At 67.1% G+C, this 86,441-nt stretch carries 80 protein-coding genes and 2 pseudogenes; 31 read left to right on the top strand and 51 right to left on the bottom strand.

Annotated elements, in window-relative coordinates; genetic code table 11:
• A partial coding sequence (locus DIE22_RS29215; RefSeq protein ID WP_124488979.1) for an SDR family NAD(P)-dependent oxidoreductase occupies positions 1 to 92 on the bottom strand: 92 nt, incomplete at its 3' end.
• A gap of 52 nt (positions 93 to 144) precedes the next feature.
• The gene (locus DIE22_RS29210; RefSeq protein WP_124500594.1) at positions 145 to 885 is read right to left on the bottom strand and encodes an acetoacetate decarboxylase; all 741 of its coding nucleotides are present in this window, start codon (positions 883 to 885) and stop codon (positions 145 to 147) included.
• A 455-nt stretch (positions 886 to 1,340) separates the two neighbouring features.
• Here DIE22_RS29210 and DIE22_RS29200 point away from each other — a divergent pair, with 455 nt between their 5' ends.
• A complete protein-coding gene (locus DIE22_RS29200) occupies positions 1,341 to 1,922 on the top strand; it encodes an undecaprenyl-diphosphatase (RefSeq protein WP_124606632.1) in 582 nt (193 codons plus the stop codon).
• A 39-nt stretch (positions 1,923 to 1,961) separates the two neighbouring features.
• Here the strand turns inward: DIE22_RS29200 and DIE22_RS29195 are convergent, their stop codons facing one another.
• The 4 genes from DIE22_RS29195 to DIE22_RS29180 all read right to left on the bottom strand — a co-directional run bounded on the left by DIE22_RS29195 (position 1,962) and on the right by DIE22_RS29180 (position 5,164).
• Positions 1,962 to 2,186 (bottom strand): hypothetical protein, encoded by a 225-nt coding sequence (locus tag DIE22_RS29195; RefSeq protein ID WP_124500592.1) that lies wholly within the window; start codon positions 2,184 to 2,186, stop codon positions 1,962 to 1,964.
• A gap of 119 nt (positions 2,187 to 2,305) precedes the next feature.
• On the bottom strand, positions 2,306 to 3,127 hold the full coding sequence (locus tag DIE22_RS29190; protein ID WP_124500591.1) for a siderophore-interacting protein: 822 nt from the start codon (positions 3,125 to 3,127) through the stop codon (positions 2,306 to 2,308).
• Between the two features lie 38 nt (positions 3,128 to 3,165).
• The gene (locus DIE22_RS29185; RefSeq protein ID WP_124500590.1) at positions 3,166 to 3,873 is read right to left on the bottom strand and encodes a PadR family transcriptional regulator; all 708 of its coding nucleotides are present in this window, start codon (positions 3,871 to 3,873) and stop codon (positions 3,166 to 3,168) included.
• 340 nt (positions 3,874 to 4,213) lie between these two features.
• Positions 4,214 to 5,164 (bottom strand): helix-turn-helix domain-containing protein, encoded by a 951-nt coding sequence (locus tag DIE22_RS29180; protein ID WP_124500589.1) that lies wholly within the window; start codon positions 5,162 to 5,164, stop codon positions 4,214 to 4,216.
• A gap of 422 nt (positions 5,165 to 5,586) precedes the next feature.
• On the opposite strand from DIE22_RS29180, the gene DIE22_RS29175 reads away from it, so the two are divergent.
• Together DIE22_RS29175 and DIE22_RS29170 are read left to right on the top strand one after the other, a co-directional pair.
• Complete coding sequence (locus tag DIE22_RS29175) at positions 5,587 to 7,185, top strand: GMC family oxidoreductase (protein ID WP_124606631.1); 1,599 nt, start codon at positions 5,587 to 5,589, stop codon at positions 7,183 to 7,185.
• A gap of 41 nt (positions 7,186 to 7,226) precedes the next feature.
• Positions 7,227 to 8,714, top strand: coding sequence for an NAD-dependent phenylacetaldehyde dehydrogenase (locus DIE22_RS29170; RefSeq protein ID WP_124500587.1), 1,488 nt, complete (start codon positions 7,227 to 7,229; stop codon positions 8,712 to 8,714).
• Between the two features lie 69 nt (positions 8,715 to 8,783).
• Here DIE22_RS29170 and DIE22_RS39250 read toward each other — a convergent pair.
• The 3 genes and pseudogenes from DIE22_RS39250 to DIE22_RS29155 all read right to left on the bottom strand — a co-directional run.
• Positions 8,784 to 9,096 (bottom strand): annotated as a pseudogene (locus tag DIE22_RS39250) (porin); the annotation flags it as partial.
• Positions 9,097 to 9,199: 103 nt separating this feature from the next.
• The gene (locus DIE22_RS29160; RefSeq protein WP_124606630.1) at positions 9,200 to 10,147 is read right to left on the bottom strand and encodes an aldo/keto reductase; all 948 of its coding nucleotides are present in this window, start codon (positions 10,145 to 10,147) and stop codon (positions 9,200 to 9,202) included.
• Between the two features lie 378 nt (positions 10,148 to 10,525).
• Positions 10,526 to 11,146: a LysE/ArgO family amino acid transporter gene (locus tag DIE22_RS29155; RefSeq protein WP_124606629.1), complete on the bottom strand. Its 621-nt coding sequence runs from the start codon at positions 11,144 to 11,146 to the stop codon at positions 10,526 to 10,528.
• A 106-nt stretch (positions 11,147 to 11,252) separates the two neighbouring features.
• Here DIE22_RS29155 and DIE22_RS29150 point away from each other — a divergent pair, with 106 nt between their 5' ends.
• Entirely contained in the window at positions 11,253 to 12,146 is an 894-nt protein-coding gene (locus DIE22_RS29150; RefSeq protein WP_124606628.1) for a LysR family transcriptional regulator ArgP, read from the top strand.
• Positions 12,147 to 12,193: 47 nt separating this feature from the next.
• Here the strand turns inward: DIE22_RS29150 and fnr are convergent, their stop codons facing one another.
• From fnr to DIE22_RS29130, 3 genes are all read right to left on the bottom strand, one after another.
• Entirely contained in the window at positions 12,194 to 12,940 is a 747-nt protein-coding gene (gene fnr, locus DIE22_RS29145; RefSeq protein WP_124500583.1) for a fumarate/nitrate reduction transcriptional regulator Fnr, read from the bottom strand.
• Between the two features lie 158 nt (positions 12,941 to 13,098).
• Positions 13,099 to 13,566 carry a universal stress protein gene (locus tag DIE22_RS29135; protein ID WP_124500582.1) on the bottom strand — a complete coding sequence of 156 codons (468 nt, stop codon included), beginning with the start codon at positions 13,564 to 13,566 and terminating at the stop codon, positions 13,099 to 13,101.
• Between the two features lie 660 nt (positions 13,567 to 14,226).
• A complete protein-coding gene (locus DIE22_RS29130; RefSeq protein WP_124500581.1) occupies positions 14,227 to 14,637 on the bottom strand; it encodes a DUF3005 domain-containing protein in 411 nt (136 codons plus the stop codon).
• A gap of 278 nt (positions 14,638 to 14,915) precedes the next feature.
• On the opposite strand from DIE22_RS29130, the gene DIE22_RS29125 reads away from it, so the two are divergent.
• Both DIE22_RS29125 and epsC read left to right on the top strand, forming a co-directional pair.
• A complete protein-coding gene (locus tag DIE22_RS29125; protein WP_121862685.1) occupies positions 14,916 to 15,149 on the top strand; it encodes a hypothetical protein in 234 nt (77 codons plus the stop codon).
• Positions 15,150 to 15,286: 137 nt separating this feature from the next.
• A complete protein-coding gene (epsC, locus tag DIE22_RS29120) occupies positions 15,287 to 16,207 on the top strand; it encodes a serine O-acetyltransferase EpsC (RefSeq protein ID WP_124500579.1) in 921 nt (306 codons plus the stop codon).
• Positions 16,208 to 16,288: 81 nt separating this feature from the next.
• Here epsC and DIE22_RS29115 read toward each other — a convergent pair whose 3' ends face one another.
• From DIE22_RS29115 to DIE22_RS29105, 3 genes are all read right to left on the bottom strand, one after another.
• Positions 16,289 to 17,092, bottom strand: a complete 804-nt coding sequence (locus DIE22_RS29115; protein WP_124606626.1) for an SDR family oxidoreductase — start codon at positions 17,090 to 17,092, stop codon at positions 16,289 to 16,291.
• Positions 17,092 to 17,721, bottom strand: a complete 630-nt coding sequence (gene folE / locus DIE22_RS29110) for a GTP cyclohydrolase I FolE (protein ID WP_124500577.1) — start codon at positions 17,719 to 17,721, stop codon at positions 17,092 to 17,094. The genes DIE22_RS29115 and folE overlap by 1 nt, the downstream gene beginning before the upstream one ends.
• Positions 17,722 to 17,823: 102 nt before the next feature.
• The gene (locus DIE22_RS29105) at positions 17,824 to 18,750 is read right to left on the bottom strand and encodes a LysR family transcriptional regulator (RefSeq protein WP_124606625.1); all 927 of its coding nucleotides are present in this window, start codon (positions 18,748 to 18,750) and stop codon (positions 17,824 to 17,826) included.
• 116 nt (positions 18,751 to 18,866) lie between these two features.
• Here DIE22_RS29105 and pobA point away from each other — a divergent pair, with 116 nt between their 5' ends.
• The 7 genes from pobA (at position 18,867) to DIE22_RS29070 (ending at position 25,793) form a co-directional block, all read left to right on the top strand.
• Positions 18,867 to 20,099 (top strand): 4-hydroxybenzoate 3-monooxygenase, encoded by a 1,233-nt coding sequence (gene pobA / locus DIE22_RS29100; protein ID WP_124500575.1) that lies wholly within the window; start codon positions 18,867 to 18,869, stop codon positions 20,097 to 20,099.
• A 145-nt stretch (positions 20,100 to 20,244) separates the two neighbouring features.
• Positions 20,245 to 20,961 carry a 3-oxoacid CoA-transferase subunit A gene (locus tag DIE22_RS29095; RefSeq protein WP_006756646.1) on the top strand — a complete coding sequence of 239 codons (717 nt, stop codon included), beginning with the start codon at positions 20,245 to 20,247 and terminating at the stop codon, positions 20,959 to 20,961.
• Between the two features lie 10 nt (positions 20,962 to 20,971).
• A complete protein-coding gene (locus DIE22_RS29090) occupies positions 20,972 to 21,628 on the top strand; it encodes a CoA transferase subunit B (RefSeq protein WP_124500574.1) in 657 nt (218 codons plus the stop codon).
• An 88-nt stretch (positions 21,629 to 21,716) separates the two neighbouring features.
• Positions 21,717 to 23,075 carry a 3-carboxy-cis,cis-muconate cycloisomerase gene (locus tag DIE22_RS29085; protein ID WP_124606624.1) on the top strand — a complete coding sequence of 453 codons (1,359 nt, stop codon included), beginning with the start codon at positions 21,717 to 21,719 and terminating at the stop codon, positions 23,073 to 23,075.
• Between the two features lie 13 nt (positions 23,076 to 23,088).
• The gene (pcaD, locus tag DIE22_RS29080; RefSeq protein ID WP_124500572.1) at positions 23,089 to 23,874 is read left to right on the top strand and encodes a 3-oxoadipate enol-lactonase; all 786 of its coding nucleotides are present in this window, start codon (positions 23,089 to 23,091) and stop codon (positions 23,872 to 23,874) included.
• Between the two features lie 10 nt (positions 23,875 to 23,884).
• Positions 23,885 to 24,271, top strand: coding sequence for a 4-carboxymuconolactone decarboxylase (gene pcaC, locus DIE22_RS29075; RefSeq protein WP_006749282.1), 387 nt, complete (start codon positions 23,885 to 23,887; stop codon positions 24,269 to 24,271).
• 163 nt (positions 24,272 to 24,434) lie between these two features.
• The gene (locus DIE22_RS29070; RefSeq protein ID WP_124606623.1) at positions 24,435 to 25,793 is read left to right on the top strand and encodes an MFS transporter; all 1,359 of its coding nucleotides are present in this window, start codon (positions 24,435 to 24,437) and stop codon (positions 25,791 to 25,793) included.
• A 123-nt stretch (positions 25,794 to 25,916) separates the two neighbouring features.
• Here DIE22_RS29070 and DIE22_RS29065 read toward each other — a convergent pair whose 3' ends face one another.
• From DIE22_RS29065 to DIE22_RS29050, 4 genes and pseudogenes are all read right to left on the bottom strand, one after another.
• On the bottom strand, positions 25,917 to 26,165 hold the full coding sequence (locus DIE22_RS29065) for a hypothetical protein (RefSeq protein WP_124500569.1): 249 nt from the start codon (positions 26,163 to 26,165) through the stop codon (positions 25,917 to 25,919).
• A 107-nt stretch (positions 26,166 to 26,272) separates the two neighbouring features.
• Positions 26,273 to 26,890 (bottom strand): LysE family translocator, encoded by a 618-nt coding sequence (locus tag DIE22_RS29060; protein WP_124500568.1) that lies wholly within the window; start codon positions 26,888 to 26,890, stop codon positions 26,273 to 26,275.
• Positions 26,891 to 27,113: 223 nt separating this feature from the next.
• The gene (locus tag DIE22_RS29055; RefSeq protein WP_185640707.1) at positions 27,114 to 29,261 is read right to left on the bottom strand and encodes a TonB-dependent siderophore receptor; all 2,148 of its coding nucleotides are present in this window, start codon (positions 29,259 to 29,261) and stop codon (positions 27,114 to 27,116) included.
• Positions 29,262 to 29,424: 163 nt separating this feature from the next.
• A pseudogene (locus DIE22_RS29050) lies at positions 29,425 to 29,514 on the bottom strand (bacterioferritin); the annotation flags it as partial.
• Between the two features lie 91 nt (positions 29,515 to 29,605).
• Here DIE22_RS29050 and DIE22_RS29045 point away from each other — a divergent pair.
• The 4 genes from DIE22_RS29045 to DIE22_RS29030 all read left to right on the top strand — a co-directional run bounded on the left by DIE22_RS29045 (position 29,606) and on the right by DIE22_RS29030 (position 37,987).
• Entirely contained in the window at positions 29,606 to 30,811 is a 1,206-nt protein-coding gene (locus DIE22_RS29045) for an MFS transporter (protein ID WP_124606622.1), read from the top strand.
• Positions 30,812 to 31,156: 345 nt separating this feature from the next.
• Positions 31,157 to 32,461, top strand: coding sequence for a dicarboxylate/amino acid:cation symporter (locus DIE22_RS29040; RefSeq protein WP_124606621.1), 1,305 nt, complete (start codon positions 31,157 to 31,159; stop codon positions 32,459 to 32,461).
• Between the two features lie 437 nt (positions 32,462 to 32,898).
• The gene (locus DIE22_RS29035) at positions 32,899 to 34,833 is read left to right on the top strand and encodes an SMP-30/gluconolactonase/LRE family protein (RefSeq protein ID WP_124606620.1); all 1,935 of its coding nucleotides are present in this window, start codon (positions 32,899 to 32,901) and stop codon (positions 34,831 to 34,833) included.
• A gap of 268 nt (positions 34,834 to 35,101) precedes the next feature.
• Positions 35,102 to 37,987: a bifunctional YncE family protein/alkaline phosphatase family protein gene (locus DIE22_RS29030; RefSeq protein ID WP_124606619.1), complete on the top strand. Its 2,886-nt coding sequence runs from the start codon at positions 35,102 to 35,104 to the stop codon at positions 37,985 to 37,987.
• A 132-nt stretch (positions 37,988 to 38,119) separates the two neighbouring features.
• Here the strand turns inward: DIE22_RS29030 and DIE22_RS29025 are convergent, their stop codons facing one another.
• The 9 genes from DIE22_RS29025 to DIE22_RS28985 all read right to left on the bottom strand — a co-directional run bounded on the left by DIE22_RS29025 (position 38,120) and on the right by DIE22_RS28985 (position 47,524).
• Positions 38,120 to 38,569 carry an N-acetyltransferase gene (locus DIE22_RS29025; RefSeq protein WP_124606618.1) on the bottom strand — a complete coding sequence of 150 codons (450 nt, stop codon included), beginning with the start codon at positions 38,567 to 38,569 and terminating at the stop codon, positions 38,120 to 38,122.
• A 64-nt stretch (positions 38,570 to 38,633) separates the two neighbouring features.
• The gene (locus DIE22_RS29020) at positions 38,634 to 39,590 is read right to left on the bottom strand and encodes a hypothetical protein (RefSeq protein WP_124606635.1); all 957 of its coding nucleotides are present in this window, start codon (positions 39,588 to 39,590) and stop codon (positions 38,634 to 38,636) included.
• Between the two features lie 288 nt (positions 39,591 to 39,878).
• The gene (locus tag DIE22_RS29015; RefSeq protein WP_124606617.1) at positions 39,879 to 40,901 is read right to left on the bottom strand and encodes a MerR family transcriptional regulator; all 1,023 of its coding nucleotides are present in this window, start codon (positions 40,899 to 40,901) and stop codon (positions 39,879 to 39,881) included.
• 72 nt (positions 40,902 to 40,973) lie between these two features.
• Complete coding sequence (locus DIE22_RS29010; protein ID WP_124500561.1) at positions 40,974 to 41,930, bottom strand: amidohydrolase family protein; 957 nt, start codon at positions 41,928 to 41,930, stop codon at positions 40,974 to 40,976.
• Positions 41,908 to 42,855, bottom strand: coding sequence for a YncE family protein (locus DIE22_RS29005; RefSeq protein ID WP_124500560.1), 948 nt, complete (start codon positions 42,853 to 42,855; stop codon positions 41,908 to 41,910). The genes DIE22_RS29010 and DIE22_RS29005 overlap by 23 nt, the downstream gene beginning before the upstream one ends.
• A 52-nt stretch (positions 42,856 to 42,907) precedes the next feature.
• The gene (locus DIE22_RS29000) at positions 42,908 to 44,200 is read right to left on the bottom strand and encodes an MFS transporter (RefSeq protein ID WP_124606616.1); all 1,293 of its coding nucleotides are present in this window, start codon (positions 44,198 to 44,200) and stop codon (positions 42,908 to 42,910) included.
• A 128-nt stretch (positions 44,201 to 44,328) separates the two neighbouring features.
• Positions 44,329 to 45,246: a dihydrodipicolinate synthase family protein gene (locus tag DIE22_RS28995; protein ID WP_124606615.1), complete on the bottom strand. Its 918-nt coding sequence runs from the start codon at positions 45,244 to 45,246 to the stop codon at positions 44,329 to 44,331.
• 8 nt (positions 45,247 to 45,254) lie between these two features.
• A complete protein-coding gene (locus DIE22_RS28990; protein WP_124500557.1) occupies positions 45,255 to 46,427 on the bottom strand; it encodes an L-rhamnonate dehydratase in 1,173 nt (390 codons plus the stop codon).
• 50 nt (positions 46,428 to 46,477) lie between these two features.
• Entirely contained in the window at positions 46,478 to 47,524 is a 1,047-nt protein-coding gene (locus tag DIE22_RS28985; protein ID WP_124606614.1) for a 4-hydroxythreonine-4-phosphate dehydrogenase PdxA, read from the bottom strand.
• A gap of 155 nt (positions 47,525 to 47,679) precedes the next feature.
• Between DIE22_RS28985 and DIE22_RS28980 the strand changes: the two genes are divergently transcribed.
• On the top strand, positions 47,680 to 48,627 hold the full coding sequence (locus DIE22_RS28980) for a LysR family transcriptional regulator (protein WP_124606613.1): 948 nt from the start codon (positions 47,680 to 47,682) through the stop codon (positions 48,625 to 48,627).
• A 283-nt stretch (positions 48,628 to 48,910) separates the two neighbouring features.
• Here DIE22_RS28980 and DIE22_RS28970 read toward each other — a convergent pair whose 3' ends face one another.
• Together DIE22_RS28970 and DIE22_RS28965 are read right to left on the bottom strand one after the other, a co-directional pair.
• Positions 48,911 to 50,197 carry an MFS transporter gene (locus DIE22_RS28970; RefSeq protein WP_124606612.1) on the bottom strand — a complete coding sequence of 429 codons (1,287 nt, stop codon included), beginning with the start codon at positions 50,195 to 50,197 and terminating at the stop codon, positions 48,911 to 48,913.
• Positions 50,198 to 50,606: 409 nt separating this feature from the next.
• Positions 50,607 to 50,762, bottom strand: a complete 156-nt coding sequence (locus tag DIE22_RS28965) for a DUF3309 family protein (protein ID WP_124500598.1) — start codon at positions 50,760 to 50,762, stop codon at positions 50,607 to 50,609.
• A gap of 212 nt (positions 50,763 to 50,974) precedes the next feature.
• Between DIE22_RS28965 and DIE22_RS28960 the strand changes: the two genes are divergently transcribed.
• From DIE22_RS28960 to DIE22_RS28935, 6 genes are all read left to right on the top strand, one after another.
• On the top strand, positions 50,975 to 51,649 hold the full coding sequence (locus DIE22_RS28960) for a histidine phosphatase family protein (protein WP_124606611.1): 675 nt from the start codon (positions 50,975 to 50,977) through the stop codon (positions 51,647 to 51,649).
• Positions 51,650 to 51,669: 20 nt separating this feature from the next.
• A complete protein-coding gene (locus DIE22_RS28955) occupies positions 51,670 to 52,701 on the top strand; it encodes a phosphotransferase (protein ID WP_124606610.1) in 1,032 nt (343 codons plus the stop codon).
• Between the two features lie 76 nt (positions 52,702 to 52,777).
• On the top strand, positions 52,778 to 53,542 hold the full coding sequence (locus DIE22_RS28950; protein WP_124606609.1) for an SDR family oxidoreductase: 765 nt from the start codon (positions 52,778 to 52,780) through the stop codon (positions 53,540 to 53,542).
• Between the two features lie 7 nt (positions 53,543 to 53,549).
• The gene (locus DIE22_RS28945; RefSeq protein ID WP_124606608.1) at positions 53,550 to 54,308 is read left to right on the top strand and encodes an SDR family NAD(P)-dependent oxidoreductase; all 759 of its coding nucleotides are present in this window, start codon (positions 53,550 to 53,552) and stop codon (positions 54,306 to 54,308) included.
• A 38-nt stretch (positions 54,309 to 54,346) separates the two neighbouring features.
• Positions 54,347 to 55,591: an acyl-CoA dehydrogenase family protein gene (locus DIE22_RS28940; protein WP_124606607.1), complete on the top strand. Its 1,245-nt coding sequence runs from the start codon at positions 54,347 to 54,349 to the stop codon at positions 55,589 to 55,591.
• A gap of 100 nt (positions 55,592 to 55,691) precedes the next feature.
• Complete coding sequence (locus DIE22_RS28935) at positions 55,692 to 56,597, top strand: LysR family transcriptional regulator (RefSeq protein ID WP_124606606.1); 906 nt, start codon at positions 55,692 to 55,694, stop codon at positions 56,595 to 56,597.
• Between the two features lie 50 nt (positions 56,598 to 56,647).
• On the opposite strand, the gene DIE22_RS28930 is transcribed toward DIE22_RS28935, so the two are convergent.
• From DIE22_RS28930 to DIE22_RS28860, 15 genes are all read right to left on the bottom strand, one after another.
• On the bottom strand, positions 56,648 to 57,781 hold the full coding sequence (locus DIE22_RS28930) for a J domain-containing protein (protein ID WP_124606605.1): 1,134 nt from the start codon (positions 57,779 to 57,781) through the stop codon (positions 56,648 to 56,650).
• Positions 57,782 to 57,879: 98 nt separating this feature from the next.
• Entirely contained in the window at positions 57,880 to 58,587 is a 708-nt protein-coding gene (locus DIE22_RS28925; protein ID WP_185640706.1) for a GntR family transcriptional regulator, read from the bottom strand.
• A gap of 64 nt (positions 58,588 to 58,651) precedes the next feature.
• Positions 58,652 to 59,698 (bottom strand): proline racemase family protein, encoded by a 1,047-nt coding sequence (locus tag DIE22_RS28920; protein ID WP_124500546.1) that lies wholly within the window; start codon positions 59,696 to 59,698, stop codon positions 58,652 to 58,654.
• 7 nt (positions 59,699 to 59,705) lie between these two features.
• Positions 59,706 to 61,196, bottom strand: coding sequence for an aldehyde dehydrogenase family protein (locus tag DIE22_RS28915; protein ID WP_124606604.1), 1,491 nt, complete (start codon positions 61,194 to 61,196; stop codon positions 59,706 to 59,708).
• Positions 61,197 to 61,211: 15 nt separating this feature from the next.
• Positions 61,212 to 62,504, bottom strand: a complete 1,293-nt coding sequence (locus DIE22_RS28910) for an NAD(P)/FAD-dependent oxidoreductase (RefSeq protein WP_185640705.1) — start codon at positions 62,502 to 62,504, stop codon at positions 61,212 to 61,214.
• Positions 62,501 to 63,517, bottom strand: coding sequence for a 4-hydroxyproline epimerase (locus DIE22_RS28905; protein WP_124606603.1), 1,017 nt, complete (start codon positions 63,515 to 63,517; stop codon positions 62,501 to 62,503). Before DIE22_RS28905 ends, DIE22_RS28910 begins: the two co-directional genes overlap by 4 nt.
• A gap of 63 nt (positions 63,518 to 63,580) precedes the next feature.
• The gene (locus DIE22_RS28900) at positions 63,581 to 64,459 is read right to left on the bottom strand and encodes a dihydrodipicolinate synthase family protein (protein ID WP_124500542.1); all 879 of its coding nucleotides are present in this window, start codon (positions 64,457 to 64,459) and stop codon (positions 63,581 to 63,583) included.
• A gap of 34 nt (positions 64,460 to 64,493) precedes the next feature.
• Positions 64,494 to 65,159: an amino acid ABC transporter permease gene (locus tag DIE22_RS28895; protein WP_124500541.1), complete on the bottom strand. Its 666-nt coding sequence runs from the start codon at positions 65,157 to 65,159 to the stop codon at positions 64,494 to 64,496.
• Positions 65,160 to 65,169: 10 nt separating this feature from the next.
• The gene (locus DIE22_RS28890) at positions 65,170 to 65,841 is read right to left on the bottom strand and encodes an amino acid ABC transporter permease (RefSeq protein ID WP_124606602.1); all 672 of its coding nucleotides are present in this window, start codon (positions 65,839 to 65,841) and stop codon (positions 65,170 to 65,172) included.
• A 10-nt stretch (positions 65,842 to 65,851) separates the two neighbouring features.
• A complete protein-coding gene (locus DIE22_RS28885; RefSeq protein WP_124500539.1) occupies positions 65,852 to 66,691 on the bottom strand; it encodes an amino acid ABC transporter ATP-binding protein in 840 nt (279 codons plus the stop codon).
• Positions 66,692 to 66,790: 99 nt separating this feature from the next.
• Complete coding sequence (locus DIE22_RS28880; protein ID WP_124500538.1) at positions 66,791 to 67,624, bottom strand: ABC transporter substrate-binding protein; 834 nt, start codon at positions 67,622 to 67,624, stop codon at positions 66,791 to 66,793.
• Between the two features lie 388 nt (positions 67,625 to 68,012).
• Entirely contained in the window at positions 68,013 to 70,379 is a 2,367-nt protein-coding gene (locus DIE22_RS28875; RefSeq protein ID WP_124606601.1) for a DNA polymerase II, read from the bottom strand.
• On the bottom strand, positions 70,376 to 70,762 hold the full coding sequence (locus DIE22_RS28870) for a hypothetical protein (protein ID WP_260426791.1): 387 nt from the start codon (positions 70,760 to 70,762) through the stop codon (positions 70,376 to 70,378). Before DIE22_RS28870 ends, DIE22_RS28875 begins: the two co-directional genes overlap by 4 nt.
• Before the next feature lie 31 nt (positions 70,763 to 70,793).
• Entirely contained in the window at positions 70,794 to 72,440 is a 1,647-nt protein-coding gene (locus tag DIE22_RS28865) for an EAL domain-containing protein (RefSeq protein WP_124500536.1), read from the bottom strand.
• 418 nt (positions 72,441 to 72,858) lie between these two features.
• Positions 72,859 to 73,164 carry a hypothetical protein gene (locus tag DIE22_RS28860; protein ID WP_124606600.1) on the bottom strand — a complete coding sequence of 102 codons (306 nt, stop codon included), beginning with the start codon at positions 73,162 to 73,164 and terminating at the stop codon, positions 72,859 to 72,861.
• A gap of 167 nt (positions 73,165 to 73,331) precedes the next feature.
• Between DIE22_RS28860 and DIE22_RS28855 the strand changes: the two genes are divergently transcribed.
• Together DIE22_RS28855 and DIE22_RS38995 are read left to right on the top strand one after the other, a co-directional pair.
• Positions 73,332 to 73,625, top strand: a complete 294-nt coding sequence (locus DIE22_RS28855; RefSeq protein WP_260426790.1) for a hypothetical protein — start codon at positions 73,332 to 73,334, stop codon at positions 73,623 to 73,625.
• On the top strand, positions 73,622 to 74,161 hold the full coding sequence (locus DIE22_RS38995; RefSeq protein WP_260426789.1) for a transcriptional regulator: 540 nt from the start codon (positions 73,622 to 73,624) through the stop codon (positions 74,159 to 74,161). The genes DIE22_RS28855 and DIE22_RS38995 overlap by 4 nt, the downstream gene beginning before the upstream one ends.
• Before the next feature lie 19 nt (positions 74,162 to 74,180).
• Here the strand turns inward: DIE22_RS38995 and DIE22_RS28845 are convergent, their stop codons facing one another.
• The 3 genes from DIE22_RS28845 to DIE22_RS28835 form a co-directional block, all read right to left on the bottom strand.
• Entirely contained in the window at positions 74,181 to 75,794 is a 1,614-nt protein-coding gene (locus DIE22_RS28845; protein ID WP_124606599.1) for a histidine-type phosphatase, read from the bottom strand.
• A gap of 185 nt (positions 75,795 to 75,979) precedes the next feature.
• A complete protein-coding gene (locus DIE22_RS28840) occupies positions 75,980 to 76,414 on the bottom strand; it encodes a hypothetical protein (protein ID WP_014900564.1) in 435 nt (144 codons plus the stop codon).
• A gap of 316 nt (positions 76,415 to 76,730) precedes the next feature.
• Positions 76,731 to 78,089, bottom strand: a complete 1,359-nt coding sequence (locus DIE22_RS28835; protein ID WP_124500532.1) for an NAD(P)/FAD-dependent oxidoreductase — start codon at positions 78,087 to 78,089, stop codon at positions 76,731 to 76,733.
• A gap of 100 nt (positions 78,090 to 78,189) precedes the next feature.
• Here DIE22_RS28835 and DIE22_RS28830 point away from each other — a divergent pair, with 100 nt between their 5' ends.
• Positions 78,190 to 79,143 (top strand): LysR family transcriptional regulator, encoded by a 954-nt coding sequence (locus tag DIE22_RS28830; RefSeq protein ID WP_124500531.1) that lies wholly within the window; start codon positions 78,190 to 78,192, stop codon positions 79,141 to 79,143.
• A 38-nt stretch (positions 79,144 to 79,181) separates the two neighbouring features.
• Here the strand turns inward: DIE22_RS28830 and DIE22_RS28825 are convergent, their stop codons facing one another.
• A complete protein-coding gene (locus DIE22_RS28825) occupies positions 79,182 to 79,379 on the bottom strand; it encodes a hypothetical protein (protein WP_124606598.1) in 198 nt (65 codons plus the stop codon).
• Positions 79,380 to 79,571: 192 nt separating this feature from the next.
• Here DIE22_RS28825 and DIE22_RS28820 point away from each other — a divergent pair, with 192 nt between their 5' ends.
• The 3 genes from DIE22_RS28820 to DIE22_RS28810 all read left to right on the top strand — a co-directional run bounded on the left by DIE22_RS28820 (position 79,572) and on the right by DIE22_RS28810 (position 82,645).
• Positions 79,572 to 80,489: an AraC family transcriptional regulator gene (locus DIE22_RS28820; RefSeq protein ID WP_124500529.1), complete on the top strand. Its 918-nt coding sequence runs from the start codon at positions 79,572 to 79,574 to the stop codon at positions 80,487 to 80,489.
• A gap of 821 nt (positions 80,490 to 81,310) precedes the next feature.
• Entirely contained in the window at positions 81,311 to 81,502 is a 192-nt protein-coding gene (locus DIE22_RS38525; RefSeq protein WP_221622399.1) for a hypothetical protein, read from the top strand.
• A gap of 255 nt (positions 81,503 to 81,757) precedes the next feature.
• On the top strand, positions 81,758 to 82,645 hold the full coding sequence (locus DIE22_RS28810; protein WP_124606597.1) for an NAD(P)H-binding protein: 888 nt from the start codon (positions 81,758 to 81,760) through the stop codon (positions 82,643 to 82,645).
• A 34-nt stretch (positions 82,646 to 82,679) separates the two neighbouring features.
• Here the strand turns inward: DIE22_RS28810 and DIE22_RS28805 are convergent, their stop codons facing one another.
• Complete coding sequence (locus DIE22_RS28805; RefSeq protein WP_124500527.1) at positions 82,680 to 83,882, bottom strand: benzoate/H(+) symporter BenE family transporter; 1,203 nt, start codon at positions 83,880 to 83,882, stop codon at positions 82,680 to 82,682.
• A gap of 221 nt (positions 83,883 to 84,103) precedes the next feature.
• Positions 84,104 to 85,129 carry a fatty acid desaturase gene (locus DIE22_RS28800; RefSeq protein ID WP_124500526.1) on the bottom strand — a complete coding sequence of 342 codons (1,026 nt, stop codon included), beginning with the start codon at positions 85,127 to 85,129 and terminating at the stop codon, positions 84,104 to 84,106.
• A 305-nt stretch (positions 85,130 to 85,434) separates the two neighbouring features.
• Between DIE22_RS28800 and DIE22_RS28795 the strand changes: the two genes are divergently transcribed.
• A complete protein-coding gene (locus DIE22_RS28795) occupies positions 85,435 to 86,259 on the top strand; it encodes a phosphate/phosphite/phosphonate ABC transporter substrate-binding protein (protein ID WP_124500525.1) in 825 nt (274 codons plus the stop codon).
• The last annotated feature ends 182 nt before the right edge of the window (positions 86,260 to 86,441 follow it).

Here is an 86,441-nt window from a genome sequence, read left to right as displayed (position 1 = left end):
GCGCCCGCCTTCGCGAGCTCCAGTGCGATTTCCTTGCCGATGCCGCTTGCGGCGCCCGTGACGACTGCGGTCTTGCCATTCAGGTTGCTCATTTCGAATTTCCCGTGGTGAAAGGATTGACAGGGAGAAAGGACTGCGGACGTATTACTGAGCCAGGTAATCGTAGACGACTTCGCCGAGGCCGAGTGTCAAATCCGCGACGATATGGCGGGCCTCGACGATCTCGAGCACCGGCAGGTCGGCCACCGGCGCGAGCGCGTGCGGCGCCAGTTCGAGCGACGCGGGGCCCGTCCACGCGCCCTTCATCCTGATGTCCTGCATGTAGTAGCGCACCAGTTCGCACACGCGTGCGGTGCCGTCCACGTGCGGGATGATCTTCAGCAGGAAGTTCGGGCCGGCGAGGCGCTTCGTCTGCTCGTCGATGTCGAGTTCCTTGTGCTTGTAGCCCATCGTGCCGGTCGCGACGCGCACCTTGCCGTAGTCGAGCGTACCCAGGATGTGATCGGTGTTCACGTGCAGCGTGGGCGACGCGAGCTTCTTCGGGAAGCCCCACAGCTCGCGGCCGCCGGCGATCGGCGGGTGATCGTCGAGATACATCGCGAGCGTGTAGCCGCCGGCCTGGCCGTTGTATTCGACGGGGATCACCTGGCCGCTTTCGGTGTAGTCGCCGAAGCCGGTCGAATCGGCCATGCGAATGAATTCGTAATGCACGAGCGGCTCGGTGATCTGCAGCGGCTCGGGGACGATTTCACGCAGACGGTCGGGATCGGTGCGATACGTGATGATCAGAAACTCACGATCGACGAAACGGTACGGGCCCATCGGGAACGCAGGGCTGGTCAACGGCATCGCAAACGCTTTCGATCGGACATCGCTGGGTTTCATGCGGACTCCTTGTTGTTGATCGCTTCGTGGATGAGTGCTCGTAAGCCCGTAATCCTATGCCTGTGCGTTGCCGTTGTGCGATGCCGCATTTGGAATTAATTGTTGCCGATTTCGAATTATTTGCAACGCAAATATTGAGACGAACGGCGCATACGGCATGGAGCGCGCGTGGCGGTCCGATCCTCGCACACGTCAATGACGCCACGATGTGAAAAAGGTGAGCCTTTCCGGGACGGTTGGTGAGCTTTTACGGGGGACGGTCGTGCGGAAATGTGACAATTGTGTGAACTTGTGTTGCAGTGCGGGCTCTAAGTGCCTTCGCGCGCGGTGCACGGGTCCGTCCTGATCGCCGGTCGCCCGACGCATTAAGCAATGCTTAAGCGAATGCGCCCTAGCATCGTTCGCATTCGACCGGTACGCCCGGTCCCATCATTACGCCCCACGCAACCGGATTCATGCAGAACCTCAATCTCACCCTGTTTTCCGCCGTCAATGCCGGCGCCGCGCCGCACCCCGGCGTTGCCCGCCTCGCGATCTTCGCCGCCGACTGGCTCGTCTATGCGCTGCCCGCGATGCTGCTGCTGACCTGGATCTTCGGGGAGCGCCCGACGCGTCGACAGGCGATCGAAGCCGGCGTCGGCACGTGCGTGGCGCTGGCGCTCGCGCAGGTGCTCGGCCATTTCTGGTTCTCGCCGCGGCCGTTCATGGCCGGCGTCGGCACGCAACTGATTCCGCATGTGCCGGACAGCTCGTTTCCGAGCGATCACATGACGTTCGCGTGGAGTCTCGCGGTCGGCATGATGCTCGCCGGCACCACGCGGCTGACCGGGTTCGTGATGGCCGCGATGGCCGTCGCGATTGCATGGGGGCGTGTGTATGCGGGCGTGCACTGGCCGTTCGACATGGCCGGCGGTGTGCTGGTCGGCACGACCGGCGCACTGGCCGCGCATCTGTACGGGCAACGCGTGGTCGAGTTGCTCGAACGGATCGGCGATGTCGTGCACGCGGTGATGATGGGGCGCGAGCGCGCGCCCTGAGCCCGGGAACCACGCGGATAAGACTTCGTCCGGACGCCTTCAACCAGGCGTCTTGGCTGCGTCGGCCGATGCCGATGTGCTGCCGCCTGCTTCGTGCAGTTCAGGCGTTTCGCCCGGGTGCTGGGCGGCGTCGCGTTCGAGAGAACTTTCCTTCAGGATCGCGCACATCGCGACGAACAGCGCGAGCACGACGGCCGCCAGGCCGCAATAGCCGGCGATCTTCAGGTTGCGAAGGAAAGGCGAAGCGTGGCTTTCTTTTGTCATGACCGGGCGCTCCTGGGCGGGCTGCGGCGGCTGTCGCACGACAGCGGCGTCGCAGACATACATATATACCAGCCACGCCGCCGATGCCAAGCTCGCCGATGCGCGGGTGCCCGTTCGCGTCAGTCTTCCAGCGTTTCATGCACGGCCGCCGCGCCGCGCTTCCAGTAGGCCGCCGCGCGGATGCGCGACTTGTCGACGCCGCGCTCGCCGGTCAGGTGCTGACGCACCGCGCGCATCGACTGCGCTTCACCGGCCGCCCACACGTAACCGTCGCCGGAGGACGGTAGCGGCAGCTCGCGCACGGTATTCAGCAGCACGTCGCCGTCCGCCGCGTCGGCTTCGGCGCGAAAGCGCCAGATTTCATGCACGTCGGCGCGCGTATCGAACGCAATCTGCGCGGTGCGATCCGCGACTTCCAGCACGACCGCCGCGCGCGTGCCGGCCGGCAATTGCTCGAGGCGCCGCGCGACCGCCGGCAGCGCCGTATCGTCGCCGATCAGCAGATGCCAGTCGAAATCGATCGGGACCACGAACGAACCGCGCGGGCCGCCGATACCGAGCCATTGGCCGACGCGGGCCTGCGCCGCCCATTGCGATGCGGGACCCGGATGGTTCAGCACGAATTCGAGATCGAGTTCGCAGGCGGCGCGGTCGAAGCGGCGCGGCGTGAAATCGCGCGCGACCGGCTTCGGCTCGCCTTCGGGAAACTCGGGGCCGTTCGGGCCGAGCGTCGGCATCGCGGGCCGCTCGGCGCCGGGCGCCGGGAAAAACACCTTCACGTGGTCGTCGAACGACGACGATTCGAAATCCGCGAGGTCGGGGCCGCCGAGGGTCACGCGCAGCAGGTGCGGCGTCACCGCGTGCACGCGCACGACCTGCAGCTGGCGGAACTTGAGGGTATGGCGCACACGGGTGACGGCGCGTTCGGATGGGTTCTGCATCAATCCGTTCTCCTATGGTTTTGACGAGGCGGCGCGGGTTACGCGCCGGTGCCGCCTTCGATTTCGGCCGTCGCGCGGCGCATGATCGCCGCGATACGCCGCTGCTCGTCGGCATCGGCGGCGCTCTTGTGGAGCAGCGCCCGCTTCAGTGCGAGGCGGGCCTCGACGAACTCCGGCAGCCAGCCGGGCTGCGCTTCGTCCTGCGCTTCGCTGCCCGCCGACTCGCCGGCGAACGCGCGGCGCATGAATTCCATCTTGCGCGCGAGGTGCGTGAGGCGCGCGAACAAGGTGTCGACGCGTTCGCGCTGTGCATTGAGATGCGCGCGGCCGGCGTCGGTCAGTGCATAGCGCTTGCGGTTGCCTTCCGCCTGCGATGCGACGAAGCCGACTTCCTCGAGATACGTGAGTGCCGGGTACACCATGCCGGGGCTCGGGCTGTAGAAACCGTTCGAGCGCGTGTCGAGCGCCTTGATCAGTTCGTAGCCGTGGCTCGGTTGCTCGGCGACCAGCGCGAGCAGCAGCAGCTGGAGATCGTCGGAGCTGAACTGGCGGCCGCGCGGCATGCCGTCGTCGCCGAAATCGCCAAAGCCGCGTCCGCCACGGCCGCCGAACGGGCCGCCGCCAAACGGGTCGTGGCCGCGGCGATGGCGGCCGATCGCGTGCCAGAGGCCGGCGAACCAGTCAGGGCCGGCATGCGCACCATGACCGTCGCATCGGGCATGGCCGCGGGAGGGGTTGTGTCGCATGATCGTGTCCTATATGTCGTAAAACATATCTAAAGATATATATCGAAAGATAGGGTGTCAAGGACGGAATATTGGGGATGAAACGGCGGCGGGGCTCGAACGGTGAGGAATGTGGCGTGGCATCGCTTGCCCGGGTTGCGTGCGTCTGGCGAGCCGGTTCGGTCGTCGCGGCAATTGCTTGCATTGCTCTGGTCCGGCACCTGTCGCCCGGGTAGCCAACGATAGAAAGGGGCTCGCCAACGACGCGATGAAGTTGCCCATCCGTCCGTGAGTGAAAGGTCGACAACGGCTCGCTGTGATCCGCCTGACGCATCCGCGCAACCGCCGCATGTGGATCGCGTCACGCGACGGGCGCATTCCGATACGCGACCCGATACGCCCCCGGACTACACCCGAACCGCGCCTTGAACGCCCGCCCGAAATGCGTGATATCCGAAAACCCGCACGCGATCGCCAACTCCAGCAGCGTGCGATTGGTATCCGCCGGATCCTCCAGCGCGCGCCGGCTCGCCTGCAGCCGGTATTCCTGGATCAGGCTCTGCGGGGTCCGCTCGGTCGCGGCCAGCGCGCTGTACAGCGTGCGCCGTGACACGTTCAGCGCGCTCGCCAGCTTGTCCGGCGACAGATCGGGATCGCTGTAGTGATGCGACAGATAGATTTCCGCGTTCATCCGCAGCGTCGCGCTGCGCGCATCGGCGCCGGTCAGCGAATCGCTCGCCTCGCGGCGGATCACCGAATCGAGCAGCATCAGCGTCGACTGCTCGAAGCCGAACAGGCTTTCCGGATCGTTCGGCACCTGCCCGTCCATCAGGTAATGGATCGATTGAAGGGCCAATTGCGCATTGCCGACGGTCCGACGCACCTGCACGCCCTCGCGCTCCACGAACCAGCGCCACATCGTGCCGCTTCTCGGCGGTGTCAGCGCGGCGACGAAGCGTGATGCGTTCGCCGATTCGATCATGTACGGCTGCGTCGCATCGTAGATCACCCACTCGCCCGGATTGACGGTCGACGTCGCGTTGCGCTGCGTGACGCGGCTCTGTCCGGCGATCTGGAACAGGATCTTGTAGCAGTCGCTGTCGGCGCGCGACGCGAGCGAGCGGTCGCGATCGACGCGGATCGCGGTGGTGTCGACGTCCGCCATGCGCAGGCCGCCAACCGTGGCAACCCGCACCGACATCCGGAACTGCGGGCCGGTGTCGTGAAAGACCAGCGGCAGGAAGCTGTCAGCGATCAGGTCGCGCAGATTCGCGCTGCTGTTGCTGGCGTCGACGACGAGTTCGTGTGCCATTGCCGGAAGAGGGAGAGGGCCGGGGAACGCGTCAAGGTTAATGCAAACGGCCGGGACGCGCGTTCAGACGCGGCCATTGTCGGGAGCCCGGCCCTGCAGCGTCAATCGTGGTTTCTCCACGTTCCCCAGGGCCGCCGCGGCACGGCATCGATCTGCACGCTGAAGCCAAAAGTATGCACGCAACGCCGATCGGCGCTTGCGGCGCGTCCCTAGAATCGACAAGCGGTCGGCAAGCTGTCCTGTCGAATCGGGCGTGCGCTCACGCGCAGCCCGTCGGCGCGTCGAATCGCACGGGCTGGCTCGCGCCATGAAAAACAACCACCGATTTTCAAGGAGACCCCGCCGAAGGCCGGGCGACGAACGCATGCGGCGACTGCGCGCGCCGGCGAACGTGGCGCGGACGACAGCGGGCGCATACCAGGATGTCCGATAGAACTTTCGACTACATCGTCATTGGCGCCGGCTCGGCGGGCTGCACGATCGCGACCCATCTCGTCGAGCGCCGCAAGGGCACCGTGCTGTTGCTGGAAGCGGGCGGCCACGACAAGGATCTGTTCATCCATATGCCGGGCGGGTTGGCGAAGGCCATTCCGCGCTACACGTGGCCGTATGCGGCCGAGCCGTCGGACGACGTGAAGGGCCGCTCGATCGCGGTGCCGCAGGGGCGCGTGCTCGGCGGCTCCAGCTCCGTCAACGGGATGCTGTACGTGCGCGGGCACCGCAACGACTACGACCGCTGGGAGACCGAGTTCGGCTGCAAGGGCTGGGGCGCGGACGACATGCTGCGCTACTTCGCGAAGGCGGAGAACAACGAATCGCTGACGGCGCCCTATCACGGCAACAAAGGGCATCTGCAGGTCACCGAGATCCGCTATCGCCATCCGCTGTCGCAGGCGTTCGTGCGGGCGGGCCAGCAGATGGGGCTCGACTACCTGATCGACTACAACGGCGAGCGGCAGGAGGGCGTCGGGTTCTATCAGGCAACGATCTTCAACGGCGAGCGCGGCTCGACGGCGGCGACCTACCTGCGCTCGATCCGCAACCGTCCGGAATTCAGCCTCGAAGTCGATGCGCTGGTCGAGCGCGTGGAAATCGAAGGCGGCCGCGCGACCGGCGTCACGTATCGGCAGGGCAACCGTCGCGTAACCGCGCGCGCCCGTGCGGAAATCATCGTGTCGGCCGGCGCGATCGGCTCGCCGAAGATCCTGCAGTTGTCCGGCATCGGGCCGCAACAGGTGCTCGAGGACGCCGGCGTACAGGTCAGGCACGTGCTGCCGGTGGGCGAGAACTTCCACGATCACCTGCACATGTCGGTCAACGCGACGATCCGCACGCCGGTGTCGCTCTACGGCCAGGACAAGGGATGGCGCGCATTGAAGCACGGCATCCAGTGGAAGTGGTTCCGCTCGGGCATCCTGACGTCGCCGGTGCTCGAAGGGTTCGCGTTCGTCGATACCTGCGGGCAGGGGCAGCCGGACGTCCAGTTCCATTTCCTGCCGACGATCGACTCGTTCGACGATCCGATCGGCGTGACGGCGGGCCGCACGCACGGGATCACGATCAAGACCGGCCATCTGCGACCGCATTCGCGCGGCCGCGTGACGATCCGCTCGTCGAACCCTCATGAGCTGCCGCGCATTGACGGCCGGTATCTGGCCGATCGCCGCGACGTCGATGGCCAGATCCGGGCCGCGAAGCTCGCGCTGAAGATCCTGCGCCAGCCGGCGCTCGCGGATCACGTCGACGAGATCTTCTCGCCGGACTGCCCGCCCGACGACGACGCGGGGATCGAGGACTGGGTGCGCGGCGCCGCGAAGACGGTCTATCACCCGGTCGGCACCTGCCGGATGGGCACGGATGCGGCGTCGTCCGTCGTCGACCCGCAACTGCGCGTGCACGGTATCGCGGGGCTGCGCGTGGCCGACAGCTCGACGATGCCGAGCATCCCGAGCGGCAACACGAACGCGCCGACCATCGCGCTCGCCGAGAAGGCGTCGGACCTGATCGCCAACGCGACCTGATCGGATCTTTCACATTCAATTCGATTTCCGGAGGAATACAGATGGCACTGGTTCGGATGCTGGACGAAGTCAAGACGTTTCTCGCGCGCGAACACGGTCACTACATCGACGGCCGCGCGGTGGCCGGCCGCGGCGAACGGATCGACGTGCGCGATCCGGCCACGCGCGCGGTGATCGGCTCCGTCGCGCAGGCGACCGACGACGACGTCGAAGCCGCGATCGCGTCGTCGCATCGCGCGTTTGGCGGCGAGTGGGCAAACCTCACACCGGCCGATCGCGAGCGCATCCTGCTGCGCTTCGCAGACCTGATCGACGCACACGGCGAAGAGATCGCGCAGATCGAAACCGCGCAGTCGGGCAAGCTGATCGGGTTGTCGCGCGTGATCGAGGTCGGCTGGTCCGCCCGCTGGCTGCGCTACTACGCGGGCTGGGCCACGAAGATCGCGGGCGAAACGCTCGCGCCGTCGTTTCCGAGCATGAATGGCGAGCGCTACACGTCGTTCACGCTGCGCGAGCCGCTGGGCGTCGTGTTCGGGATCATTCCGTGGAATTTCCCGGTGATGATCCCCGTGTGGAAATTCGGCGCGGCGCTCGCGACCGGCAATACGGTGCTGATCAAGTCGTCGGAGTTCACGCCGCTCACGATGCTGCGCATCGCCGAGCTGGCGACCGAAGCCGGTTTGCCGCCCGGCACGCTGAACGTGATCAACGGAACCGGCCAGGTCGGCGCGAAGGTGATCCGCGATCCGCGCGTGGCGAAGGTGTCGTTCACGGGTTCGGTGCCGACCGGCCGCATCATCGGCGAGCAAGCCGTCAACGCGAATTTCACGCGCTTCACGCTCGAGCTGGGCGGCAAGAATGCGGCGGCGTTCCTGCCGGATACGCCGGTCGACAAGATCCTGGACGGCATCGTCGAGGCCGGGTTCCTGCATAGCGGGCAGGTGTGCGCGTCGGCGGAACGCTTCTTCGTGCACCGTTCGAAATTCGACGAGGTGGTCGAGAAAATGAAGGCGCGCCTGGACAGCTTCCAGCCGGCCGACCCGATGGACGACGCCGGGATGATCGGCCCCGTCTGCAACGAGCCGCAGTTCCGCAAGTGCCTCGATGCGTTCGAGCTGGCGCGTTCGGAAGGCGACACGATCGTCACCGGCGGCGGCGCGTATGCGCGGGACGGCTTCTACGTGAAGCCGACGATCGTGCTGCCGCGCTCGCTGGATTCGGCTTCGTACCGCAAGGAGATCTTCGGGCCGGTCGGTGCATTCGTGCCGTTCGACGACGAGGAAGCGCTGATCGCGATGATGAACGACACGCCGTTCGGGCTGACCGCGAGCCTGTGGACGAACGATCTCTCGAAGGCGCTGCGCTACGTGCCGCGGATCGAAGCCGGCACCGTGTGGGTGAACATGCACACGCTGGTCGACCCGGCCGTTCCGTTCGGCGGCGCGAAGGGTTCCGGTATCGGCCGCGAGTATGGCTCGTCGTTCATCGATGCGTATACCGAGCCGAAATCGGTGACCATTCGCTTCTGATGGCAGAGCGCCAACATAAGTCCCGCCCGGCGCGAACCGGGCGGGTGTTCTGTCCAAGACGACGGCGTTTCAGAACCGCGTACTGAACCCGATCCGCGCAACCGACTGCAGCGCGCCGCTCGACGCGCCGTCCGCGTCCATCACGCCGTTGATCTGCGCGTTGCTGCACACCCGCGACATACATCATCGTGCGCTTCGACAGCCAGTACTGGACGGCGGCCAGGAGCTGGTGCGCATGCGCGTTGTCGAGCGTGTCGTTGCCCTTCATGTACGTGTAGCTCGCCCCGATCACCCAGACCGGCGACGGATGCCATGCCGCGCCGGCTTCCGCCGGCCACGCGCCCGCGCCGTTCCACGCGTTGTGCACGGTCGTGAAGAACGATGCGCGGCATTACCGACGCATCGCGGATCCGCAATCCGTCAATCCGTCGATCCGTTGAACCGCGAACCCCGCGGTTCAAGCTACCGGCCCGCCGCGGGCGACCTCAGACCGCGCTGGCTTCGTCGATCTTGCGGATATCTTCATCATCGAGCTGCACGCGGATCGCTTCGCCGAGCAACGCGAGCTGCGCGAGCGACGTCGCGCTCGCGATCGGTGCGGTGATCGTCGGCCGCGCGATCTGCCACGCGAGCGCGATCGCGGCCGGTTGCGTGCCGTGCTTCGCCGACACGTCGTCGAGCGCCGCGAGAATGCGCAGGCCGCGTGCGTCGAGATAGCCGGCGACGCGATCGCCGCGCACGCTCTTCTTCAGATCGGCCTCGCTGCGGTACTTGCCCGACAGGAAGCCGCTCGCGAGCGCGTAGTAGTTGACGACGCCGAGCTTCAGGTCGCGCACGACCGGTTCGAGATCGCGCTCGTATTCGGCGCGGTCGACCAGGTTGTATTCCGGCTGGATCACCTGGTACGCGGGCAGGCCGTCGCGCTTGCTGATGTCGGCGGCTTCGCGCAGGCGTGCGCCGCTGTAGTTCGACGCGCCGATGATGCGCACCTTGCCCGCGTCGATCAGCGCCTGGTAAGCGCCGAGCGTTTCCTCGAGCGGGGCCGTGTCGGCGAGATCGCGGTGCGAGAAATACAGGTCGATGTAGTCGGTCTGCAGGCGGCGCAGCGAATCGTCGGCGGCCTTCAGGATGTTGTCCTTCGTCAGGCCGGCGCGCGCCTCGAGCAGGCCGACCTTGGTCGCGATCACGACCTGGTCGCGCTTGCCGGAACGCTTGAGCCACTTGCCGATGATCGTTTCCGATTCGCCGCCGCTGTTGCCGGGCGCCCAGGCCGAATAGACGTCGGCCGTGTCGATGAAGTTGATGCCGGTGTCGGCGAGCGCGTCGAGCAGCGCAAACGATGCGTTCTCGTCGACGGTCCAGCCGAAGACGTTGCCGCCGAAGGCGAGCGGGGAAACCTGGAGGTCCGACGTGCCGAGGGTGCGTAGTGCCATGTTGCTCTCCGAAATCTGCGGGGTAAGGGGATCGAACGACGGGAGCGGCCGAGTTGAAGGCGACGGGACGGCGGATGGGCGAAGCGCTTTCGCCGTGGTCGCGGGGCGCTCGAACATTCTCGCCGATCGACCGGAATCGTGCAGCGGGCGCGCGGCCGCGGAGACGGAGGACTTGCCGCGGATAACGGATGCATCGTCCGCTGCGTGATTGATCCGTACGGCCGGGTTTGATCGAGAACCGGATTTCGCCGTGGCTGGGCGCGGCAGGGAGCGGGGCGAGGCGAGCAGAAGCCAGGCGTACTGCGTCGCTGCGTCGGAGCGGAACGGAATGAAAACGGGCGGCAAGTGCCGCCCGCGATCGGTCATTGATGAAGCGCGTTACCGCAACTGCACGGCCGCCAGAAACAGCACCATGCTGCCGATCGCGCCATCCAGCACGCGCCACGCGACGGCCTTGCGGAACCACGGCGCGAGCAGTCGCGCACCATATCCGAGCCCGAGGAACCACACGACACTGACCGACATCGCGCCGATCGCGAACGCGACGCGTGCGCCTTCCGGCTCGCGCGCACCGGCCGTGCCGATCAGCAGGAACGTATCGAGATACACGTGCGGGTTGAGCCAGGTGAACGCGAGCGTCATCAGCACGATCGCGACCGCGCCCTGCGGCGGCGGCGCGACGGCGTCGCCGCGGACGTCGAGCGTTTCGTGTCCCGGCTTGAACGCCCGGCGCAGCGCGTTGAAGCCGAACCATGCGAGATACGCGAGGCCGACGTACAGCACCACGTGGACGAAGGTCGGATAGCGTTCGACGAGCACCGACGCACCGCCGACGCCCGCGCCGATCAGGATCATGTCGGACAGCGCGCACAGCAGCACGATCTTGCCGACATGCGAGCGCATGATGCCTTGCCGGAGCACGAATGCGTTCTGCGCGCCGATGGTGACGATGAGCGACCCGCACAGGGCGGCGCCGTGGGAAAAAGCGATCCAGTTCATGATGGTGAGAGGTGAAGCAGTAGACGGGTGAATTGGTTGGCGCTAGTCTGCGGTCGACGATGACATAAGAGAAGCTAATTCACCTAATGCAGATTAAGGAAATCTAATGCTCGACTATGCGTTGCTCGACGCCCTTGCGGCGGTGATCCGGCACGGTTCGTTCGAACGGGCGGCCAAGGAGCTGAACGTTACGCCGTCGGCGGTATCGCAGCGCGTGAAACTGCTGGAGGAGCGCGTCGGCAGCGTGCTGGTCAAGCGCGGGCAGCCGTGCGTCGCGACGACGTCGGGCGCGCTGCTGTGCCGGCATACCGAACGCGTGCAATTGCTCGAGGCCGAGCTGGGCGGCCGGATGCCGGCATTACCGGGTCAGATCGCGAGCGCATGGCCCACGTTGCGCGTGGCCGTCAACGACGACAGCGTCGCGACCTGGTTCATCGACGCGGTCGGGCCGTTCTGTACCGAGCGCGAGACCTTGCTCGACCTCGTGATCGACGACCAGGACTATACGGCCGCGCGTATTCGCGACGGCAGCGTGCAGGGCGCGGTGACCGCGCAGGCCGAGCCGATCCAGGGCTGCCGGTCGACGCGGCTCGGGCGCATTCGCTATCGGGCGGTGTGTTCGCCGGCGTTTTACGACCGCTATTTCGGCGCGGGCATCACGCGCGATGCGCTGCGTCGCGCGCCGTGCGTGATGTTCAATCCGAAGGACGGCTTGCAGGCGCGCTTCATCCGGCGCGTGACGCGCGCGGATCTCGATCCGCCGCAACACTGGATCCCGCACGTCGCGGGCTACCTGCGCGCATGCGAAACGGGGCTGGGATGGGGGATGTGCCCGGACCGGATGGTCGATCGCCAACTGGAGGCGGGCGAACTGGTCGACATGTCGCGGGGGCGGACCGTCGATATCGAGCTGTACTGGCAGAGCTGGCGCCTGTCGATCGGCTGGCTCGACGATTTCAGCGCGGCGCTCAAGGCGCGCGCCGCGCTGTTTCTCGACTGATCGAAGCGGGAGAGGCCGGTGGCTGCGCTCCCATGCGCCGCGCGGAGTCAGACGTGGTGCAGGCCGTCGAAGTCGACGATCTGCACGAGGCGGCCGTGCATTTCGATCAGGCCGCGCTTCTGGAACTTCGACAGCGTGCGGCTGACCGTTTCGAGCGTCATGCCGAGATAGCTGCCGATGTCTTCGCGCGTCATCCGCAAGTTGAATTCCGACGGCGAGTAGCCGCGCTTCAGGTAACGCGACGACACGTCGAGCAGGAACGCGGCGACGCGCTCTTCGGCGTTCAGCGAACCGAGCAGCATGGTTTGCGTGGTTTCGCGCACGATCTGCTCGCTCATCAGCTTGTGCATGCGCAGCTGCATCGAGCCGGCTTCCGAGCACAGCGACTTGAGCGCGCTGTACGGGATCACGCAGACCGAGCTGTCTTCCAGCGCGACGGCGGTGCGCGGGTGGGTATCGTCGCAGATGCCGTCGAGGCCGAGCGCTTCGCCCGCGAGGTGCAGGCCGGTGACCTGTTCGCGGCCATCGTGGCGCGTGGCGACGGTTTTCAGCGAACCCGAGCGCACGGCATACAGGTTGTCGAACGTGTCGCCTTCGCGGAACAGCGCTTCGCCGCGCTTGACCGGGCGCGCCGCGCAGATGACCGACTCGAGGCGGCTGAGTGCTTCGGGTGCCAGGCCCTGCGGCATGCACAGGTGCCGCATTGCGCACGACGAGCAGTGCGGGGCCTGGCGGGGCGCCCAGCTGCCTGCATGGGACGGGGCGGCGGGGCGTGTGGCGACGGGCGTCAACATGATCGTTTACTCCGGCATTGAATCGACGGAATCATTGTCCCACCGCAAGTTGCGGCTGTCGGGTGACAAAACGTCGCGACCGCGCGCACATGCCGCGTGGCGTCGCAACGGCAGGCGTGCATGCCGCCGCGCATCCGCAATGCGCGCGTTAACGCCGCTCAGCCTGCCTGCTCGTCCGTATGCGCGGCGGCCGGAATCAGCAGCACGGGCAGCGTCGCATGCCGCACGCACTGTTCGGCGATGCTGCCGAGCACGAGGCGGCGGAAGCCGCGCCGGCCATGCGTGCCGAGCACCAGCAGATCGGCGCCGAACGCCTTCGCACCGTCGAGGATCAGCGTCGACACGTCGTTGAGCGACGACGCTTCGTTCGTCAGCGTCTCGCCCTTCACGCCCGCCGCCTGCATCAGCTTCCTGAAATCCGCCGCGAGCGCATTGCCTTGCGCGATGAGCTGGTCGCGCAGCACGGACGGATCGTAGCCCGGTACGTTGTAATAGATCGCGGCGTTCTCGACGACGTAGAGCGGTTGCAGTTCAGCACCGTGCTCCTTCGCGAGCGCGAGCGCGGCATCGAACGCGTGGCGGGACGTGTCGCTGCCGTCGACGGCAACCAGAATGCGCTTGTACATAGTGTCTCCGAGTGGCGGGTTGGGCGGAAGCCGGCCGAACGGCCGAGCGGGTCGCGCGTTGCTGCGAGGCAGAGTAAACCAATGGCAGGGACTTTGCAGCGACGTGCCGGTCGTCGCGATCGCGGCGCTTCAGCCGTTGCGGCGGCGTGCGACGGTCGCGAGCCATGCACGCGCTTCACGGTGCGCCGCGCGATGTGCGCGGCGGATTCACGAACGCGTGATGACCGCATCCGACGCCCGGACAACGGATCGCGACGGTTGGCGCATGCAATGACGGCACGCGAACGCCGTGCGGATACCGGATCGTCAGCGGTAACGGTTGCACGGGCATCGGGCGACGGTCGGCATGCGAGCGTGCCCGAGCCACAATCCCGCGTCGTCGACGCATGCCGATGACCGTCCGGCAAACCGCGCGCCTTGCCATCCATTGAATCGCGTCCGTATCGCGACGACGTGACTTCGATCAACGTCCGTGCATCTGCGTTGCGAAACCCCGAGTACCGAACCCGGCGCCGATATCGATACCGGCGCCGATTCGGAAGGTCGCGCTATCTGCGGACCGAACGACCGGCGCGCGAGCGCGCACGCCGATCCACCGCCATCGGCCGTCGGCCCCGGCGCACCCCGGCAATCGAACGACCGATTCAAACGCCGCGCGCATTACTTCGGCACCGCCGTGATTTCGATCACCCGTTCCGGCCGGCGGCCGTGACCGGGCCAGTACGCGCTGCCATACATCCGATGAACCGGGCCGTACAGCTTGTCGCCCGCTTGCGACGGCGCGTCGAACCCCTTCTCGATCACCACGTAGCCGGCACGCAGCGCGAACGCCGGATGATTGCCGCCGGGCCGGCTGTCGAAGCCGGCGAAGCCGTCGCCGGCCTCGGGCATCGCATTGACGAGCGACGCGTTGCTGCCCGTGATCTGGTCTGGCGAGAACGCGCCGCCGCTCGCGAGACGCGCGGCCTCGCGATTCTTGCCGTCGGTGTCGACGGTGCTGTCGTGCGTGTCGTCGTTGTCGAGTTCGATGCTGCGCGGGTGCGCGGAGGGTGTTTGAGCTGACGATTCCATCGCGGCTCTCCTGGCGGCGATGCGATCCGGATCGAAGCAAATCCCGTTCCGGGCACGACGGGAAAAAGGCGCGCGGGCGATCGCCGCGTTCGCACGGCGCGCACTGATTTGTCATGATTTATTTCAGCTAGAACACCCGTTTTCTACAGAGTATGATTCTTTTCCTGCGGAGCGGCGACAGGGGATGCAGTCTCGCCGACTCTGCCCGCACCAGGGCGCCGCAGCACCCTTAAGACGGGTAGTGAACAACAAGGCAAGGGACTAGAGGTGGCGGATTCATGCAAGCGACTACTGCGTTCACGCACCGCGGTTATCTGTTGAACTGCGCGCCCGCGCGCGCCACTGACGGTTCGTTCAAGCCCTACGTCGTGATCTCCCGATCGAGCGACGGGGAACTCGTCGCGAACCGATTTTTTCCGACCGAGCTCCAGTTCAACGACGAAGGCGACGCGATCGCGCACGCGCGCGACTGGGCGGTGCGCTGGATCGACGCGAGCAGCATCACGATCTGACGCCGTCGCGTGGCGCCAGCGTCGGCCGTCCGGCCGATCCCCCGGCGTGCCGCTGCCGGACGAAAACGCGGTAATCTTGTGGAACCCGTCACTTTATTAGCGGCCGTGCGATCGAGCGCGGCTGCCTGCATTGGCATATGTCGACATCACCCGCCCGTCAGTGGGGCCTCGAAGAAATCGTTGCCGGCTTGCGCGAATCGCGCGAGGAACTCCATCGCACGCGTCATCCGCGCGGTATCCGCGAGCTGCCGTCGCGCGACGCGATCTGCAAGATCGTCACCGGCCTGCGCGCGTCGATGTTTCCGACGCACTACGGCGCGCCCGATCTGACTGATGAAAGCGTCGACTATTACGTCGGCCATACGCTCGAAAGCACGCTGCGGATCCTGTCCGAACAGATTCGCCGCGCGCTGCCGTTCCTGCCCGAGCATGCGGACACGCCGTTCGCTGAGCTCGACGAACGCGCGTTCGAGATCGCGCGCGAGTTCGGCCGGCAGTTGCCGTCGGTTCGCGCGCTGCTGGTCAGCGACATCCAGGCCGCGTACGCGGGCGATCCGGCCGCGCAGCACATCACCGAGATCCTGCTGTGCTATCCCGGCGTGCTCGCGATGATGCACCATCGGCTCGCGCATGCATTGCACCAGCTCGGCGTGCCGCTGCTCGCGCGTTTCATCAATGAAATCGCGCACTCGGCCACCGGCATCGACATCCACCCGGGCGCGCAGATCGGCCCGAGCTTCTTCATCGACCACGGCACCGGCGTCGTGATCGGCGAAACCGCGATCATCGGCGAGCGCGTGCGCGTGTACCAGGCCGTCACGCTCGGCGCGAAGAGCTTCCCGGCCGACGGCGAAGGCACGCTGGTGAAGGGCAATGCGCGGCATCCGATCGTCGAGGACGACGTGGTGATCTACGCGGGCGCGACGATTCTCGGCCGCGTGACGATCGGGCGCGGCTCGGTGATCGGCGGCAACGTGTGGCTCACGCACAGCGTGCCGCCCGGCACGAGCGTCGCGCAGGGCAAGGTTCGCGAAGGCGGCAGCGCCGAGAAGCCGTAACACGGTGCGAACGGCGCGGGGCGTCGTTCGCGCACCGCGGATGAACGTGGGCCGCGCGGCCGCTTGCGAATCGCCGGTCCGTCAGTGCTTGCCGGCCGGCGAACGATGCTTGTACAGCACGTCCTGGTCGACGCGGATCAGGTTCTGCCCCGCGTCGACGACGAAATCCACGCCGTTGTACGCACTGCCCGTCAGCAGCAGGATCGCGCTCGCGACGTCGTCGGGGCCGGCAATGCGCGCGAGCGGCGTCGATGCGCGGCTCGCGTGTTCGAAGTCGGCCTGCGTCTGGTCGTCGCTCGGCAGCATCAGCCCGGGGAACACCGCATTCACGCGCAGCACCGGCGACGACGACAGCGCGAGCATCTGCGTGAGGTTGCCGAGCGCGGCCTTCGCGACCGTGTAGCTGAAATGGTCGCGGTGGAAGTTTTCCTTGATCTTCTGGTCGACCACGTTGACGACGACGCCCTGCGTGCCGGCCGCGCGGGCCCGTTCGTAGAACGCGCGCGTGAGCAGGATCGGCGCGCGGCAGTTGACGGCCCATGCCTGGTCGAACGCCGCGAGGTCGAAGCTCGGGAAATGGTCCTGCCAGAACACCGACGCGTTGTTGACCAGCACGTCGAGGCGGCCGAAGCGCGCATACACCTGGTCGATCAGCGCGGTGATCTGCGCGGCATCCGACAGGTCGGCCTGCAGCGCGGCCGAATCGTGCCCGTGTTCGGCGATCGTGCGGGCCGCCGCATGCGCGGCATCGGCGGAGCGGTCGTAGTGCACTGCGGTGCGATAGCCGTGCGCGGCGAAATACTCGGCGAACGCGCGCCCGGCCCGGCGCGCGGCACCGGTCACGAGCACGACCGGCGCGTTCGCCGCTTGCTTCGTGGACTGCATTACGTGTTTGTCAGGTTGACTGAAGAAGGATTCGCGACGATCGACAGGAATTCGCGGCGCGTCGACGGATCGGTGCGGAACGTGCCGAGCATGCGCGACGTGACCATCTCGACGCCCGGCTTGTGCACGCCGCGCGTCGAGATGCACTGGTGCGCGGCTTCGAGGATCACGCCGACCCCCTTCGGCTGCAGCACGTCGAACAGCGTGTCGGCGATCTGCACGGTCATTTTTTCCTGGATCTGCAGGCGCTTCGCGAACGCGTCGACGAGACGCGCGAGCTTCGAGATGCCGACGACGCGATGGTTCGGCAGATACGCGACGTGCGCGCGGCCGATGATCGGCACCATGTGGTGCTCGCAGTAGCTCTCGAAGCGGATGTCCTTCAGCACGATCATTTCGTCGTAGCCGTCGACTTCGCTGAACGTGCGCGCGAGGATGTCGCGCGGCTCCACCGCATAGCCGGCGAAGAACTGCTCATAGGCGCGCACGACGCGTGTCGGCGTGTCGATCAGGCCTTCGCGGGCCGGATCGTCACCGGCCCAGCGCAGCAGCACGCGAACGGCCTCCTCGGCTTCTTTCCGGCTCGGCCGGGATGCGGCCGGTTCGGGCCGCGGGTTTTTTTTACCCATCTGGTCGCTCCATCGAATGCGCCCGCCAGCGGCGGCGCGGATATCCGGCCATTGTTTCATGCTTTCGCGGGTCGTGCGTGCGGCCCGCCGCTCCCCCTTGCGTCACTTCGGCCATTCGTCCTGCTCGTCGTTGAACAGCGACGCGACGATGCCGCGCAGCCACGCGGTGCGCGGATCGTTGTGGTACTTGCGGTGCCAGTGCTGCTTCAGGTCGAAGCGCGGCAGCGCGAGCGGCGGCTCGACCGGCACGATGAACGCGTGCTCGGCCGCATACGCATAGCCAATCGCATGCGGCACCGTCGCGATCAGGTCGGTGCGGCTCAGGATGAACGGCAGGCTCATGAAGTGCGGCGTCTCGAGCACCGCGCGGCGCTGCATGCGCTGCTTCGCGAGGTATTTCTCGAGCACCTCCTGGCTGCGCCCCTCGGCGCGCACCACCGCATGCCCGCAGGCGAGGAACTGCTCGGCGGTGAACGGGCGCGCCTGCTCGAGCGGATGGCCGCGCCGCATCAGGCAGACGAACCGGTGCGTAAACAGCCGCTGCTGGAAGAAGTTGTTGCCGTCCAGATCGGGGAAATAGCCGACCGCCAGATCGATCGAACCGGCTTCGAGGCCGCGGCCGACTTCGTCGTGCGCGAGCGAGACCGAGCGCAGGTTCGCGTGCGGCGCAAGCGTCGCGAACGCCTGCAGCAGCTTCGGCAGGAACACGATCTCGCCGACGTCCGACAGCGCGATCGAGAACGTATGCGTGCTCGCCGCCGGATCGAAGTCGTGCGGCGCGACGAGGCCGCGCTCGATCTGCGCGAGCGCGTCGCGCGCGGCCGGCAGCAGCGCGAGCGCGCGCGGCGTCGGCTCCATCCCGCGGGACGTGCGCACGAACAGCGGATCGCCGAAGTACTCGCGCAGGCGGCCGAGCGCCGTGCTCACGCGCGGCTGGCTCACGCCGAGCAGGTCGCCGGCGCGGCTCACGTTGCGCGTGTCGTCGAGCGCGACGAGGTAGGGAATGAGGTTCAGATCGAGCGCTTCCATCGTCGGGCCAGTATCGTCAAAACGTATACAACATATCTTCTGAATCGCGTTGCCGGATAGTCGGGAAAGCGCTCAAATGGTCTCCATTATTCGAACCAATGTTCTGGAGACGAACAATGCGCACCCAGGTCGCCATCATCGGCGCCGGTCCGTCCGGCCTTTTGCTTTCCCATCTGCTGCGCCTGCAAGGCGTCGATTCCATCCTCGTCGAAGCGCGTTCGCGCGAATACTGCGAGAACCGCATCCGCGCCGGCGTGCTGGAGCAGGGCACCGTCGACACGCTGAACGAAGCCGGCCTCGGCGAGCGGATGCGCCGCGAAGGGCTCGAACATCACGGCATCGAGCTGTTGTTCTCCGGCCAGCGCCATCGCATCGACCTGAGCGAGCTCACCGGCGGGCGCGCGATCACCGTCTACAGCCAGCATGAAGTCGTGCGCGACCTGATCGCGGCCGGCGACGCGCATGGCCATCCGATGCACTTCGAAGTCAGCGACGTCGCGCTGCACGACGTCGAAAGCGAGCACCCGTTCGTCACGTTCAAGCACGCGGACGGCCGCGCGGACCGCATCGACTGCGACTACATTGCCGGCTGCGACGGCTTCCACGGCATCGCGCGCCAGACGATCCCCGCCGAGCGGCTGAACACGTTCGAGCGCGTCTATCCGTTCGCGTGGCTCGGCATCCTCGCCGACGCGGCGCCGTCGCTCGATGAACTCGTCTACGCGCATCACGAGAACGGCTTCGCGCTGTTCTCGATGCGCTCGCCGACGGTCACGCGCCTCTACCTGCAGTGCAAGCCCGACGAAAACCTCGCCGAATGGTCCGATGCGCGGATCTGGGACGAACTGCACACGCGCTTCTCGAACGACACCGGCTGGACGCCGACCGAGGGCCGGATCACGCAGAAGAGCGTGACGCCGATGCGCAGCTTCGTGTCGGAGACGATGCAGCACGGCCGCCTGTTCCTCGCCGGCGACGCCGCGCACATCGTGCCGCCGACCGGCGCGAAGGGGATGAACCTCGCGGTGGCCGACGTCCGCGCGCTGTCCCGCGCGCTCGGTGCCCGCTACCGCAACGGCGACGCGACGCCGCTCGAGCGTTATTCGGCGACCTGCCTCGAACGCGTGTGGCGCGCCGAGCATTTCTCGTACTTCATGACGAACATGCTGCATGCGTCGCCGGACGACTCGCCGTTCGTCAATCGCCTGAAGTTTGCCGAGCTGAAGTACGTGACGCGCTCGCGGGCCGCCGCGCAGTCGCTGGCCGAAAACTACGTCGGCCTGCCGTTCGACGACCAGATACCCCCCGAGGCATCCCGCCTTGACAACGCGCTGTGCGCGACTCTATGATCGGCCCATCGTTCGCTAATCGAATCTAGGTTCGAATAGCGAACAAATGCCGAGGGTCGACGACGGCCTCCGGCGCGGCACGCGACACGCGCGTGTCCCCTCGACAGGCCGCGCATCGTGCCGCGGGTTCGTATCAGGAAGAGACATGGTCAACAAGATTTTCGAATCGCTTCAATCGGCGGTCGCGGACGTCCACGACGGCGCGACCATCATGATCGGCGGTTTCGGCACGGCAGGCATGCCGTCCGAGCTGATCGACGCGCTGATCGAGCAGGGCGCGCGCGGCCTGACGATCGTCAACAACAACGCGGGCAACGGCGAGACGGGCCTCGCGGCGCTGCTCAAGGCGAAGCGGGTGCGCAAGATCATCTGCTCGTTCCCGCGCCAGAGCGACTCGCAAGTGTTCGACGCGCTGTACCGCGCGGGCGAGATCGAGCTGGAGCTGGTGCCGCAGGGCAACCTCGCGGAGCGGATCCGCGCGGCGGGCGCCGGCATCGGCGGCTTCTTCACGCCGACGGGCTTCGGCACGAAGCTCGCGGAAGGCAAGGAAACGCGCGTGATCGACGGCAAGTCGTATGTGTTCGAGACGCCGATCCACGCCGATTTCGCGCTGGTGAAGGCGTACAAGGGCGACCGCTGGGGCAACCTGGTGTATCGCAAGACCGCGCGCAACTTCGGGCCGATCATGGCCAGCGCCGCGAAGGTCGCGATCGTGCAGGTGTCGGAAGTCGTGCCGCTCGGCGGGCTGAACCCGGAACACATCGTGACGCCGGGCATTTTCGTGCAGCGCGTCGTCGAAGTGCCGCAGGCCGCGCATGCGGCCGAGCTGGCCGCCGAACGTGCCGCATCCCAAGCCGCCTGAGGATACTGAAATGAAACGACTGACCCGCGATGAAATGGCCAAGCGCGTCGCCCAGGACATCCCCGAAGGCGCGTACGTGAATCTCGGCATCGGTGTGCCGACGCTGGTGGCGAACCACCTCGATCGAGCCAAGGAAATCTTCCTGCACAGCGAGAACGGCCTGCTCGGCATGGGCCCGGCGCCCGCGCCCGGCGAGGAGGACGACGAGCTGATCAACGCCGGCAAGCAGCACGTGACGCTGCTCACCGGCGGCGCGTATTTCCACCACTCGGATTCGTTCGCGATGATGCGCGGCGGCCACCTCGACTACTGCGTGCTCGGCGCGTTCCAGGTGTCGGCGAACGGCGACCTCGCGAACTGGCATACGGGCGCGCCCGATGCGATTCCGGCCGTCGGCGGCGCGATGGACCTCGCGATCGGCGCGAAGCAGGTGTTCGTGATGATGGAACACCTGACGAAACAGGGCGAGAGCAAGATCGTCGCGCAGTGCTCGTATCCGGTGACCGGCGTGCAGTGCGTGAGCCGCATCTACACCGATCTCGCCGTGCTCGACGTGACGTCGGACGGCCTCGCGGTGAGCGAGATCTTCACCGACCTGTCGTTCGACGAACTGGAGAAGCTGACCGGCGTGCCGCTGATCGACGCGACGCGCAAGGCCGCGGCCTGAACGGCAAGCGTGCCGGCGCGCGCGATCGCGCGCACGCCGGCACGCTTGGGTAGACAATAGGCGCACGCCGCTTCCCCAATCTGATGCCATGCTCGAAGACAGCGCCCGCCTGACCTCCTTCATCTGCGGCACCGAGCCGCTCAACCGGATCTGGTCGCCCCGCGCGACGATCCAGCGGATGCTCGACGTCGAGGCCGCGCTTGCGCGCGCGCTCGCCGCGCGGCAGGTGATTCCCGCCGCGGCGGTCGCGCCGATCGAACGCGCGTGCGACGCCGGCCGGCTCGACGCCGACGCGCTCGCGCACGGCGCGGCGCTCGGCGGCAATCTCGCGATTCCGCTCGTCAAGCAGCTCACCGCGCAAGTGAAGGCCGACGACCCCGAGGCCGCGAAGTTCGTGCACTGGGGCGCGACGAGCCAGGACATCATCGATACCGCGACCGTGCTGCAGCTGCGCGACACGCTCGACGTGCTCGAGCCGCTGCTCGACGAAGCGTGCACGTCGCTCGCGACGCTGGCGCGCACGCATCGCGCGACGCCGATGATCGGCCGCACGTGGCTGCAGCAGGCGCTGCCGATCACGCTCGGCCTCAAATTCGCGCAGTGGCTCGATGCGCTGCTGCGCCATCGCGCGCGCTTCGCCGAATTGCGCGAGCGTGCGCTGGTGCTGCAGTTCGGCGGCGCCGCCGGCACGCTGGCGAGCCTGCGCGAGCATGCAGCCGGCGTGAGCGCCGCGCTCGCGGCCGACCTGAAGCTCGCGGCGCCGGCCGTGCCGTGGCATACGCAGCGCGACCGCATCGCGGAAGCCGCGTCGTGCTTCGGGATGCTGGCCGGCACGCTCGGCAAGATCGCGCGCGACGTGTCGCTGCAGATGCAGACCGAGGTCGGCGAGCTTGGCGAACCGGCGGCCGCCGGCAAGGGCGGCTCGTCGACGATGCCGCACAAGCGCAACCCGGTCGGCTGCGCGGCCGTGCTGACCGCCGCGGTGCGCGCGCCGAACCTCGTCGCGACCGTGTTCGCGGGGATGGTCCAGGAGCACGAGCGCGCGCTCGGCGGCTGGCAGGCCGAATGGGACGCGCTGCCCGACCTCGCGCGCCTGACCGGCGGCGCGCTCGCGCAGATCGCGCAGATCGTCGCGGGCCTCGACGTGAACACCGAACGCCTCGCCGCGAACCTCGAGCTGACGCACGGGCTGATCCTCGGCGAAGCCGTGATGCTCGCGCTCGGCGACCGGATCGGCCGGCTCGACGCGCACCACGTCGTCGAGCATGCGTCGAAGGAAGCCGTGCGCACCGGCGCGACGCTGTTCGACGTGCTCGCCGCCGATCCGACCGTATCGGCCAATCTGTCGCGCGACGCGCTCGCGCGGCTGCTCGATCCCGCACATTACGTCGGCGAGGCGCAGGCCTATGTCGACGCCGTGCTCGCGCTGCACGCGAGCACGCAATAACCAGGAGAACAAGATGCCTTTCGCCACTGTCAACGGCGTGAAACTGCATTACCGGATCGACCGTGCCGCGCGCGACGACGCGCCGTGGCTCGTCTTCTCGAACTCGCTCGGCGCAGACCTGCAGATGTGGGCGCCGCAGATTCGCCCGCTCACGCAGCACTTCAACATCCTGCGCTACGACACGCGCGGCCATGGCCATTCCGAAGCGCCGGCCGGCTCGTACACGGTCGACCAGCTCGCGGGCGACGTGATCGGCCTGCTCGACCACGTCGGCATCGAGCGCGCGCACTTCTGCGGGATCTCGATGGGCGGCCTGACGGGCGCCGCGCTCGCCGCACGCTTCCCGTCGCGCATCGTGCGCGCCGTGCTGGCGAACACCGCCGCGAAGATCGGTTCGCCGGAGGTGTGGACGCCGCGCGCGCAGAAGGCGCGTGCCGAAGGGATGGCCGCGCTCGCCGACGCCGTGCTGCCGCGCTGGTTCACCGATGCGTTCGTCGATCGCGAGCCGCGCCTGCTCGACGCGATCCGCGACACCTTCGTGCATACCGACAAGGACGGTTACGCGGCGAACTGCGACGCGCTGAACGCGGCCGACCTGCGCGAGGAAGTGAAGGGCATCGCGCTGCCGGTACTCGTCGTGACCGGCGCGAAGGACATGTCGACGCCGCCCGACCAGGGCCGTGCGCTGGCTGCCGCGATTCCCGGCGCGCGTCACGTCGAATTCGACGCCGCGCACATTTCGAACATCGAGTGCACCGACGGCTTCAACCGCGCGCTGCTCGACTTCCTGACCGCGTGAGGCACCGACGATGGACGACCAGCAACGTTATGAAGCAGGGATGAAGGTGCGTCGCGCGGTGCTCGGCGACGCGCACGTCGACCGTTCGATCGAGAACCGCACCGAGGTGACCGACGAATTCCAGAACCTGATCACGCGCTATGCGTGGGGCGAGATCTGGACCCGCGACGGCCTGCCGCGCCACACGCGCAGCCTGCTGACCATCGCGATGATGGTCGCGCTGAACCGCGGCGAGGAACTCGCGCTGCACCTGCGCGCCGCGCGCAACAACGGCGTGACGCGCGACGAGATCAAGGAAGTGCTGCTGCAGACCGCGATCTACTGCGGCGTGCCGGCCGCGAACTCCGCGTTCCATCTCGCGGACAAGATCTTCAAGGAACAGGATGGGGCCGCCTAGGTGCGGCTGAATAACACGGCCGGCTCGCGCCGGACGTGACCCGATCGCGACGCCTGCCGCAGCCGGCAGGTGTCGACGATGCATGACGCGCCGGCGGCGAATCGGCGCGCGAACAAGGAAAGGCGCGGCCATGAGGCCGCGTTGCTTACATAGGAGACTCGCGATGAATCGCGCAACCGTGGTCGATGTCCAGACCTTCATTAATGAGCAGCCGTTCGGCGGCTTCCAGTGGCTCGTGTTCCTGATGTGTTTCGTGATCGTGCTGCTCGACGGCTTCGATACGGCCGCGATCGGCTTCATCGCGCCGTCGCTGCTGGGCGAATGGAACCTCACCAAACCCGATCTCGCGCCCGTGCTGAGCGCCGCGCTGTTCGGCCTTGCCTGCGGCGCGCTCGTGTCGGGCCCGCTGTCCGATCGTCTCGGGCGCCGTTCGCTGCTGCTCGGCTCGGTGTTCCTGTTCGGTGTCGCGTGTCTTGTTTCCGCATTCTCGAACACCATCGGGCACCTGACGATCCTGCGTTTCATCACCGGCGTCGGTCTCGGCGCCGCGATGCCGAACGCGGTCACGATGATGGGCGAGTTCTGCCCGGACAAGCGCCGCGCGACCGTGATCAACCTGATGTTCTGCGGCTTCCCGCTCGGCGCCGCGTTCGGCGGCTTTCTCGCCGCGTGGATGATTCCGCATTTCGGCTGGCGCAGCGTGCTGATGCTCGGCGGCGTGACGCCGCTGCTGCTCGGCGTGCTGCTGCTGCTGAAGATGCCCGAATCGGTGCGCTTCATGGTCGCGCAGGGCCAGAGTGTCGACCGGATCCGCGCGACGCTCGCCCGGATCTCGCGCGACGCGCTGAACGCCGGTTCGTTCGCGATGACCGAAGCCGCGCCGCACACCGGCAGCAAGGGGATCGGTGTCGTGCTGTCACGCTCGTACCTCGTCGGCTCGGTGATGCTGTGGCTCGCGTACTTCATGGGCCTCGTGATCTTCTACGCGTCGATCAACTGGATGCCGATCCTGCTGAAGGACGCCGGCCTGACACCGAAGAGCGCGACGCTGATCTCCGCGCTGTTCCCGCTCGGCGGCGTCGGCGCGGTGCTGTGCGGCGTATTGATGGACCGCTTCAACGCGAACCGCGTGATCGCGGTGTGCTATGCGCTGACCGCGATCAGCGTGTATGCGATCGGGCAGGCGGCGGGGAATGTGGGGTTGCTCGTGCTGGTCGTATTCATCGCCGGCGTGCTGATGAACACCGCGCAATCGTCGATGCCGGCGCTCGCCGCCGCGTTCTATCCAACCGAAGGGCGTGGCACGGGCGTGGCGTGGATGCTGGGTGTCGGCCGCTTCGGCGGGATTGCCGGGTCGTTCCTCGTCGCCGAACTGACGCGCCGGCACTTCTCGTTCGCGGGCGTGTTCGCGACGATCGCGGTCGCGGGCCTGCTCGCGTGTCTCGCGTTGCTGATCAAGCAGGCGGCGCGGCCGCACGGCGTCGCGCAGCCGCCCGGCAAGATCGAGTCGCTCGGGCATTGAGCAGGCGCGAGGCCGGGGCGGTGCGCCGGCCTTATGGCTGCGGCGGAGGGTCGTAAGCCGGCCGACACGCAACATCAGACCGGGCCGCATTCGCGGCCCGTTGACGTCATGGCCGTCGCGCCGCTACTCCGCCGCGTCGTGTTCCTTGACGAAGTTGCGCAGATACGCGCGCAGCGCGGCCTCCCGGCTGCGATGATCGGCGAGGTTCGCGGCGCCCATGTCTTCCTCTTCGCCGAACATTGTCGGCGGCGCGCAGTAGGTGCCGATCTCGATGTCTTCACGCAGCACGCGGATCTCGTGCGTCAGCGGGTGATACTCGGCGATCCAGTGCATGCCCTCGATGTGCTCGCCCGTTCTCAGCAGTGGCTTCATCGGCAATCTCCCGGAAGCAGCGGCGCAACCGCCGAAGCGGTTGTGCGCGCCCGTACCAAAAGGGTACGCCTGCCCTGCGTGAATCTCAACGGGCGCGCTGTGAGCGCTCACTGCGGCAGCAGGTGCGCGATGAGCGGATACAGCGACAGGATCAGCAGCACGGCCATCGTCACGTTGAAGATGCGCAACGCACGGCGGTTCGACAGGAAGCGGCGCAGGCCGAGGCCGAATGCGGCCCACAGGCTGATGCACGGAAAGCCGATCAGGATGAACACGACGGCCATCCACGCGGCGTTCATCCCGTAGTCGGCGGACAGGCGGATCGTCGTCGCGGCGGTCAGCACCATCATCCACGCCTTCGGATTGACCCACTGGAACGCGGCGGCTTCGATGAACGTCATCGGCCGCGGCTTGGCGCCGTGAGCGTTCACTTCGCCGGACGTGCCGATGCGCCAGGCGAGGTACAGCAGGTACGCGACGCTCGCGGCTTCGAGGATCGTATACAGCAGCGGGACGCGCTTGAACACCTCGCCGAGCCCGAACCCGACGCAGAGCATCAGGATCGCGACGCCGATGCTGATGCCGAACAAGTGCGGCATCGTGCGGCGGAAACCGAAATTGACGCCGGACGCGAGCAGCATCGTGTTGTTCGGGCCGGGCGTGATCGTCGTGACGAGCGCGAACAGCATGCCGGCGGGCAATGCGCTCAAGGTGAGGAATTCCATCGCGGATTCTCCATTCGTGTTCGAGACAGGGAGGGAGTCAGTGTAGCGACGGTTTTCTGTACAGTACCGGTACAGTTTGACTGGCGATTGCCGGTACGGGGGAGGGGCTGTCGACGAGATGATCAGCGGCGTCGCCCGCGTGCGCGCGTCTATCTATTGCCGACGAGGCAGGCCGCGTGCGGTCGCCGGCCGGACCGCACGCATCGTCGGCAACCTTCCGCTTCTACATCTCGTATCGCAACGTCGCCATGACGCTACGCGGTGCCCCCGGCATGTTGAGGTTGGGGCTCGAGCCGTGTGCCGAGACGATATAGCCCTTGTTGAACAGGTTGTAGAGGTTCAACTGGAGCGACATCGGTCCGTGCGCGTACCAGGCCATCATGTCGGCCGTCACGTAGCCCGGCAAGGTCACGGTGTTCTGCGGATCGGCCATGCGTGCGCCGACGAAGTTCAGGCCGCCGCCGACGCCGAAGCCGCTGCCGAGATTCTTGGTCAGCCACAGATTGCCGGAGTGACGCGGCGTGAGCGTGGCCCGCTTGCCCTGCAATGCAGCGGTCGAGTGGGTGACGGTTGCATCCAGATACGCGTAGCCTGCCAGCACGCGCCAGCCATGGCTGAGCTCGGCTGCGCCGCTGAGTTCCACGCCGTCGGTCCGCTGCTCGCCGATCGGAATCAGTGCCGTATTGGTCGCATTGGCGACCTTGATGTTGCTGCGATCCAGCCGGAACACCGATATCGTCGTGCTGGCCTTGCCGCCAAGCCAGTCGTATTTCGCGCCGATCTCGGTATTGGTCGTGGTTTCCGGAGCGAGCTCCGCATTATTGGCCGCGAGCGAGAACGCCTCGCCCGAAGGCTGGAACGAGCGGCTCCACGACACGTAGTACGACTGCGTCCGGGTCGGCTGCCAGACCAGGCCCAGGCGCGGGCTCCATGCCGTGTCGGTACGCGACAGGCCCGGCTGTTTGGGACGGCGGTCGAGCGTCTCCTGCTCGAAGCGATCGTAGCGGATGCCGAGCAGCGCCTTCCACTGATCGTTGAAGCTGATCAGGTCCTGCGTGTAGAACCCGAGCGTCTTGAAGATGCCGAGGTTGTTGGCGGCCGGCGTGGTCGACGTGTGCAGCGGCAGCGTCGGCAGCGCCGGCGCGAACAGGTCGAAGTTCACCGGCTTGCCGTTCGCGCCGGTGACGGGCGCCGAATAATTGACGAGATCCTTGTTCTGCTGGCCGATTTCCATCCCGTACAGCAACTCGTGCTTCATGCCGAACAGCGTGGCCTTTTGCGTGAGATCGGTCTGGTTGAACCAGCCGTGTTCCTCGCGATAGACGTTCCCGTGATTCAGCGTGAACGTCCGGTTCGCTTCGTTGACGCTGCCGACGAGCGTGTTGTTCCGGTCGAGCGAATAGTGATAGTAGCGAGTGGCGTTGCGGATTGACCACTGTTCGTTGAACTCGTGCTTGATCGTCGCGGTGCTCGAATACACACGCGAGCGCGAGTAGTCGACCTCGCCGGCGTTCGCCGCGCCGTAATACGCGGATGCCGGCACGTCGACCGGCCGTCCCTTGTAGGCCGGGATGCCGAAGTCCGTCACGCGGCGATCCTCGAGGTAGTCGGCCTGCAGCAACACCGTCGTCTTCGGCGCAATGCGGAATTCGAACGACGGCGCGACCGCCGTGCGATTCAGAAACTGCTGCGACCGATAGCTCTTGGCTTCTTCGTGCGCCCCGGTTATGCGGAAAGCGGCCGCGCCGTTCGCGAGCACGCGTCCGACGTCGGCTTCGACCCGACGATCGGCCCACGCGCCGTAGCTGACACCCAGGTTGGTGACGTCGATTCCGGGTTTTTTCGTCACACGATTGATTAGCCCACCTGAAGAACCTCGGCCATAAAGAACGGCGGCAGGGCCCTTGACGACTTCCACCCGGTCGACGTTCGACAGATCGCGGAAATACAGCGCATCGTCGCGAATGCCGTCGACGAACTGGTCGGCAATCGCGGAGAAGCCGCGAATGGTGACCTGGTCGCGCTGACCGTCGCCGGTGGAAAACCCGACACCCGCGACGTTCTTCAACACGTCTTGCAGGGAATTTGCGTGCTGATCACGCATCACTTCGGCCGTGATCACGTTCACCGTCTGCGGGATATCGCGCAGCGGCGCATCGATCCGGGTGGCGCTGACCGCGTTCGACGGGTTGTAACCTTCTCCCGGATCGCGAAGCGCGCTCGCGCTCACCGACACGGCCGGCAACACGTTGGTCGGCGTGCTCGTCGGTGCAGTCGTGTTTTCCTGCGCGAAGGCCGCGCCAACCATGATCGGCTGGCACGCAACGGCGGCCAGTACGGCTCGTCGTGCCGGGTGCAATACTCGTCTCATCTCCCAATCCGTCGTATGTAATGATTCGTAATTTCAGAATGCGACGCATTATCATTTGAAAGGAACGGAAGGTCAACAAGTGTTGTGTCGCCGCTAGATTTTTGATTTGTCTGATGTTTGTGCCGTGCAACGGCACCTTCGTCACGAACTGCGTGTCGATTCAGTCGAGATGCGTTTCGGTCTCGTCCAGAATGTGCTCGATAATCTCCCGGGACACGTAGTCCTGTACCGATTCGCAGCAAGCGATGCGTTCCCTGGCCGCCGACGCATTCCCGTGAAACGGCGCACGCGCTGCGACACGAAACGCCGGCACACGCCGCACCTAACCTTGATGTCGACCCGTCATGAGCGCACCCTCACCGATTGCCGGCAAGCCTGCGATTCCACGGACCGTATGGGCATTGGGCCTCGTGAGCCTGTTCATGGACCTGTCGTCCGAGCTGATCCATGCGTTGCTGCCGATCTATCTGGTGTCGACGATGGGGATGAGCGTCGTCGCGCTCGGCATCCTCGAAGGGGCGGCCGAAGCGACCGCGATGATCGTCAAGGTGTTCTCCGGCGCGATCAGCGACTGGCTCGGGCGCCGCAAGGGTCTGCTGCTGGTCGGCTACGGACTCGCGGCGTTGACCAAGCCGTTGTTTCCGCTGGCGTCCACGCCGGCAGTCGTCGTGACGGCCCGCCTGCTCGATCGCGTCGGCAAGGGCATTCGCGGCGCGCCGCGCGACGCGCTGGTAGCCGACGTCGCCCCGCCCGAAATCCGCGGCGCGTGCTTCGGCCTGCGTCAGTCGATGGATACGGTGGGCGCGTTTCTCGGCCCGATGCTCGCGATCGTGCTGATGCTCTGGTACGGGGACCAGATCCGGACCGTGCTGTGGTTCGCCGTGGTACCGGCCTTCGCCGCGATCGTGCTGATCGTCTTCGGCGTGCGCGAACCCGATCAGGCGAAACCGCAGCGGCGCTTTCACTCGCCGCTGCGCTGGAGCGCGCTGCGCGAGTTTCCCCGTGGCTACTGGTTCGTCGTCGCGGCCGGCGCGACGTTTACGCTCGCGCGCTTCAGCGAGGCGTTCCTGATCTTGCGTGCGCAGCAAACCGGGCTCGATGCTGCGTGGATCCCGGCCGTGATGGTCGCGATGAGCATCGCCTATTCGCTGTCCGCGTGGCCGGTCGGCGCGTTGTCGGACCGGCTCGATCGCCGCGTGCTGCTCGCGGCCGGCATGGTGCTGCTGATCGCGGCCGACCTGCTGCTCGGCATCGGCACATCGACGATCTCGATGTTCACCGGGGTGGCCGTATGGGGGCTGCACATGGGCTTTACGCAGGGCATCCTCGCCGCGATGGTGTCGGAAACCTCGCCGGCCACGCTGCGCGGGACTGCGTTCGGCGTATTCAACCTGGTGAGCGGTATCTGCATGCTGCTCGCGAGCAGCATCGCCGGCGCGCTGTGGACGCGTTTTGGCGCATCGACCACGTTTCTCGCCGGCGCTGCGCTGGTCGTGGTGCCGCTGTGCCTGTGCCGGTTCATGCCGCGACCGGGCACGCCGGCGGCGTGATGGGTCGCCTGCCGGGTTCGCCCACGTCCCGCGCAAGGCCGACCTGACGGGCGGGCACGACGGTGCCCGAAGACCGGACCCGCGTCGCGGCACACCGGGCCCCTGGATCCCCGCGCCCCCGCCCGGCGAAAGCCCGTCCTGCCACCTTCCCCGCCCGCTGCTTTCAGATTTGAAAGATGGTCCGCCGTTTGCGATAGAATGCCCCCCCTGTTCGCCGTGGCCACGTCCACGGACGAACTCGGGCACTCGAAGCGGCGTGCGCCGCGCGCGCGGAATTCCGTGTCCATTTCGATGCCGGCGATCGACCTGCCGTTGGAAACACACGTTCTATAATTTGGATTGCTAATGAAGAAGAAGCACAACATCACCCGGTACATCGTCATAGCGATGGCGCTGGGTATCGCCGTGGGCTACGCCTGTCATGGCGCGTTTCCCGACCCGAAAATGGCCAGGGAAGTCGCCGGCTACGTGTCGCTGCTGTCCGACGTGTTCCTGCGGCTGATCAAGATGATCATCGCGCCGCTGGTGTTCGCGACGCTGACGGTCGGCATCGCGCAGATGGGCGACAGCGGGTCGGTCGGCCGCGTGGGCGTGAAGGCGTTCGGCTGGTTCTTCATCGCGTCGTTCACGTCGCTGGTGCTCGGCCTCGTGACCGCGACGATCCTGAAGCCGGGCAGCCATCTCAGCCTGCCGCTGCCGGCCGCCGATGCGGCGCTCAACCTGAAGACGGGCGCGTTCACGCTGAAGGACTTCGTCGTCCACCTGGTGCCGAAGTCGATCGCCGAGGCGATGGCGAACAACGAGATCCTGCAGATCGTCGTGTTCTCGATCTTCTTCGGCACCGCGCTGTCGGCGCTCGGCGACGCCGGCAAGCGCCTGACCGGCGTGATCGACGATCTCGCGCAGGTCATGCTGAAGGTGACGGGCGCGGTGATGTGGTTCGCGCCGGTCGCGGTGTTCGCCGCGCTGGCGTCGACGATCACGACGGAAGGGCTCGGCATCCTGCTCACGTTCGCGAAGTTCATGGCGAGCTTCTATCTGGCGCTGGCGTTGCTGTGGGGCGTGCTGACGCTCGCCGGCGTGACGTTCCTCGGCAAGCGTGCGTTCACGCTGATCCGCCTGATTCGCGAGCCGTTCCTGCTGTCGTTCGCGACGGCGAGCTCCGAAGCCGCGTACCCGAAGCTGCTCGACGCGCTCGACCGTTTCGGCGTGAATCGCAAGATTTCGAGCTTCGTGCTGCCGATCGGGTATTCGTTCAACCTCGACGGCTCGATGATGTACTGCACGTTCGCGGTGCTGTTCATCTCGCAGGTGTACGGGATCGACCTGCCGTTCGGCACGCAGATCACGATGCTGCTGATGCTGATGGTGACGTCGAAGGGGATGGCGGGCGTGCCGCGCGCATCGCTCGTCGTGATCGCGGCGACGCTCAACCAGTTCCATCTGCCGGAAGCCGGCCTGCTGCTGATCATGGGCGTCGACATGTTCCTCGACATGGGGCGCTCGGCCACCAACGCGGTCGGCAACTCGATCGCGGCGGCCGTGGTCGCGAAGTGGGAGGGCCAGCTCGGCGATCCGCGCGACGACGCGGATGCGGGCGGCAGCGAGGTCAAGCAGGTGGAGGTGCGGGAGACGGCGACGTCCGCGTGATTTCCCTGTTGCAGTAATGTGTGCCGGCCTGGATTCGACCTGGATTCAGGCCGGCGCGATACCCGCCAGCGGTCATTCCTTTATCCGCATTCGGCGATTTTCCCGATTCGCCGAAATTCCCCTCCGTTATTGCAATGCGCCGCATTTGAACACGCGGCGATATTCGCGCAGGCGCAAACCCGACTTTCCCCGATATCAAGCGCAAACGCGTAAGTGATCATTCACTCTCGCGCAGTCGCGCGCGCCGTCTGCGACAGCGGTTCGCAATTTTTTTCGATTTATATAAAGCTATTCTCGACGCTGCCGATTATCGAATGCCGGCGATGTAATACCGACCGCGCCGGATGATTCAGCGGAAGTATTTACGCATTGCCGATTTCCAGTCATCCGGCTGCCCCGTCACGCGAATGATTCCACCATTCAGGAGAGCATCAGCCATGGTCGCCAGAAAACCGATTCAGGCCGTGCTGCTCGCTGTCGCGATCGCCGCGATTGCGCCGGCTGGACATGCGGGTAACACCACCGACTGGCTGGCGAACACCTACGGCACACTCGCGGCGCACGTCGGCAACGTCGCGCGGTCGATGTGGGTTGCGCCTGAAGGCGTGATCTACACGGCGTCGATGTGGGACGAGTATGAAGGCGGTGTCGCGATCTACCAGAACGGCAAGAGCGTCGGCTCGATCGGCACGCATGCGGAATTCCAGGGCAGCGCGATCACGGGCAACGCGGCGTCGCTGTTCGTCGCGCTGCAGCCCGGCAGCGGCTACGGCAGCGGCGCGGTCGGGCGCTACAACCGCGCGACGCGCTTGCGCGACAAGCTCATCCAGGTCGCCGCGGCGACCAACCAGCCGCGCATCGACGTCGTCACCGGGCTCGCCACGGCCGGCTCGCTGCTCTATGCGAGCGATTTCTACGGCAATCGCGTGCGGGTGTTTACGACCGACGGCGTCTGGCAGCGGGACATCAACGTGTCCGCGCCGGGCGCGCTTGCGGTCGACTCGGCGGGCAACGTCTGGGTCGCGCAGAAAAGCGCAGGCTCGATCGTCGAATTCAGCCCGGCCGGTGCACTGCTGAACACGATCCGGCTGACCGCCGGGGCGCAGCCGTCGGCGCTCTATTTCGATGCGGCGGCGGGACAGCTGATGGTCGGCGACGAAGGCCCCGAGATGAACATCAAGCGCTATGGCGTGTCGGGCCGGCCTGCGCTGGCCGGCACGTTCGGCGTGCGCGGCGGCTATCTCGACACGACGACGGGCATCAAGGGGCAGGTCGGCGCGAAGCGTTTCACGCGCATCGCCGGGATCGGCAAGGATACGGCTGGCAACCTCTACGTGCTCAACAACCCGTGGGGCGGCAGCTGGGATCTCGGCCGCAACGGCGCGACCGACATTCACGCGTACAGCAGCGCCGGCAGCCTGCGTTGGACGCTGCAGTCGCTCAACTTCGAAGGCATCGCCGCACCGGATCCGGTCACGGACGGCGCGCTGTTCTACAGCGGCACGCACATATACAGCGGCACCGCGGGCGGCACCTTCGTCGCGAACACGGTCGATCCGTTCACGTATCCGTCGGACCCGCGCATCAATATGAGCGACACCCAGCGCGACGAGCACTTCGGGCTGCTGACGTCGGTCGGCGCGAACCGGATCCTCGTTGCAGCCGGACAGAATCCGCCGATCTATTACTTCTTCCACTTCAACGCAGCCAACGGCTACGTCGCGATCCCGGACGGGGCGATCCCGGGGCCCGCGTTCAACACGACCCGGCGCGTGTCGGCCGGTTTCAGCCTCGACAGCAAGGGCGGCGTATGGGCCGGGCTCGACAAGACCGGCGCCATTTATCACTATCCGCTGGCCGGCTTCGACGCGAGCGGCAAGCCGTCGTGGGGGCCGGGCGTGGCGACGCCGGTGCCGGCCAGCATCCAGCCGCTGACGCGCATCGTCTATCTCGCCGACAGCGACACGATGGTGCTCGCGCAGGGCGTCGTCGGAAGCACCGACTGGACGTCGATCGGCACGCGCATCGAGGTGTATCACGGCTGGAGCGCGGGCAACACGACGAAGCCGAATCCGGTGATCACGCTGCCGCACAGCGGCGCGAAGTCGATCGACGCGGCCGGCAACCATCTGTTCGTCGGCTACTGGTTCAGCAGCAGCGGGCCGCTGTGGCCGAACATCGACGCATTCAACCTCGACACCGGCAATCTCGACACGACGCTCGTCAATGCGAGCCCGGCGACCGTGGACACCAGCAGCGCGATCGATGCGATGGTCAGCGTGCGCGCGTACCGCCGCGCGAACGGCGAATACGTGGTGACGAAGAACAACGTGAAGGGGAACAGCATCACCGTGTATCGGTGGACGCCTTGAGGGCAGGGCCTCGAGTGCAACGATGACACCTCGATGGCTGTCATCGAAACGCCTTCGCTGTAACGATGTGTAATAAGCCGGCCCGCAATGGAACCGGTCATCCGCTTGACACTGGGCGGCGATGTAATTCCGGCACGTCGGCGATAGCCGACGCAACCCCTTCGATCGATTGGCACGGGCCCTCGCCACCGCGCGACACGGGCAGACGAGGCGAGGATCATGCCGGACACGTCAAACGGTAATCGCTCCACAAGTACAGAGGATTCCTATGAAAAATAGCCAGGTCAAGCGCGCGCTCCGACTCGGAGCCGTCATGTCGGCCGTGCTGCTTGCGTCGCAGGTGCAGGCGGACAGTTCCAGCAACGCCGATGCCGCCCGCGTGCCGAGCGGTCAGTTCGTCACACCGCTGGCCGTGCGTGGCGCGCTCCAGCAGTTCCTGAATCCCGGGCTGCCGGCCTATCCGCATTTCGTCGCGGGTGAGGCCGTGCGCTCGCAATTGAGCCCGGACGGCAAGACGCTGGCGATCATCACCGCCGGCCAGAACTCGTTGTACAAGCCGGACGGTTCGGTGGACACCGCGGCCTCGACGCAATTCATCTTCCTGTACGACGTCGCGGGCGCGAACAAGACGCGCCCGGTGCTCAGGCAGGTGCTTCAGCAGACCAACGCGTTCGTCGGCCTGGCGTTCTCGCACGACGGGAGCAGGCTCTATGCGACCGGCGGCAGCGACGACGCGGTCTACGTCTATGCGCAGCACGGCGGCACGTGGGCGCTGTCGACGACGATCGCGCTCGGCCATGGCGGCAAGGGCGTCGGCATCCGCGTGCAGCCGAACGCGGCCGGGCTCGCGTTGTCGGCCGACGGGAAGACGCTCGTCGTCGCGAACAACTACAACGACTCGATCAGCGTGATCGACACCGCGACCAACAACGTGCGCTACGAGCACGATCTGCGCCCGTTCTTCTCCGGCAACGAAGGCCGCAACGGTGACGCGGGCGGCACGTTCCCGTTCGCGGTCGTCGTGAAGGGCAACGGCATCGCATACGTGTCGTCGGATCGCGATCGCGAAATCGTCGCGGTCGACGTTTCGTCGCCGTCTCGCGGCCGCCTGGTCAAGCGCATCAAGCTGGACGGCAACGCGCTCGGCATGACGCTCGATGCGCCACAATCGATGTTGTTCGTCGCCCAGGACAACGCCGACCAGGTCGCGGTGATCAACACGAACACCAACGCGGTCGTGACCCGGATCGACGCGCGCGCGCCGGCCGGCGTACTCGCGCACGGCCCGGCGCACACGGGTGCGGCGACGTATGCGGTCACGCTGTCGCGCGATGGCCGAACGCTGTATGCGACCAACGCCGGTGCGAACGAAATCGCCGTCATCCCGCTCGTCGGCGATCGCGCGTATCGCGTCACCGGATTGATTCCGACCGCCTTCGAGCCGCACGACGTGACGTTCAGCGCGGACGGCACGTGGATGTACGTGGTGAACGGCAAGAGTACGACCGGTCCGAACCCGGACCATCTGTTCGGCGCGACCCCGGCACAGGCCGCCGCGTCGCGCGCGTCGAACGAATACCAGTTCCAGCTCGAGCGCGCGTCGCTCGTGAGCGCGCCGGTGCCGGCGGCCAACGAGCTGCCGGCGCTGACGCAGCAGGCCGCGCGCAACAACTTCTATCGTCCGGAAGACAACGACAGGGATAACGAGGTGATGGGCTTCCTGCGCCGTCACATCAAGCACGTGATCTACGTCGTCAAGGAAAACCGCACGTTCGACCAGGTGCTCGGCGATATCGGCAACGGCGCCAATGGCGATCCGCGGCTGGCCCAGTTCGGCCGGAACATCACGCCGAACTTCCATCGGCTGGCGAGCCAGTTCGTGACGCTCGACAACTTCATGAACCCGGGCGACGGCAGCATGGACGGCTGGTCGTGGGCGCTCCAGGGGCGCGTCACCAACACGGAGACGATCACCCAGCAGATCAACTACGCGGCGGTCAATCGCGGCTTGTCGTACGAGAGCGAGGGCACGAACCGCAGCGTGCCGGTCAACTGGGAAACGGTGCAGCAGCGCGATGCGGCCGCCGGCCCGGCCGGCACCACGAACTACAGCAACGCGGCCGCGGGCCTGCCGGGCGGCGCGGCGAACCTGCTGCCGGGCACGGGCAACCATGCGTCGTCCGATGCGCCGTTCGGCCGGCAGCGCGGCTACATCTTCGATGCGGTGCTCGCCGGCGGCGGCACGGTCCGCAACTACGGTTTCCTCGTGAACAACATCGGCAGCATCGGCACGGCCGCAAACCCGATCGTCGACCCGCACGCGGCCGGTGTCGTCCAGGCCGCCGCGCTCGATCCGCGGCTCGCGTCGATGACGGATGGGTATTTCCGCGGCTTCGACCAGAACTATCCGGACCAGTGGCGCCTCGACGAGTGGAAACGCGAGTTCGACCAGTATGTCGCGAGCGGCAACCTGCCGACGCTGTCGCTGGTGCGCCTGTCCCACGATCACATGGGGGCGTTCGGCACGGCGTTCGCCGGCGTGAACACGCCGGAAACGCAGCAGGCAGACAACGACCTGGCCGTCGGCCGGCTCGTCGAGGCCGTCGCGAAGAGCCCGTATGCGAACGACACGCTGATCGTCGTGACCGAGGACGATGTGCAGGATGGTCCCGACCACGTGGATTCGCATCGCGGGCCCGCATACATCGTCGGGCCATACGTGAAGCAGGGCGCGGTGATCCGGACGCGCTACAGCCAGGTCAATGCGCTGCGCACGATCGAGGACGTGCTCGGCACGCAGCACATGAACCTGAATACCGCCTACCAGCGGCCGATGACCGACGTGTTCGACGTGCACGGCCCGGCGTCGTGGAGCTACACGGCCGTCGCGTCGACGGCGCTGAAGGGCACCGGGCTGCGCCTGGCCGAAGGGGCGGGCGTGAACGCGCTGCAATACGCGGCCGGGCCGGATGTCACGCCGAAGCATGACGCGGCGTACTGGGCGAAGGTGACGGCGAAGTTCGACTTCGACGATGCCGACGAGGTGCCGGCCGATCAGTTCAACCGCGTGCTGTGGAAGGGCATGATGGGGGCGCAGCCTTATCCGAAGCTCAGGGGCGTGACGCAGAAGGTGGCGAGCCGCGACGACGACTGATCGTTCGATTGGTCGATGTGGAAGCAGGCCCTCCCGGCGGGAGGACCTGTGTTTTTTCACGAGGTGTGCGGCCAGGGTCCGCGTGGGCGGCATCCGGCGCGCCACGTGAGCGGTTGGCCGGGCTGCGCTACGTCACGCGTACCATAGCAGGTTCGCGCTGCTGTCCGTTTCGGACAGCAGCCGGAACCCGAGCCGCTCGTAGAGGCGCCGCGCCGGGTTGCCGTGCAGCACGCTGAGCGATACGGATACGGGCTCGCGTGCGGCTTCGACCAGCAGTTCGTGCAGCACGGCTTCGCCGATGCCTTGTCCCTGTCGCGACGGGTGGATCTGGATCTGGTGGACGTGCCATTCAGTGGCGGCGCGTGTCACCTTCAGCAGGCCGATCGAGTGGGCGTCGGCGTTCGCACCTTCGCAGACGATCATCGCATCTTCGAAGTGCGCCGCGATGCGCCGGTGGTGCGCTTCGTCGTCGGTGGGGGCGCCGACGCGTCGCAGATGCTCGGTCATCGTGAGTTGGCGCAGCGTCAGCAGAAAGGGCAGGTCGGACGGGGACGCGGGACGCAGGCGGATCGCCGGTTTCATGATCGATGTGGAGGCGCTCGCGGGCGAGCTTCGACACCGATGATTCCAGCATTCACGACGCAGGTCAAAGGCCCGGCAACGGAATCTGCCGCCCGGCCGGGCGATGCTCGAGGACATCCGTGACTTCGTATTCGGTTTTCGCTCCGTCCGGGGTTTGCCACTGCTGCATACGGACATTGCAGACGAGCACGTCACCCTTGCTGAAACTGATCCGGCTGTTGCTCACGCGCGACAGGAAGCCGGCATCCGTGATCGCCGCGTGAATCGTCGACGCGCCGTCGTACAGCCGCCACTTGTTGTCGTCCTTGAACGCGAGCGACACGATCGAGAACGCCATCCTTCGATGTTCGTCGAGAATGAGCGCGTCGGCTTGCCCGGGCGCGTGAAACCATGCGATCTCGTTGCGGGTGACCGTCTCGAACACCTCCGTGTCGGTGCCGGTGGCGAACATCACGATGCCTTCGCGTGCGAGCGGCGCAAGCGCTTGCTCGGTTGCCTGTCGGACGCCGACGTCGCGCAGCAGGGTGAGGACGGCGAGGTCGATCTCGAGTTGCTCGCCGTCCACGTGCAGCAACGCCGTGTGGCCCTGCATCTGCACCCGCTGGATCTCGCGCCCACGCAGCCACTTGAGGACGGCGAAGAGACCTGTCCTCGCTTTGGGCGCGACGATGCCGAGCGCGGTCAGGATCGTGACCGCGTTGGCCAGCGCCGTGCTTTCGTTGCCGCTCAGGATGTCGCGCATGCGGCCGAGAAGCGAGGTCGCGAGCGTGAAGTCGATGCCGAAGCTGCCGGTCTTGAAGCTGCCGCGCACGTTCACCTGCGGTCGAACCAGATCGCCGCACAGTGCCCGTGTCGATGCCTCCAGCAAATCCCCGATCGCAAGCAGCGCGGGCGCGAGTTCGCGCACGTCCATTTCGGAAGATTCGAGTGCGGGACCGTCATAAGTGACGCGAAACTGGCTCATGTCGTCGAAGGGGCCGATATCGGCCCGGCCGGTACGGTTTTCATTGCGTGTGGTCATGCGAAATAGTGGCTGCAGGCGTGGACGATACCGGAAATGATTTCTTTCGGATACCTTGCATGTTAAGCACGATCGACCGGCAGCGGGCGATTTTGGCCATCCGGCCAGGGCGGCTGCGTCAGGTATCCTGACGATGTCCGAAAAGCGTCGAATTGCTTGGGACTTGTACGGTACGCGAGGCAGGCCTGACCAGTCGGTGCGCGGCCGGTTTCCTGCGGGAGACGCGGCCCTATCCGCGCGGGAGCGCACGCGTCCCCGCCGTGCCGGCGGGTCGGGCCGCGCAGCGAATCACATCGTTTCCGGTCGTCGGGCGGCACGCTCGCGGATCTCGGGCGACGCCAGGCACATGGCCACGGCTTCGTATCCGGGCGCACCACGGTAGGGCGCCACACGGGAAGGCGGACTGTGATTCGCCGGGCACAGGATGATCGCTTCATCCGGCCCGACTGCTGACAGATCGAGGATCGCCGACGAACGCGTCATCAGGAACAGCGGCCGCGCCCCTGCGGCGGCGCGTGCACGCAGCCACGCGATCAATGCCTGTTGCGTGGGCCGGTCGAGATCCTGTTCGATCATGTCCACGACCAGTGCGCGCGGGCCATTCGACTCGAGGCAGGCAAGCAGTGCAGTCAGCGCCGGTGAGTGTGTCGCACCGGCGTCGGCGTGCGATGCCGTCGTGCGCTCGACACGCGCGCTCAACGACGGATCGGCGCGCAGCGCGGCCGATGCGGCGACACCATCGCTTTCCAGCCGGTCGAGCCCCACGAATACCGCGCCGGGCAGTGCATCGGCGAGCCGCATCGCCAGTCGCGTCTTGCCGCTTCCCAGCGAACCGATGATGTAGTTCAACGGGCGGATGTCGCGGAACTCGAACCACTCGCCGCCCCACGGCCATGGCAGGTTGAACGCGACGCCGGCTCCACTGTCGCCGAGCAGCCGCGTCAGTTCCCCGTCGGCCGGCATCCGGCTGCGCGCAAGGCCGGCGCGGATCGCGCGCACCCTGTCGAGCTTGCGGACGAGATCCTGAATCCCGTGGTCGAGCGCCGCTTCGTGAGAGGCCAGCGCCTCATCCAGACTGCACGGGTCGCCATCGAGCACGTTCGCGACCTGCGCGAGGCTCAGGCCAAGCGCGCGCAGCGCGACGACGTCGGCCGCGCGTGCGAGGTCGTCAGGGTCGTAGACGCGATAACCCGCCGGCGTTCGTTCCGGCGCGACGAGACCGTGCCGCTCGTAGAGCCGCAGCGCCTTGACCGATACGCCGAGCCGCGCGGCCGCCGCCGACGCGCTCAAGCGAAGCGTGGACCTGCCCATGCGTCACCCCTGTCTGCTGTCGATTCGTGACACCCAGCATAAAGGCGACCCCAAGGGCCGGGTCAAGCCCGTTCACGAAATCCGGTACACGCGCATTGCATTGTCGTGCCAGATTGCCTGACGCGCCGCATCGCCGAGGTCCGCCATCGCACGGGCAAACGTACGCAGCAGCGCGGGATACGATACACGCAACCCCGCCACCGGAAAGTTGCTCGCGAACAGGCAGCGCTGCCACCCGAATATCGCGATCGTGTCGCGGATGATCCGCGCGTTGTCCGCCTCGTTCCACACCGCATCGCGCAAGCCGAGTTCGGAGATCTTCACGGTCACGCGCGGCGAGGCGGCCAGTGCTTGCATGCCGCTGCGCCAGCGCGCGAGCCCCGCTGCCGAGCGATCCCACGGCAGCCCCGCGTGTTCGAGCACGACGTCGACTTCGGGCGCATCGGCCAGCAGCGCGGCCGCGTCGCCGAGATGCCAGAACGGCACGCGCAGATCCCAGCTGAGGCCATGCGCGGCCAGGCGTTCCAGCGCGGCCGGCCAGCGCGGATCGTGCAGCGTGCCCGGCCCGTCGACGGCCGCATCCGGCGACGCAGCGGTGCGCGGCTTGAACCGCACGCCGCGCACGCGCGGCCACGCGGCCTGTTCGGCGAGCCGCTCGTGCGCATCGCCGGCCAGCAGGTCGACCCACGCGACGACCGCCGACGGCAGCCCGTGCGCGGCCGCGACCTCGTGCAGCCAGCGCGTTTCCGCGAGCGCTTCGTCGCGTGCCCGTTCGGCCTCGACGTGCACGCTCGCGACGATCGGTGCGCGTTGCGCGGCGTGCCGGTAGTCGTCCGCGCCGAAATCGCGGCACAGCGCCGCGTAGTCGCCGAACATGAAGTGCGCCGGGTCGTACCGTTCCTGCAGCCACGGGTAGTGCGCACCGGCGCCGAGCCGCCACAGGTGGTGATGCGCGTCGACGAGCGCGGCCGGCATCGCGTCCGGCGGTGGCGCGTCGGCGTGCCGTTCAGCGCGTGCCGGCGAGCACATACGACGCATCCGGTTCGCGCAGCGTCGGCAATGCGCCGACGAATCGCCACGCATCGAGATCGAGCTCGCGCACGTAGTCGTCCTGGAACGACACGTACGCGACGCGCCGCGACGGATGGAACGACAGCGCGGTCGGGTTCGCGGGCAGCGCGACGCGTTCGATCTCTTCCAGCTGTCGAGCATCGAACACCGAGATCGACCGCTCGCCTGAATTGGTCAGCAGCAGCAGGTCGCGGCCGTCCGGCGCGCTGGTGCGGTAGATGCGGTTCGGATCGCTGCGCGTCTTCACGCGGCGGCCGCAGGTCATCGTGCCGGTGTCGATCTCGACGAGCGTGTCGTCGCCGCGATTCGCGACGAACAGCGTGCGCTCGTCGCTCGACAGCGCATTGCCTTCGGGGCGCGGGCCGGGCATCACCGCGCGCGGCGCGACGGTCGCGTCCCGCGGATGGAACTGCGTGACCGTGTTCGACAGCAGGTGCACGCCGTAGGCGCGGCTCGCATCGCGCGTGAGCGTCACGAGGTGGGTCTTCACGCCGCCGGACGGCACGGCCATGTTCGGCACGGCCTGCCGGGTCGGCTCGTCGAACACGAGCAGCATGTCGTGCGCCTCGCTCATCGCGTACAGCCGGCCGTCGCGGTCGCTCGCCATCCCGTGCGGCCGGTAGTACGGCCACAGGTCGAGCATCCGCGTGTGCGTGCGCTCGACGAGGTCGATCTCGGCGATCCGGTGATCGCCGTCATGGCCGCGCGACCACGCGGTCTCGATCCCGAAGATGCCGACGTAAGCGAAGCGATTGTTCACGTCGACGGTGAACTCGTGCGGGAAGTTCGGCAGCACGACGTGCTTGAGCGCGGCTTTCGTTTCGAGGTCGTAGAAGCTGAAGGTATGGGCGCATTTCTGCACCAGCAACAAGATGTCGTTCATGGTGTGTCTCCGTTGTTTCGTTGGCGTGTCCGCGCGTCGATGTCGGTGCGCGTCAGTCTTCGCAGCGCGTCGGCAGCGTCAGTGCGAGCAGGCCGGCCACCGCGAGCGTGACGGCGAGGCTGTACACGCCGGCGGCCGCGCTCACGTGCTGGGTCAGCACGCCGACCGCATACGGGCCGCAGAAGCCGCCGAGGTTGCCGAGCGCGTTGATCAGGCCGCGTGCGCTGCCGGCCGTCTCGACGCTGCACAGCTTCGGCGGAATCGCCCAGAACACGCCGGCCGCTGCCTGCAGGAAGAAGCCGCAGCCGATCAGGAACGCGAACGACACGATCATCGACGCATGCGTGAGCACCGACAGCGCGAGGCATGCGGCGAACCCGACGAGCGGCAGCAGCACGAACAGGCGGCGCTTGCCGGTCCGGTCAGACAAATACGACGTGGCGAACATCCCGATCATCATCGCGACATACGGCAGCATCGCGAGCAGGCCGACCTTGCCCATCCCGCCGTGCGTGAGGTTCTTCAGCAGCGTCGGCAACCACATCGTATAGCCGTAGATGCCGACCTGATAGCAGAAGTTGATCGCGATCAGCAGCCAGATCGTCGGGTTGCGCAGCATCGCGCCGAACGACGCGGCGGCCGGCGTGCCGGCGGCCTGCTTGCGCGCCTGTTCCTCGCGCAGCGCGGCGAGGATGTACGCCTTCTCGCGCGGCGACACCCAGCGCGCGGTTTCCGGGCTGTCGTCGGCGAACATCAGCCACGCGAACAGGCACAGCAGCGACAGCGCGCCGGCGCTGTAAAACAGGTGACGCCAGTCGTACGCGGCGAGGATGAAGCCGGACAGCGGCGCGGTGATCATGCCGGCGAGCGGCACGAACATGATGACCATCGCGTTCGCGCGGCCGCGTTCGCGGTCGGGAAACCAGTGGCTGACCATCGTCAGCACGACGGGCAGCATCCCGCCCTCGGCCACGCCGAGCATGAAGCGCAGCGTCAGCAACTGCCACGTATGCGTGACGAGCCCGGTCAGCACCGACAGCACGGCCCAGCTCACGAGCGACCAGGCGATGAAGGTCTTGCCGCTGCCGCGCGCCGCGCGCCGGCCGCCGGGGATCTGCAGGAACAGGTAGCCGAAGAAGAAGATGCCGCCGGCGAGGCCGGCCATCGTCGCGTCCATGCCGAGATCGGCGTTCATCCCGCCCGGCATCGCGAACGCGATGTTCACGCGGTCCATGTACGAAATGATGCAGGCGAGCAGCAGCGGCGGAATCACGCGCAGCCAGCGGCGGCGCGGAATGGCTTCGCCGGCTTCATAGGCCGGGGTGGCCGGGTTCAACAGGTTCATGGTGTCTCCATCCAGTTTGGTTAGTCGGCCGCGGCGGCCTTCTGATGGGCCGCCGTCTTGCCTTGGCGAGCCGGCAGGTGCCGGCCGCCGACGCGCAACGCCTTTCGCGTCGCGCGTGCATCCGATGTCTAGCGCCCCCAGCGCAGCACGAGCGGATCGAGCCGCCGCGCCGCGTCGAGCAGGCCCGCGCGCACCTGCGGGTGCAGTTCGGGCCACGGCGCGCGCGGCTTGTCGCACGCGATCACGCCGCCTGCCTTCATCAGCGCCTTCGCGGTCAGGAAGCCCGACTGGCGGTTTTCGTAGTTGATCAGCGGCAGCCAGCGCGCGTACTGCTCGCACGCTTCGTCGCGGCGGCCGGCGAAATAGGCGTCGGTGATCCGGCGAATCCCGTCCGGATAGCCGCCGCCCGTCATCGCGCCGGTCGCGCCGGCATCGAGATCGGCGAGCAGCGTGATGCCTTCCTCGCCGTCCCACGGCCCTTCGATCGCGTCGCCGCCGAGCGCGATCAGCTCGCGCAGCTTCGACGCGGCGCCGGGCGTCTCGATCTTGAAGTACGACACGGCGTCGATCTCGCGCGCGAGCGTCGCGAGCAACGCTGCAGGCAGCGCGACGCCGCTCGCGGGCGCGTCCTGGATCATCAGCGGAATGTCGAGGCCGTCGGCGACCTCGCGGAAGAACGCGCGGATCGACGCCTCGGGCACGCGGAACGTCGCGCCGTGATACGGCGGCATCACCATCACCATCGCGGCGCCGAGCGCCTGCGCGCGGCGGTTGCGTTCCGCGCAGATCCGCGCGCTGAAGTGCGACGTCGTGACGATCACCGGCACGCGGCCGGCGACGTGCTCGAGCGTCGTGCGCGTGATGAGGTCGCGTTCGTCGTCGCCGAGCGCGAACTGCTCCGAGTAGTTCGCGTGGATGCAGATGCCGTGCGAACCCGCGTCGATCATGAAGTCGAGGCAGCGGCGCTGGCCGTCGAGGTCGAGCGCGCCGTGCGCGTCGAAGATCGTCGGCGCGACCGGAAAGACGCCCTGGTAGCGTGCGTTCATGGCCGTCCTCACTCGACGATGTCGAACTGGTCGAGGAACTCGGTCTTCAGCGTGAGACCGAGGCCCGGCACGTCGTCGCGCAGTTGCAGGAAGCCGTTCTCGGCCACCGGCTCGCCGTCGAAGATGTAATAGAACAGCTCGTTGCCGACCTCGACGTCGAACATCGGGAAGTATTCGCTCATCGGCGACGCGAGCGTGCTCATCGTCAGGTGATAGTTGTGCATCTGGCCCGCATGCGGAATCACCGGCACGCTGTACGCCTCGCACAGCGCGTTGATCTTGTGCGCCATCGTGATCCCGCCGACGCGGTTCGTGTCGTACTGCACGACCGACACGGCCTTGCGGTCCAGCAGCTGCTTGAACCCGTACAGCGAGAACTCGTGCTCGCCGCCGGAGATCGGGATGCGCGTGAGCTGGTTCAGCTCCGCGTAGCCGTCGATGTCGTCGGCGATCACCGGCTCCTCGAGCCAGCGCGGCTGGTATTTCTCGAGCTTCGGCAGGATGCGCTTCGCGTACTCGAGGTTCCAGCCCATGTAGCACTCGAGCATCAGGTCGTTGTCGTAGCCGATCACCTCGCGGATCGCCGCGACCGACTTCAGGTTCTCCACCACGCCCTGCTGCCCGTGCGCGGGCCCGTAGCCGAAGCGCATCTTGAACGCGCGGAAACCTTCCTTCAGATAGCGCTGCGCCTCGTCCTGCATCTCTTTCAGGTCGGTGCGATAGAGCTTCGAGTAGTAGCAGGGGATCTTCTCCTTGGTGCGGCCGCCGAGCAGCTTGAACACGGGCTTGCCGACGCTCTTGCCGAGGATGTCCCAGATCGCGATGTCGACCGCCGAGATCGCCGCCATGCCGATGCCCTTGCGGCCCCAGGCGTGGGTCGCGCGGTACATCCGCTGGTTCAGGTACTCGTAGTCCCACGGGTCCTGGCCGATCACGAGCGGCGCGAGGTACTGGTCGACGATCACCTTCGCGACGTGCGGCGCGAGCGCGACGTTGCCGAGGCCGACGATGCCGTCGTCGGTCTCGACTTCGACGACCGTCCACGAATGGAAGCGGAACGTGCTCATGGTTTCCTGCGGCGCGTACAGCAGGTCCATCGCGTTCGAGCAGAAGTTGCCCTGCGGCGGGACGGTCTTGCCTTTCCACTGGAATACGCGGGCGCGCACGGAGCGGATCTTCATGATGGTGTCTCCAGGAATCGATGTTGTCGTGTGTGGATGGCGTGCGAGCGTCACGCCGAAACGGTGGGGGTGCGGCGCGCGGCGCCCATCCGGCACGCGATCTGCAGCGCCTGCCAGGTCGCGCCGACGTCGGCGCTGCCGCGCCCCGCGATGTCGTACGCGGTGCCGTGCGCGGGCGTCGTGATCGGCACGGGCAGCCCGCCCTGCACGGTCACGCCGCGCGAGAAGCCCAGCAGCTTGATCGCGATCTGCCCCTGGTCGTGGTACATCGTGACGATCGCCTGGTAGTCGCCGGCCTGCGCCTTCAGGAAGATCGTGTCGGCGGGGAACGGGCCGTGGAACGGCGTGTCGGTCGGCCAGTCGCGCGACTGCAGCTTGCGTACCGCCGGCTCGATGATGTCGACTTCCTCGCGGCCGCAGCTGCCGCCGTCGCCGCCATGCGGGTTGAACGCGGCGATCGCGACCTTCGGCGCCGTGACGCCGTTCGCGAGCAGCGACCGGTAGATCAGTTCGGAGGCCTGTTCGATGCGCTCGACACTCAGTTGGGCCGCCGCGTCCTTCAGTGGAATATGCGACGAGATCCGCGCGGTCCACAGCTCGCCGAGCGTGTTGAATTCGCAGAAGTAGCCGGTCACGTCGAGCGCGGCGGCGAAGTGGTGCAGCTCGTCGTCGTGCTTGAGCCCGCCGAGCTTCATCGCGTACTTGTTCAGCGGCGCGAAGCAGATCGCGTCGATGTCGCCGGCGAGCGCGGCGTCGAGGCACTGGTCGAGCACGGTCAGCGTCGAGCGGCCGCCCGCCGCGCCGGGCTGGCCGACGGTGACCTGCGCGGGATCGATCGTGCCGACCGCAACGAACGCGGCGCGCGCGGTGGACGGCCGGCCGCGCACGGCGGTGAGCGATGCGACGGGCTCGACGTCGACCGTCACGCCGGCGACGCGCTGGCCGGCTTCCCACAGCCAGCGGTCGCCGATCAGCACGAGGTTCGCGCGGGACGTCGCGTCGGGCCGCGCGAGCAGTTTCGCGATCAGCTCGGCGCCGATGCCGGCGGGGTCGCCGAGCGTCAGCGCGACGACGGGCAGGGAGGCGGCGGTCGTCATGGGGTGTCTCCGTGGCGGGCTGCAGGCGGTTGCGTGTTCAAGCGGTGTCTCCGGTGGCGGCGCGTGGCCGTTGGTCTATGGGGTTCATGCTAGGTAGACGGAATGAGTCGGTAAATTGAAAACTCTTGATGAATCGATAACCTGGAGTAATCGGAATGGGCTCGATCGATCGACGAGACTCGACTCCCCAATTGCTGAACCGCCTGCGGATGCGGCAGATCGCGCTGCTGCTCGCGGTGGATGAATGCTCGACGCTGCGCGCGGCCGCCGCGCAGCTCGGCCTCACGCAGCCGGCCGCGACGAAGATGCTGGCCGAACTGGAAAGCGCGCTCGGCCAGCGGCTGTTCGACCGCGTCGGGCGCGGGCTCGTGCTGAACCCGGCGGGGGAGCGCGTGCTCGGCTATTTCCGCGGGATCCGCGGCAGCGTGGAGGCGCTCAATCGCGAGCTCGGCGAGCTGCAGCTCGGCAGCGCGGGGCGGCTCGCGATCGGCAGCATCATGGCGGCGTCGCCGGGGCGGCTCACCGAGGCGCTGGTGCAGCTGAAGGCGCGCTATCCGCTGCTGGCGATCGACATCGCGGTCGATACCAGCGACCGGCTGATGCCGCAGTTGCGCGAAGGCGTGCTCGAGGTGGTGATCGGCCGCAACGTCGGCACCGATTGCGACTTCCGCGTGGTGGACGACGAGGCGCTCGCGATCATCGCGGGCCGCGGCCATCCGCTCGCGGGCGCCGGGCCGGTCGAATTCGACGCGCTGCTCGACTACACGTGGATCCTGCAGCCGGCCGGCAGCCCGGCGCGCGAGGTCGTCGAGCGCGAGTTCCGCGCGCGTCACCAGCCGATGCCGCGCGGGCTCGTCGAAACGGGGTCGATCCTGACGACGATGAACCTGGTCGACCGTTCGCACATGCTCGGCGTGATTCCGCTGACGGTCGCGCAGCGCAACGCGGAGCACGGGCTCGTGGCGATCCTCGCCTACGAGCTCGACCAGAAGCTGCCGTCGTACGGGAGCCTCGTGCGGCGCGACCGGCCGCTGAGCATTCCCGCGCAGCACTTTCTCGCGCTGTTTCACCGGGACGGGGTGGGCGATGACGGCGGCGCGTAACGGCGCGGTTTGCCAGCCGAGGCGGCCGAGCCAGCCGCGCCAGCCGCGCCAGCCGAGGCGACCGAACCAGCCGAATCAGCCGAATCAGCCGAATCAGCCAAGCACGCCGAACAAGCCGCATCGGCCGAATCAGCCGCGCCAGCCGAGGCGGCCGGGCCAGCCGGGCCAGCCGAGCCAGCCGAGCCAGCCGAGCCAGCCGAGCCACCACCATCGCGGAACGCAGTGAAGCGTGACGGCGACGCCGGCGAGACGGGGGAGGCAGGCGACCCCGAACCGAACGGCTTCAGCGAGCCGACGGCGCGGCCGGCGCTTCGGCGAGCGACGGCATCGATTCCGGCAACGCGCGATCCGGCCGAATCCGCAGCGCGGCGACGATGCCGATCACGAGCATCGCGACCGACCCGACGAACGGCACCGTCCAGCTGCCGGTACGGTCGACGAGATAGCCGAACAGGATCGGCGACAGGATCCCCGAGATCGCCGAGCCGGCATTCATCATCCCGCTCGCGATGCCCGTGTGCGTCGGCGCGATATCGCTCGGCACGGCCCAGATCGGTCCGATCGTTAGTTCGAGACACAGGAACGACCCGGACAGGCACAGCGCGATGCCGGCCGTCGAATGCACGAACGCGAGCGGCAGCATGCACGCGAGTGCGCCGGCGAAGCTCGCGACGATCACGCTCTGGCGCGACAGCGCGAGGTTGCCGGTCTTGCGGTAGATGCGGTCGCACAGCCAGCCGCCGAGCGTGTCGCCGACCACGCCCGCGAAGAACACGCCGGATGCGAACAGCGCGGTCGACTTCAGGTCGAGGCCCTTGCCGTTCAGGAAGAACGTCGGCAGCCACGTGAAGAACAGCCACGCGGTCCAGCCGTAGCAGAAGTACACGAAGATCGTCGGCGCCATCCGGCGGAACAGCGGCCCCCACGGCGTCGGGCCGGACGGCGGTGCCGGGCGGGCGGCGGCAGCGGTGCGCGCATGGCCGTTGTTGCCGTCGTCGCCGAGCGGGTGCTCGCGAAAGCCGACGACCCACCACACGAGCCACACCAGCGTCACCGCGCCGATCACGAAGAACGCCGCGCGCCACGACAGCCACGTCATCAGCGCGGCGACGATCGGCGGCGTGACCGCGTTGCCGAGCCGCGAGAACGAATGCGTGAAGCCCTGCACGACGCCGCGCCGTTCGCGCGAGAACCAGTGCGTGATCGCGCGGGCCTGCGCGGGCAGCGTCGCGCCTTCGCCGATCCCGAGCAGCAGGCGCGCGGCGAACAGCAGCGCGAGGCTGTGCACGAGCCCGGTCATGAACGTCGAGGCGACCCAGATCAGCCCGCAGCCGATCAGCGTGATGCGGGCGCCGAAGCGGTCGGCGATCCAGCCGCCGACGATCTGGCAGATCGCGTACGAATACGCGAACGCGGAGAACGCGATGCCGAGCTCGGTGTTCGACAGGCCGAGCTCGGCCTTGATCGCGCCGGCCGCGGTCGCGAGGTTCACGCGGTCGACGTAGAGGATGAACGAAAGCGCGCACAGCAGCCACAGCGTATGGCGCCGTTGACGGTGATCGGCGGGCATGTGTCTCACTCCATTCTCGTGCGCGGCGTTGCAATGACGCCGCGTTCACTGGCCGGGCCAGCATCGCGCGCCGGGGGCGGCACCGTCTAATGAATCTTTTGGATCAGTTGATAACCGGAGGGATTCGGTTGCGCTGCGTTCGGGCGCCGGATCGGGTGAGGCGCGGGTTTTCCAAGGGTGGTTGCGGGATGAGGCGGGATGGCAGGCGCCCTGGCTTCGTACCGTGCGTACCGCCTCTGCGCGGACCGGGGCCGGCCGGGGAGCGCAGGCATCACGGCGCGACGGCGGCAGGCCGGGGCCCGTCGCCGGACCGGCGCCGGGCGTCGGGTGTGTAGGAAGGTAGGAAGGGCGCGCATGCACCCCCGTTCGGACCGGCGTGTGTGTCGCGGCCGGCCTTGCCGTGGCAGTCTCAGATGTGACCCAGCAGCACGAGGATGACGACGATGATGACGATCATCCCGACAGTCCCCGATGGCCAGTAGCCCCAGCTTCGGCTGTGCGGCCATGAGGGAAATGCCCCGATCAGCAGCAGAATCAGAACGATGATAAGAATGGTCCCGAGCATCGCACCCCTCCTGAACGTGTTAGACGTGATGGTGGCGGCTGGCGCAATTCCCGTGCCGCTGGCGGACGGCGGTCGGCCATCGCGCGTCGAATGCGCACGGTCCGGATACCAGGAATTCATGCGATGAATGCCGACCGATTCAGAAAATAAATTTCAAAAATGCAATCCCCATCGCTATGCTGGGCTTCCGGTATCACTCAGGCGGGCATGCAATGGCTGAACTCTTTCTGGTCCGGCACGGGCAGGCGTCGTTCGGCACGGACGACTACGACCGGCTGTCCGCGGCCGGCGAGCAGCAGGGTGTCTGGCTCGGCGAGCATTTCGCGCGGCAGGGCCTGGCGTTCGACCGCGTGATCTGCGGCACGCTGAACCGGCATGCGCAGACCGTCGATGCGATCCTGCGCGGGATGGGCCGCGAAGGCATGCCGGTCGACCGCCATCCGGGCCTGAACGAATACGACTTCCACGGGCTGTTCGCGGCGGCGGCCAGCGATTATCCGGAGATCGCGCGGCTCGCGGCCGGCTCGATGAAGGAATACTTTCGCGCGCTGCGGCAGGTGCTGCATCTGTGGGCCGACGACCAGCTCGGCGACACCGCGCCCGAGACCTGGGCGCATTTCCAGCAGCGCGTCGCCGACGCGCGCGCCGCGATCCGCGACGGCGGTAGCCAGCGCGTGCTCGCGGTGAGTTCCGGCGGACCGATCGCGGTGACCGTGCAGCAGGTGCTCGCCGCCCCGCCGGCGATCGCGATCGCGCTGAACCTGCAGATCCGCAACAGCAGTCTTTCGCAGTTTTTCTTCAACGCCGAAGCGTTCCACCTGGCGTCGTTCAACGGCATCCCGCATCTCGAGGATCCCGAGCGGCATGCGTGGCGCACCTACGGCTGACCCCACGAACGATCGCGACGATGACGAACCCTTCCCAGCCCCTCGACGTAGCCCGCCTCACGCGCTATCTGGAAGCGCACGTGCCGGGTTTCGAAGGCCCGCTCGACATGGAGAAGTTTGCCGGCGGCCAGTCGAACCCGACCTTCCTGCTGCATGCGAAAAGCGGCCGCTACGTGCTGCGCCGCCAGCCGCCCGGCGAACTGCTGAAATCCGCGCACGCGGTCGATCGCGAATTCCGCGTGCTGAGCGCACTGTCGGGCACCGCGGTGCCGGTCGCGCATCCGTATCACCTCTGCGTTGACCGCGACGTGATCGGCAGCCTGTTCTACGTGATGAGCTTCGAGGACGGCCGGATCTTCTGGGATCCGGCGCTGCCGGAACTGCCGAAGGCCGACCGGGCGATCTGCTACGACGCGCTGCTGCGCACGATGGCCGCGCTGCACGACGTGGACGTCGACGCGGTGGGTCTCGCCGACTACGGCCGCCCCGGCAACTATTTCGAGCGCCAGATCGGCGTGTGGACGAAGCAGTATCGCGCGGCGGAAACGGAGCGTCTAGACGCGATGGAAACGCTGATCGACTGGCTGCCGAAGGCCTGCCCGGAGGACACGGGCCGGCCTGCGCTGGTGCATGGCGACTTCCGGATCGACAACCTGATGTTCGCGCGCGACGACTATCGCGTGCAGGCCGTGCTCGACTGGGAACTGTCGACGCTCGGCAATCCGCTCGCCGATCTCGCGTACTTCTGCATGTGCCTGCGGTTGCCGTCGGGCGGCCAGGTGCGCGGGCTCGCGGGCCAGGATCGTGCCGAACTCGGCATTCCCGACGAAGCGGCGATCGTCGCGCGCTATTGCGAACTGCGCGGGATCGAGCCGATCCGCGACTGGCATTTCTATCTCGCGTTCAGTTTCTTCCGGCTCGCGGCGATCGCGCAGGGCGTGAAGGCGCGTGCGCTGCAGGGCAACGCGTCGAGCGAGCAGGCGCTGCGCGTGGGCGCGATGGCCGGCCGGCTGGCCGAACTGGCCGTCGGCGTGATCGACGCGCATCGCTGAAATCGACGGAAGCGCCGCGAGCACCGATCTCGCCGCGCGGCGGCACGACAACACATCAATGGAGGAGCACGGCAACATGGCAACGAATCTGTTCGACCTGACGGGCAAGATCGCGCTGGTGACGGGCGCGAGCCGCGGCATCGGCGAGGAAATCGCGAAGCTGCTCGCGGAGCAGGGCGCGCACGTGATCGTGTCGAGCCGCAAGCTCGACGACTGCCAGGCGGTGGCGGACGCAATCATTGCGGCGGGCGGCCGCGCCGAAGCGCTGGCCTGCCACGTCGGGCGGCTGGAGGACATCGCCGCGACGTTCGAGACGATCCGCGGCAAACACGGCCGGCTCGACATCCTCGTGAACAACGCGGCCGCGAACCCGTATTTCGGGCACATCCTCGATACCGATCTCGCCGCGTATGAAAAGACCGTCGACGTGAACATCCGCGGCTACTTCTTCATGTCGGTCGAGGCCGGCAAGCTGATGAAGGCGCAGGGCGGCGGCGCGATCGTCAACACTGCGTCGGTCAATGCGCTGCAGCCGGGCGACCGGCAGGGCATCTATTCGATCACGAAGGCCGCGGTGGTCAACATGACGAAGGCATTCGCGAAGGAGTGCGGGCCGTTCGGGATCCGCGTGAACGCGCTGCTGCCCGGCCTCACGAAGACGAAGTTCGCGGGCGCGCTGTTCGCCGACAAGGACATCTACGAGACCTGGATGGGGAAGATCCCGCTGCGCCGCCACGCGGAGCCGCGCGAGATGGCCGGCACCGTGCTGTATCTCGTGTCGGACGCCGCGAGCTACACGAACGGCGAATGCATCGTCGTCGACGGCGGCCTGACGATCTGAGCGCGCGATGAAACTCGACAGCTACGCCGGGCAGGCCGTGATGATCACCGGCGCCGCGAGCGGCTTCGGTGCGTTGCTCGCGAGCGAGCTGGCCGCGATGGGCGCGCGGCTGGCGCTCGGCGACCTGAACGATGAAGCGCTCGAACGCGTGGCCGCGCCGCTGCGCGCGGCCGGCGCCGACGTGATCGCGCGGCGCTGCGACGTGCGGATCGAGGCTGACGTCGCGGCGCTGGTGCAGGCGGCGGCCGCGCGCTTCGGGCGGCTCGACGTCGGCATCAACAACGCAGGTATCGCACCGCCGATGAAGGCGCTGATCGACACCGACGAAGCCGATCTCGACCTGAGCTTCGCGGTGAACGCGAAGGGCGTGTTCTTCGGGATGAAGCACCAGATCCGCCAGATGCTCGCGCAGCGCGAAGGCGTGATCCTGAACGTCGCGTCGATGGCCGGGCTCGGCGGTGCGCCGAAGCTGGCCGCCTATGCGGCGTCGAAGCACGCGGTGGTCGGGCTCACGAAGACGGCCGCGCTCGAATACGCGCGCCACGGCATTCGCGTGAACGCGGTGTGCCCGTTCTACAGCACGACGCCGATGGTCACCGACAGCGACATCGGCGAGCGCCAGGATTTTCTCGCCCAAGGGACGCCGATGAAGCGGCTCGGCCGCCCCGAGGAAATCGTCGCGACGATGCTGACGCTGTGCGCGAAGGAAAACACTTACCTGACCGGGCAGGCCGTCGCCGTCGACGGCGGTGTCTCGGCCTTCTGAACCGAACGAACGGAAACCGGAATCTCGAGGAGTCGATCATGGACTTTGGCTACACCCCGAAAGTGGAAGAACTGTGCGAACGCGTGCGCGCGTTCATGGACGCGCACATCGTGCCGCGCATCCGCCAGTGGAACGAGGAAGTGCATGCGGGCCAGTATCCCGTGTCGTTCATGGAGGAACTGAAGGAACGCGCGAAGGCGGAAGGGCTGTGGAACCTGTTCCTGCCGCACCTCAAGGACGACGAGCCCGGCACGGGCCTGACGAACCTCGAATACGCGCCGCTCGCCGAGATCATGGGGCGCGTGAGCTGGGCGCCGGAGGTGTTCAACTGCAACGCGCCGGATACCGGCAACATGGAGCTGCTGCACATGTTCGCGACGCCCGAGCAGCGTGAACAGTGGCTGCTGCCGCTGCTGCGCGGCGAGATCCGCTCGGCGTTCGCGATGACGGAGCCCGACGTGGCATCGTCCGATGCGACGAACATCACGACGCGCATCGAGCGCGACGGCGACGAATACGTGATCAACGGCCGCAAGTGGTTCATCACGAACGCCGCGCATCCGAACTGCAGGATCTTCATCGTGATGGGCAAGACCGATCCGGACGCCGAGTCGCACCAGCAGCAGAGCATGATCCTCGTGCCACGCGACACGCCGGGCGTGACGGTCGTGCGCAACATCACGGTGGTCAATCACCACGCGCCGGAAGGGCACTGCGAGATCACGTTCGACAACGTGCGCGTGCCGGCGCGCAACCTGCTCGGCGCGGAAGGCAGCGGCTTCGCGCTCGCGCAGGCCCGCCTCGGGCCCGGCCGCATCCACCACTGCATGCGTTCGATCGGCGCGGCCGAGCTCGCGCTGGAGCTGATGGTCGACCGCGCGCAGTCGCGCGTCGCGTTCGGCAAGCCGCTGAACCGGCATGGCACGGTCGGCGAATGGATCGCGCGCTCGCGCATCGAGATCGACCAGGCGCGCCTGCTCGTGCTGAAGGCCGCGTGGATGATCGACAAGGTCGGCGCGAAGGCCGCGCGCAAGGAAATCGCGATGATCAAGGCGCTCGTGCCGACCGTGTATACGGACGTCTGCGACCGCGCGATGCAGGTGTTCGGCGCGGCGGGGTTGAGCCCCGATACGCCGCTCGCCGATCTGTGGACCTGGGGCCGCGCGCTGCGCTTCGCCGACGGCCCGGACGAGGTGCACCTGCAGGCGATCGCGCGGATGGAGATCAAGGATGCCGTGCGCGGGTCGACCGAGCCGTACCTGACGCGGCCGCCGCGCGGTTGAGCGGCGCGCCGGGATGCGCAATGCGTCCGGCGTCTCTCGCGGGGCCTGCATGGACGAACGAATGGCGCACGCCGTAAGATGCCGGCAAGGAGATCCGGCGATGCGCCTTTCGAAGATTGATCTGAACCTATTCGTCGTATTCGAGGCGATCTACAACAAGCGCAACCTGACGCGCGCGGCCGAGGTGCTGAACCTCACGCAGCCGGCCGTCAGCAACGCGCTGGCACGGCTGCGCAAGACGCTGAACGACCCGCTGTTCGTCAGCACGCCGGCGGGGATGATGCCGACCCCGATGGCCGAGAACATCGTCGGCCGCGTGCGCGAGGCGCTGCAGCTGCTCGATTCGAGCGCGCACGAAGGCGACGTGTTCGATCCCGCCTCGTCCGAGCGCGTGTTCCGGTTGAGCATGAGCGACCTGACCGAGGCGCTGCTGCTGCCCGCGCTCGGCGAACTGCTGCAGACGCATGCACCCGGCATGCACGTGCGCAGCTACACGATGGACCGCCGCGAAGTGGCGACCGCGCTCGCGAACGGCTCCGTCGACATCGCGATCGACGCGCCGCTGATCGGCGACCCGCACCTGCACCAGGCGCTGCTCGTGCGCGACCGCTACGCGTGCATGATCCGCGACGATCACCCATTCAAGGGCGATACGCTGACCATGGACGACTACCTGTCGATGGGGCACATCCACGTGTCGAGCCGCCGCAAGGGCAGCGGGCACGTCGATGCGGAACTGACGCGGCTCGGGCTGCGCCGCAACATCCAGATGCGCGTGCAGCACTACATGGTCGCGCCGCTGATCGCGATGCGCGGCGACCTCGCGCTGACCGCGCCGCTCAGGCTGCTGCAGCGCTATCCGGCGCGGATTCTCGAGCTGCCGTTCGAGATGCCGGGGCTCGAATACTTCTGCTACTGGCATCGCAGCGCCGATCAGGATCAGGGCAGTCGGTGGCTGCGGGAGCAGCTGATGAGGCTGATGGGCGGGATGGGCGGGCCGCGGTGATGCGCGGGGCGCGCACGTCGCGCGTTCGCCGGTATCTGCCAGCCCGCCGCTCAGAACGAATCGTCGTCCAAGCGTGACGATGCCGGCCGGCGCTTCATGTCCTTCAGCCAGTCCCTGACCTTGTCCGGATCCTCGAACTCGCGCAGTGCCACGCCGAGGTCCTGGTTGCCGCGCTGCATGCCGGCAATGTCGCGCGTGAGCATGCGCACGACGGTATCGGGCGCGACCTTGACGGACGACGCAATGCCGTAAGTCCGCCGGAAATCGGTCTCGACGTGCTGGATCTCCTGATCGAGTTCACGAAGCTGCTCTTCCAGGATGCCGTTGTAGCGCGTCAGCCGCGCTTCGCTGAGCCCGTCGATCGCACGGCGGTCGATCTGTTCGATCTCCAGTTGCAGTTCGAGCAACTGCAGCAGGTTGGCCTTCGCATAGGCGTGGTTGACCCGTTGCATCAGCACGGTCTTGCGTTCCTGCTCCGCGGGATCCGTTTCGCGATCGGGATGCAGCGCGCTGGCAAGCTTGCGATAGATCTCGCGGATCGACTTGCTCGATTCGGCCTGCTCGGCTTCGATCCTGGCCTGCGCGGCCGATTGCTTCGGCGCTTTCTTGCGCTTCGCGCGCTGTGCCTCGCGGGCTGCGTGAGCAGCCATGTCGCGCTCGAACTGCGCGTCGAGTTCGGCTTGCATCCGATCGGCAAGTTCGTCGGGCGACAGCGTGTCGAGATCGTCTGCCGATTCCATGCCGGGCGTTGGCGTCAGCTTCGGTTCCGGCTTCGCCGGTTCGCGATCGACCGCGGCGCTGCCGATGTTCCCGGATGCGCGATGCCGGTCGTAAATGATCTTCAGTTCCGCGTCGTCGCTGACGTTCAACAAGTCGCGCGCCATATCGGCGATCAGGTCGGAGAGTGTGCGCTGCTCGGCCTTGCTCAGTCCCTTCCGCAGGAACGCGTCGTCGAGCAGATGGATCAGCCTGATTCGCAGCGCGGTCGCTTCCTGTTCGAGCGGCAACAGAGCGTCGACGAACTTCTTCTGGAAGACCGGCATGACGGCTTCCCACGCACCGAGACGCTCGCGTCGCTTTTCGATGTGCTTGACGAGCGTATTGAAGGTTTTCTGGGCTTTCGACAGGCTGGCTGTCTCGTGACCGGGCGCGATGGCGACCGCGGCACCGCGACGTGCGGTCATGATCAATATCCTCCGGCCGCGGCGGGAGGCGCGGCAGGCCGGTATTTTAGCCGGATGGGCGCGTGCGCTCCGGCCTGCGGTGTGCCGAGGCCGATGCGTTACAGCACGGCCATCGACTCCGTCATGTTCTGCTTCATGTAGTCGAGGAAGCGCTTCTGGAACAGCATCGTGTGCTCGTGCGCGGCGCGCTCGGCGGCGTCCGCGTCGCGTCGCACGATCGCGTCGATCAGTTCGTCGTGGTCGCGGCCGAGCTTGGCGGCCGTCGGCGAACTCACGGTGAAGTCGAAATGCAGATGGAGCAGGCGCTGCCCTTCGCCGAGCAGCCGCTCGTAGTAACCGACGAAGTACGGGTTGTTCGCGGCGTGCGCGATCGCCATGTGGAGCGCCTTGTTGGTCTCCGACATCGCCTGGAAGTCGCCGCTCGCGACGGCCTCCATGTAGACGTCGTCGGCCTTGCGGATCTTCGCGAGATCGGCTTCCGAGCGCTGCGTGGCCGCGAGCCGCGTGACCGCGCGCTGGATCAGGTCGAGCGCCGAGATGTACTTCGGGAATTCCTCGATCTCGAACGGCGTGACGAGCGTCGTGCGGTTCGGCAGGATCGTGACGAGCCCCTCGCTGCTCAGTCGCGCAATGGCGTCGCGCACCGGCGAGCGCGACAGCCCGAACTGCGCGGCCAGCGAGATTTCGTCGAGCTGCACGCCCGGTTTCAGCTTCAGCGTCAGGATCTGCTTGCGCAATTCCTCATACACATACCGCCCGCCGTGCCGGCGGCCGCCACCTTCGGTTTCAACGGCCTCTTTGCTCATCTCGCTGCCTTTCCTGTAATCGGCCCGGGTCGCCGGGCGCGCTCTGGAGTTTAGCATCGCGTCCTCACGTGCCCGACGTCGCCGAGGGCCCGAACCCGTCGCCCCACGTGTCGCTGAGCATGAATCCCGCGGCCAGCGGATCGTCGGGATCGACGCCGAGCTGCTGGAATCCGAACACCCACGCGCGCCCGGTGACGCGCGGCAGCACGGCCGGCCGCCCGCCCACTTCGGTCGTGCCGAGCAGCTCGACGCGGAATTCGCCGCCGATCGTCGAGCGCGACGTCAGGCGGTCGCCGACCTGCACGCGCCCGCGCGCGGCGAGCGTCGCGAGATTGGCCGAACTGCCGGTCCCGCACGGCGAGCGGTCGACGCGGCCGGGCGGCAGCGTCGTGCAGGTCTGGTACACCGTGTCGTCGACCCGGTTGCGAAACATCACGTATGCGACCTCGTTGATGTCCGGGTAAAGCGGATGCTGTACGGCGACCTGCCGGTTGATGATCTCCCTGAGCCGTACACCGTGCGTCGCGAGCTGCCGTGCGTTGCCCGGCGCGATGTCGAGCCCGATCTGGTCGACGTCGACGAGCGCGTAGTACACGCCGCCGAATGCGATGTCGGCCTTGATCGTGCCGAATTCCGCCGTGTGCACGTCGACGTCGAGGTGTTCGACGAACGCAGGCACCATGTCGAGCGATACACCGACGCAGCGGCCGTCGCGGCAGGCGGCCCGCGCGGTGACGAGCCCGGCCGGCGTGTCGAGCACGACGGTGGTCTCGGGCTCCTGCATCGGCACCATCCCGAGTTCGAGCAATGCGGTCACGACGCAGATGCAGTTGCTGCCCGACATCGGATGCGCCTTGTCGGCCTGCAGCACGATGAAGCCGGCATCCGCTTCCGGCCGTGTCGGCGGCAGCAGCAGGTTGACCGACATCTGCAGGCAGCCGCGCGGTTCGAGCACGACCAGGCGCCGCAAGCTGTCGTCGGTCTCGTTGATGTGGTTCATCTTGTCGAGCATGGTCTTGCCCGGCACGTCGAGGACGCCACCGGTGATGACCTTGCCGATCTCGCCCTCGCAATGCACGTCGACGAGCTGCAGCGTTTTGTTCCAGCGCATGATCGATTCACCTTTCCTGCTTGATGTACCAGCCCCACGGCTTGTCGCTGTCGTAGCGCGTGATCTGCTTGATCTCGAGGTAGTTGTTCAGGCCCCACTCGCCGAGTTCGCGTCCGATCCCGCTCTGCTTGTAGCCGCCCCACGGCGCCTCCGTGAACGTCGGCTGCGAGCAGTTGATCCACACGATACCCGCCCGCATCGCGCGTGCCACGCGTTCGCAGCGCGGCAGGTCGGCCGACATCACCGCCGCCGCGAGACCGAAGCGCGAATCGTTGGCCGAGCGCACCGCTTCGTCTTCCGTATCGAACGGCCGCACGCAGACGACCGGCCCGAAAATTTCCTCGCGCCAGATCCAGCTGTCTTCCGGCACGTCGGCGAACACGGCCGGCTCGATGAAGTAGCCGCGCTCCAGGTGCGCGGGCCGGCCGCCGCCCGTCACGAGCCGCGCGCCTTCGTCGCGGCCGCGCGCGATGGCCGCCCGCACCTTGTCGTACTGCCCGCGGCTCACCAGCGGGCCGAGCAGCACGCCGTCGTCGCGGCCGTTGCCGATCCTGATTTTGCGCGCTTCCTGCGCGAGCCGCTCGACGAGCGGCGCGTACAGCGCGCGCTCGACGAGCACGCGCGACGTCGCCGAACACACTTCGCCCTGGTTCCAGAAGATGCCGAACAGGATCCATTCGACGGCTGCTTCGAGATCGCTGTCGCCGAACACGATGAACGGCGACTTGCCGCCCAGTTCGAGGCTCACGTTCTTGATGTCGCGCGCGGCAGCCTGCATGATCCGGCTGCCGGTCGGCACGCTGCCGGTGAACGCGAGCTTGTCGATGCCCGGATGCTCGGCGAGCGGCGCGCCGGCGTCCGCGCCAAGGCCCGTCACGACGTTCAGCACGCCGGCCGGCAGTCCGGCCGCGTCGGCGATTCCGGCCAGCTCCAGCGCGGTGAGCGGCGTCAGTTCGGATGGCTTGAGCACCATCGTGCAGCCGGCCGCGAGCGCGGGCGCGACCTTCCACGCGGCCATCAGCAGCGGAAAATTCCACGGGATGATCGCGCCGGCCACGCCGATCGGCTCCTTCCGGACGACCGTGCTGAAGCGTTCGTCCGCGAGCGGCACCGGCGTTTCGGCGCCGCTGTCGAGCTGTTCGGCGAGCCCCGCGTAGAAGTCGAAGCAGCCGGCGGCGTCGCCGAGGTCCCACAGCGCTTCGGGCAGCGGCTTGCCGTTGTCGCGCACTTCGAGCTCGGCCAGCTCGGGCAGCCGGTCGCGGATGCCTTGCGCGATCGCGCGCAGCACGGCGGCGCGCTGCGCGCCGGTCATGCGCGGCCACGGGCCTGCGTCGAACGCGCGACGCGCGGCATTGACCGCGGCGTCGATGTCTTCCGCGGTGGCGGCGGCCACTTTCGCGATCACGGTTTCGTTGCTCGGATCGAGCGTGTCGAAGGTACGGCCCTGAACGGGCGCCACCCAGCGGCCGTCGATGAAAAGTTGTTCGTAGGCGTGCATGAAGGGTCTCGAATGTCAGGTGAAGCGATAGGCGCTGAACGGCGACAGGTCCTGCCGCGTCGGGCGGCCGGCGACGAGGTCGCCGACCAGACGGCCCGTGGTTGCGCCGAGCGTGAGGCCGAGCTGGCCGTGGCCGAATGCCATGATCACGTTCGGCAGCCGCTTCGAGCGGTCGATCACCGGTTTCGTGTCGGGCAGGAACGGCCGATAGCCGACGCCGTATTCGACGCGTGTGGTCTGCAGTTCCGGCAGGATCCGTCGGGCCTTCTCCAGGATGATGTCCGCGCGCCGGAAGTTCGGCGCCGCATGGCGACCCGCGAACTCGATGGTGCCGCCGATCTGCAGCCCGCGCGTCATCGGGCTGAAGCAGAAGCCGCCGTCCGCGTAGATGACGGAGTGACGGAATTCGACGCCCGGGTCGGTCACGAGCGCCTGGTAGCCGGCGATGCCTTCGAGCGGCACGCGCACGCCGAGCTGCCCGAAGAACTGCCGCGAACCGGTGCCGGCCGCGACGACCACGTGATCGGCCGCGACGCGCTCGCCGTTCGCGAGCGTCACGCCGGTCGCGCGCCCGTCGGCCTCGTCGATGCGTGCGGCGTTCGCGCGGATGCGGCGTCCGCCTTGCGCCTCGAAGCTGGCCGTCAGCGCGGCGATGAAGCCTTCGGTATCGTTGACCGCGCGCCAGTCGGGAAACAGCAGCCCGTGCCGGAACCGGCCGGCGAGCACCGGTTCGAGATCGCCGATGTCCGCGGCCGTCAGCCGCTGCGATGCGAAGCCGAGCGACTGCCGCAACTCGAGATGCGGCTGTTCGTGCGCGATGCCGGCCGGATCGTCGAACACTTCGAGCACCGGGCGCTGCCCCAGCAGCGCGCGGTCGCCGCACGCATCGAGCAGCGGCGCATAGTCGGGGTAGACGTCGTGCGTGAGCGTGGCCATTGCCTGCGCGATCGACACGATCTTCGCGTGGCGGGCCGATGCGACGAACCGGAAGAACCACGGCAGGATGCCGGGCAGCGCGCCGGGCCGCAGCGCGAGCGGCCCGTTCTGGTCCAGCAGCCAGCGCGGCACCTTCATCAGGATGCCGGGCTTCGACAGCGGAATGACCTCGCTGACCGCCATCTGCCCGCAGCTCCATTTCGCGGTGCTGTCGCCGGGGGCGGCCGGATCGATCAGCGTGACGGCATGGCCGTCGCGCTGCAGATAGAGCGCGCAGCACACGCCGACGATCCCGCCGCCGATCACGACGGCCGTTGCCTCGCGCGCGGTGTCCGGTGCCGCGGGCGCGGGTTGTCGCGGAATCGCGTTCAATTGACGAACTCCTGCAGGCTGAAGCCGTGCGCATAAGGCTGGGACGAATCGACGCGATACTGCGCGCGCCCGGTGACCCACGCGCGTCCTTCGATGCTCGGCCGCACCGCGTCGAGCCCGCTGTCGAGGCGCGTGACCGATTCCACGCGGCCGATGAAGCGGCTGCCGATCAGGCTTTCGTGACAATACGCTTCGCCGGCCTTCAGCCAGCCGCGCGCGAAGCGCTGCGCGACGCGTGCGGAGCTGCCGGTGCCGCACGGCGAACGGTCGACGAGGCTGTCGCCGGCGATCACCACCGCGCGCCCGTCTGCATCGTCCGCGATCGGCTTGCCCGTCCACATGCAGTGCCGCACGCCGCGAATCGCCGGATGATCGGGATGCACGACGTCGAGCGCCGCGTTGACCGCAAGCTGCACGTCACGACCCCACGCCAGCAGCGCGTCCGGCGTGAAATGCTCGCAGCCGGGGAAGTTCGGCTGGACCTCGACGATCGGATAGAAGTTGCCGCCGTACGCGATATCGACGGCCAGCCTGCCGAGCGCGGGAATGTCGATCTCGACGTCGCGCGCGAGCAGGAAGCTCGGCACGTTGGTGAAGCGCACCGACGTCACGCGTGCGCCGTCCATCTCGTAGCGCGCGACGATCTGCCCGGCCGGCACGTCGACCGTGACCGTGCCCGGCTGCTTCGGCACGACGAGGCGTTCCTCGATCGCGAACGCGATCGAGCCGATCGTCGCGTGACCGCACATCGGCAGGCAGCCCGACGTCTCGATGAACAGCAGGCTGAAATCGGCGTCGTCGCTGACCGGTGGATAGAAGATCGTGCCCGACATGTGCGCATGGCCGCGCGGCTCCAGCATCAGCGTGCGGCGCACCCAGTCGTGATGCGCGACGAAATCCTCGCGGCGCGCGTTCATCGTCGCGCCCCGCAGCGTCGGCGCGCCGTCGATCACCATGCGTACCGGCATGCCTTCGGTATGGCCTTCGATGCAGGTAAAGCTGTGAATCGTCATGTTGAGGTTCCTCGGTCGGCGTACCGGCGCCGTCTGGCGCCGGTACGGATGTGCACGACGGCCTTACGCCTGCGACGCCTCGAAGATCGCGCGGAATTCCGCCTTCTCGTCGTCCGTCAGCGGCTGCAGCGGCATGCGTGCGTTGCCGACCTTGAAGCCGGCCAGTTCGCAGCCGTACTTCACCTTCTGGATGAACTTGCCCGACTCCATGCTCGCCATCACCGGGAACAGCGAACGCATCACATTCTGCGCGCCCGCAATGTCGCCTGCTGAGAATTTATCGTAGAAGCTCACGACCTGTTTCGCAAAGCAGTTCGCCGGCCCGCAGATCCAGCTCGTCGCGCCCCACAGGAAGAAGTCGAGCGCCTGGTCGTCGGAGCCGCACGACAGCTGATAGTGGTCGCGGTACTTGCCGCCGATCTCGATCGCGCGCAGCAGGTTGCCGCTGCTTTCCTTGATGCCGATCACGCGCGGATGATCCTTGAACGCGTCGAGCACGCCGAAGCCGACCTCGACGTTCGTGCGCACCGGGTAGTTGTACAGGATCACGTTCACGTCGGTCACCGCCGCGAGAATCGCGTCGTAGTGCCCGATCAGTTCGTCCTGCGACGGCAGCGCGTAGTACGGCGGTGCGATCAGGATGTTCGTGTAGCCGGCATCGCGCGCCTGGCGGACCTGCTCGATCACCTCGCGCGTCGACGAGCCGTTCGCGCCGGCGATCAGCGTGCCGCGGCTGCCGACCACTTCGCGCACGGTCTTCATCACCGCGCGGCGCTCGTCGTTCGTGAGCGCGTAGTATTCGCCGGTCGAACCGAGCGGCACGAAACCGCTGACGCCCGCGGCGAGCTGAAATTCGAGGATCGACGCGAGCGTGTCGTGATCGACCGCGCCCGATGCATCGAACGGCGTGACGAGGGCGGGCAGAATGCCTTTCAGTTGCATGAGATTTCTCCGGCTTGGGTGAGAGCGTTGCGAGTTAATAGGCATAGCGCCTGAGCATCCTGGACTCCACTACGCCGACCAGGCGGGTCAGCGGAAAGGCGACGAGGAAATAGATGACGGCGACGGTCGTCAGGAACTCGACGGGCCGTGCGGTGCTGTTCGACACGTTCTGGCCGACGAACATCAGGTCGGCGATCCCCACCGACGAAATGAGCGCGCTCTCCTTGAACAGGCTCACGACGTTCGACAGCAGCGGCGGGATCGCGCGCAGCAGCGCCTGCGGAAAGATCACGTAGACGATCTTCACGTGCGGCGACAGGCTGAGCGCGATGCACGCGTCGTGCTGCTCGCCGGCGATCGACTTCAGCGAACCGCGAAACGTCTCGCTCGTGATCGCGGCCATGTACAGCGTCAGCGAGATCAGCACCGACAGGTACGGCGGGATCGGCAGGCGCAGCACGACCGGGAAGCAGAAGAACACCCAGAACAGCTGGATCAGCAGCGGCGTGCCGCGGAAGAATTCGACGAACGCGGTGACCGGCCCGCGCAGCCAGCGCGACGGCGACATCCGCAAGAGGCTCAGCACGAAGCCGAGCAGGCTGCCGACGAGCGCGCACGTGACGGTGAACGCAAGCGTCAGCCCGAGGCCTTTCGCGAGCACGAGCCAGTACGGCCAGACGACGGCAAAATCGAGATTCACGACGGGCTCCTCAGCGCTGGACGGCGACGTCCTGGCGGCGCTCGATGACATGGACGAGTTTCGCGATCGGCAGCGACAGCGCGAAATACACGAGTGCGACGACCGAGTAGGTTTCGAGCGGCCGGTACGCTTCGGTCGCGATGCTCTTCGCGACGTACATCAGGTCGGCCACCGCGACGATCGCCACCAGCGCGCTTTGCTGCAGGCTGCCGATGCCGTTCGTCAGCAGCACCGGCATCGCGCTGCGCAGCGCCTGCGGCAGCACGACGAAGATCGTGCGTTGCCACGGCCGCAGGCCGAGCGCCACCGCGGCGTCGAGATGCTCCTTCGGCACCGCCTGCACGCCGGCGCGGTAGGCTTCCGCGTTGAACGCCGTGAGGTTCAGGCCGAGCGCGAGCACGCCCATCGCGACCGGGTCGATGAACACGTCGACCATCATCGGGATGCAGTAGAAGAACCAGACGATCTGCAGCAGCGCGGGCGTGCAGCGGAAGAATTCGATGAAGAGCTGGGCCGGCCAGCGCACGATCGCCCAGCGGCTCATCGCGAGCAGGCACAGCAGGAAGCCGAGTACGAGGCCCATCGCGTTCGCGGCGACGGCCAGCACGACGGTGATCTTCAGCCCGTCGACGAGCGCGCCGAGGCTGCCGGCGAGGAAGCTGAAATCGAAGTGATAGTTCATGGCTTCGGCCTCAGTCGAGATGCAGGACTTTCTCGAGGAATTCCCGCGTGCGCGCTTCCTTCGGACACTTGAAGATCTGGTCCGGCGCGCCTTCCTCGACGATCTTGCCGTTCGCGCAGAACACGACGCGCGTCGCGATGTCCCGCGCGAAGTGCATGTCGTGCGTGACGATGATCATCGCCATCTTCTGCTCGGCGAGCTGCAGCATCACGTTCTGGACTTCGACGACCATCTCCGGATCGAGCGCGGACGTCACTTCGTCGAACAGCATCAGCTTCGGTTCGAGCATCAGCGCGCGGGCGATCGCCACGCGCTGCTTCTGGCCGCCGGAGAGCTGGCTCGGATATGCATGCAGCTTGCTTTCGAGGCCGAGACGCGCGAGATACGTGCGCGCGCGCCCGGTCGCTTCCGCCTTCGACAGCCCGCCGACGCGCACCGGCGCGAGAATCAGGTTGCCGAGCACCGACAGGTGCGGAAACAGCGTGTAGTGCTGGAACACCATGCCGACCTGCTTCTGCAGCTTCGCGTCGATGCGCCATCCGCCGCGCGCATCGCCGCCGCGGATGTACGACGCGCCCTGGAACGCGATCTCGCCGCGCTGGATCCCTTCCAGTCCCATCATCACGCGCAGCAGCGAGCTCTTGCCGCTGCCGCTCGGGCCGATGATCACGAGCCGGTCGTCGGCGCGCATGTCGAGGCTCATGCCGTCCATCACGACGAGGTTCGGGCCGTATGCCTTGTGCACGTCGCGCAGCCGCACGAACTCGCCGTCCGGTGCGGACGTGGGCAAGCGCGTGGTCGAAAGGGGATGCATGGCCGACCTGACGGCCGTCGTTTGAGGCGACAACATGACAGTCTCTCCAGCGGCGCCCGGCATCGGCGCGCAAAGTGCGAATCGGAAAATCGGCGCCCGGCGGCGTTCCGCCGGGCTCGTCGGTGCGACCGGTGCTTACTTGCCCGGGGCCAGCATGGCCTGTACGGAAGTCTTGATGAGACGGTTCACCGCGCCCGACCTGACCTGCTGCGAGAGGTAGTCGTTGAGGACGTCGAGGTCGGCCTTGGGCGTGTCCTTGCGCAGGCCGAACGCCACTTCCTGCTGCGCGAGCGGCGGCGCGGGGTTGAAGCTGGCCGCCCAGTCAGGGTGCGCTTCCGTCAGCAGCATGTTGGTGATGTTCGCGTCGGCGAGCAGGTCGGCACGCTTCGAGATCAGCGACAGGCGCGTCTCGTCGTTGCCCGGCAGCCGCATGATCCGCGCCTGCTTCAGTTCGGCCGAGATCGCCTTGTCCTGCGACGTGCCCGACATCACCGCGACCGTGACGTTCGGCTTGTCGATGTCGGCGAGCGAGCGCAGGTTCTTCGCGATCTTCGGGTTGTTCCTGTTGTAGACGAACGAGACGTTGTAGTCGGTCGCCGGCGCGGAGAACGCGACGGCCTTTTCACGCTCGGGCGTGTCGTTCAGCGCGAGCGACAGGTCCCATTTGTCCGATTGCAGGCCGGCCACGATGTTGTCCCAGCTCGTGTCGACGAATTCGACCTTCACCTTCAGCACGTTCTGCCCGAAGTCGCGGCACAGATCCGAGAAGAAGCCGCTGTAGGTGCCCGTCTTCGGGTCGCGCATCACGTAAGGGGGCGCGACCGCGGCGCCGCAGCGCAGTACGCCGGCCTTCTTCACGGCGGCCCAGGCGTCGGGCCCGGCGGCGTATGACGGGGCGGCCGCGATGAGCGATGCCGCGGCCACGGTGCACGCGGCGATTTGACGGGTGAAACGAGACAGTCGATTCATGGTGACCTCACTTGAGATGGGTAAACCCGCATGCCTGCTGTTTTCTACACACATCGATGTGTGTTTTATTGTGTGCAGCGTTGTGTGCATATTAGAAGGGCAAAAATCGGCGTGTCAACGAGAAGTTGCGCTGTGGGTGGTCGGGTTTTCCCGATGCGCGTGGGGGCGCCGCGGGACGGCGAACGGAGAAGGGCTGCACGACGCGGGGCCGGGGCGGCTACGCGAAGAGGGGACAGGAAAGATCAGGGGATGGCAGCGGCCGGTTCAACGGGGGCGCGAGAATGCCGATGAGTGCGGGGGTGCCGCGGGGAGAGAACGGGTTGCGAAGCGGTTGCGAGCACAACCGCATGACGGAATGGGCGAGCACGATGTCGCCGCGCCGTCGGTCTCAGAACAATTGACCTTGCCCCGAAATCACGCGCTCGAAATCGTCGCGCAGGAACGGCAGGATCGCGTCGGCGACCGGCTGCAACTGGCGGCTCACATAGAACGCGTAGTCGATCGGCGAGCGCATCGTCTCGAGCGGCTCGGGGCCGGCCGTCGTCATCACGTAGCTGATCCAGCCGCCGCGCTGGTACTGCAGCGGCCGGCCGCGCGCCTGGTTGAATTCGTCCGCGATCCGCGCGGCGCGCACATGCGGCGGCACGTTGCGTTGATATTCGCTCAAGGGCCGGCGCACGCGCTTGCGATAGACGAGTTGCGCGTCGTATTCGCCGTCGAGTGTGCGTTGCACGTAGTCGCGAATGAAGTCCTGGTACGGCTCGCGCTTGAACACGCGCCGGTAGAGCTCGCGCTGGAACGCCTGCGCGAGCGGCGTCCAGTCGGTGCGCACGGTTTCGAGCCCCTTGAACACGAGGTCCTCGCCGCCATTCGCGGCGCGCGCGAGGCCCGCGTAGCGCTTCTTGCTGCCTTCCTCCGCACCGCGCACCGTCGGCATCAGGAAGCGGCGGTAATGTCGCTCGTACTGCAGTTCGAGCGCGCTTTCCAGCCCGAAGCGATCGCGCAGGTGCGCTTGCCACCAGCGGTTCACGTGCTCGACGAGCGTGCGGCCCTTGGCTGATGCTGCATCGTCGTCGTGCTCGCGTCCGAGCCACACGAAGGTCGAATCGGTGTCGCCGTAGATGACTTCGTAGCCCTGCGCCTCGATCAACTCGCGGGTGCGATGCATGATCTCGTGGCCGCGCATCGTGATCGACGACGCGAGGCGCGGATCGAAGAACCGGCAGCCCGTCGAGCCGAGCACGCCGTAGAACGAATTCATGATGATCTTCAGCGCCTGCGACAGCGGCGCGTTGCGCTGGCGTTTCGCTTCGTCGCGGCCTTCGGACACGCGCTGCACGATGTCGGGCAGGCAATGCGCGGTGCGCGAGAAGCGCGCGCCGAGAAAGCCGGGCACCGACGTGTCGTCGCCCGGGTGCGCGAGCCCTTCGATCAGCCCGGCCGGATCGATCAGGAACGTGCGGATGATCGACGGATAGAGGCTCTTGTAGTCGAACACGAGCACCGAGTCGTACAGGCCGGGCCGCGAATCCATCACGAAGCCGCCCGGGCTGTTCTGGCCCGTCACGTCGCCGAGGTTCGGCGCGACGTAGCCGAGCCGGTGCATGCGCGGCAGGTACAGGTGCGTGAACGCCGCGACCGAGCCGCCGGTGCGATCGGCCGCGAGGCCCGTGACGGTCGCGCGTTCGAGCGCGAAGGACAGCAGGTCGGCCTTGTCGAAGATGCGCGTGACGAGTTCGCAGTCCTTCAGGTTGTAGTGCGCGAGCGCGGGCTTGTCGTGATCGAAGCGGCGCTGGATCTCGTCCATCCGCTGATACGGGTTGTCGATCGACTTGCCTTCGCCGAGCAGCGACTGCGACACGTATTCGAGGCTGAACGACGGGAACGTCCACGTCGCCGACTTCAGCATGTCGATGCCGTCGAGGATCAGGCGGCCGGCCGCGCCCGCGAAGAAGTGGTCGGGCTGTTGACCATGCGCGCGCCACTCGAGCACACTGCCGCCGCGCCCGAGCTTCAGCGGCACGCCGTATTGCTCCGCGTGCGCATGCAGGATGCGCAGGTCGAACTGCACGAGGTTCCAGCCGATCACCGCATCGGGATCGTGCACGTCGAACCAGTCGTTGAGCCGCGTGAGCATCTCGGCCCGGCTATCGCAGTAGTCGAGGCGGAAGTCGGCGGCCGGCGCGTCGCCGTTGGGCGGGCCGAGCATGTAGACCTGCCGCTGTCCGCAGCCTTCGAGCGCGATTGAGTACAGCTCGCCATGGATGCTGGTCTCGATGTCGAGCGACACGCAGCGCAGCACCGGCCGGTAGCCGGTCGCCGGTTTCAGTTCGCCGTCGGTCAGCGTGCCGTCACGGGCGGCCGTGCCGCGAAACAGCACGGGCGCCGTGATGAAGCGCTCCATCGTGTAGCGGTCGGGTGGCTGGATGTCGGCTTCGTAGACGTCGACACCGGCCACGGCGAGGCGTTTCTGGAGCCCGGACAGGTGGCGGTAGCGGCGGCAATAGAGGCCGACGACTGCGCGCTGGCGGAAGTCGCGCAGCGCGAGCGGGCGCAGCTCGGCATCGCGTTCGCCGGCCAGCGCGCGTTCGGCGAGCGCCTGCTGCCCGGCCGGCAAGAATGCGACGGCTTCCTGCGGGCGCAGCCGCACGCGGCGCGGACCGTGTTCGGTTGCCAGCCAGAACTCGATCTCGATGCCGGACGCGGTGTCCCGCCAGTGGCGGGTGAGGATGAAACCCTGCTCGAACGCCGTCAAAACGCTTGCTCGTCGTGGATGCCCAGGCGGCGGATTTTAGCGCCTCTCGCGCGGTTCCCGCCGAAGGCGGCGCCGCTGGCATCAGGTGGCAGGAAGCCGCCGGTCGACCCGCCACGCGGTGCGCGCCGCGTCGACCGGCCGCAGCAGTCAGCGGTGCGCGATGACCGGTGGCGCTTCCGCGTCACATATTCGTCTACCTGGAGCTCGAGCGCGTCGTCCTCCAGCGGCGACCGCGTCGCCGTCGCGCCCGAGCCGTCGGCACATTCGATCACCGCGGGGTGCGGCGTCGCGAGTCGCGCCGGCATGTCTTCAGCCGTCACGATACTGCCGGGATACCGATGCGAATGCCCGGCGCGCCGCAGGATCGCAGTGGACGTGCCCATCGTCATGGCGTGCCGCGACGGCGGCCGACACCTAAGCCGGCATCGATGCGAAATCCCGCTTCAGGTGTTCCGGCCGCTGCGGCCGCTGATACAGGTAGCCCTGCGCATACTGGATCCCGACCGCATGCAGCGCGCGATGCTGCTCTTCCGTCTCCACGCCCTCGGCAATGATCTTCAGGTCGTAGTGGTGCGCGAGCGCCGCGATCCCTTCGATCAGCTTCGCATTGCCGGTCGTCAGTTGCGCGATGAACTGGCGATCGATTTTCACGTAGTCGAACGGAAAACGCGACAGCATGTCGAGATTGCTGTGATGCGTGCCGAAGTCGTCGATCGCGAACTTCGCGCCCTTCGCGCGCAGCGCGGCGAACATCTCGGTCGTGCGCGCATTCTTTTCGAGCAGGATGCGCTCGGTCACTTCGAGCACCAGCGTGAAGCCCGGCGGAAGCCGGCGGATCGTGTCTTCGACGACGGACACGAAGCGCGCGCGTTCGAGATCCTTCGGCGCGATGTTGATCGCGATGCGCAGCGGCATCGACGGCGTGAGCGCGGTCAGTTCCGACACGGCGGTCCGCAGCACGAATTCGGTCACCTTCGGCAGCATCGCGGTCGATTCGACCTGCGGCACGAACACGGCCGGGCTGATCGCTCCCCATTTCGGATGATGCCAGCGCAGCAACGCCTCGACGCCCACGGTCCTGCGCGAGTCGACGTCGACGATCGGCTGGTACACGACGTGGAACTCCTTGCGGTTCAGCGCGTTGCGCACGGCCTTCAGCAGCAGCCGGCGCGGCGCCATCGCGAGCAGGTAGGCGGCCGCGACGAGGCCGTTCACCAGCAGCGCGATCGTCACGCAGATCAGCCGGTACTGCCGATGCACCTGCGAGACGTAGGCTTGCGACGAGGTGACGGAAACCCTGAAGGGCCAGGTGCTCGACGCGATCGCGCTGCCCGCCGCGGGGGCCGTGCCGAATGGCGGCACGAACGCGCCATGCTGATCGAGGCCGCCCGCGCCCTCGACCGACAGCGTGGCCGTTTCCGCGCCGAACCGGGTACCGTGTGCGAGCATGTCCGCCAGATAGTCGCCTTCGACCAGATAAAGGACGCCCGATTGGGGCGCGGTCGCGCGAAACGCCGCCAGCACCGGAACGCGATGCTGAAACGGCGTCTGCTGAAGCAGCGCGATGGCCGTCATCCCCGGTTCCGGCGCCTGCAGGTACGCGTCGAGCGAGACGTCGATCGGACCGAGCGCCGACGAGCACGTGACGCGACCGTTGTTGGCCAGCCCGACGGCGCGAAGATAACGCAGGTGAGTGCCTACTTCGGCAAGTGTCCGGAAGATCGTCGTGCAGGGCCGTCCGACCAGCGCGTTCAACTCGTCCGGGTGCCGCGAGCGAATCCCGTCAAGGATGTGATTGACCGAGACCACGATGTCGTTCGCGACGACGCGTTCGCGCCGGGCAATCGATTCGCGCGCGAGGCGATCGGCGATGACGAACGCCAGCACGAGCACAAGCACGCAGATGATCAGGGCAACGGACAAGATGATGTGTGGCCACACCCCGCCGCGCTGGAATGCGGGCTTCGGGCCCGGCGCGGGCGTGGAGGTTCCTCGGGTCGCATTTGTTGTTGTACGCATGGGTATGCAGGTCGAACCGTTCGATGGATAGACGCGGAGCATGCGCCGTGCCTGGCCGGGGCACGGTAATTCGCGCCGAAAGCGGCGCGCTGGTCGATTCTACGCTTGCGAATCGCATCCGGTGGCATCGCGGCGGAATCGCCTGGGGGCGACGCGTTGCTCCATGCATGACTGCGCATGCAGGTTGGATCGCGCGCCCGAAAAGAGCCCCGGCCGCATCGGAGTGCGGCCGGGACAGAAGACACCGTCTCTTGGCACGAGGATGGTGCGCGGCAAGTATATGACGTGACGCGCGATTACGAAATATCGTGAGTCAACAAATGGAACAATTTTGCGATTGATGCTCGACAGGAAATATTTGCGTGGCGCGTCACGTCCGGCGATCCGGGGGCCGGATCGCCGTGAACGAGGCCCATCCCGCGGTTTTTTCGGCGCGCGTGCAGGCAGGGACGGCCGCACTTCAGAAGTCGTCGCGCATCTTGTGGAGCAGGTCGCGGGGCGATTGGTGCGTGTCCACGGCGGTGAGGACGTCGGTCAGGAACCACGGCAGGTTCAGTTGCGTGTCCGAATCGCCGACGCACACGCGGATCGGCGGGGCCTTCGGCACCGCGCGGGAGCCGGGCGCCGTGCCGGCGGACGCGGACGGCGAGGACGGTACGCAATTCCTCGCTTGCTGCGGAACCGGCGACACGGTACTACCGGCGAGCGCCGGCAAGCTGGCGGCGGCAAGCAGGATCAGGAGGGCGAACGGGGCGGCGCGTTTCATGTGAATCTCCGGCGATGCATGTTCGACACCGCCGGCGAATCCGAGTTCGAGATCGTCGGTCCGCCGCAGTTCGGCGAGCAGGCGCGCTCCCCTGCCGCTCCATCCTCCGCGGCAGCGCGAGCAGGCGCGCGGCGTCCTTCGGACAGGGAGTCAGGAACTACGGCGGCGTGCTGATCATCTTCGACGGGATGTTCGGCACATACGTCGAGGAAACGGAGCCGGTCGACTACGGCATCACGCGGCAGATCCGTTCGTACAACTTCCTGGTGCTGAATCTCCATGAATTCGTCGACATGTGGCGCGACGTGCTCGCGCCGGGGACGTTCGGGCAGCGGCTGCGGCATCTGTGGATGCCGCCCGAGCGGGCGCGGCCGGGGCATCGGCCGATTCATCCGTGGACGGTCGAGCGGAACGGGGGGAAGGACGGTGTCGCGGCCGACGCGATCGAACGCGGGGCGTGACGGACCTCACACGCCGGATCGATCGTTCAAACGTCAAGAATCGTTTGAATCACCCGTCAAACGCTTGCGATGTGGAATACGCTCATTTATCGTGCCGCCACGACTGCGCCGACACGGCGCGTCAAGCCAGATCGCAAGGAGCATTCGTCATTACCGCATTCAATCGTCGCACGCATCTTCGTGCCTTTCTCGTGGCATCGGTCGCTTGTCTCAACCTGTCGCAGCCTGCGTCGGCTGCCTACACGGAATCGTGGATGAGCGACCACGACGTCAAGGCGTACGCACAGCAGGTCAAGCATCCACCTGGGGCGGCGCACAGTGCGACGGCCGCGAACCCGGGGCAGCAACCCGTTCGTTCGCCGTCGAAGGCGCCGGCCGCGGCGCATGCCGACGCGAAACCTGTGTCGAAGGCACACGCGACGCCCGCGGAGGCCCGCAAGGTTCAACATGCGGTCGGCGCCGATCCGAAGGTGCACGCCGCAGCGAAGCCGAAGGCCGCGCGGGCGGCGCGCACGAGCGCAGCAATTCCGCATTGACGCGGTACGCCGTGGCGCGTCACGGATACCCGTAACAGCGCTTCAATCCCGCGTAATCGTAGTAGTGACTCGCCGGTGCGATCTTCGCGCCGTCGCACGCGGCCTGGAAATCCGTCTCGCGCTCGTTGTACAACATCTTCACGATGAGCCGCGAGCCGTTGCGATACACGTCCCATTGCATGTTCGCGGCCATCGGCGACACCTGATCGCCGCGCCACGGGTTGTTCGCATACGTGTAGGTCTGCGCCTGCGGCGTGGGCACGAACACGTTCTTCAGGTTCATGATCGACGCGAACGGAATCATGATTTCCGCATGCGTGAAGCGCAGCTTCGCGGCGCGCGTCAGGTCGCCGCGCGCGATCGCGTCGACCTCGTTGAAGAAATCGTCCTGCAGCACCTGCGCCATCCGGTACGTGACCGGGTTCGCTTCCTGGATGCCGGGCCCCTTCTGGTAATAGTCCTCCGCGTCCTGCAGATACGCGAGCGTCCGCGCCTGCTCGGCGCCGATGTATTTCTCCAGCGTGACGCCGCCCGTTTCGGCCGTCATCGCGGGCGCGACCTGCAGCAGGTTGTACAGCACGTTCACCGCATCGACGGCCGATGCGATCTTCGTCTTGCCATCGCCCTTCAGCGTATTGGTGAACTTGCCGTCCGGCGACGTGAACGCGTAGGTCCCCGTGTTCGCGAACGTATAGCCGTCTGAACCGAGCTTCGCGACGAAGGCCTGCGACACCAGCGCGGACAGCACCGTTTGCGCGACCTCCGCGACCTGTGGCGACGCCTTGATCGTCTTCAGCTTGTCCGCGACCGTCGCATCGCTCGAATAGGCCTGGTATGCCTGGCTCGCCTGATAGGTCGCGTAATACGGGGCGGACGTGTCGGTCACGAGATCGGTGGCCGGCTTCAGCGAGTGGAAATACAGCAGGAAGCGGTTGGTGCCGGCGGGCTGCGCGACCGGCGTGCTCGCGGGATAGCCGGACGGCGCGGCCGGCAGCGTGATCGCGGCGGCGAGCGCCGGCTGCGCGGCGACGAGCGCGGCGGAGAAGTAGGCCGAACTGTCGACCGCGCGGTCCTGCCCCGAGTTGACGACGACGATCTGCCGGCCGCCCGACGCGAACAGTGCCGGCAACCGCTGCGCGAGCCGCGCGGCGAGCTGCTGGTGTTCGTGGATGCCGGTCTGCGTGAGATTGCCATAGCCGGGCGTCGAAATCCCTTGCACGCCGTAGCCGAGCAGTGCATTGGCCTTCATCATCGCGTACGTGTCGGCCTTCAGCTGCGCGCCGAGCGCCGACAGCGCGCCGTCCGCCTCGGCCTTGACCAGCATCGCATGAATCGCACCGTCGTACTTGAAGCCCGACAGTCCGCGCGAGCCGTGCCGCGCGACGAGTCCGGTGTAGACGGGTGCGTAGCCGGCGGGCGGTGCTTCGTAGGTCGCCGCGTCCTGCTGCGGACGATACGGCGTCTTCGTCTGGTAGTAGGTCGCGGGTGTCGGCGTCGGTGTCGGTTGCGGCGCCGGCTGCGTGCCGCTGTTGTCCGCCGGCATGGCGGGTGCCGTCGACGTTTCTCCGCCGCATGCGGCGAGCAGCAGGCAGACGAGCGCGACGGCCGAGGCGGTGCGGGTAGGGCGTGTCATCGTGGCTTGAAACGGGCGGGACGAGGCGGGAAGCGCGTCGTTCCGTCTCCGGGTGGGGTCGGTCGAGCCCGGAAGTGTTGCAAGCAACTTTGACAGCAGAATGTCAGGATTCGGTCGGGCAATCGTCGGCATCGCGCCGGATTGCGACCGGCCGGCACGTGCCGGCCCGGATGCAGGTGCTCAGGTCAGTGCACGCCCGCCGATGCGATCGATCGCACCGTGTCGGTGATGCGCACGCAACGCGACAGGCCGAACGTCTCGGCTTCGCGGCGTTCCGGTTCGCTGCTCGCGACGGCCACCGCGCGCTCGGGCGGCACCCCCAGCGCCTGCAGCGCGACATCGAATGGATGCTGGTTTGATACGGAGTCCTGCTGATTGGCGTCGGTCACGACGACCGAGAAGCGGTCGAGGTTCGCACGGCCGAACTGGCCTTCGAACATGTCGCTGAGCCGGGCGGCCGGCAGCGTCGTGACGAGACCGAGTCGATATCCTTGCTCCGATGCGCTGTCGAGCCACTGGATGATCGCATCGCGCTGGTTGCGCGATTCGTGCGAATCCGGTGTCGCTTCGATCTGCGCGAATGCGGCGTCGAGACGGGTGACGATGGCTTCGATGACCACGGTGATTCCTCTCCTGAGACGTGACGATCCGTTCGCGGACGGGAATGCCACACACCTTAGCGTCGATCCGGAATAGGCGACCAATTAATATTTATATCCGACTCATACGATTCGACTAATGAATCGGGCGGCGAGCCATGACTGGCATGGGAGGCCTGCGATGCGATGTTCTCCGCAAGATTCGCCTCGCATCGACGCACTTCAACGTGATGCACCAAACGTGCGCATGCGTCGAATGCACCGGATGCGTGCATCTGAAAAAACGGCGCATCGGGCGATGTGGGCTCGATACGCCGTCTTGCGATGCCGTCGTCGATCAGTGCAGCTTGATCGACGGTTGGTTGCGGCTTTGCAGCCAGTGGCTCAGCGACTGGAACAGCGTGCGCTTCAGTCCGTACACGCTGAACAGATGCTTGCGATACAGGAACTTGTACAGCCCGATCGCGGCGAGCCCGTCGACGATCAGCGAACGCGAACGCACGCCGAGATCGGCCTGATACACGGCGCCGGCCCGGCCGAGCGACACGACGGTGCCCGCGTCGCGGAACGTGAAGCCCGCCACCGGCTTGCCGGCGAGGCGCCGCGCGAGCGCCTCGCCCAGGTACACGGCCTGCTGGTGCGCGACCTGCGCGCGCGGCGGCAGGAAGCCGCTCGCATCGGCCGACGGGCACGCGGCGCAGTCGCCGAACGCGTACACGTGCGGATCGTCGGGCGTCTGCAGCGTATCGGTCACGATCACCTGGTTCGACCGGTTGAGCGCGATGTCGCCGAGTTCCCGCAGGATCGCGGGGCCCGCGACGCCGGCCGCCCAGATCGTGATGTCGCTCGCGAGCCGCTCGCCGGTCGCGGTCGTGACCGCGTCCGCGCCGACTTCCGCGACGCGCGTCTGCGTCAGTACGTCGACGTTCAGCGTGCGCAGTTGCGCGTGCATCCTGGCCGACAGCCTTTCGTCGAGCGCCGGCAGGATGCGCGGGCCGCCTTCGATCAGCCGGATGTGCACGTCGCGTGCGGACACCAGCGCCTTGAAGCGATACGTCGTCAGCTGCTGGATCGCATGGCGCAGCGCCGCGGCCAGTTCGACGCCCGTCGCGCCGGCGCCGATCACGTTGATGCAGATCGGTGCCGCGCGCAGCGTCGGCTGCTGCTCGGCCAGGTGGTTCGCCTTCGTGCAGGCGGCAAGGAACTTGCGGCGGAAATCCTCGGCCTGGTCGAGGTTTTCGAGCGGCAACGCGTGGCGCGCGGCGCCCGGCACGTTGAAGAAGTTCGTCACGCTGCCGACGGCCAGCACGAGATCGTCGTAGCCAAGCTCGCGCTGCGGCAGGATCTCCGTGCCGTCCGCGTCCTGCACCGCGGCGATCGTCGCCGTGCGTGCCGCGCGATCGACCCGCTGCAGCGCGCCCTGCACGAAGCGGAAGCCGTGACGCTTCGCCTGTGCCGCGTATTCGATCGTGTGCGAGGCCGGATCGCGATGGCCGGATGCGGCTTCGTGCAAGAGCGGCTTCCAGAAGTGCGTCGGGTAGCGGTCGACGAGCACGACGTCGGCTTGGCCGCGGCGGCCGACCGTGTCGCCGAGGCGCGTGGCGAGCTGCAGGCCGCCGGCACCGCCGCCGACGATCACGATGCGCGGCACGCGCGGTGCGCGATCCGTTGCAAGGGTAGGCGTGATGTTGTCCATGTTGTGGCTCCCGCTGATGACGATTCGGATGACATTGCTCAAGAACCGACGATATAGTTTTGAACCTGCTCAAACAATTTAATGTTTATAAGCGACTCATATGTATTCACTTATAGGTAAGACCGCGACGTTCCGGCAGTTGAAGGCGCTGGACATGATTGCGCGGCTCGGCAGCGTGTCGCGCGCGGCCGAGGAGCTGAACCTGACGCAGCCGGCCGTGTCGCTGCAGGTTCGCCTGCTCGAGGAGGCGGTGGGCGCCGCATTGCTGCAGCGGGTGGGGCGCGGCGTGCAGCTGACCGCGGCCGGCGAGATCGTGTCGCGCTATGCGCGTGAGATCCTGCATCTGTGGAGCGAGGCCGGCGACGAAGTGGCCGCGCTGACGGGCGATCTCGGCGGCACGCTGCGGATCGGCGCGATCACGACGGCCGAGTACCTGATCCCGCCGCTGCTGGTGAAATTCACCGCGACGCGTCCGCACGTGAAGACGTATTTCAAGGTCGGCAACCGCGACGACATCATCCGCATGCTCGCGACGCATGAAATCGATCTCGCGGTCATGGGCAGCGCGCCCAAGGAACTGCGCACGCACGCGGTCGAGTTCGCGAAGCATCCGATGGTGTTCGTCGCGGCGCCCGGGCATCCGCTGATGCAGCGCAAGCGCGTCGCGCTGAAGGATCTCGAATCCGCGCACCTGCTCGTGCGCGAGCGCGGCGCGGGCACGCGTTCCACGGTCGAGAGCCTGTTCAAGACGTCCGGCCACCGCTTCCATGTGGGCTCCGAACTGTCGAGCAACGAGGCGATCAAGCAGATGGCCGAAGCGGGGCTCGGCGTCGCGTTCCTGTCGTTGCACGCGTGTGCACTCGAGCTGCGCACGGGGCTGCTCGGGCAACTGCCGTTTCCGGGCAATCCGATCGTGCGCGAGTGGTACGTGATCACGCTTGCCGACCGCCGGATCTCACAGGTGACGGGGCTGTTTCGCGACTTCCTGATCAAGCAGGGCGCGCCGGTGATCGACGGCGCGACGGTGGCGCCGCACGAGCGGCGGCGCAAGTAGGTGGACGAGGGCGGGCCGGGCGTCGTGCGTGTCGACCGTCAGACGATCCCGAAGTCGTCGTTGCTGTCGGGGATCGACGCGAGCAGCCGTTCGAGCCGGTACCAGCCGATCATGCGCAGGCACCATGCGGCGAGGGTGGTCCGGTCGGTGCGGTGAACGGGGCGGGCAGGGCGGCGGGCGGCGCGGGACGGTGAGGCGGGGGTGAGCGCCGCGCGTTGCGGGCAGTAATCGGGCATGACGGTCTCCGTAGGTGTCGGATGAGGCCATCGTAAGCAGTGCGGTGCCCGGCGGCGCACACGCACGGATGGGCCGGAGCAGAAACGGATGATCTTTTTCCGCCCGGCGCGGTAATGGCCGGGCAAGCCCGGCAAGCGGCCGGAAAAAACGTCACAATGCGCGTTCGACACCTGATCTGGTGGAGGGGAACCATGAGCGATCCGATTCTCGCCGCGCCGACCGACAACGGCGTGCCGGTCAGCCTGCGCTCCAGCCGCGGGCTCGGGTGGCGCGGCTTCGGCGCGTCGCTGCTGCAGATTCGCGCGGGCACGTACCGGATCCCTGCCGCCGATCATCACCGCATCGGCGTGCATGTCGGCTCGCCCGTGCGCGCGGATTGCGTGTGCGACGGCGAACGCGTGTCGCGCATCCAGGCGCACGGTGACGTCGACGTGATACCCGCCGGCCTGCCGGGCCAGTGGACCGACAGCGCCGACTGCCGGATCCTGCACATCGCGCTCAGCGACACGTTCGTGCGCCGCACGTTCGACCAGCTCGAGCTGAAGCCGTCGCAGGCGCAGATCCGCCGCCGCCTGCAGGTGCGCGATCCGCGGCTGCAGCACATCGCATGGGCGATGGCCGCCGAACTCGAAGCGGAAGACGCGTCGGACCCGCTCTATGCGGAGAGCCTGTGCACGGCGCTCGTCGCGCGGCTGGTCGACAGCCAGCCGGCGTTCCGCGAGCACCGGCGCACGCTTGCGCCGAAGGCGGCGGCGCGCGTGATCGACTATGTCGAGGCCAACCTCGAGCGTCGCATGACACTGGCCGAACTCGCGGCGCTCGTGTCGATCAGCGTGCCGCATTTCAAGGTGCTGTTCCGCGAGACGCTCGGGATGCCGGTGCATCAGTACGTGGTGCGGCGCCGGGTCGAGCGCGCGAAGGCGTTGTTGCTCGAGGGCCGGCTGAGTATCAGCCAGATCGCGCTCGAAGCGGGTTTCGCGCATCAGAGCCACATGGCGAACTGGATGAATCGCGTGCTGGGGGCGACGCCGACGGAGATCGCGCGGGCGGGGGCAAGGGGTGGGCTCAGGCTCGCTTATGACGGCGAGGGCGATGGGAGCGGAGCGTAACCGGGTGGATGCGGCGCGTGAGGTTGCGGTCGCAGTGTTCGATTCGTTGCGTGGCTTATCCCAGTCCGGAACGTAGTAATTCGATCACGTTGTTGGCAGCGGAACTTCGTCCATTCCACCTCGTTGCGTAGACCAATCACGAACGTGAGCAGGCCGAGGCTACGGGCGTTTTTGTTCTGCGGCCGGGGCGATGAGAGTCAAGACTGACGGGGCCGGGAAATTGGGGGCGGAAAATGAAAAAACCCGCACGGAGCGGGTTTCTTCGATACTATCGTCTGTCCACGGGGGGAGGCTTTCGCCCGCGAATCCCGTAGCTAGTGACGTCGATCGTATCTAAATCCAAGCGTGATGTCAAACAACAAGGATGTCATTGATGCCGTCACCACCGCGCTGTCGCGCCCGCGGATGGCGACGTTCGACGCAGTTGCACGCCCGGCAGATGACCAAGACATGGCATCACTGCGGCTGTACGCGTGGAACGCAGCCGTGTCAGGGGCGCTGCTGCCCGTGTTGCACGTCTGCGAGGTTGCAGTTCGCAACGCCGTTTCCGATGTGCTCGAAGCCGTGTATGGACCGCGATGGCCCTGGTCGCCTGGTTTCGAACGAAGCCTTCCACGGTCACGAGCGGGATACAGTCAGTGGAATGACCTCACGTCCGCTCGACAGGGGGTGACGACCGTAGGAAAGGTGATCCCGGAACTTAAGTTCGTGTTTTGGCAGAAGATGTTCACGTTCGTAACGATACCCGTCTTTGGGATCCCCACTTGCGCCGGGTATTTCCGAATCTCGACTCGAGCATTTCGGTGGCAGCACATCGGCAGATGATCTACGGTCAGCTTGAAGACATTCGGAAACTGCGCAACCGCATCGCCCATCACGAACCGATCTTTACTCGCAATCTGTTGCAGGACTACTCGACGATCATGTCGCTGGTTCACCATCGCTGCAACCTGACGGCGATGTGGGTCAGCCAATCGCAAATTGTGCTGGCCACGATCAAGGCGAAACCGTAGAGCGTTTTTTTACCTGCTTGAGCGTCAGTCGCTGGCTTCCCGGCCGGCACCACTCATGGCAGTCGGCGGCAATCGTTCCGATAAATAGAAGTCGAAATTATGCTGCCATCAATTGCGATGATGCGAGGCTTGTCATCGTGGGTGTGTCAGCACCTGCATCCCGTCATCCTTTCCTGTCCGCTTCATCCATCCCTGTGCGCCGTCCTGGCCGCGAGTGCCGACAATCACGATAACTTCATCCCCCAGGAGCGGATCGTGTTCGTGATCTTCGGAGCATCAGGCAACGTCGGACTGTCGACTGTAACGGCCCTGCGCCAGGCAGGCCATCCCGTGCGCGCGGTGCTGCGCGACGCACGCCGGCGCGAACGCTTCGCGCAGCTTGGCTGCGACGTCGCGATCGCCGACCTGATGGACGCCCGTGCGGTCGCCGCGGCGATCGATGGCGCGCAAGCCGTGCAGATGCTGTGTCCGGTGCCCGTCGCCGACAGCGACCCGGCCGCGACGATGGAGCGGACGATCGACATCGTGACCGGCGCACTCGCCGCGCATCCGCCGCCGGCGCTGCTCGCGCTGTCGGACTACGGGGCGGAGCGCGACGGCAACACGGGCATCACGCGGCTCTTTCATCGCCTGGAAGAAAGGTTGAACACGGTGCCGACGCGGCTCACGCTGCTGCGCTCGTCCGAGCACCTGCAGAACTGGACGCGCGTGCTGCCGGTCGCGCTCGCAACCGGCGTGCTGCCGAGCTTTCATCATCCGGTCGACAAGGTGTTTCCGACGGTCTGGGCGCCCGACGTGGGTGTCGCGGCGGCACGGCTGCTGCTCGATTCCGCCGAAACCGGCAACGGGCCGCGTATCGTCAGCATCGAAGGGCCGCGGCGTGTGAGCGTGCGGGACATCGCGGAGATGCTCGGCGCGGCGGCGGACCACGAAATCGTCGCGCGCGAACTGCCGCGCGACGCATGGACCGCGACGCTGTTGCGCGCGGGGCTCAGCGAACGTCATGCGCAGTTGATCGTCGACCTGTACGACGTGCACAACGCGGGGCAGATCGACGTCGAGGCCGGCGTGTCGGAGCGCGTGTACGGCACGACGACACCGGCGGATGCGCTTGCCGCGCTGGTGCGCGAACACGCGCGTTGAGCGACGCGGCGGCGGAAAGGGCACGCGATGCGCGTCACGCCTGCTGCCGCACCCTGCTCAACACCGCATACGCGACCGACCCGATCACGATCCCCCAGAACGCGGAGCCGAGCCCGAGCCACGTCATCCCCGATGCGGTCGCGAGGAACGTGATCACCGACGCTTCGCGATGATCCTCGTCCTCGAAGATCCCGTGCACGTTTGCACCGATCGCGCCGATCAGCGCGAGCCCCGCGAGGATCGCGACGAAGGCTTGCGGCAGCGCGAAGAACAGCGTGACGATCGTCCCCGCGAAGAGCCCGCCGATCAGGTAGATCATGCCGTTCGCGATGCCGGCGATATAGCGCCGGTCCGGATCCTCGTGCGAGTCCTTGCCGGTGCACAGCGCCGCGGTGATCGCCGCGACGACGATCGTGATCCCGCCGAAGCACGCGACGACGAGCGACATCACGCCGGTCGCCGTGATGATCGGCCGCGCGCTCGTGTGATAGCCCGACACGCGCAGGATCGTCATCCCCGGCAGGAACTGGCCGGTGAGACTGACGACGACGAGCGGCAGCGCGAGGCTGAGCGTGGTGCCGAGCGTCCATTCGGGCGTGATGAAGATCGGCCGCGCGATGCTCGGCGACACGTTGCCGAGCTGGGCCATGCCGAGCAGCGTCGCGAGCGCGGCGCCCGTCAGCAGCACGAGCACGATGCTGTAGCGCGGCAGCAGGCGCTTGAAGATCACGTACGCCGCGATCATCCCGAACCCGAGCACCGGCTGTGCGGTCGCGGCGGAGAACGCGTGCATGCCGAACGGCAGCAGGATGCCGGCCATCATCCCGCAGGCGATGCCGCGCGGAATATGCCGCACGAGCCGGTCGAAATAGCCGGTGATGCCGATCACGAGGATGATCAGCGCGGCCGTGATGTACGCGCCGACGGCCTGGTTCAGCGTCAGCTGCGGAAAGAGGCCGACGAGCAGCGCGGTGCCGGGCGCCGACCATGCGGTCACGACCGGCACCTTCAGCTTCCAGCTCGCGAACAGCCCCGAGATGCCCGCGCCGATCGAGATCGCCCAGACCCACGACGTCACCATCGCGTTGGACGCGTGCGCGGCCTGCGACGCCTGGAAGAAGATCGCGAGCGGGCCCGCGTAGGAAATCAGTACCGCGAGAAAGCCCGCGGTGATCGCGGAGACGGACCAGTCGTGGCCGATCGAGCGGAGCGCGCCGGGCGAGGTGTTCGGTTGCATCGTCGTAGGGGAGTGCGGCCCGCGGCCGGGAGGCTGGGTCGGGGCGAATGATTGTTGGAAGCCCCGGACGAGCCGTCATTCTGGGCATTGCCGACGGAATTGGCAATTCGCCGATGCTGATCGGTGTTGTCGGCTTTTCGTAAGGGAGGCGTGCCGCGGCGGCCTTGCGCGTGCGTCGCCGTATCGGGCGGCTTCACGGCGAAGCGCGGCCCAATCGAGCGCTACGTACTGATCTGGAGATACCCGTCCACCGCGGCGACCTTCGCGCCGCTGCCCATCGACAGCGACGTCGTCCCCTGGTCGAACGGATGCACGGGCGTGTCGGTCGGCGTCCACGCATGGCGCGCCAGCAGTTCGCGATACCCGCCGCGGATCACGAAGCCGCCGCATTTTTCCGCATACGCGTCGCGCCGCATCCGGTACGCGTGCGGCAGGTCGTACCACGGCAGCTTCGGCAGGTCGTGATGCACGAGGTGATAGTTGTTGTTCAGGTACAGCAGACGCATCGCGAAGCCGGCCTCGTTGATCACGATGCGCGCCTTCGGATGCCGCGCGGCGCGATGCTCGAAGAGCGAGCGGATCATCGCGATCGACAGCGCGGGCCACGTGACCACGAGCAGGTAGTACCACCACGGCACGCCGATCGCCCACTGCAGCCATGCGAGCAGCGCGGCCACGCAGGCAGCGTGCGTGATCCACATCCGCAGATAGCGGAAGTCGCCGCGCCGGAATGCGTCGAACGCGCCGGCCAACATCGCGGCGACGCTCGTCGGCGGCCCGACCACGAGACGTCCGGCGAAGGTGGTGCGCGCAACCGTCAGCGCGCGCCGCCAGCGCGGCAGGCGCGCCCACTGCTCGCGCGACACGTAGTTCGTTTCCGGGTCGACACCCGGCACGGTCAGGTCCTCGTCGCGGTGATGATCGAGGTGCGTGTCGCGATAGAGCGTGTACGGATACCAGATCGTCAACGGCGGATAGCCGAGCAGCCGGTTCACGATCGCGGAGCGCGTCGGATGGCCGTGCAGCAGTTCATGCTGTAGCGACATGTGCCACGCGCCGAGCAGGATCAGCGGCGGCGTCGCGGCCGCGAGCGGCAGGCGCTCGGCACGCACGAGCAGCAGCACGGCGAGCCAGCCGCCGTAGATCGCGACGACCAGCAGCCAGGTCGGCCACTCGGTGCGGGCAGTGAAGCGGGCGTCGAGCGTGGCGATCGCGCGAGCGTGGTCGACGTCGAAGTATTCGGCCATGGTGCAGAGGCGGGATGAAGCGCGTGATGCGGGTGATACGGGAAGCGGACGATCGCGCCGGTGCGGGGCACGATGCGAGTGGCCGACGAGCGTCGCGGCTCGCGGCCGGCTGCAACAGCGGCATGCGACGGCGTCGCGACACTGGAACGCTAACCGGGCGGCGTAGTCGGGCCAACCAAGCAATTCGCATTTGCTTATCGCTGCGCGGACGATAAGCATCGGCAGTCTCTGCAGGGACCCGAACCCCGCCGAAATGCAAGCGAACCGGCTTTCTCCGAGGCGTCGCCGATGCGTAGAATGCGCGCATGAGCCCATGGATCGCCGGACTGCCGATGTACAACGTGACGCCGCGCCACGCCGCACTGTGGCGCGCGTTGCTGCGTGATGTACTCGATGCGTTCGCGCGCACGGGCGGGCCTGCCGGCGTCGCGCTGCTCGACGAACCGTTCGGCGACCTGCACGCGCTGTGGCGGCGCAACGACCTGCTGTTGTCGCAAACGTGCGGCTATCCGTACCGGATGCTCGGATTGCGCAATGCCGTGCACCTGGTCGCGACACCGGCCTTCGATGTGCCCGGCTGCAACGGCGCGCGCTACAGCAGCGTGCTGGTCGTGTCCGCGCGCGCGCAGGCGGGCGGCGCGACGACGCTCGCTGCCTGCCGCGGCTTGCGGGCCGCCTTCAACGGCGAGGATTCGCACAGCGGGATGAACGCGTTCCGGCATGCGGTCGCGCCGCATGCGCATGACGGGCGATTCTTCGGTTCGGTCACGTCGTTCGGCTCACATCTGAACGTGCTGCGTGCGCTGGCGGCCGGCGAAGCCGATTGCGCGGCGATCGACTGCGTGACGTTCGCGTATGTGCGCGATGCGCTGCCCGGGTTGTTGAACGAGATCCGGATCGTCGGGATGACGGCGTCGGCGCCGGGGTTGCCGTTCATTGTGTCGAAGGCGTTGGAAGGAGGGCTCGTGGGAGCGTTGCGGGATGCGCTCGATCACGCGGTCGCGGTTGATCCGGAACGGGCGCGGATGCTGAGACTGAAGGGATTCGAACGGCTGGTGCCGGGCGATTACGATGCCATTGCCGAGTTCGCGCGGGAGGCCGCCGCGCGCGGCTATCCGGAACTGGCGTGATGCGCGGGTAGTGCAGCGCCGGGGGGGGGGGGGGGGGGGGGGGGGGGGGGGGGGGGGGCGGCGGGGGGGGGGGGCCGGGGGGGGGGGGGGGGGGGGGCGGGGGGGGGCGGGGGGGGCCGGGGGGGGGGGGGGGCGCCCCCCCCCGCCGCGGGCCGCCCCCCCCCCCCCGCCCCCCCCCGGGG

The organism is Burkholderia sp. Bp9142 (assembly GCF_003853415.1).
Classification (GTDB): Bacteria; Pseudomonadota; Gammaproteobacteria; order Burkholderiales; family Burkholderiaceae; genus Burkholderia.
This window is presented reverse-complemented; position numbering and strand designations above follow the sequence as displayed.

Coding starts and splice junctions, on each gene's coding strand:
- DIE22_RS28965 (WP_124500598.1), bottom strand. CDS start 50,762: ATGCTCGGGACCATTCTTATCATCGTTCTGATTCTGCTGCTGATCGGG.
- DIE22_RS28905 (WP_124606603.1), bottom strand. CDS start 63,517: ATGACGATTCACAGCTTTACCTGCATCGAAGGCCATACCGAAGGCATG.
- DIE22_RS28945 (WP_124606608.1), top strand. CDS start 53,550: ATGAAACTCGACAGCTACGCCGGGCAGGCCGTGATGATCACCGGCGCC.
- DIE22_RS38525 (WP_221622399.1), top strand. CDS start 81,311: ATGATCTACGGTCAGCTTGAAGACATTCGGAAACTGCGCAACCGCATC.
- DIE22_RS28830 (WP_124500531.1), top strand. CDS start 78,190: ATGTATTCACTTATAGGTAAGACCGCGACGTTCCGGCAGTTGAAGGCG.
- DIE22_RS28915 (WP_124606604.1), bottom strand. CDS start 61,196: ATGCACGCCTACGAACAACTTTTCATCGACGGCCGCTGGGTGGCGCCC.
- pcaD (WP_124500572.1), top strand. CDS start 23,089: ATGCCTTTCGCCACTGTCAACGGCGTGAAACTGCATTACCGGATCGAC.
- DIE22_RS28925 (WP_185640706.1), bottom strand. CDS start 58,587: ATGAGCAAAGAGGCCGTTGAAACCGAAGGTGGCGGCCGCCGGCACGGC.
- DIE22_RS28795 (WP_124500525.1), top strand. CDS start 85,435: ATGAGCCCATGGATCGCCGGACTGCCGATGTACAACGTGACGCCGCGC.
- DIE22_RS29035 (WP_124606620.1), top strand. CDS start 32,899: ATGGTCGCCAGAAAACCGATTCAGGCCGTGCTGCTCGCTGTCGCGATC.
- DIE22_RS28920 (WP_124500546.1), bottom strand. CDS start 59,698: ATGCGCTGGAACAAAACGCTGCAGCTCGTCGACGTGCATTGCGAGGGC.
- DIE22_RS29160 (WP_124606630.1), bottom strand. CDS start 10,147: ATGGCACTACGCACCCTCGGCACGTCGGACCTCCAGGTTTCCCCGCTC.
- folE (WP_124500577.1), bottom strand. CDS start 17,721: ATGGGTAAAAAAAACCCGCGGCCCGAACCGGCCGCATCCCGGCCGAGC.
- DIE22_RS28890 (WP_124606602.1), bottom strand. CDS start 65,841: ATGAACTATCACTTCGATTTCAGCTTCCTCGCCGGCAGCCTCGGCGCG.
- DIE22_RS29175 (WP_124606631.1), top strand. CDS start 5,587: ATGTCCGATAGAACTTTCGACTACATCGTCATTGGCGCCGGCTCGGCG.
- DIE22_RS29095 (WP_006756646.1), top strand. CDS start 20,245: ATGGTCAACAAGATTTTCGAATCGCTTCAATCGGCGGTCGCGGACGTC.
- DIE22_RS29125 (WP_121862685.1), top strand. CDS start 14,916: ATGCAAGCGACTACTGCGTTCACGCACCGCGGTTATCTGTTGAACTGC.
- DIE22_RS29060 (WP_124500568.1), bottom strand. CDS start 26,890: ATGGAATTCCTCACCTTGAGCGCATTGCCCGCCGGCATGCTGTTCGCG.
- DIE22_RS28955 (WP_124606610.1), top strand. CDS start 51,670: ATGACGAACCCTTCCCAGCCCCTCGACGTAGCCCGCCTCACGCGCTAT.
- DIE22_RS29170 (WP_124500587.1), top strand. CDS start 7,227: ATGGCACTGGTTCGGATGCTGGACGAAGTCAAGACGTTTCTCGCGCGC.
- DIE22_RS28800 (WP_124500526.1), bottom strand. CDS start 85,129: ATGGCCGAATACTTCGACGTCGACCACGCTCGCGCGATCGCCACGCTC.
- DIE22_RS29195 (WP_124500592.1), bottom strand. CDS start 2,186: ATGACAAAAGAAAGCCACGCTTCGCCTTTCCTTCGCAACCTGAAGATC.
- pcaC (WP_006749282.1), top strand. CDS start 23,885: ATGGACGACCAGCAACGTTATGAAGCAGGGATGAAGGTGCGTCGCGCG.
- DIE22_RS29190 (WP_124500591.1), bottom strand. CDS start 3,127: ATGCAGAACCCATCCGAACGCGCCGTCACCCGTGTGCGCCATACCCTC.
- DIE22_RS29150 (WP_124606628.1), top strand. CDS start 11,253: ATGCTCGACTATGCGTTGCTCGACGCCCTTGCGGCGGTGATCCGGCAC.
- DIE22_RS29115 (WP_124606626.1), bottom strand. CDS start 17,092: ATGCAGTCCACGAAGCAAGCGGCGAACGCGCCGGTCGTGCTCGTGACC.
- DIE22_RS29105 (WP_124606625.1), bottom strand. CDS start 18,750: ATGGAAGCGCTCGATCTGAACCTCATTCCCTACCTCGTCGCGCTCGAC.
- DIE22_RS28845 (WP_124606599.1), bottom strand. CDS start 75,794: ATGACACGCCCTACCCGCACCGCCTCGGCCGTCGCGCTCGTCTGCCTG.
- DIE22_RS28825 (WP_124606598.1), bottom strand. CDS start 79,379: ATGCCCGATTACTGCCCGCAACGCGCGGCGCTCACCCCCGCCTCACCG.
- DIE22_RS28900 (WP_124500542.1), bottom strand. CDS start 64,459: ATGCAACTGAAAGGCATTCTGCCCGCCCTCGTCACGCCGTTCGATGCA.
- DIE22_RS28835 (WP_124500532.1), bottom strand. CDS start 78,089: ATGGACAACATCACGCCTACCCTTGCAACGGATCGCGCACCGCGCGTG.
- DIE22_RS28960 (WP_124606611.1), top strand. CDS start 50,975: ATGGCTGAACTCTTTCTGGTCCGGCACGGGCAGGCGTCGTTCGGCACG.
- pobA (WP_124500575.1), top strand. CDS start 18,867: ATGCGCACCCAGGTCGCCATCATCGGCGCCGGTCCGTCCGGCCTTTTG.
- DIE22_RS29210 (WP_124500594.1), bottom strand. CDS start 885: ATGAAACCCAGCGATGTCCGATCGAAAGCGTTTGCGATGCCGTTGACC.
- DIE22_RS29030 (WP_124606619.1), top strand. CDS start 35,102: ATGAAAAATAGCCAGGTCAAGCGCGCGCTCCGACTCGGAGCCGTCATG.
- DIE22_RS29040 (WP_124606621.1), top strand. CDS start 31,157: ATGAAGAAGAAGCACAACATCACCCGGTACATCGTCATAGCGATGGCG.
- DIE22_RS29015 (WP_124606617.1), bottom strand. CDS start 40,901: ATGGGCAGGTCCACGCTTCGCTTGAGCGCGTCGGCGGCGGCCGCGCGG.
- DIE22_RS28950 (WP_124606609.1), top strand. CDS start 52,778: ATGGCAACGAATCTGTTCGACCTGACGGGCAAGATCGCGCTGGTGACG.
- DIE22_RS29130 (WP_124500581.1), bottom strand. CDS start 14,637: ATGGAATCGTCAGCTCAAACACCCTCCGCGCACCCGCGCAGCATCGAA.
- DIE22_RS29090 (WP_124500574.1), top strand. CDS start 20,972: ATGAAACGACTGACCCGCGATGAAATGGCCAAGCGCGTCGCCCAGGAC.
- DIE22_RS29070 (WP_124606623.1), top strand. CDS start 24,435: ATGAATCGCGCAACCGTGGTCGATGTCCAGACCTTCATTAATGAGCAG.
- DIE22_RS29085 (WP_124606624.1), top strand. CDS start 21,717: ATGCTCGAAGACAGCGCCCGCCTGACCTCCTTCATCTGCGGCACCGAG.
- DIE22_RS28860 (WP_124606600.1), bottom strand. CDS start 73,164: ATGAAACGCGCCGCCCCGTTCGCCCTCCTGATCCTGCTTGCCGCCGCC.
- DIE22_RS28935 (WP_124606606.1), top strand. CDS start 55,692: ATGCGCCTTTCGAAGATTGATCTGAACCTATTCGTCGTATTCGAGGCG.
- DIE22_RS28885 (WP_124500539.1), bottom strand. CDS start 66,691: ATGTTGTCGCCTCAAACGACGGCCGTCAGGTCGGCCATGCATCCCCTT.
- DIE22_RS29065 (WP_124500569.1), bottom strand. CDS start 26,165: ATGAAGCCACTGCTGAGAACGGGCGAGCACATCGAGGGCATGCACTGG.
- DIE22_RS29000 (WP_124606616.1), bottom strand. CDS start 44,200: ATGAACCTGTTGAACCCGGCCACCCCGGCCTATGAAGCCGGCGAAGCC.
- DIE22_RS29045 (WP_124606622.1), top strand. CDS start 29,606: ATGAGCGCACCCTCACCGATTGCCGGCAAGCCTGCGATTCCACGGACC.
- DIE22_RS28980 (WP_124606613.1), top strand. CDS start 47,680: ATGGGCTCGATCGATCGACGAGACTCGACTCCCCAATTGCTGAACCGC.
- fnr (WP_124500583.1), bottom strand. CDS start 12,940: ATGTTGACGCCCGTCGCCACACGCCCCGCCGCCCCGTCCCATGCAGGC.
- DIE22_RS29055 (WP_185640707.1), bottom strand. CDS start 29,261: ATGAGACGAGTATTGCACCCGGCACGACGAGCCGTACTGGCCGCCGTT.
- DIE22_RS29005 (WP_124500560.1), bottom strand. CDS start 42,855: ATGAACGACATCTTGTTGCTGGTGCAGAAATGCGCCCATACCTTCAGC.
- DIE22_RS29155 (WP_124606629.1), bottom strand. CDS start 11,146: ATGAACTGGATCGCTTTTTCCCACGGCGCCGCCCTGTGCGGGTCGCTC.
- DIE22_RS29180 (WP_124500589.1), bottom strand. CDS start 5,164: ATGGCACACGAACTCGTCGTCGACGCCAGCAACAGCAGCGCGAATCTG.
- DIE22_RS29185 (WP_124500590.1), bottom strand. CDS start 3,873: ATGCGACACAACCCCTCCCGCGGCCATGCCCGATGCGACGGTCATGGT.
- DIE22_RS28990 (WP_124500557.1), bottom strand. CDS start 46,427: ATGAAGATCCGCTCCGTGCGCGCCCGCGTATTCCAGTGGAAAGGCAAG.
- DIE22_RS28820 (WP_124500529.1), top strand. CDS start 79,572: ATGAGCGATCCGATTCTCGCCGCGCCGACCGACAACGGCGTGCCGGTC.
- DIE22_RS28995 (WP_124606615.1), bottom strand. CDS start 45,246: ATGAACGCACGCTACCAGGGCGTCTTTCCGGTCGCGCCGACGATCTTC.
- DIE22_RS28985 (WP_124606614.1), bottom strand. CDS start 47,524: ATGACGACCGCCGCCTCCCTGCCCGTCGTCGCGCTGACGCTCGGCGAC.
- DIE22_RS29135 (WP_124500582.1), bottom strand. CDS start 13,566: ATGTACAAGCGCATTCTGGTTGCCGTCGACGGCAGCGACACGTCCCGC.
- DIE22_RS29020 (WP_124606635.1), bottom strand. CDS start 39,590: ATGACCACACGCAATGAAAACCGTACCGGCCGGGCCGATATCGGCCCC.
- DIE22_RS29200 (WP_124606632.1), top strand. CDS start 1,341: ATGCAGAACCTCAATCTCACCCTGTTTTCCGCCGTCAATGCCGGCGCC.
- DIE22_RS28940 (WP_124606607.1), top strand. CDS start 54,347: ATGGACTTTGGCTACACCCCGAAAGTGGAAGAACTGTGCGAACGCGTG.
- DIE22_RS28880 (WP_124500538.1), bottom strand. CDS start 67,624: ATGAATCGACTGTCTCGTTTCACCCGTCAAATCGCCGCGTGCACCGTG.
- DIE22_RS28930 (WP_124606605.1), bottom strand. CDS start 57,781: ATGACCGCACGTCGCGGTGCCGCGGTCGCCATCGCGCCCGGTCACGAG.
- DIE22_RS28970 (WP_124606612.1), bottom strand. CDS start 50,197: ATGCCCGCCGATCACCGTCAACGGCGCCATACGCTGTGGCTGCTGTGC.
- DIE22_RS29025 (WP_124606618.1), bottom strand. CDS start 38,569: ATGAAACCGGCGATCCGCCTGCGTCCCGCGTCCCCGTCCGACCTGCCC.
- DIE22_RS28805 (WP_124500527.1), bottom strand. CDS start 83,882: ATGCAACCGAACACCTCGCCCGGCGCGCTCCGCTCGATCGGCCACGAC.
- DIE22_RS29010 (WP_124500561.1), bottom strand. CDS start 41,930: ATGTGCTCGCCGGCACGCGCTGAACGGCACGCCGACGCGCCACCGCCG.
- DIE22_RS28865 (WP_124500536.1), bottom strand. CDS start 72,440: ATGCTCCGCGTCTATCCATCGAACGGTTCGACCTGCATACCCATGCGT.
- epsC (WP_124500579.1), top strand. CDS start 15,287: ATGTCGACATCACCCGCCCGTCAGTGGGGCCTCGAAGAAATCGTTGCC.
- DIE22_RS28870 (WP_260426791.1), bottom strand. CDS start 70,762: ATGGGCACGTCCACTGCGATCCTGCGGCGCGCCGGGCATTCGCATCGG.